The sequence below is a fragment of the Tessaracoccus zhenghani genome, from assembly GCF_055326325.1.
Genome location: NZ_JBUZNQ010000002.1, coordinates 1 through 115,343, shown reverse-complemented (window position 1 = coordinate 115,343; position 115,343 = coordinate 1). Strand labels below are relative to the sequence as shown.

Here is a 115,343-nt window from a genome sequence, read left to right as displayed (position 1 = left end):
CGGAGATTTCCCGCACCGCCTTGCGGGCCTTGGCCTTGCGCTTGGTCCAATCGGCCCCGCCCATCTTGTCGAGCGTGGGGGCCTCAGCGCCGACGTAGCGGCTCAGCTGGTCGAGCTGGTCCATCGGCACGAACAACCGGTCTCCGGGATGGCCGCGCTTGCTGGCGGCGTATTCGATGACGAGGTAGTCGCGGGTGTTGCCCTGCACTGTGCGCTGCACCAGCTCGACGAACCGGCCGACGCCGTGCTGCTCGTGCACGACGGGGTCGCCGGCCTTGAGTTCGAGCGGCTGGATGGTGGGCTTGCGGCGCTGGGGCAGCTTGCGTTGGGTCCTGTCCAGCTCGACCTGACCGGTCAGTTCGCCGGCGGTGATGACCTCCAGCTTCGGCCCTTCGGCGCGCCAGCCATGACGCTGCGGCGAGAGCACGACGGTGACCCGGCCGGCCGCCGGAGCCTCAGCCAGGCTGTCGATCGAGGCGGCGATCCCCGCCTCGCCGAGCAGCTCCACGAGGCGGGTGGCCAGACCCTGGCCCTCCACTGTGAGCACGACCTTCCAGCCGTCGGCCAGGCGCGTCCTGATGTGGGCGACGGCGGCGTCGGTGTCGCCGCGGAAGCCCTCGCCGGCGGTGATGTCGAGCGAACGGGAGTGCACCGAGGCGGCTTCGGGGACGGCGGGGCCGTCCTCGTCGACGCCGGGGGCGGCCATGAAGGGAGACAGCGACCACCAGCGGTGGCCGGATTCCAGCGCATGCTGGCGGACGTCGCCCAGGGCCCAGTAGGCCGAGGCGCCGAGGTCGATGGGCGAGCTGCCACCGCCGGCGGCGGCCGCCCAGGAGGCTTCGAGGAATTCCTGGCTGGTGGCCACGAGCTCGGCGGCGCGGGTGCGGATCAGCTCCGGCGAGGCGGCGAGGATCAGCGAACCCTTCGGCAGCACGTCGACGAGCAGTTCCAGGCCTTCGACGAGCACCGGGATGAGCGCCTCCATGCCCTCCACCGCCTGGCCTTCGCCGACGCGGGTGAGCATGTCGGCCAGTTCGGGGTGGGCGGCGGCAAGACTCTTCGCCCGTTTGCGCACCGCCGTCGTCAGGAGCAGTTCGCGGCAGGGTGGGGCGACGACGACCGTGGCGGTGTCTCCGGTGGAGCGCTGGTCCGCGACGGTGAAGAAGCGGATCTCGTCGACCTCGTCGCCGAAGAAGTCGACGCGCACCGGGTGGTCCGCGGTGGGCGGGAAGATGTCGACGATGCCGCCGCGCACGGCGAACTCGCCGCGTCGCTCCACCATGTCCACGCGGTTGTAGGCCGCGCCGGCGAGGTCCGCCAGCAGCGTGCCCAGTTCGTAGGTCTCCCCCACCGCGATCCGCACCGGCGCCATGTCCGCCAGGCCCTTGACCTGCGGCTGCAGGACGGAACGGACGGGGGCCACGACCACCTTGGGCGTGGGTTCCTCGGCGTGACCGGCCAGGCGACGGAGTACGGCGAGACGACGGCCGACGGTGTCGGCGCGGGGCGACAGCCGCTCGTGCGGCAGCGTCTCCCAGGCCGGGTAGTACTCGACGGCGTCCTCACCCAGGTGGCCTGCGAGCTCGCTGGTGAGCTGCTCCGCCTCGCGATAGGTGGACGTGATGAGCAGCACCGTGCGGCCGCTCTCCTCCGCGATGGCGGAGGTCAGGAACGGGAAGAACGATCCGACGGTGGTGACGTCGAGCGTGGTCACTCCGGAGCGTCGGGCGTCGGCGAGCGTGTACTGGAATCCCTCGGATGCCTCGAGAGCCTGGAGGAGGCCTGGATACTTCACGGTGTCAATCCTTCCACGCCACCCGGCCCCGGCCGACGACGGTAGGCCTGCGTTACGAGTTGAACTTGTTCTGGGTGACGACGAGGCCCTCGCGCACGAGCGACTCCACGACGTCGGCGGCCACCGCCGCATCGACCCGCATCTCGTCGAGTTCCTTCGGCTTCAGCTTGGCCAGCACGTAATCCGCGGCGGACTGGCGGCCGGGCGGACGCCCGATCCCCACCCGCACCCGGTAGAAGTCGCCGGTGCCGAGGTGCTGACGCATCGACTTGAGGCCGTTGTGGCCGTTGTCGCCGCCGCCCAGCTTCACGCGCAGACGACCAGCGTCCAGGTCGAGCTCGTCGTGGATCGCGATGATGTGACCCGGCTCGATCTTGTGGAACGTGGCGATGGACCTGACGGCCACGCCGGACAGGTTCATGAACGTGGTGGGACGGACCAGGACCAGCTTCACCGGTTCCTGACCGCGCAGGGTCACGGTCGCGATCTCGGCCTTCTGGCGCGAGTTCGACGAAAAGGAGGAGCCGTAGCGGTCTGCGAGATCCGCTACGGCCCAGAACCCGACGTTGTGCCGGGTGATCTCGTAGGCCGGGCCCGGGTTCCCGAGCCCGACCACGAGATAGGTGGAACTGGTCACTCCGCGGAGTCGTCGCCCTCAGCGGCCTCTTCGCCGGCGGTCTCTTCAGACTCGGACTCGACGGTGGGCGCGTTGACGGACAGGACGAGCGCATCGGGGTCTCCCGTCGCCTCGACGCCCTCAGGCAGCTTGACGTCGGAGACCAGGATCTGGTCGCCGATGACGAGGCCGTCGAGTGACACGTGGAGCTCCGTGGGGATGTCGGTGGCCGGCGCGAGGACGGTCAGCGTGGTGAGGTCCTGGTTGATCAGCGTGCCGCGCTCGGCGTCGCCGACGAGGACCAGCAGCACCTCGACCTCGACCTTCTCGCCGGCCTTCACCAGCAGGAGGTCGATGTGGTCGATCAGGGGACGGATCGGGTCGCGCTGGATCTGCTTGACGAGCGCGAGCGAGGGCTTCTTGTCGCCGTCGATCGAGATCTCGAGCAGTGCGTTGGAGGTACGCAGCGCGAGGTAGGTCTCCTGCGCGGGCAGCGCCAGGTGGACGGGATCCATGCCGTGGCCGTAGAGGACGGCGGGGGTGCCACCCTCGCGGCGGAGCCGACGGGCAGCGCCCTTGCCGAACTCGGTGCGGGTGGTGGCGGACAGTTGGGCGTCAGCAGCCATGGGGTGAACTCCTCAAGCTCTCAGATGAATGGTGCGCATGCAGGCGCCGAGCGAGAAGCGAGCTAGTCGATGACGGACCCGTGTGAGTCCCTCGCCAGGCAACCCGGCAAGCTTACCCCACGCTTGGAGACCTCAAGAAATCCGCCATCCTGCGCTTGTTGTGAACCGATTAACGAGATCGCGGTGCGCGAGAGCGACCCCGACAGCGCGATGTGCTCGTACAACCAGATCAACGGCGTCTGGGCCTGCGAACACCCGATCATGAACGAGGATCTCAAGGACCGCATCGGGTTCAAGGGCTACGTCATGAGCGACTTCGGCGCCGTCCACTCCACCGCTGACGCGCTCAACGCCGGCCTGGACCAGGAACTCAACCGCCCGATCTGGTTCACCCCAGAACGCCTCGACGCGGCGCTGGCTGCCGGTGACATCGACCAGGAGGCCATCGACGCGGCCGCCTTCCGGGTGGTGCGGGCCTACCTCAACGTCGGCCTGTTCGACAACCCCGTACCCCAGCCGCCCATCACAGGCGTCTCCACGGCCGAGCACAAGGCCGTGGCACGGGAACTGGCCGAGCAGAGCACGGTGCTGCTCAGGAATCAGGGCGCCACGCTGCCCCTCGATGGTGCGCCGACCGTCGCCATCATCGGCCCCACGGCGTCGATGACCGCCACCGGCACAGTCAGCGCCAAGACCGCCTGCGCGGCCAACGGCTTCCGCGGCAACGCGGTGCTGAACTGTGACGCACTCGTCGACCCACTGACCGCGATCACCGAGCGCGTGACCGCCGACGGCGGCACTGTCGTGTTCGACAACGGTGCCGACCTCACCCAGGCGGCCGAAGCAGCAGCCTCAGCCGACGTCGCCGTCGTCTTCGGGCACCTCGGCATGGGCGAGTTCGCCGACATCACCGACCTCAACCTGGACCATGGCGGCGACGCCCTCATCCAGGCGGTGGCCGGCGCAGCCGACCGCACGGTCGTGGTGCTGAACTCGGGAACCGCAGTGGTCATGCCGTGGCTCGAGGACGTCGACGCGGTGCTGCAGGCCTGGTACGGCGGCGAGCAGTTCGGGCCCGCTCTGGCCGGCATCCTGTTCGGCGACGTGAACCCCTCAGGCAAGCTCCCGATGAGCTTCCCCAGGTCGCTGGCCGACATCCCCACCTCGACGCCCGAGCAGTACCCCGGCATCTTCGCCGACGGAACGACGGAGCGCACCGTGACCGGCGAGATCCGACAGGTCAACTACACCGAGGGGCTCAAAGTGGGCTACCGCTGGTATGAATCCGAGGGCATCGATCCGCTCTTCGCATTCGGGCACGGCCTCTCCTACACGTCGTTCGAGTACTCGAAGGTGAACGTGACACCGAAGAACAGCGATGGCTCCAAGGCCCTCCGTGTGAGCTTCCGGTTGACCAACACCGGCGACGTGGCGGGAACCGAGGTGGCTCAGGTCTACGTCGAACTGCCTTCGGCGGCCGACCTACCGTCCAAGCGGCTGGTGGGCTGGGAGCGGGTCACCCTGCAGCCCGGCGAGCACCGCAACGTGACCGTGGAGCTCACACCCGAGCAACTGCGCGAGCGCCACCTGCTCGATGTGTGGGACACCGCCACAGGCGGGTGGGTCACGCCGAAGGGCACGGTTTCGTTCGTCGTCGGTGGGGCTTCGGACTCGGTGTCGGCGGCAGCGTCGCTGACTCTGCGCTGACCGTTTCTGAATCGTTATAAAGAAAGTCTACGAGAGCGGTGGACAGCGTTCGTGGATCGGTCTACAGTTCTTAGTAGACCGATCCACGAACTCGACGAAGAGGCAGGGACACAGTGGCTCTCAACTCAGTGACCATCGCAGACGTTGCGAAACACGCCGGCGTTTCCCGCGCCGCCGTGTCCAAGGTCATCCGCGAGGCCTATGGCGTCAGCGACGGGATGCGCACCAAGGTCCAGGCCGCCATCGACGAGTTGGGCTACCGCCCGAGCGTCACCGCGCGGGCCATGCGCGGGCGCAGCTACACCATCGGCATCGAGGTGCCCACCACGGTCAACGCCTTCCTCGACGACGTGATCGAGGGCGCCAGCTCGGCGCTCTCGGGCACGCCCTACAAGATCGTCATCGCCCCCGCCGGCCCGGATTACAGCTTCGGGCCGGAGGCCATCCAGGTACTGGCCGACCGACAGGTCGACGGCATCCTAGCGGTCTCCCCCGCTGTTGACCCCGAATGGCTCGAGAACCTCGGGAGCCACATCCCGCTGATCCTCCTGGGCCGGCACGACGAGTCGGTGAACTACGACACGATCGTCGACGACGACGTGCTGGGCACCCGGCTGGTCATGGAACACCTCCACGCGCTCGGGCACCGCGACATCGCGCACCTGACGATCGAACCGGCCGCCGAGAAGCACATGCTCCACGCGCCGCACGCGATCCGGGCCGCGACCTACCGCGAGTGGATGACCGGGGCCGGGCTCGCCGAGCACGCCCGCGTCATCCACATCGCACCCACCGAAGGGGCGGCACACGACCGCACCCTGGAACTGCTCGACGACCGGCCACGCCCCACCGCCATCTCCGCCGGCCACGACGAGTTGGCGATGGGCGTACTGAGCGCCGCCGCCGAACGGGGGCTGGGCCCGGCGGATCTCTCCGTCGTCGGCTACGACGACACCCGGATCGCCGCCCACCCGCTCATCTCCCTGACCAGCGTCTACCAGGCGGGCGCCGACATCGGCGCGCTCGCCATGCGCCTGATCCTCGAGCGGCTCGAGGGCCGCACCGACGCCAGGCACGAAGTCATCATCCCCGAACTGCGGACCCGCGGATCCTCCACGGCACCCGTCAGCCCCTGACCACCCCACCATGAGGTCCCCCGCCCCGGGGGACCGCGACCGGAAGGAACAACGAAGTGTCCTCATCCCTGAAAGGCCACAAGGCCCTCGTCGCCGGCATCGTCGGCGCCCTGTCCCTGACCGCCTGCTCTGCCGGCTCGCTCGGCAGCAGCGACCCCACCACGTCCACAGAGGCGGGCGCCGAGGCAGTCGAGATCACCATGCTGATCGACAACTCCGAGCACACCACCGCAACCGGCCAGGCCATGGCGGACGCCTTCAATGAGTCACAGGACGAAGTCGTCGTGACCGTCGAGACCCGCCCCGAGGGCGCGGAGGCCGACAACCTGGTGAAGACCCGCCTCGCCACCGGCGAGATGACCGACATCTTCCAATACAACTCGGGCTCGCTCCTGGCCGCCCTGGACCCGGCGAGCAACATGGTGCCGCTGACCGGTGAGTCCTTCTTGGACAACGTTGATGAAACGTTCAAAACGGCCGTGACGTTCGACGACGAGACCTACGGTGTCCCCTTCGGCCAGGCCATGGCCGGCGGCATCCTCTACAACAAGAAGGTCTACGCCGACCTCGGCCTCGAGATCCCGAAGACCTGGGACGATTTCATGGCCAACAACGCCGCGATCAAGGAAGCCGGCATCGATCCGGTCCTCCAGTCCTACGGCGAAACCTGGACCTCCCAGCTCTTCGTCCTCGCTGATTTCCACAACGTGAGCGCCGAGCAGCCCGACTGGGCCGAGAAGTACACGGCCAATGAAGCCAAGTACACGCAGGAGCCCGCCCTGAAGAGCTTCCAGCGCCTCCAGGAGGTCTTCGAGGCCGGCTACTTCAACAAGGACTTCGCTTCCATCCAGATGCCCCAGGCCCTGCAGTACCTCGTGGACGGCAAGGGCGCCCACTACCCGATGCTCACGTTCGCCGTGCCCGGCTACGTGGAACTGGCCGAAGATGCCGCCGACAACATCGGCTTCTTCGCCCAGCCCGGCGACGACGAGGAGAACTACGGCCTGACCGTCTGGACCCCGGCCGCGCTGGTCATCCCCACCACCACCGAGGGCGAGAAGCTCGAGGCAGCCAAGAAGTTCCTCGCCTACGTGGCCACCCCTGAGGCCTCCGAGGCGCAGAGCGCCGCCGTCGACCCGACCGGCCCGTACATGGTCAAGGGCAGCGAACTCCCCGACGGGCTCCCGGCCGCCGTCCAGGACCTCCAGTCCTACTTCGACGAGGGCAACACCAGCCCGGCACTGGAGTTCCTGTCGCCCATCAAGGGTCCGAACCTGGAGAAGATCACCGTTGAGGTGGGCTCCGGTATCGCCACCGCCGAAGAGGGCGCAGCCCGCTACGACGAGGACGTGAAGAAGCAGGCCCAGCAGCTCGGCCTCGAAGGCTGGTGACCTGAGGCGTGGTGGGGGCTCAGGCCCCCACCACCCTTCACGGCGCAGCGGCGCCCCACCTCGATCTCTCCCAAGGAATCCCCGATGACTTCCACCACCAGCGCGCCAACCGTGCCTCCGATCCCCGACGAAACAACAGCCTCGCGACCGGGTCGTCGAGTGCGACACATGGACAAGACGTATCCCATGTGGTTCTACCTGCCCGGCGGCCTCATCTTTTTCGTGCTGTTCATCATTCCCACGGTCGTGTCGTTCTACTTCGCGTTCACGCGGTGGACGCTGTTCGACTCCTTCTTCGTGGGGTTCGAGAACTTCGTGATGTTCTTCCAGGAGCCGGGCCTCATCGGCTCGCTCTGGAACACCCTCATCTACGGTTTCGTCACTTCAGTCGCCAAGGTCGTGCTCGGCATGGGGCTGGCCGTGTTGTTGTCGGCCCCCATCATCGCCCGCGGCTATCTACGCTCCGTGACGTTCTTCCCTGTGCTGCTCAGCTCCGTCGGCGTCGGACTCACCTTCCAGATCCTCCTGGACCCGTTCAACGGCCTGCTGAACTCCGTGATCAGCGGGGTCACCGGTGCCGACGGCCCCGGCTGGCTGACCAACCCGGATCTGGCCCTGCTCAGCGTCGCCGGCATCGACGTGTGGAAGGGCCTCGGCCTGGCCACCCTGATCTACATCGCCGGTATCGCCGCAATCCCCACCGAGTACTTCGAGGCCGCCCGCGTCGACGGCGCCAGCTCCTGGCAGGTGTTCCGCAGGATCATCCTGCCGCTGTCCTTCCCAGCCACGTCCACCGTCATCCTGCTGTCACTCATCGGTGGGCTGCGCTCGTTCGACCTCATCTGGACGACGACACAGGGCGGACCGGGCTTCGCCTCCGACGTCATCGCGTCGGTCATCTACAAGCAGTACCAGGCGGGCTTCTACGGGCTGTCCACCGCCGGCAACGTGATCCTCTTCATCGTCGTCACCGCCATCATCTATCCCCTGTCCCGCTGGATGAACTCGAAGGAGACAGACCTGTGAACGCCATGCGCTCATCCACCAGGTGGATCATCGGCATCGTCGGCATCGTCGTCACCACCGTGGTGTTCCTCGTCCCGCTCGCCTTCGTTTTCACGACTGCCTCGAAGTCGCCCCAGGAGGCCGCACGCCTCCAGTTCTCGTGGCCGGAGCAGTTCCAGCTGTGGAGCAACATCGTCGAGGTCTTCCAGGCCCGCGACTACATGCTCATCATCGCCTTCATCAACTCGGCGATCCTCACCGTGGCCAGCGTCACACTGATGGTGCTCTTCGGCTCGATGATCGCCTACGTGCTGTCGCGCCGCGCCAGCAGGTGGAACGGCCTCATCAACGGCCTGGTGCTCTCCGGACTCATCATCCCGCCTGCCGTCGTACCCACCATCTGGGTGATGCAGAGCCTCGGCATCTTCAAGACGCTGCACGGGCTCATCCTGATCGAGGTGGCCTTCGGCCTGTCCTTCACAGTGCTGATGATGCGCGCCTTCGTCTCCACCATCCCCAAGGAGATCGACGAAGCCGCCGTGGTGGACGGCGCCGGTCCGGTGCGGCTGTTCTTCAGCGTCATCCTGCCGCTACTCAAGCCCGTGATCGTCACGATCATCGTCGTCCAGTCGATCTTCGTGTTCAACGACTTCCAGAACCCGCTCTACTTCCTCCCGGGTGATGCCAACGCGACAGTGCAGCTCACACTGTTCAACTTCCGCAGCCAGTTCGTCACCAGCTACAACCTGCTGTTCACCAACATCCTCGTGATCACCATCCCCATGCTCATCCTCTATGTCCTCTTCCAGCGCCAGATCGTGGCCGGCATGACCGCCGGCGCCGTCAAGGGCTGAGACTCACACGCCTGAAAGGTGCACCATGTCGCACACGGCTGACGCCCCCCGTCTCGACTACGGACTCTACGGCGGCGCGGTCCCCATGCCCCGTCCGCGGGTGTCGTGGATCTCCCGCAGTGACCAGCCGGCCTGGCGACAACTGCGCGCCGAACTGGCGCTGACGCTGGCAGGGGCCCACGAGCAGGTGGCCCCCATCGAGGGGGACCGGTCCGTCTTCGTGGACTGGCCGTTCGCGGATCTCCACCCCCGGGGGCGGGGCGAGCTCCGGGTCCGCACCGAGGGCCCCGACGGTTGGTCCGGCTGGAGCGATCCGGCCACGTTCACTGCCTCCTTCCTGGGCGACGGGGAATGGCGGGCCGATTTCGTGGGTCTGGCTGACCCCACCGTCGAGTCCCAGGTCGCGCACTTCAGGCGAGAATTCGAGGTCCGACCTGGCCTGAGACGGGCCACGTGGTACGCCACGGCACACGGCGTCTACCAGACGTGGGTCAACGGTGCCGCGGTCGACGACCAGCACATGAAGCCGGGCTGGACTCCCTACCAGTACCGGCTGGTGCACGAGACCACGGACGTCACGAACCAACTGAATGAGGGTCCCAACGCGATCGGGGTTGTCCTGGCAGGCGGCTGGTACACCGAGCATTACGGCTTCCAGGGGCAGGCCCGGCCGTTCTACGGCACCCAGCCGTCCGTCGCGGGCCAACTGCTCCTCGAATACGCCGATGGCAACCGCGAGTGGGTCGCCACCGATGCCGATTGGCGAGCGACCGGCAATGGGCCATGGACCGGGGCCGGGCTGTACAAGGGCGAGACCTTTGATGCGCGCCGGCTCCAGGACGGCTGGGACAGAGCGCACTTCGACGACGCCGCCTGGGCCCCCGTCAAGATCCGCCCTGCCGGACCTGTGCCCGGACCCCGCACCTCGCCGTCGGTCCGCGTGACCCAGACGGTACCGGTGCAGCAGGTCCTCATCTCGCCGTCGGGCCGGACGCTGCTGGACTTCGGGCAGAACCTCGTGGGTCGGCTTCGGATCCGGGTGTCCGGCACCTCGGGCGACACCGTCACCCTGCGGCACGCCGAGGTACTGGAGGACGGCGAACTGGGCACCCGCCCACTGCGAGTGGCCACGGCCACCGACACCTTCACACTCCGCGGCGACGGCGAGGAGAGGTGGGCTCCCCTGTTCACCTTCCATGGCTTCCGGTACGCCGAGGTGGATGGCTGGCCGGGGGCCTTCGACCCCAGTGACGTGGTGGCCGAGGTGATCGGTTCCGACATGCGCCGCACCGGCTGGTTCGAGTCTTCTGACGAGCTCGTCAACCGCCTCCACGAGAACGTGGTGTGGAGCATGCGCGGGAACTTCCTCTACCTGCCCACGGACTGCCCCCAGCGCGACGAACGGTTGGGCTGGACCGGCGACATCCAGATCTTCGGGCCCACCGCGAGCTTCCTCTACGACTCCGACGCATTCCTGGCCTCCTGGCTCGTGGACCTCGCACTGGAGCAGGAGCACGCCGACGGCAGCGTCGCCTTCACCGTCCCGGACGTGCTTGATTCGGGCAGCGTCCCGACCGCCGCGTGGGGCGACGCCGCCACCGTCCTTCCCTGGCTGCTGCACGAGCGCTTCGGCGACACCGCCACGTTGAAGCGCCAGTACCCCTCCATGAAGGGATGGACCGACCACATCCTCGCTCTGGCCGGTGAGCGCCATCTCTGGGAGGGCATGTACCAGTGGGGCGACTGGGTGGACCCGGACGCCCCGGCCGATGATCCGGCCAAGGCCAAGACGGACCCCGATCTCGTGGCCAGCGCTTTCCTCTTCCGCTCCTCCACGCTGACGGCGCGGGCCGCCGAGCAGCTCGGTTTCGAGACGGAGGCAGAGCACTACCGCGCCGCCGCCGGACGCGTCCGCGACGCGTGGCTGCGCGAATACGTCACGCCAGCCGGCCGCATCGTCTCGGATGCCCAGACCGCGTACGCCCTGGCTGTCGAGTTCGGGCTCGCGACCCCCGAACTCGTGGACGGGTTCGGCCGCAGGCTCGCCGAACTCGTGCGCCGCGACGGCTACCGGATCAGCACCGGCTTCGTGGGGACCCCGCTCGTCACCCACGCGCTCACCACCACCGGACACACCGCGGCGGCGGCCCGCATGCTCCTTCAGACCGAGTGCCCCTCGTGGCTCTACTCGGTCACCATGGGAGCCACGACGATCTGGGAACGCTGGGACTCCATGCTGGAGGACGGCTCCATCAACCCTGGCGAGATGACCTCCTTCAATCACTACGCCCTCGGATCCGTGGCCGATTGGCTGCACCGCGTGGTGGCCGGGCTGAGCCCCGGCGAGCCCGCGTACCGGACGGTCAGGGTGGCACCGGTGCCGATCCCCGGTCTCGACCACGCTGCGGCCCGCTTCGACGGTCCCTATGGCGAGATCAAGGCGGGCTGGCGCCGGCAGGAGGGAAAGGTTGTCGTCGAGGCCGTCATTCCCGCGAACTCACGCGCCAGCGTGGAACTTCCGGGCCGTGCCGCGTTCACGGTGGGTTCGGGCACCCACACCTGGACGATCGAGGATCCCGAGGTCACGCCCGAGGCGCAGTGCGTCACCATGGACACACCGCTGTCCGCCGTCATCGACGACCGCCCTGCCTATGATGCCGTCGTGGCGGCGTTCGACGCCGTCGACCCCGCGGTCGGCAAAGACTTCCGCCGACGCACCCGCTGGGTGGCCAACCAGCCCCTGGCCAGCACCACCCGGCTGGTGTCCACGAAGGTGATCACAGCCCTTGAATCCAAGCTGGACGAGCTCAACGCCACACGGCTAGGGCACTGACGATGACAGGCTCACCGTGGCTCAGCCCCGATCTCGTGCTCGAGGACCGCGTCTCCGCGTTGCTCGCTGATCTTGCGCCCGCCGACTTCGAGGCGGTCGCCCTCGGCGACTTCACTGCCCTGACGTCCCGCGGCATCCCAGAGCCCCACTACGTCGACGCGGGCACAGGGTTGCGCGGCGTCGGCTCCGCCACCGCCTTCCCCGCCGGCATCGCGCTCGCCGCGAGCTTCGACGAGGAACTGGCGGAGGAGTACGGCGCGGCGGTCGGCGAAGAGGCCCGGCGCGCCGGGTTCACCGTCCTCCTCGGCCCGACGGTGGACCTGGCCCGCGACCCCGTCGGCGGTCGCATCGGCGAGGCCCTCGGTGAGGATCCCCACCTCGCCGGGGTCCTCGGCGCCGCCCACGTCCGGGGCGTGCAGAGCCGCCACGTCGTGGCACAGGTGAAGCACTATGTCGCCTACAACGGCGAGAAGCGCCGCACCGGCCACGGGCTCGAGCCGGGGCGGGGGGACTCCGTGAACGTCAAGGTCTCCCGGGCGGAACTCCACGATGTCTATCTGAGGCCGTTCGAGGCCGCTGTCCGGGCGGGGGCCTGGTCGATGATGGGCTCCTACAACCGTCTGGACGGCGAATACGTCTGCGAGTCGAGGGAGTTGCTCGACCTCCCGAGGGAGATGTGGGGCTGGAAGGGGTTCTACTGCCCAGACTTCATCTTCGCGGTCCGGGACCCGCAGAAGGCTCTCGAGGCGGGACTCGATCTGGGTGCCCTGGGTGGCGACGGTGGCCGCACCCCCGAGATGGTCGCCGCAGCGGACCCGGGGTTACTCAGCCGCGCCGTGGCCAACGTCGTTCGCGCCATGATCGGGGTGGGGCTGGTCGACCATCCGCTTCCCCCGGCGGGAGAGCCCTCATCGGAGGACCACCGTGACCTCGCCTTCCGCGCGGCAGTGGGGGGCTCCGTGCTGCTGCGCAACGATGGCCTGCTGCCCTTGGCCGCTGACCGGTCGGTCGCACTGATCGGCCCCTGCCACGACGGAGCCATCCACGTGGTCGGCGGCGCCGCGTCGGTCTCGCTGAACCGTTCCCGGATCACTTCGCCACGCGACGCCATCGCTTCCCGTGCCGGGCGGGTGTCGCTGGCCACGGGCTCCGTGGGCGATGTGCCCCTGCCCCCGGTCCCCGCCTCCGCGTTCACCCTTCCCGACGGGTCCCGCCCCGGCGTCGAGGTGGAGTTCACCGACGGCAGCGCCACGTGGACGGACGTGCTCCCCCAGATCGACCACACGCTCGATCCCGCCGATCCCGGGCGAGCATGGCCACGCGCCTGGCGGACCCTCCTGACACCGTCGACCTCAGGCTCCCACCGGTTGAGCCTCACCCTCGGCGGGGCCGCGCACGTCCGGCTGGACGGCGTCGAGATCATGGCCGGCGGCCGCGAGGTGGAGCAGTTCATCAGCGGCCCGCACTACCCCATGCAGACTGTGGTTGAGCTCCGGGCAGGCGTCCCCGTCGCGCTGGAGATCGACTACACCCCGGGCCCCGCCATCACCATTCCGCCCATGGGCCTCGGCCCCACTCTGCGGCTCGGATGGCAGGAGCCCGGGGACAGGCTGGACGAGGCCGCCCGAATCGCGGCGGAGGCCGATGTCGCCGTCGTCTTCGTGACCATGGCCACGGGCGAAGGCATGGACCGCGACTCGCTATCCATCCCCGGCGAACAGAATCAACTCGTGCGCCGGGTGGCTGCCGCCAACCCACGCACGGTGGTGGTCCTCAACACTCCGGGCGCCGTCGAGATCGACTGGGCCGACGAAGTGGCCGCCATCCTCCAGGTCTGGTACCCGGGAGAACGCTATGGCGAGGCGCTGGCCGCGATGCTCTTCGGCGAGACGGAGCCGGGCGGAAGACTCCCCCTCACCTTTCCCCGGACCAGAGCGGACCTGCCTGGTCAGACGCCGCCGGGGCACGCGCCCGAGACCCTGGACTACGACGAGGACGGCGGTATCGGCTACCGCTCCCCCGGCATCCAGAGCCGCGGGGCCCGCTTCCCGTTCGGATTCGGCCTGGGCTATGCCACGACGGAGGCCCAGGTCAACTCGGGTCGACTCGCCGACGGCTCAGTGCACCTCGACATCACCGTGACCAACCTCGGCGACCGCGACACCACCCATGTCGCCCAGGTCTACGCCCGCTTCGACGGCGAGAACGGGAGGGAACTCGTGGCCTTCCGGCGCATCCCGGTACATGCGGGGTCGACGGCGCAGGCCCGCATCACTGTGTACCCCAGCGACCTCGCGCGCTGGAGTGACGACGCAGGCCGCCGGATCCCGGTGCCCGGCTCCCACACGCTCCACGTCGCACAGCACTCCGCGGATGAGGGGATCCGGGTGCCCATGACCATCACAGGCGCTCCAGTTGCTCCTCGAGATTGAAGACCTCTTCGAGTTCGAGGAAGCTCTCGTCCGGGGCCGCGTCCAGGTCGACGAAGAACTCGGCCATCTGCGCCTGCCACCGGCCGTTGACCTCGGTCTCGGCCATGGCGCGCTGAGCCGCACCCAGGTCCTCGGATTCGACGTAGCCGATCAGCAACCCGTCCGGCCGGAGGAACAGGGAGTAGTTGTGCCAACCGGACTCCTTGAGGGCACGGAGCATCTCCGGCCAGACGGCCGCGTGGCGCTCCTTGTATTCGTCGAGCCGGTCAGCCCGTACCTGGAGCTGGAAACAGTGGCGTCGCATGGGCATGGGGCACATCCTGATCAACACGGCTCTACGCGAGCCTGAAACGCTTCATTGCGTGGATAGCATAGAGGGGTGGACAAGATGACGAGGACCGGCTCCGGCGTGGGCATCAAGGACGTCGCCCGCGCTGCGGGCGTGTCGGTCGGCACGGTCTCGAACGTCATGAACCGGCCGGACGTGGTGTCGCCCAGCAGCCGAGAGAAGGTCGAGAAGGCCATCGAGGAACTGGGCTACGTGCCCAACGACGCAGCGCGGCAACTGAAAGCCGGCACCAGCCGCACCGTCGGCCTGGTGGTCGTCGACACCCAGAACCCCTTCTACGGCACCATCGCACTCGAGGCCGAGGATGCGGCCGAGGAACGTGGCCTCGGCCTGTTCATCGCCAACTCCCACCGTCGCCACTCGAAGGAACAGTTCTACCTGTCGCAGTTCGAGCAGCAGCGCGCCCGCGGCATCCTCGTGACGCCCGTCTCCTCGGATCTCGACGTCCAGCGCAGCGTCGCCCAGCGCGGCACCCGCGTCGTGCTGGTGGACGCGGTGGAACGCGACGAGGGCTTCTGCGCCGTGGCGGCCGACGACTTCCACGGCGGCTACCTGGCAGTCAGGCACCTCATCGACCTGGGCCGCCGCCGCATCACCATCCTCGGCGGGCCGGAGCATTTCCGGCAGGTGGGGCGACGCCTCGCCGGCGCGCAGCAGGCTGCCAGCGAGACCCCCGGGGTGGAGATCGAGTACCTCGCGCCGGAAGAGATGAGCATCCTGGCCGGCCGCGACGCAGCGATCCAGATCGCGGAGCGCGACACACTGCCCGAGGCCATCTTCGCGATGAACGACCTGCTGGCCATCGGTGCCCTCCAGGCGCTCGTCATGTCACGCTCGCTGCGGGTGCCCGAGGATGTCGCGCTGATCGGCTACGACGACGTCGCATTCTGCGAGGACGCCGTCGTGCCACTGTCGTCCATCCGTCAGCCGAGCGCCGAGATGGGCCGCAAGGCCATCGAACTCCTGGACGATGAGATCACCGACGGCGACAGCCACACGCACCGCTGGGTACTCCTCAAGCCCGAACTCATCGCCCGCAGATCTACTCTGGGCGACGGGCGCTGACCGGGGAGCCGGAACCTCTCGCGAGGCCGACCGGCTCAGCGATCCGACACCGCAGAACCGGCGGAGTATAACGATTCAATCACCGATGACGGCGCGCTTGACCTGAGGGCAGCGGCGTCCTTATAGTTGCAGCACACGAATGAATCGTTTCATACCTCGATGGGGAGGCTACATGAAGGACGAGGTGAGAACGCAGGCACCAGCGCTGAGGCTGGACCGGGTGTTCAAGTCTTTCGGGCAGGTGGTGGCGCTGCGATCCGGCAGCCTCACCATGCACCGGAACTCGATCCACGCACTGATCGGCGAGAACGGAGCCGGCAAGTCCACTCTGGTCAAAATCATCGCGGGCCTGTACCGCCGCGACTCCGGTGACGTCGAGCTGGAAGGAACGACCGTCGATTTCACCAGCACCGCGCAGTCGAAGGCCGCCGGTATCGCCGTGATCTACCAGGAGCCGACGCTCTTTCCCGATCTGTCGGTGACCGAGAACATCTTCATGGGTCGCCAGCCCACAGACCGCTTCGGGCGCATCGACCGTCGGAGCATGCGCCGCGAGGCGATCGAGATCTTCGAGCGACTCGGCGTCGCGATCGATCCCGACCGCGTGGTCGAGGGATTGTCGATCGCCGATCAGCAGTTGATCGAGATCGCCAAGGCCATCTCACTCGACGCGCAGATCCTCATCATGGATGAGCCCACCGCGGCGCTCTCCGGGGTTGAGGTGGACCGTCTCTTCGCCGTGGCCCGCAGCCTGCGCGACGAGGGCCGGGCCCTGCTGTTCATCTCGCACCGCTTCGACGAGGTCTTCGCCCTGTGCGACACCGTCACCGTGATGCGGGACGGCTCCTACATCGACACGCTCTCCATCGAGGACACCACCGTCGACCAGCTCGTCTCCCTCATGGTGGGCCGCGATGTGACCGAGATGTTCCCCAAGCTCCCCGCCGAGATCGGCGAGGTCGCCCTCGAGGTGAAGGGGCTGACGCGCAAAGGCGTCTTCCGCGACATCTCCTTCTCCATCCGCTCCGGCGAGATCGTCGGCCTCGCGGGTCTGGTGGGAGCCGGCCGCAGCGAGGTGGCCAGGGCCATCTTCGGTGTGGACCGGTACGAGTCCGGCTCTGTGCACCTGCACGGAAAGCACCTGCCCGGCGGCAACCCGCGGTTGTCGACCGCCCGGGGCATCGCGCTCGTGCCGGAGGACCGGCGCAAGCAGGGCCTCGTGCTCGACGACAGCGTGGCGCGCAACATCACGCTGAGCATCCGCTCCCGGTTGGCCCGGTACGGCCTGATCTGGACCGGTCTCGAGAACAGGGCCGCAGAAATCTGGGCGAGCCGGCTGGAGGTCAAGACCTCGTCCCTCGACGCTGAGACCGGCACCCTGTCCGGCGGCAACCAGCAGAAGGTCGTCCTCGGCAAATGGCTCTCCACGGAGCCTTCGGTGCTGATCGTCGACGAGCCCACGCGCGGGATCGACGTCGGGACCAAAGCAGAGGTCCACCGCCTCCTCAGCACGCTCGCGCAGCAGGGCATCGCCATCCTCATGATCTCCTCCGAACTGCCCGAGGTGCTGGGCATGTCGGACCGCGTCCTGGTCATGCGGGAAGGCAGCCTCACCGGTGAGTTCAGCCGCGACGAAGCCACCCCGGAGGCCGTCCTCCACGCCGCCACAGCACAGTTGGAGACAGTTCGATGAGCGCCACGACGATCCCCCGCCCCGGCACCAGCAGCGCTGCCCGCTTCGTCAGGCGCGTCGCATCCGCTCGCGAGCTCGCCATTCTCCTGGCCCTGCTCCTGGTGATCGCGGCCGCCACACTGGCCAACCCCACCTTCCTCTTCTCCCCGGACGGTTTCCGCGACCTCCTGCTGACGCCGTCGCTGCTCCTGCTGGTGGCCGTGGGTCAGGCGGTGGTCATCATCACCGGCAACATCGACCTCTCGGTCTCCTCAGTGGTGGGCCTCACCGCCTACATGACCGGACGCCTGTTCATCGATGTGGAGGGCATCCCGATCGTCGTCGTGATCCTGGCGGGCCTGCTGTTCGGTGCCCTCCTGGGCGCTGTCAACGGAGCGCTGATCGCCGTCGCCAAGGTCCCCGCCCTGGTGATCACCCTGGGCACGATGTACATCTACCGCGGCCTCAACGTCTCATGGGCCGGCAGTAGCCGCATCAACGCCTCAGACCTTCCCCGCGGCTTCCGAGCCCTGGGCACGGACCAGATACTCGGCATCCCCGTGCTGACCATCATCGCGGTCGTCGTGCTGGTGCTTGCCGCCTGGTACCTACGCAACATGCGTGGCGGCCGTGAGCTGTACGCCATCGGCTCCGACGCCCCGGCCGCGCACCTTTACGGCCTCAAGGTCACCCGACGCCTCGTGAGCGCGTTCGTCCTCTCCGGCGCCCTGTCCGGGCTGGCCGGGGTCCTGTACGCGGCGCGTTACGGCACCGTCAGTTCCGCTGCCGGCACCGGATGGGAACTCCAGGCGATCGGCGCGGCCGTCATCGGCGGCGTGGCCGTCGCCGGTGGCATCGGCACCCTCTGGGGGGCGGCGCTCGGCGCGTTCCTCCTTCTGACCATCAACCGCGCCCTGCCCATCCTGGGCATCGACGACTTCTGGCAACGCGCCGTCGTCGGCACGCTCATCCTCGGCGCCATCGTCCTCGACCGGGTCCTGGCAGTCCGCCAGAGCCGCAAGCTCGTCGCACAACGAGAGGAGAAGCCGTGAGCACCGCAGTCGCCGCACCCGGCACCCGCACCTACGCCAACCACGCACGGCCCGCCTGGCGTCGCCTCCTGCTGAACCGCGAAGGCGCGATCATCGCGATCCTGCTGCTCGTCTACGTGATCTCGTTCATCGTCGTGCCGAACTTCGACGGCCCCCTGACGGTCACCTTCCTCCTGCGCGAGCTCGCCCCGATCCTGCTGATCGCGCTGCCGATGACGCTGATCATCATCACCGAGGAGATCGACCTCTCCGTGGCGAGCATCGTGGGCCTGGCCAGCGTGCTCACCGGCCTCCTCACCCAGGCGGGCCTGCCGTTCCTGGTGGCCGCCCTCGTCGCCGTCTTCGCGGGAGCGCTGGCCGGCATGTTCAACGGCTTCCTCGTCACGTTCGTCGGCCTGCCGTCCCTTGCCGTCACGATCGGCACCCTCGCCCTGTACCGCGGCATCGCGGTGGGCCTGCTCGGCACCACGGCCATCACGGAGTTCCCCGAGACATGGACCAGTCTGGCCCGTGCGAACATCCCGGGCACTCCCATCCCGCTGGTGATGGTGGCCTTCGCACTCCTCGCCATCGTGTTCGCAGTGGTGCTCCACTTCACGCCGTTCGGCCGCTCGCTGTACGCGATCGGCCTCAACAAGGAGGCCGCCGCCTTCTCGGGCATCGACGTGGGCCGCACCAAGTTCCAGCTGTTCATCGCCAGCGGGGCGGTGTCCGCCTTCGCGGGCGTCTATTTCACCCTGCTCTACTCCAACGCCCGCGGCGACAACGCCCTCGGCATGGAACTCCAGATCATCGCGGCGGTCCTGCTGGGGGGCGTCTCGATCTTCGGTGGCCGCGGTGCGCTGCACGGCGTCATCGCCGGCGTGCTGCTCATCGGCGTGGTCGGCAGCGCCCTGCGCCTGGCGAACGTCACCAGCGACGTGATCAACGTGATCACCGGCCTGCTGCTCATCTTCTCCGTGGTCTCCTCAAGCCTCCTCGCCTGGATCCACGCCCGGCGGGCCGCGGCGGTCGGCAGACGTAAGGGGGTGGCCAGCGCCCGAGCTACCTCCTCATGACCAGACCACCCCGGAACCACTCAACAATCCCAACCAATCACCCCAACAAGCAGTCCATGACGAAAGGTAACAATGATGTTTGGACTTCGTAAGACGCGCTTCGCGTTCCGATCTGCTGCCCTCGCGGCCGCAGCAGCCCTCCTGTTCACCGGCTGTGGCACCGGTACCACCGACGACGGCGCCGAGCCCACCACCGGCGACAGCACATCCCAGTCCGCACCCGCCGACAACGGCGCCAACGGCGACCTGACGATCACCTTCCTGCCCAAGAACCTGGGCAACCCCTACTTCGACACCTCCAGCACCGGCGGCAAGGAAGCCGTCGAGGAGCTCGGCGGTACCTTCAGCGAGATCGGCCCCACGGAGGCCAGCCCCACCTCACAGGTGAGCTTCATCCAGACCGCCGCGCAGCAGGGCACCGGCGCCCTGGTGGTCTCGGCCAACGATCCCAGCGCCATCTGCGACGCCCTCGACGAGGCCCGCAGCGCCGGCGTGAAGGTTGTCACGTTCGACTCGGACACCAACCCCGAGTGCCGTGACCTGTTCATCAACCAGGCCGACGCCGAGGGCATCGCCCGCGTCCAGGTCGACCTCGTGGCCGAGCAGATCGGCGACGCCGGCCAGATCGCGATCCTCTCCGCCTCCGCCAACGCCACGAACCAGAACGCCTGGATCGAGATGATGAAGGAAGAGCTCGAGGCCAGCCACCCCGACATCGAGCTCGTCGAGGTCGTCTACGGCGACGACGACGACCAGACCTCGTTCGACCGCACGGCCGCGCTGCTGCAGACCTACCCGGAGCTCAAGGGCATCATCTCCCCCACCACCGTCGGCATCGCCGCGGCGGCCCGCTACCTGTCGACCTCGCAGTACAAGGGCAAGGTCGCCCTCACCGGCCTGGGTACCCCCAACCAGATGCGTGAGTACGTCGAGGACGGCACCGTGACCGCCTTCGCCCTCTGGAACCCGGGCGACCTCGGCTACCTCGCCGCCCACGCGGCAGGCGCCCTCGTCAACGGCGACATCACCGGCGAGGAAGGCGACTCCTTCGAGGCCGGCCGTCTGGGCAGCTACGAGGTCGGCGCCGACGGCGTCGTCCTGCTGGGCGACCCCTTCGTGTTCAACGCCGACAACATCGCCGACTTCGACTTCTGATCGAGGCGCCGCGGGCCTCTGTGCCTGCACTCCACGTCCGGGGGTCCCGTTCGCGGGACCCCCGCTCCATCCCCCCACCCTGACCTCTGCGCTGGCTTGACCATTCTCAGATGGAATTGTATCGTTTCAATTGAACCGTTTAAATGAACTCCCAACCGCAAGGAGGCGGCCCATGTTCGACCACAGCATCAGCGCCCAACTGGCAGCGCAGGCCATCGAGGTTCCTTCGTGGGCCTACGGAAACTCGGGCACCCGGTTCCGGGTGTTCGGCACCCCAGGGACCCCCCGCACCGTCCATGAGAAGTTGGCCGACGCCGCCCAGGTCCACCGGTACACCGGCCTAGCTCCGAAGGTGTCCCTCCACTATCCCTGGGACAAGGTCGACGACTGGAAGGGCCTGCTGGAGTACGCCGAGGACCTCGGCGTCGGCATCGGCACCATCAACTCCAACACCTTCCAGGACGACGAGTACAAGTTCGGCAGCCTCGCGCACCACGACGCGGGCGTCCGTCGTCGCGCCATCGAGCACCACCTCGACTGCATCGAGGTGATGAACCAGACCGGCTCCCAGGACCTCAAGATCTGGCTGGCCGACGGGACCAACTACCCCGGCCAGGGCGACCTGCGCCGCCGCCAGGACTGGCTGGCCGATTCCCTCGCGGAGATCTACCGGCACATCGGCGAGAACCAGCGCCTCGTGCTGGAGTACAAGTTCTTCGAGCCGTCGTTCTACCACACCGATGTGCCGGACTGGGGCACCTCGTACGCCCACGTCTCCGCCCTCGGTGAGCGCGCCTTCGTCTGCCTCGACACCGGCCACCACGCCCCGGGCACCAACATCGAGTTCATCGTCGCCCAGTTGCTGCGCCTCGGGAAGCTGGGGTCGTTCGACTTCAACTCACGCTTCTACGCCGACGACGACCTCATCGTCGGAGCCGCAGACCCGTTCCAGCTCTTCCGCATCCTGTGGGAGGTCAAGCGGGGCGGCGGATTCGACGCCGCGAACGGCGTGGTCTTCATGCTCGACCAGTGCCACAACATCGAGGACAAGATCCCGGGGCAGATCCGCTCCGTGCTCAACGTGCAGGAGATGACGGCCCGCTCCCTGCTGGTCGACACCGCAGCGCTGGAAGCAGCACAGCAGGCGGGCGACGTACTGGGCGCGAACGCCGTGCTCATGGACGCGTTCTACACCGACGTGCGGCCTGCGCTGGCGCAGTGGCGCGAGGGTCGCGGGCTGCCGGCGGACCCGATGAAGGCCTTCGCCGACAGCGGCTACCTCGCCCAGATCGCCGAGGAACGCGTCGGCGGTGCCCAGTCGAGCTGGGGGGCCTGACCCCATGGATGCGGTCATCGCGGTCGACCTGGGTGCCACCAGCGGACGGGTCGTGCTCACGACCTTCCACGACGGGTGCCCACGGTTGACCGAGGTGCACCGCTTCTCCACTGCAGCCCGGCGCAGCGAGGACGGGCTGCGGCTGGACGTCGTCCCGCTGTTCGAGGACATCCAGGCGGGCATCGGCCTGGCGATGGCGGCCGCCCACGGTGACGTGGCGGCCGTCGGCATCGACTGCTGGGCGGTGGACTACGGGCTGCTCGGCGACGACCAGCTGCTGGACCTGCCGTACAACTACCGCGACGAGCGCACCGCCGCCGGGCGCGAACTGATCGCCGGGCGCATCGCCCCCGACGAGCTCTACGCGCGCACCGGTCTCCAGGACCTCCCCATCAACACCATCAACCAACTCGGTCACGACCTGCTGTCCGGCCGCCTCGAGAAGGCCCGGCACCTCCTCCTGTTGCCGGATCTGCTGGGCCACTGGCTGACCGGGCGGATCGTGGCCGAGCGCACCAACGCCTCCACCACCGGCCTGCTCGACCCCCGCACCGGCGGGTGGGACTGGGACCTCATCGACAGGCTCGGCCTTCCCCGCCGCATCTTCCCTGAGGTCGTCGAACCCGGCACGGTGCTGGGTCCGATCATCAACGGTCCCGCGGCCGGCATCCCCCTGGTGGCGGTGGGATCCCACGACACGGCGTCGGCCGTCGTGGGCGCGCCCCTGCAGGACGACGGCGACGTGTTCATCTCGTCCGGCACCTGGTCCCTGGTGGGCATGGAACTGCCGGCGCCGGTGTTGACCGACGAGTCGAGGCTGAAGAACTTCACCAACGAGGGCGGCGTCGACGGCACCGTGCGCTACCTCAAGAACGTGATGGGGCTCTGGGTCATCTCCGAGGCGATCCGCCAGTGGGAGGCCGAGGGGCACCGTCACTCCCCCGCGGCCCTGGCGCAGGCCGCCCGCCGCGTCACGGACGCGCCCGTGTTCGACGTCAACCACCCCTCGCTGCTGCCTCCCGGCGACATGCCGGCGCGGGTCAAGGCGCTCCTCGGAGGCGACGAACGTCTCGACGACCCCACCTTCTTCACTCGCTCCGTCCTCGAATCCCTGGCCGCCGCCTACGCCGACACGATCGCGGAACTGGCGCACCTGACCGGCCGCCGGCCGCGCCGCGTCGTCATCGTCGGCGGTGGCTCTGCCAACACCCTCCTGAACCAACTGACCGCGGACCGCACGGGGCTGCCCGTACTTGCCGGCCCCGTCGAGGCGACCGCCATCGGCAACTCGCTCATCCAGGCCCGCGCCGTGGGCCTGCTGCACGGCTCCCTCTCCGAACTGCGAAAGGTCTCGATGATGTCCACCGACCTGACCTCCTACCAACCCTCCCCCGAGCGGCCCGTCGGCCTGTTGCGTGACATCGTGGCGCTCTCCAACGAGTTCGGCGCCGACCCGGCCTTCACCCGGGCGGGCGGTGGCAACTCGTCGGTGAAGTCCGGCGGCGTGCTCTGGATCAAGCCCAGCGGTGTCTCCATGGCCACGCTCAGCACCGACGACCTGGTGCCGCTCGCCGTCGACGTTCTCAACGGCGCCCTCGCCAGCCCGGATCCGGATCCCGCTCTCGGCGACCCCGTCAACCACCTGGCCACCCTGGCGCGGCTCGACGACGGACCCCGCCGGCCGTCGGTGGAGATCCTCTTCCACGCCCTCATCGACGACACCTTCGTGCTGCACACCCACCCGCTGCTCATCAACGCGGTGACCTGCAACGCCGACGGCGAGGAGCTGACCCGCCGACTGTTCGGCGACCAGGTCCTCTGGGTGCCCTACGTCGACCCCGGCCTGCCGCTGGCCAGGGAGATCGCCGCACGCCGTGCCGCCTACACGGAGCGCACCGGCCGGCCCGCCCCCACCACCACGTTCCTCATGAACCACGGCCTCGTCGTCTCCGGCGACGACCCGGACCAGGTGCGCAGCGAGAGTCACCGCGTCATGCGACGGGTGCAGCAGGCCGTGGATGCCGCCACCGGCGGCCTGCCGGCGGTCGCCGAAGCATTCCGCGCCGCAGTGGGCGCCGAGTTCACGGCGCTCGACGCCAGCACGATCGCCACGCAGTTCCCGCTCACCGAGGCCGGCGCCCGCTTCCTCCACGAGGGACCCCTGATTCCCGACCAGATCGTGTACGCGGGTTCCTTCCCCTTGGTGCTCAACGAGGGCGACGACGCAGCCGAGGCAGTCCGCCGGCACCGCGAGCGCCACGGGGTGGACCCGGTCATCGCCGTCTCGCCTGGGCTGGGAGTGGTTGCGGTGGGAGCCGACGAAAAGCAGGCCAGGACGGCGCTCGAGGTCTACGTCGATGCGCTGACCGTCGGCCAGGCCGCCACGGCCCTCGGCCGTGTGCGGGCCCTGGACGAGCGGGAGCGTCGATTCATCGAGAACTGGGAGGCGGAGGCCTACCGCAAGCAGGTCGCCACCGAGTAGCTCCTTTCTCAGTCGGCGGCCAGCGCCTCCGTCGGGGGCGCGCTGGCCGCCTTCTGACCGGGCAGCAGCGAGGCCAGGACGGCCGCCACCAGACAGACGGCGATGAGCCCGGCGGTGTAGAGCACGTCGATCGAGAAGTGCAGCTGGATGTTCTCGCCCGGCATCATCAGGAGCGTCGACGACACCCCCAACCAGCCGAAGAACATGCCGGCCACGAGCCCGATCACCACCCCCACCCCGACGAGGGCGAGGGCCTCCACCAGCAACATCCAGCGCAGGCCGGAGCGTTGCATGCCGAGGGCGCGGAGCAGCGCGGACTCCCGCTGCCGCTCGATCACCGACAGGCCCAGCGTGTTACTCACGCCCACCAGGGCGATCACCATCGCCACGCCCAACAGGCCAGTCAGCACGATCAGCATGACGTCGAGCACCTGGTTGAGCACCAGGATCGCGCCGGCTCCGGACGCGCCGAAGAAGGCGTCGGGCACCGTCTCCAGGACCTTGACCACCTGGTTGATGGCCTGCAGGTCGCCGCGGTCCTTCAAGGTGATCCAGATCTCGCGCTCCACGGGGTCGCCGGCCAGTTGCTCCAGCGTGGCCGTGGTCACCGAGGCCTGGTAATACTCGAGGCCGGTGCCGGTGACCACCTTCAGCGTCACGTCGCCGTTGGCACCGGGCAGGGTCACGGTGTCCTGGCCCTGGGCGAGCAGGCTCCCCTCAGAAACGACCACCTCGCCGTCCTGCGGATGGGCGTCCTCGGCGATGCGCTTGCCGAGTTCCCGCAGCAGGCCGTTGCGGTCGAAGGCCACCACGTCGTTGTCCAACTGTTTCGCCGGCAGGGTCCGCACCCCGGCGACGCCTTCCATGCCCTCGAGCCGTTGGATGAGGTCGGCTGGCACCTCATCGTCGGCGAACGAGACGGTGAAGTCGACGGGATACGTGGCGTGGATGGATTCCGTGCCGGAGGTGCGGGCCGTCGCCAGCGCCACCTGCAGCGTCACGATGAGCCCGACGGCGAGCATCAGCGCGGTGGCCGTCGCCGCGGCGCGCTTGGGGTTGCGGGCGGCGTTGGTGAAGGCGAGTGTGGCCGTCGGACCCGTCCTGCCGAAGACGGCGCCCAGCAGCTTCAGCAGCGGCGGGACGAAGAACGGGGCCGCCGCGAGCACCGCGACCGTCAGGAACGCGCCTGCACCCACGGCCCACAACACGCTCCTTTCGGTGTTGATGCGGCTCATCACGACGAGGAAGACGCCGATGGCCGCGGTGAGGGCCACGAGGATGGTCCGGATGAGGCCGGCCCGCCGTGCCTGGGCTTCTGTCGGCACAGCCTGCAGCGCCTCGAGCGGTTTCACCCTCGACGCCACGATGGCGGGCGCGATGGCCGAGATCATGGTGGCGGCGACGCCTGCGAGCAGCGCGACGAGCAGCTCGCCCCAGCGCACGTCGAGGCCCCAGTAGAGCGAACCCGTGATGGAGCCGCCGATCAGGGCCACGCCGAAGCCGAGCGCGATGCCCAGGAGCGAGCCGACGACACCCAGCAGCAACGACTCCACGACGATGCGTCCCATCACCTGACCCGGCGAGGCACCCACGGCCCGCAGCAGGCCCACCTGCCGACGGCGCTGCGCCACGAGGATGGCGAAGGTGTTGGCGATGGTGATCATGCCCACGAGCAGCGCGACGACGCCGAAGGTCTGCAGCAGGTACTTGAAGATGTCGAACTGGTTCGTGAGGTCGTCGAGCTGCGTCTGCCGCTCGGCGGCCGCCGTCCGCACGATGATGTCGGGGTCCAGGGAGGCCGCGGCCTCGGAGACACCGTCGAAGGCGTCGGCGGCGGAGGCCCGGTCGTCGAGGACCAGTGCGTAATCGGTGCTCACGTACTCCGGGCCGAACTGCAGGTAGCCGACGGTGGACCACAGGGAGGCGGGGTCGTCGGTCGCGCCGACGATGGTGAAGGCGGTGGCGGAATCGTGGTCCGGCGAGACCGAGTCACCGATGTCGGCGCCCAGCGAATCGAGGCCGGCGCGCGACAACACGATCTCCTGCTCGGAGGTGGGCCACCTGCCGTCAACCAGTTCAGACCACTGGAGGTCTGCTGGCGGCACGCTGTACAGCATGCTCACCTCTGACCTGTCGCCGAAGTTGAGGATGGTGGACTGGCCGAACGGCACCTCGTGCACGGCGCGCACCCCGTCGACCCCCTCAAGGGTGTCGACGAGCTCGGGCAGCTCGAGGCCCAGCGTCGTGACGAAGAGGTCCGCATTGGCCAGCGGCATGGTGGTGGACTTGCCCAACGCCGTCTGCTCGGAGTTGACGAAGACGGAGATGGCCGCGATGAAGCCCACGCTGATGGCGATGGCGATGAGGGTGGCCACGAACCGGCCGGGATGGAGCCTCAGCTCAGAGACGGCTTGACGCCACATCAGGCCACCGCCTGCTGCAGGAAGGAGCTGACGCCCTCGGCGGTGGGCTGGGCGATGTCGGCGACGATGCGACCGTCGAGCAGCATCAGCGCCCGGTGGGCGTACGAGGCGGCGCGCGCGTCATGGGTGACCATGATGATGGTCTGCCCGTGCTCCTGCGAGCAGAGCTGCAGGTATTCGAGCAGCGCGGTGCCGGTCTTGAGGTCCAGTGCCCCGGTGGGTTCATCGGCGAAGATCACCTCAGGGCGGGTCACCATGGCGCGCGCGATGGCGACGCGCTGCTGCTGGCCGCCGGAGAGCTGCGACGGGCGGTGGGTGAGGCGGTCGCCGAGGCCCAACGACGCGACGACCTGCTGGAAGAACGGGCGGTCCACCCTCTTGCCGGCCAGTTCGAGTGGCAGCAGGATGTTCTGCTCGGCGGTGAGGGTGGGCAGGAGGTTGAAGCTCTGGAAGACGAAGCCCACCTTGTCGCGGCGGATGCGCGTCACGCTCTTCTCGGGCAGCCGCGCCAGGTCGTCGGTGCCGACGAACACCGAGCCGGACGTCGGACGGTCGAGGCCCGCCATGCAGTGCATGAGGGTGGACTTGCCGGAGCCGGACGGACCCATGATGGCGGTGAAGGAACCGGGCTCGATGCTCACCGAGACGTCGTTGACGGCGACGACCTGCCGGTCGTCGGAACCGTAGACCTTCGTGAGGTGGTGGGTGCCGCACGCAGGACGCGAGGCGGGCTGGGATTGCGTCATGGGGTGTCCTTCCAGAGGTTTCGCCGACCAACCTATTGAGGCCGCCGCACCCGGGGAATCCACCCCACGTCCCGCCTCGCACGTCGCAGGTATGAGGCGACGGTCGACCAGGGTCGTGGAAGACCCCGAGGGTGCGCGGTGGGCGTGTAACAATCTTTCGTGTTTTTCCGAAAGATGAAGTTAATGACGTTCCGTCCGGGTTGAGAGTGGTACCTGAACGACGGTTTACCCGGCCTGGATGAAAACGGGATAGGGTCAATCAACGGCCGGAAGGACAAGTAATGCCGGAAAGAAAACACGCAGCGATCCTGCGTTGGCTCGCCTCCAGCGGCGTGACAGACATCAGCCTGAGCTGCCAGGAGTCGTCGTTATCCGGCTCCGTGGTTCTGGACCGCTGCCTGACGGAAGTTCCTTTCGCCTGGCTGGTGGAGTTGGCCGTTCATTGCCGCCTCCACCTCGCAGTCGATCACTGTGAGCATTCAGCCGAAGCGGCCACACGGTTCGCCAACCTGGCCGTGCTCACCCGCCGCATCCGGCTCGACGGGGGCCCCGGCGCCGGCGCGCAGGTCTTCTACACCTCGCCCCCCGTCACGGACCCCGATGATCTGCCGGCAGGCGCCGCAGCCGTCCTGGCCCCTCGCGGCACCTACGCCGAGCGGCTCGCCGTGGCGCTGGCGTCACTCCCCGAGCCGTCGCCCGTCACACTGAGCCGCTGAACCGGGACGTACCCTCCGCAACGTGAAGGGGGCCGGTGTGGATCATCCACACCGGCCCCCTTCTCACGGAACGGGCGGAAACCTCAGGCCTGGCCACCGAAGAGCGATGTGACGGAGCCGTCGAGGAACACCGCGTCGATCGCCTTGGCGATCAGCGGGGCGATGGACAGCACAGTGAGGTTCGCGATGGGCTCCGGCGTGCGGAGTGGCAGCGTGTTGGTCACGATGATCTCGTCGATGCCCGAGGCGTTGAGGCGCTGGGCCGCGGGGCCGGAGAACACGGCGTGCGTGGCCGCCGCGATGACCTGCTTGGCACCGCGTTCCTTCAGCGCCTGGGCAGCTTGTGCGATGGTGCCAGCGGTGTCGATCATGTCGTCCACGAGGAGGCAGATCTTGCCTTCCACGTCGCCGACGACCTCGTGCACGGCGACGGTGTTGGCCTTGTTGGGGTCGCGGCGCTTGTGGATGATAGCCAGCGAGCAACCGAGGTAGTCGGTCCACAGGTCAGCCAGGCGGACGCGGCCGGCGTCGGGAGACACGATGGCCATCTCGGAGGTGTCGTACTTCTCCTGGACGTACTCGCTGAGCACGGGCAGGCCCCAGAGGTGGTCCACCGGGCCGTCGAAGAAGCCCTGGATCTGGGCGGCGTGCAGGTCCACCGACATGATGCGGTCCGCGCCTGCGGCCTTGTACAGGTCTGCCACGAGGCGCGCGGAGATGGGCTCGCGGCCCAGGTGCTTCTTGTCCTGGCGGGCGTAGGGGTAGAACGGGGCCACCACGGTGATGCGCTTGGCCGAGGCCCGCTTGAGCGCGTCCACCATGATGAGCTGCTCCATGATCCACTCGTTGACCGGAGCGGTGTGCGACTGGATGACGAACGCGTCGCAGCCACGGACGGACTCTTCGAACCGGACGTAGATCTCGGAGTTGGCGTAGGTCAGAGCGCGGGTTGGCACCAGCGGGCAGCCCATCAGGTTCGCCACCTCCTCAGCGAGCTCGGGGTAGGCGCGCCCGCTGAACAGCATCAGGTGCTTGTCGTTCTTGGCGATCTGGTGGGACATGTGGCTCAGGCCTTCTTTTCTCGGGACTCGATCACTGCCGGATGGATGGTGCCGTCGCTTTCAGCCGCTGCTGCGGCCTGCTTGGAATCCGGACGACCGCGGGTCATCCAGCCCTCGACGTTGCGTTGCCTCCCCCGGGCCACGCCCAACGCACCCGCAGGCACGTCGTCCGTGATCGTAGACCCAGCGGCCACCAGCGCGCCAGCGCCGACGTCGACGGGTGCCACCAGGACGGAGTTCGATCCGACGAAGGCGGCCTTGCCGACGTGGGTGGTGGACTTGTGGACGCCGTCGTAGTTGGCGAAGATCGTGCCGGCCCCGATGTTGGCCCCTTCGTCCACGATGGCGTCGCCCACGTAGGACAGGTGCGGGATCTTGGTACCCGCCCCGATCTGCGCGTTCTTCGTCTCGACGAAGCTGCCGATCTTGCCGTCGTCGCCCAGGATCGTGCCCGGCCGGAGGTAGGCGAAGGGCCCCACTGTGGCGCCCTCACCGATCACGGCGAACGATCCGTGCGTGCGGATCACCTCCGCGCCGGGGCCCACCTCGACGTCCATCAGGCTGCTGTCGGGGCCGATGACGGCGCCCTCGCCGATGGTGGTGGCACCCATCAGGATGACGCCGGGGTGGAGCAGCACGTCGGGCGCGAGGTCCACGTCGACGTCGATGAAGGTGGACGCCGGGTCGATCATCGTGACGCCCTTGAGCATCCACGAATCCCGGATGCGGCGCTGCATCTCCTGGTTGATGCGGGCCAGCTGGATCCGGTCGTTGACGCCCTCGGTCTGCCAGACGTCGTCGACGAGGTGGGCGCCGACCCTCTGCGACCGCTCGTGACAGAACTTCACGACGTCCGTGAGGTAGCGCTCGCCCTGGTCGTTGTCGGTCTTGAGCGATGCCAGGCCCTCGCGGAGGCTGGCCGCGTCGAAGACGTAGATACCGGAGTTGATCTCCGTGATGGCGCGCTGTTCCTCCGTGGCGTCACGGTCCTCGACGATGCCGGCGACCTCGTCGTCCTCGCGGATGATGCGGCCGTAGCCCGTGGGATCCTCGACGCGCGAGGTCATGACGGTGACGGCGTTGCGGCGGCCGCGGTGGACCGCGACGAGTTGCCGCAGCGTCTCGCCGGCCAGCATCGGCACGTCGGCGTAGGTGACGACGATGTCGCCCTCGATGTCGCCGAGGCCGGCGAGCCCGCACTCCACGGCGTGCCCGGTGCCGAGCTGTTCCTCCTGGACGGCGGTGGTGAGCTGCTCGGACAGCTGCTCCAGATGGGCCACCACCTCTTCGCGCTGATGCCCGACGACCACGACGAGTCGCTCCGGGTCCAGCGCGGCCGCGGCCGACACCGCGAAGCTCAGCATGGGCTTGCCGGCCACTTCGTGGAGGAGTTTGGAGGTTTTGGACTTCATGCGCGTCCCGCCACCCGCGGCGAGCACGATGACCGCCGCGACCTGCGCGAGCTCGTTGTCAGTGTTGGACACCAGAAATTCCCTTCGACGACGGCCAGGGGGCTCACCCCAGAAACTACCAGCCCGAACGCAGGGCACGACACGAAACGACGGGGGCTCCGCGGTGATCCGCGGAGCCCCCGACCGGGTATGGACGCTCAGGAGGCCACGATGGTGGCTTCCGTCGTCGTGCCGTTGACCGTCACCGAAACGGTGTGCGTTCCGGCCACGAGTACCACGAGCCGGCCGGTGGCGGGATCGAACTCCACTCCTTCCGAAACGGTCCAGTCAGCCGCCACCGGGTACTGCACCGGCACCCGGCGGTTCTCCTGGACCACCTCGGCGGTGACCTCGACGGCCGCCCCGACGGCGACCGTCTCTGGGGCGCTCACCTCCAGTCGGTCGACGTGCGGGCGGAACTCCGCCGACATCCACTGTCGGGGCTCCTCCCAACGGCGCTCGTCCAGCGGCTGCGGCTCGGCGGCGGGATCGATACCCACCAGCGTCCAGCCGGTGAAACCGCCCCAGGCCGGGTCACCCGAGGGCCCCTTGCCCGCGTTGCCGTTGATGAGCTGGAGCACGCCGTCGGTGCTGGAGGCGTGGAAGACGCCCACGCCCGCCGCCTGCAGGGCGACGCCCTTGCCGGACGTCAGGGCGAAGTCGGCGAGCCAGTCGGCCAGCATCGTGGCCTCCTTCGGGTCGCTGAGCGCCGAGCCGCCCGTCGCGGAGGGGTCGGTCATCGGGTGGTGCTGGACCACGACGACGTTGCGCACCGCTTCGTTGGTGGCGGCGGCGTCGAGCTGGGCCTTGAGGTCCACGATCTGGTCGAAGCCGCCCGAGCGCAGGGTGTAGCCCGGCGTCGAACGGAAGATGAAGCGCGTGCCCTTGTGGTCGAAGGTGTGGCTGGGTTCGCCGAAGACCTTGATCCACTCGGTCAGGCTGGAGGGGCCTGCGTACTCGTGGTTGCCCGGGGCGTAGTGCACCGGGACCCGGCCGGCCACCTCCTCGTCGATGACCCGCTTGGCCAGCGCGATGTCCCTTGCGAAGCCGCGGTCCACCCAGTCGCCCGCGATGACGATGAACTCGGGGTTCGCGGCCAGCGCCTCACGAAGGGTGCGCCGGGCCTGGGCCACGACGTCGGAGGTGGGGTTGTCGGCGGTGAACTGGGCGTCGGAGACGACGGCGTAGCGCCAGAAGCTCTCAGGCACCGAGCCGTCGGTGACGAGGACCGGGGTGGTCTCCCGCGGGATGGTGAGCGCCGGGAGATCGGGGGCGGAGCGGACGGTGAGGTCGTCGATCAGCACGCGCCCGGAGTACTGCATCGCGGGGTTCGTCTCCACGAGGTAGAGGCGGAAGAAGCGCAGCGGCATGTTGAGGCCCGCCGGCACGTCGGCCTCCACGTAGCGCCAGCCCGTCCAGTCCACCTTGGAGGCGATGTTGATGGTCTTGGCCGAGCCGCCGGTCGCCTCGTAGACGTTGGCGCGGAGCCATGCCCCCTTGCCGTCGCCGTGGACCCACGCGCCGATCTTCTGCGGGGTGCCGCTGAGCGTGATGGTGGGGTTGATGCCCAGGTAGGCGGCGCGCGTGGCGGTGGTGCCGGTGAGCGAGTAGTCGAGGGCGATGGCGTTGCCGCCGTCGCGACCCTGACCCACTGCGAGGGAGGCCGAGGCACCCACCGCTGCGGGGAACTTGGTGGCGGACCAGCCGGTCATGGAGTCCATGGTGTCGACGACGGTGCTGGCCAGGCCGATGCTGGCGGCGAGCTCGGTCTGGATGCCGGCTGCGGCCACCTTGATGAGGGCCGAGCCGGATTCAACCTTGGGCGTGACGACGAAGTGGTCCCCCTCCGCGGTGATGGAGATCAGGGCCGAGTCGTAGTCGAGCTGGACGTCGCGCGGCTCGATCCAGGTGGTGAAGCCCCGCTCGTCATGACCGAAGACCTGGAAAGTGTCCCGGGCCTCGATGGAGGCGAAACGGACCTGCGGGGTGCTGGTGGAGATGCGCACGGGCCGGCCGAGCACGAGGATCTCCTGCCTGCTCACGTCCTGGCCCCGGCCGACGACGAGTTCGGTGGTGCCGGCGGCGCGGCCGGTGAGCACGACGGTGTCGGCCGAGTCGGTGGCGCCCACGCGGGCGTTCTCACCGAGCACGGTGAACTTCGGTGCGGCATCGACGGGCGCGTAGGTCTCGTCGAACGCCTGCGCGGTGACGACGCGGCTGAGCCCGGTGAAGATGTGCAGGTCCTTCGAGGCGTCCGCGTCGGCCGACTGCATCAGAGAGTTGGTGGCGACCACGGAGTAACCCCTGGCCTGGCCGGAGCCGTCGTCGGTGGGGAAGATCCCGAGCGAGTTGGCAGTGTGGCGCTCGCCGCCGTCGGACGGTGCCGAGCGGATGGTGGCCGCGTCCTGGCCCGCGAGGCGGGCGTTCAGCTGGGAGGAGCCGCCGCCGTCGAGGTTGAGGACGTGGTGGAAGCCCTTGCTGAGGAAGAAGTCTGCGGTCTCCACCTCGGTCATGCCGCGGGAGTTGGCCTGGCGGCCGTCCACGGTCATGAGCGCCATCCGGCTGCCGTCGCGGGTCAGCGCCAGCACGGTGCGGGGGTGGAGGTCCGTGGTGTTGCCGGTCACAACCTCGCCGTCAATGGCCACGGGGAAGAAGCCGTTGATGGCGGCAGCGATGTCGTCGGAGTCGCGCATGGCGTACTCGACGTCGACGCTCTCGCCGACGGTGAACTCGGCCAGCTTCGTGGCACCGCCGTCGCGGGAGATGAGGACCTGCTCGTTGTCGGCCAGCTGCGCGGCGTCGACGGTGGGTCCGGACGAGACGACCACGCCGTCGCGCAGCAGCACCTGCCAGGGGGTGGCCCCGGAATCCAGGGTGCGGGAGACGGCCACGTCGCCCCACTCGGGCGTGAACAGGCCGATGGTGCCGGCCGATACGTGCGGTGCGTTGAGGTAGTCGACGCGGAAGGTGTGTTCGCCGTCGGTGGCGCTGGCCTCGAGGAAGAGCTGCGCGACCCGGGCCAGGCCGTCCTTGCCGATGACCGCGCTGGGGCCGCGCCGCTGCGCGGTGCCTTCGGCGTAGCCGGAGACGACCTCGCCGTCGCGGCGGATCCCGAGCCCGACGGGCGCGCCGGTGTCATTGATGTCGAAACCGTCACCGTTGACGCCGGCGATGGCCCCGGCATTGGTCAGCTGGCGGCTCAGCGTGTCCGTCTTGGCCACCTTGCCGGAGTTCACGTAGTCGAGGTGGAAACCGTCGCTGGTCAGGTCGAGCGTGAGCAGGTCGCCGCGGACCCAGCCGTTGGGTTCGTACCGGTCGAACGACGTGTAGTGCACGCCGGGCGCGATCGCCGCGTCCTCGCGGTTGGTCAGCAGGGTGCCTTCGGGGGCGAGTTGCACGTTCGGGATGACGATGGGGGAATCGTCGCGGAATGCGGTTGGCTCGGCCTGCGCCGGGGTGATCAGCGAGAGGCTGATCAGCGACGCGGCTGTCGCGAGCGCGCACACAGAGCGGGTGGACAGGATTGGCATGGGGGCTCCTGGAGGTGGGAAATGTCCTGCCTTACTGACTAATCCACCAGCGCCAACAACGGGTTTCGCCCAGATGGACGGCAGATGTCCGGACGATGAATCCGCACCCACGGGCCCCTAAAGGTCTAGCATCACTGCGCCGCCTACCGCGGGCTGCGACCCCGGCTCAGATTCCTCACGTTGTCGTGAGGCACGAGGTCATCCCTCCTCGTGGACAGGGCCGCGAAAGTCCCTGACCAGCTCATGCACCCCGTCGAGTACCTCGACGGGACGGAAGGGCCGGATCTTCAGGCTCTCCCGGGTCTCGATTCCCGTCAGCACCAGCACCGTGTGCAGCCCGGCTTCCATGCCGGCAACGATGTCGGTGTCCATCCGGTCGCCGATCATGCCCGTCTCCTCCGAGTGGGCGCCGATCTTGTTCAGCGCCGACCGGAACATCATGGGGTTCGGCTTGCCGACGACATAAGGTTTCAGGCCGGTGGCTTCGGTCATCAGAGCCGCGATGGCGCCGGTGGCCGGAATGATGCCATCCGGGCTCGGACCCGTGGCGTCCGGATTGGTGACCACGAAGCGGGCACCGGCCGCGATCAGCCGGATGGCGGTGGTCACCTGCTCGAAGGAGTAGGTGCGCGTCTCCCCCACGATCACGAAATCCGGGTTTCGGTCCGTCATGATGAAGCCGCGCTCGTGCAGAGCTGTGATGATGCCCGCTTCGCCGATGACGTAGGCGGAGCCACCGGGCTTCTGCTGGGACACGAAATCAGCTGTCGCCAGCGCGGACGTCCACAGTCGCTCCTCGGGAACGTCCAGGCCGGAGGCACGGAGGCGGGCCGCGAGGTCGCGGGGCGTGAAGATCGAGTTGTTGGTGAGGACGAGGAATTCGGTGCCGTCGGCCTTCCACTGCTCGATGAGTTCGACGGCTCCGGGCAGCGCGACGTTCTCGTGCACCAGCACGCCGTCCATGTCCGTCAGCCAGCTCTTGATGTCTTTACGCTCTCGCATATCTGAACCCTAGCGAAGCGCGACGACCGGCCGCGTGGATCATGGTCAGCGCAGTTTCCCAGGCATGAAAACTATTGACATGACTCACGCCTCAGATGAGGCTGGCCCTTATGCGACCGGCCACGTCGGCCGGCTCTGCGTCCAAAGGGGATCTCATGAAGTTCCGCAGCGTCGCTCTAGCCTCTGCCACCCTCCTCGCGCTCGTGCCGGCGGGCATGTCCCAGGCAGCACCGCCCGACCCAGGCCCCACCGTCCTGCAGGACGGGCTCATCACTCCACTCCACCTCGCCGTGGGCCCGGGCGGCACTGTGGCCATCTCACAGTCGTTCGCCGGGATGCTGACAACTGTCAGCAAGGGCGAGTCCACCACCGTGTACTCCTCCCCCGGATGGGAGGTGGGCGGTGCGGACTATCGCGGCAGCACCTTGTACTTCCTGGAGAGCGTGGGCGCAGGCCCATTCGACCCGAGCCCCATGGTGGGCACCCTGAAGGCCATCGATGCGGCGGGCAATGTGACCACCATCACGGACCAGATCGCGCAGTATGAGATAGACAACAACCTCGATGCGGACGTTCAATACGGCTTGTCCCCTGCCGACGCGGTGGCCAATCCCGACTGTGTCGCCGAGCTGGGAGTGGTTGGATTCCCCGCCAGTTACACCGGCGCTGACGTCGAAGTGGACTCCCACGCCTACTCGCTCGCAGTGCGCGGCAACACCGCCTACGTGGCCGACGCCGGCGCGAATGCCGTCCTGGACATCAACCTGAAGACCGGCAGCATCAGCACCGTGGCAGTCCTTCCCCCACAGCCCGCGGAGATCACGGCCGAAGCGGCGGAGATGCTGGGAGTGCCGTCCTGCGCCGGCCTCGAGTACGCCTTCGAAGCGGTGCCGACTGATCTTGAGTTCGGGCCCGACGGCATGCTGTACGTCGGCCTGCTTCCCGGTGGACCTGAAGACCCGAGCCTGGGCGCCCGCGGTTCGGTGCATCGCATTGACGTCGCCAGTGGCCACCACGAGCTCTACGTCGACGGCCTCATGACCCCCACAGGTCTGGCTTTCGACGGCGACGGCAACCTGTACATCGCGTCCCTGTTCGGCGAGGGCATCTACAAGGTCGATGCCGATACCCGGGCTGTGAGCCTCTACGAGGCGCTCCCGATGGCGGTTGACGTAGAAGTCGAGGGCTCGACGCTCTACGCCACCACCAAGGCCCTCTTCGATCCGCCGCAGGGCGAACTGATTTCGATGCGGTTGCGTTGATCAGCGGTTGCGTGGATCGCCGTCATCGTCGACGGAAGGAGAGGCCGGTTCCCACAGGGAGCCGGCCTCTCGGCCGGACGGTGACCCGTGCTGGCGCGGTGCCGCTTGGCGCAGAACCATTCCCGCCGTCCGCGTGCCAGATCGTCGCGCTGCGTTCGAGGAGTTCATCCAGGCCGTAGTTGGTTCCGTCTGCCTCGGGTGGGCAGGGTGATGCCTTGGCGGAGGCCACGAGTTCGCGCAGCAGGTGTCTTCGGTGTTGCCTGGGCCTGCGGGCGGGGTCGATGTGTCTGGGTGGGGTGAACCATGGCCTTCCGGTGGCCGGATCCAGGTGGACCTGCCACTGCGACTCGGCTGACTGTTGAGGGTCTGGCTCCACCAGCCGGTGGTGGTGCGGACACAACAGCACCGCGTTGCATGTGAGTTGCTAGTCTGCCCTTATGGGGAAGCAGGTAGCGGCGGCAGCGATCTACGCGAGGATCAGTCAGGACCAGGACGGTACGGGGTTGGGGGTGGAACGCCAGCGGATCGACTGTCAGGAGTTGGCGGACCGGTTGGGGTGGCCGGTGGCGGAGGTGTACACCGACAATGACATTTCCGCGCACAGCGGGAAGAAGCGTCCTGCTTATCGGCGCATGGTTGAGGACATTCGGGCCGGGCGCCGTGACGCGGTGGTGATCTATCACATGGACCGGTTGACCAGGCGGCCGATTGAGTTGGAGGAGTTCGTTGCGTTGTGCCAGGCGACCAGGACACCGGTGAAGTTCGTGGCCGGTGACGCCGACCTGCTCAGTGGTGACGGGCTGATGGTGCTGAGGATTCTGGCCACGGTCGCGGCCAGCGAGTCGGATTCGAAGTCCAGACGGCTCAAGCGCAAGGCCTTGGAGATGGCGGAGAAGGGATTGCCGTCGATGGGCGGCACGAATCGCCCGTTCGGTTATATCGAGGATCGAGTCACCGTGGATCAAGTCGAGGCGGGGGTCATCCGCGACATGGCAGCGCGGTATCTGGCGGGTGAGTCGTGGCGCTCGTTAGCGGATTGGGCGCAGCGCGAGGGCGTCAAGACCCCCACTGGCCGAGACTGGACGTCAACCGGGCTACGGACGATGCTGCTGTCAGCGCGGCTTGCGGGGTTGCGGGCTCACGGCGGGCAGATTGTGGGTCCGGCGGTGTGGGAGGCGATCATCACCCCGGAGCAGCGAGACGCGATGCTGGCCCGCGTCGAGGCAGGCAAGAACAGCGGACGCCGCACGCCCCGCCGCTATGTGCTCTCGGGGATGCTGCGCTGTCACAAGTGCGGAGGGAAACTGTTCGCCGCCGCACGGCAGGACAGGCGCCGCTACGTCTGTCTGCAGGGCCCCGACCATCGGGGCTGCGGTGGATGCATGATCGAAGCCGAGCCGGTCGAGGAACTCGTCTGCCGGGGAGTGCTGGCCCGGCTGGCGAGCCCCACGCTGTTCGACGCGATCGCCGGACGGGCTCGCCCCGAGATCGAGGCCGACGCGATCAGGGCAGGCCTTGCCAGGGACCAGGCCCAGCTGAAGGAGCTTGCCGAGATGCTGGCTAGCGGGGAGATGAGCAGGCAGGAGTGGCGCGCAGCCAGAGATGTCGTCGATCTGCGGGTCAAGACTGCGCAGCGACTGTTGGCGCAGGCCGCCAGGGTCTACGCGTTGGACTACCTCGACTTCAGTAGAACCGACGACTTGGAGACCCAGTTCGCTGAGCTGGACCTATCGCGTCAATCGCAGATCGTGGCCGCGGTTCTGGATCATGCCGTGATCGGACCCGGAACCCCGGGAGCCCGCAGCGTTGATCCGAACCGGGTCACTCCGGTTTGGAGGCTCTGAGACGGCAGGTCGGCCCGCCGATCCCGCGGCAAGCCGCTTCGGTATCGGCGGGGCCGCGCGACCCGTCAACAGCACCACCACATCCGCCACGACGACGGAATCGTTCACCACCACCGGAACCCCTTGCGCCTCACACGACGCAGTCACCCACGCCTCCACGGTCTCCGCCGCGAAGTACCGGCCGGTCATGCCCACTGCACCCACACCGCCGGAGCGCCGCGCCAATCATCGGCTTCATCTGAGGACCACACGCGAGCGATCCGGTTCTCCAACAGCCCACACGCCTGCTCGATCAGTTCATTGCGGGTCGAGCCGGAGAGACGCTCCACCACAGGGTTGAATCCCTGCGCACGGTCGAACCGATGCAGACCCGCCGGACGACCATCCTCCGATTCCCCGAACGACTTCGCGACGTACTTCGACAGATACCCCGCCGCCCGCCGGGCCTGACCCCAGCCACCCGAACCGGCAGGAACACCCGACAACTGCTTGATGTGGACGAACCCGTGACCCCAGGCCTCATCGATAAGGGTCCGGGGGATGAACCGGCCCACCGCGAAATGCAGGTGCAAGCCGTGACCGGACTTGTGCCACTCAGGAACCCACAGATACGGCAGTGGGTCGCCGTCCAGCTCATCCCTCAGACGTCGGAAGAATACGCCGACATGGGCGCGGACCTGACGCGGATCATGGCAGCCCTCACCGCGATACGTGAGGGTCCCGAGCCGCGACAACCGGTTATGCGCGCAGTACCGCCGCACGATCCCCCGAGCGCGCCGGCCAGCCTCCGCAGCAGCCCGCTCCGGATCAGCAGCAGCACCCTTTACCCCAACCGAACGCCGCGCCAGGGACGGCACGAAACAACCACCGGCCTCACCGGCACCGGGATACACATTGAGTACCCACCGAGCCGGGACCGGCTCCATCAAACGAGAAACACCATCGTGCGCAGACACGATCAGCAAGCCCTCCAGGAAGACAACACGGAACGTGCCGACCTCGCTGCAAGGGCAGAAAATCTAGAAAAGCAAAGAGGCCAGCGTCTCCGGGCTTGCCCCAGAGTGGGCCTCTTCAAATCAATGGCTGAGCGGTTTCTCGTCACTGGCCTACCGGTGCGCTCGACCCCTCCAGGCGGGCCACGTGCAAATACCCTCGGTCCTGGAGTGCAACCGACTCGGGTTCGCCAACAAAGATACACCCATGTGATTCGAAGCGGAAGGGCCGGGGCCCGTGGTCGGCGACCGGCCGCCCCCAACCGTCGCTAAAGCGACGGCCGGGGCCCCTAAGCGGCCTCAGGGGGAAGGTGACTGCCGCCAACCACCAGCCCCGGCTCTGCCCAGAACACCGAACGAGTTATGTTGCTAATTCAAGTCAAGTGCCCCATCCGTGGGTCCGCGGCCTAGGAATCTGTTGACGAACCGGCATTCCGAGGTAGTTGGTTCCTATAAAGCATGGTGCAGCAGGCGCCACCTGCACCGATGTGACACCCTTGGCTTCATGTCAGACCCGCAACCAACGTCGCTGAAGTCCGTATTCGTCATCGCTCCTATTGACAAACTCGACGCAAATGGCGCTGATTTTGCCAAGATCTGTCTGGACCGAATCATTAAACCCGCGGCCGCCGAAGCGGGAGGGTTTGCGGTTCCGGAACGAGCGGACGAGCACCACAGTCCTGGCTCAATCACAGGCAAGGTTGTGACCTCGATCATTGACGCCGACGTGTGCGTCGCGGATCTCACTGGCCGTAACCCCAATGTCATGTATGAGGTAGCCATTGCCCACGCAGCAGGCAAGCCGGTGATCCTCATGCAACAAGAACCAGGGGGCCCCCCGTTCGACTTCGCCGATGACAGGGTGATTCGCTACGGCCTTCGTGTGGACGAGGCGCACAAAGCACATGCGGAACTGGTGAAACATTTCCAGAACGCAGATGGCGACCAAACTGACGACAGGCTAGCTAGAACCATGAACCCCGTGAGGATCCTGTTCGGCCAACTCAAGACCACCGCTGAGGCGACTGAACCAGAGAGAGCGGTTATCGCTGAGCTGTCCGAAATGGGAAAGCAGTTACGGGACTTGCAGGAGTCGGTCCGGACACTGACAGATCCAGGCAAAGTCGCAGCCGCCAGCCCGAAATCTCTCAAGGGAGGCGGGATGACGGAGTCAATGTACTTCGACTACCTCGGTCGCCGCGCCGAGACACTCTTGCCGGGCGAAATCGCCGAACGAATAGCGGAGGCGGTGGAACGTCGATCCACCTCGGATCGCGCGGCGCTCTTCGAGTTGGGCAAAGTGATGAGTCACCTCCAGCACCCCTCCAGTGCCCGCTCTCCAGAGAGTCTATATGCACGCATTGCAGAGATTGTGGACGGGCTGGGGGCCGACTAACTCCCTGGTTTCGGAGGGCAGCCTTACAACTAGCCATGTTGCCCAGGCAGGTCTTCCCGCCAGCCCACCAGGGGACGATGTGGTGCGCCTCACATGAGGCTGGCCTGGCGGTGCAGTGGGGGAACGCGCAGCCCCCGTCACGGAGAACCAGGGCGGCGCGGATGGCGGGGGTGAACAACCGACGCTCGCGGCCGACGTCCAACGGCTGGGAGCTGGTGCCGAGCACCATCGGGATCACGCCCGCGTCGCAGGAGAGGCGACGGGCCTCGCCAGCGGTGAGGCCGTCGACGTCGAGGCCCGGAAACCCGACCGTCCCGAGGCCGGAGGCCAGGGTGTCGAGTTTCATGGTGATGTAGACCCGCGGCCGGTCCCCGCCATGAGCCGGAAGCTCGCCGGACGCGCCCGCGGCCTGGACGAGCAGCACCAGCGCGTCGGCGCGGCGAACATCCGGCCCCGGCGTCTCGCCCGCGTCCACGTACGAGGAGGCCGACGGCAGCAACGCCTCCAGCTGCGCCGCCAACAACGCGGCATCCGCCACCGGCAGCAGGCCGGTGATCCGGATCGAGCCGTGGTAGTCCGGCGAAAGGCGCAGGAACCTGCCTCGCCGCGCGGCCCGCTCCTCGGCCGCCAGGCGTTTCGCCTCGTCGGCGTCGGCAAGGTCAGGATCGATCACCTCGACCAGCCGCGACGCCAACTCCCGCAACTCGGCCGGGCCCAGGGTGTCCACATGCTCAAGAACCGACCTCTGGCACTCCACCAGATCTGCCTGCGTCAACCGGCCGGGTAGCTTCCGGAGCCCGGAGACGATCGCCTCGGCCTGCGCCAAGGAGATCTCCCCGTCGTTCAAGGCTCCGGCGATCAGCGGGAACCGCTCCCCGAGATCCAGCGCCAGTTTCAGCGACGCGGTGGCCTGCGCCGTGGTGGTGCGCACCGACTGCTTCACCCCATCCACCGTCGCGTCGTCGGCGGCGAGCCGGGCCTCATGGAGCAGGTGCAGTTCCAGGCCGGCTAACTGCGCCTTCGCCTGTGCCACCTGATCAACCAGGCTCAACCGCCTGGTAGAAGACACCACGGGGTCAGCACTCAGGGCGGCAGCGGCGTGCCAGAGCGCGGCGATGCCCTGCTGCACCAGATCCCCCACGCCGCTCATGTGAGCTATTATAAAAGAGCATAGGGTCAATATCGGAGCGTTCGGTCAGAATCTCTGCGCCCTATCCACGCCGGTCCGGCCGCCGCCGAACCGCCGGGGGCCGCACGTCCACAGCCGTGAGCCATTGCTCCCGGCATGCCGGGATGCCTACGATGCGCGCATGAGCGCCATGGCGGAGTCCTTCAACAGGTCGAGGTTCGGCAGGTGGGTCAACAGCCCCAGCGGCCGCGTTTTCAGGGTGGTCGCCGGCGCTGCTTTCCTGGCCGCCGGCCTTGCGGGCCGCGGAAGTGCGCTCGGCCTGGCATCGATCGCCTGGAGCGCCCTCCCTCTCACCGCCGGGCTCTTCGACATCTGCTACATCAGCGCCGCCGCCGGTGGGCCGCTGCGCGGCGGTCAGTGCCGCGCAGCCTCGTCGGCCCCCACATAGGCGTTGTCGGGCGCCTGATTCATCCGGCACCGGCGCAGCAGCCGCGTTCGTCCTGGTCCGCTGTCTCACCACCCACTGGATCCAGGAAGTCCCTTGAACGGCCCGCTCACCGTCGAGGTGATCCACCCCCCGTAGAACCCACCGGGTTGCGGGGTGACCCTCTCGCCGTCGACGAGGCACGCGTCCATCGGCCCGGCGTATAGCGCCACGTGATCCAGGAGTGGGGCGAAGGGCTCGGCTGGCGACGGGTAGAACCATGCCACCGCCGGCGCGACACTGCCACCACCGTGCACGTCCAGGTAGCGTGCCGATCCCTTCCACTCGCAGAAGGACCCGCCGGGCGCGGCCCGCAACGCGCCCTCCGCAAAACTCGCTTGTGGCAGGTAATAGGTGGGCGGATGGCTAGTCTCCGCTGGTCACGTCGGGGCTGCCCCATGGGTCGACGATGGCCTCCGTCACCCCCGCAAGAGCGGTGCGGATCGAGAAATTGCGTGGATCGCCCCAGCGGGAGAGGCTGCAGCTAAATTGTCAAAATGAGGTCACGCGAGATCACGACATCGGAGCAGGGCAGACTCCGTACCCTGAACCTGGGGGCTGCGGGGCTCCATCTGGCTCAGGCGATAGCGGTGCTGATTCTGGCCACGGACTTCGCGCTGCCGATCACGGCCTCCTACCTGGCGGGGCCGCCCGGAACGCCGCCCGGCCCCGCGACGGTGCTGGCGGATCTACCCACGGGCCTCGCAGTCGCCGGCTTCCTGTTCCTCTCGTTCCTGGCGCATCTCATCGTCGGCACCGTGTGGTTCCGAAGCTATGTCAGGGATCTGTCCCGCCAGATCAATCGCGCCCGCTGGGTGGAGTACTCCTTCTCGTCCACCCTCATGATCGTCGTCATCTCACAGTTGGTGGGGATCACTGACGTCTCCGCGCTCATCGGGATCGCCGGGGCGAACGTCTCAATGATCTTGTTCGGATGGCTGCAGGAAAAGTACGAAGTTGCGGGCACCGGGGGCTTCCTACCCTTCATCTTCGGCTGCATAGCCGGGATAGTCCCCTGGCTGGCGATCCTGTTCTACACCATCGCCCCGGGGTCCGACGCCGAGCCGCCCGGCTTCGTCTACGCCATCGTCGTGTCGCTCTTCCTGTTCTTCAACGTGTTCGGGCTCAACCAGTGGCTGCAGTACCGCGCCAAGGGTCGATGGGCCGACTACCTGTTCGGGGAGCGCAGCTACATCATCCTCAGCCTGGTGGCGAAGTCGCTGCTTGCCTGGCAGGTCTTCGGCGGCACTCTCGCGGGGTGAGCCGGACCTCTCACGGGGAGCGCTGAGCCACGAGGGGGCCGCCACGCGCCCCGTGACAGCTTCCGCTGAGTCCTCTTCGCCATCTGCTACGTCAGCGCCGCAGTCGACGGGCCGCTGCGCGGCGGCCAGTGCCGCGCAGCCTCGGCTCCTGCCCCGTAGGGGATGCTCACCGACCGACCCTGGAGATGCCGAGACCCCTGAAGCCTGGCAGCTTCAGAGGTCTCGACCCGACCGGGTCCCTCGCAAGCTCGGAGGCGGTCGGCTCAACCAGCGGCGGGATCACCCGACGACGGTCAGCGCTTCTCTGGGCCTCCGAACATCACAATGTTGTTGAACACCCACTGGTTCGACTGGCTGAACGCGTAACCACCGCCGGGTTTGGCAGTCGCCGCATACACGGTCGTCATCGTGTACGAGCGACACGCGCCCCGACCGGTCGCGGCGGTGTCGCACTCCGTGCGCCACTGACGACCGGCCGACGAGAACTGACCGTTCTGAGTCGAGCCGAGGTCACCCAGCGGGTTACCCTTCCACGCCTCACGGGTCATGTACGGCAGGTACGTCAAGTTGTTGAAGGCCCAACCCGACTCACGGACGAACTCACCGTTCTCGATCTGAACCACCGTGGCCCAGATCTCAGTGCGGCACCGCTGCGTCTGCGAGTACGACTCACACGACGTCATCCACTGACGACCGTTGATGTTGTGCGTGCCGGCCTTGGTGTACGGCGCCTGCGGCACGAACTTGTCGACGCGGGGAGATGTCGGAGTGGCCGGTGGCGTCGTCGGCTTGGCGGACGGCGACTTCGAGGCCGACGGCGACACCGACGGGCTCGGCGACACCGACGGGCTCGGCGACACCGACGGGCTCGGCGACACCGACGGCGACTCGCTCGGCGTCGGCGACTCGCTCGGCGTCGGCGACTCGCTCGGCGTCGGCGAGGCCGCGGGTCCGACGAAGGCCATGTCGAAGATCCGCAGCGCCGGTGCGTTGGGCAGGAGCACGGACTCGACCGTCTTGGAGGGATCGATGTCGAACGTGCTGAGGTAGATCCCGTAGCGGTACTCCGTGTTGGCCAGGCCGTCTGGCGTGTTGCGTCCGTTCATCGCGAATGCGACCACTTCGTCGAAGGCCGGTGTGGCCGAGAACCAGTTGCCGAAGCCCACCATGCCGGTGGAGCTCGTGCCGTCGGAGTAGTTCACCGTGAACTCCCCGGACACACCCGAGGCACCCAGCCCGCTGCCCAGCACTGCGATCGTGGTGCCGCTGCCCTCGAGGGAGATGGCCTGCCCCCGGCTGGAGACGTTGTCCGGCTGGCCCGGTTCGACGTCGGGCCACGTGAAGGTGGCGCCGCCGACCTCCAGCGCGGCTCCCGGGGTGACCCCGAGCTCTGCCAGCAGTTCGCGGGAGAAGGAGTTTCCTTCGCCGTCGTAGTCGCCGAGCTCGACGGTGTCGAGGGTGGTGGTTCCCACGTTGTTGCGGGCCTCCTCGAGAGTCAGGACCACCAGTTCACCCGAAGGCTGCTGGCGGGTGGCCGTGGACGTCTCGCGGACGCCAGGACTGGTCTCGTAGTTGGCGCTGGCCCTGAACGTGCGGGTGGTGGCGCTGGGCGGGTCGTTGGGGGCGTGGATCTCGGTGGTGAGGACGATCGACTCGTCGGCCGCCAGTTCAGCCTCGACGTGGTGCACCCTCGGGTACAGCGTCCAGTTGATGGGCCCGGTCACCTCGACGGCGATGTCGCTGACGGCCTTGCCGCTGGTATTGGTGAGGGTGACGGCGATGTCGGAGATCACGGGCCCGTCGAGGTTCACGGGTGCGATCGACACTTCGACCGCCAGAACCTCCCCCTGGGCCAGCGAGGGACTGACGACGAACACCCCGAACAGTGCGAGCACCACGGCGGTGACCATGGCGGTGGCCGCCTTGGTTCTGCGCGACGCGGTTCGGAGGGAAGAGATCATTGTCTGCATCGGTCAGGCCCCCGGCATGGTTCCGGGCTGGGAGTCGAGCCCCAGACGCGGGAACTTCCAGTCACCGCGCGTGAAGTCGGGGACGTCCACCGGCTGTCCGCCGAGCGCAAGTGAGGCGGCGCTCAGCGGCACCGGTGAACACCAGGCCGCCGAGTCGTAGACGTCGATGTCGGGGATCCCGCCCGTGCGCATGAGCTGGATGGTGCGCCACTGCATGAGTCCGTCCATGCCCCCGTGGCCGCCCTGGCCGCCGACCTCGGTCCACAGCCAGTGGTCGTACTCGCTGCGGTAGGAGCCGAAATCGCGCCAGCCGTGGTCGGTGTGGTCAGGCTCCATGTAGATCCGGGCGCCGGAGCCACCACCGACGTAGTCCTCCATGAGGCCGCGCGTGCCGGCCAGGCTGTTGATCCGGCTGTACGGACGCGGCGTGGAGACGTCGTGCTCGGCGCGCACGATGCGGCCCATGTCGGTGGTCATCATGCAGGTGATGAGGTCGCCGTTGACGTAGGTCTCGTTCCAGGAGCGATGGTTGCGCGAGACGTAGCGTTCCCGGTAGTCAGCGAGGCCCTTCGCCGGGGTCGCCGTCGCCGACAGCGTCGTGAAACGATCCCCGCGGTTGATGTCCATCGCCGCTGCGATCGGCGCCAGGCCGTGCATCGGGTAGAAGCTGGCGTTGAGCCGGGTGTGCCACAGGCGGCGCCAGTCGTCCGTGTAGTACCCGTCGGCGAACAGCAGGCTCCGCAGGTCGTGGAGGTAACCCCCGTGGCCGTTGTGGACATCGCCGAAGACCCCCTCGTGGGCCATCTTCAGCATCGCCAGCTCGTTGCGGCCGTAGCTGCAGTTCTCCGCCAGCATGAGGTGCTTGCGGGTCTGTTCCGACGTGTCGACCAGGCTCCACAACTCGTCGAGCTCCATGGCGACGGGCAGCTCCACCATCGCATGCGCGCCCGCCAACAGAGCGTCTCGCCCCTGTGCGTAGTGGAATTCCCACGGACTGGCGACGTAGACCAGGTCCAGGTCCATCTCGGCGTACATCTTCTGATAGGAATCCGCCGACCCGCCGTAGGTGGCGGGTCTGGTCCCCGTCTCTGCCTGCAGCGTGTCTGCGGTGCGCTGGGCGCGATCGTCACGGATGTCGCACACCGCAACCACCTGTGCGCCGGGCTGCCGTGCCCATCCGGAGGCCATGCTGTGGCCCCGGTTGCCGAGTCCCACCAGGCCGATCCGGACGGTGCCGAGTTGTTCGAATGGAACCTCCACCATCGATTCCTGGCCGATCGGGCGGGGGCCCCCGACGTTGCTGGGGGCGGCACTGTCCTGCGCGCCCAGATTGGCGTGGGCTGCTACGCCGGCGCCAGCGGCGGCCAGTATCCCCGCGCCGACTCCTCCGGCCAGGAAGCCGCGTCTTGACGCCTTGAATGGATTGGTCACGTCAGGTCTCCTCCTTGATCCTGAGCAGCGGGAAGCCACCCGCTGCGGCAACGACAACCTTGTCGCTCAACAGTCACGACTCCTTCGAGTCGTTCGGTGAACTTAGGCAGGGCAGCGGGTCACCGTGCCGGAAACGGGACTCCTCCAGCGTCATCGCTCAAACTTGTTGCGCGATCAACCACGTGCTCATGTGGAGAAGCCGCGCCTGCGCGGCCAGCATCGGCGGCCGTCCCAGTGGGGAACACTGGAACCATGTCGATCCACAGTGACCATCCGTTCCTGCCACCGCGAGACCGGCGCGACCCGGTTCGCAGGCTCCGCGGCCTGATGCCCTCCCCGGTCACGATCTGGACCAGCGCCGAAGGCACCACCCGCGACGGATGGACCATCTCGTCCGTGCTGGTGGCCGACGGAGAACCCGCTGAACTGGTGGCGCTCGTGGACGAGGACAGCGACTGGTGGGATCTGTTCCGAAGGACTGAGTTGGCCACCGTCAACGTGCTGCGCCAGGGGCAGGGCTGGCTCTCCGACGTGTTCGCCCGGGTGGCGCCGTCACCTGGCGGGCCCTTCCGCACCGGAGAGTGGAGCGACGACGCCCACGGCCCCCGCCTGGTCCACGCTGCGGCCTGGGCCGGTGTACGACTCGTCGACGCGGATCCGGGGCATGCCGGGTGGGGGCTGCTCGTGCGGGCCGTGGTGGAATCCCTCGAGCTACCTGAGTCCGAGATGGAGGCCCTCGAGCATCGCCGGGGCCGCTACCTGTGAGGACGCTCGGACCCGCCCCGTTGGAGCCAGAGGGGGCCTTGCCTTGTCAAGTGCTTTTTCAGCTCCCCGGGCAGGAGTCGAACCTGCTTCGCTAATCCTGATTCAAAGTCAGGCGGGCCCTACCGAAAGACCAACCGGGGATCAGCCTCATCTGAGGCTCCCGAGAGTCTATCAAGCCGACAGCCCGGTTATCCACAGGAGCCAAAGCCATCGAAAATCGGCTGGCGCACCGGCCACAGTGGAGGGGAGACTTGTTCCTGCCACGAAGGAGAACCAGATGGACAAGGTGCGTTGCTTCGGCGCCGATGACCCGTTGTATCAGGCCTACCACGACGACGAGTGGGGCCGCCCCCTCGACCATTCCGACGACGAACGCGAGCTGCTCGAACGGGTCTGCCTCGAAGGTTTCCAGGCCGGTCTGAGCTGGCTGACCGTCCTGCGCAAACGGGACACCTTCCGTGAGGCGTTCGCGGGCTTCGATCCCGCCATCGTCGCTCAATTCACTGAGGACGACGTGGAGGAGCTCATGGCCAACCCGGGCATCATCCGTAACCGTCTGAAGATCCTCGCCACCATCGCCAACGCCCGGGCGCTCAACAAGATGCACGAGGACGGCGAACGCCTGGCGGACCTGATCGCGGAGTACGCGCCGGGGCCGCGGGAGCAGGCACCCCTGACGGGGTTCGACGTGCCGGCCAGCACCGACGAGTCGGTGGCGCTGAGCAAGGAATTGCGCCGGCGCGGATTCCGCTTCGTCGGCCCCACCACGATGTACGCACTCATGCAGGCGATCGGGCACGTGGATGACCACATCAAGGGGTGCTGGCTCGCCCGGGCCTGATCCATCCCGCGTCCCCGGCGGCCGCTCGGACGCAGCGCGTTGTCGCCCGCAGAGATCGGATGGTTGGCGCCCGTCTGAGCGATGGGCCAGACTGGAGGGGTGACCACTCCCGCTGCGCCCAACCGTGCCCGCCGCTCGCGGACGCGCATGACGGCGGTCCAACGCAGGGAGCAGCTCATCGAGATCTCCCGCGAACTGTTCGCCGAGCGCGGCTACGAGGGAACCGCGGTCGAGGAGATCGCGGCCAGGGCCGGTGTGTCCAAGCCGGTGGTCTACGAACACTTCGGCGGGAAAGAGGGCGCCTACGCCGTCGTGGTGGACCGCGAGACCCAGACGCTCCACAACGCCATCCGCAACGCCCTCACCACCCCCGGCGCAAGGTCACGCGAGTTGCTCGAGCGAGGCGCGATGGCACTGCTGGACTACATCGAGAACCGGCCCGACGGTTTCCGCATCCTGTCGCGCGACCCGTCGTCGGTCCACACCGCCGGCCAGACCGGCGGCTCGTTCGCGTCGATCCTCAGCGACATCGCGGTGCAGGTGGAAGACATCCTCGCGTCGGAGTTCAGCCGCACCGGTCACGACCCCCAGTTCGCCGGCCTCTACGCGCAGGCCCTTGTCGGGCTGGTGGCACAGACGGGTCAACAGTGGCTGGACAGCCGTGAGCCGTCCCGCGAGATCGTGGCCCGGCACCTGATCAACCTGGCCTGGAACGGGATGGCGCACCTCAAGCCGGACCCGAAGCTGATCATGGAGACCATCGACAAGCGACGCGACAAGATTGCCGTGGAGGACGGGCCTCAGGAAGAACCCAGGAGCAGGCGCCGCAAGTAGTTGGCCAGCCGGTCCTGATCGGCCTGGTTCCAGTGCTCCAGCAGATCCGCCTCGAGTTCGATCAGCGTGGCCATCGCCGCGTCCACCAGCGTCAGCCCGTAGTCCGTCAGCGACACCAGCACGCCCCGGCCGTCGTGGGGATCAGGTTCGCGGGTCACCGCTCCCCTGCTCACCAGCCGGTCCACGCGGTTGGTCATCGTGCCCGACGTGACGTGGGTCTCCTTGAGGAGTTGCCCCGGCGTCATCTGGTAGGGGCTGCCGACGCGGCGGAGCGCCGCGAGCACGTCGAACTCCCAGCCCTCGATCTCGTGGCGGGCGAACGCCGCCTTGCGCTGGACCGCCAAGGTGCCGGCGAGGCGGTCGATCCGGGACCACACCTGCAGCGGCGCGAGTTTCAGATCCGGGCGCACCCGTTCCCAGGCTGCGACGACGCCGTCGACCTCGTCACTCACGGCATCACCTGCGCTCCGGAAACCGGGCCGTAGGCACGCCGGACGGCGCGGACACCGCTGAACACGGCCAACGCCTCGGCGATCTCATGGCTGTGGGCCTCCGACCCTGCCAGGAAGGCGCACGTGGGGCCCGAACCGCTGACGATGGCGCCAAGCGCGCCGGCATCGCGGCCCAACCGCAACGTGTGGGCCAAGGTGGGCTGCAGCGCGATGGCAGCCTCCTCCAGGTCATTGGACAGCGCGGCCCCCACCGCGGGGAGGTCTCCCGCGCGGAGCGCTTCCACCAGGTCGTGCGGGATGTCTGTTGCGTTGGGTGTGCTGACCCGGTCGAACTCCCTGAACACCGCGGGGGTCGACAGGCCGGTGTGCGACAACGCGAACGTCCAGTGGTAGGTGCCCTCGGTCATCAGCGGGGCCAGCTGTTCGCCCCGGCCGGTGCCGATCGCGGTGCCTCCCAGCAGCAGGAACGGTACGTCGGAACCCAGTTCCGCGGCCAACGGGTGGAGCTCCTCGCGGGAGAGCCCCAACCCCCACAACGCGGAACACGCCATGAGCACCGCGGCGGCGTCTGCTGACCCGCCGGCCATGCCCCCGGCGACAGGGATGCGCTTGCGGATGGTCAACGAGACACCCACGTCGTCACGCCCGGCGTGCCGGGCAAGCAACTTTGCGGCCCGGATGGCGAGGTTGGTGTCGTCCACGGGCAGAAATGCGGCGCCTTCACCGTGGAAGGCGAGGCTGAACTGGCCGGCTCGGGCTTCTTCAGCGGCGACCTCGTCGCCCAGCGACACGGCCTGAAAAACGGTTGCCAACTGGTGATAGCCCTGGGCGTCGGTCCCACCGACCCTCAGAGCGAGATTCACCTTCGCAGGTACGCGCACCCGCACCGTGTTACTCACGGCATGAACCTACCCCAGAAGTCGCTCGGCGATGCGCGCAAATGCCTCGATGTCAAGCATTTCCCCGCGCAGTTGCGGGTCGAGCCCGGCCGCCTCGATCGCCGCGGCCGCCGCCGACGACGACCCGGCCATCCCGGAGAGCGCGGCCCGCAACATCTTGCGACGCTGGGCGAAGGCCGCGTCGACCACCTCGAACACCTGCGCGCGGGTCGCCGTCGTCTCCGGTGCGGGGCGGCGCCTGATCCGCACCAGCCCCGAGTCGACATTGGGCACCGGCCAGAAGACCTTCGGCGGCACGGTGCCCACCCGCGCCGTCTCGGCGTACCAGGCGGCCTTGGCGCTGGGTACGCCGTACACCTTGGAGCCGGGTGGCGCCACCAACCGGTCCGCCACCTCCAACTGCACCATGACCAGGCCACGCGTCCAGTCCGGGAACAACTCGAACATCCGCAGCAACACGGGCACCGACACGTTGTAGGGCAGGTTCGCCACCAGCGCGGTGGGCGCAAGCGGCAACTGCTCCACCTGGAGGGCGTCGGCCTCGACGACATGCAGCCGCCCGGCCGCGTCACCGCCCATCCGCTCGCGAACAGTCTGCTCGAGCCGCCGCGCGAGCCGCTGCTCGATCTCCACGGCGACGACGGTGGCGCCGCGCTCCAGTAGGCCCAACGTCAAGGAACCCAGGCCGGGCCCGATCTCGAGCACCACGTCGTCGGCCTGCACCTCAGCGATGTCGACGATGCGGCGCACCGTGTTGGGGTCGATCACGAAGTTCTGGCCGCGCTGCTTGGTGGGGCGCAGGTCCAGTTCCGCGGCGATCTTGCGGACCGACGACGGGTCCAGCAGTCCGGTCTCAGGCATCTCCCCACCTCCCGCCGTATGCGGCGAACGTGTTGGCGGTCAACTGGTCACAGAACTCCGCGAGGTCCACCTCGAGCAGTTGGGCCAGGAACCGGACGGTGTGCGGCAGCAGGTAGGGCGCGTTGGCCTTGCCACGCTGCGGCCTGGGTGTGAGGTAGGGGGCGTCGGTCTCCACCAGGATCCGGTCGGCCGGCGTGGCGAGCGCGGCTTCGCGCAGCGACTCCGCCGAGCCGAACGTGACCACGCCAGGGAACGACAGCCAGGCGCCCCTCTCGAGGCACCGGGCAGCGAAATCTGCGTCGCCGGAGAAGCAGTGCATCACGAACCGCTCCGGCACGCCCTCGTCGTCCAGCACCCGCAGGATGTCGTCGTGGGCGTCACGGTCGTGGATCATCAGCGTCTTGCCCAGGTGCTTTGCCCACTGGATGTGGCGCCGAAAGGCGACTTCCTGCGCCCGGCGACCCTCAGCCTCCCGCGTGCGGAAGTAGTCCAGCCCCGTCTCCCCCACGGCCACGACACCCGGATGCGCACACAACTCCTCGATGACCGCCAGGTCTTCGTCCAGCCGCGACTCCCCGTGCTTCAGGAAAGTGCGGGCAACGTCGTTGGGGTGCAGCGCCACCGCGGCGCGCACCTGCGGGTCTGCCTCCACCAGCGCGACGGCGGCCCGGGCACTCGGCACGTCGCAGCCGACCTCGATCACCCTCGTCACCCCCACCCCGGCGGCCAGGCGAAGGTTGTCGGCAACCTTCAGGCCTGAGTACTCCTCCGTCGAGGTGAGGTGCGTGTGGTTGTCGATCACCGCGCGCGGCAACGACTCCGGCAGCGGGGGCAGCCCCAGTTCGTCGATGACGCTCATCACTTCTCCTTGTCGGCCAGAGCGGCCGCGTACAAAGCCTTGCGGCTGGTGCCGGTGATCTTGGCGACATCGGCCACCGCCGCAGACAGTTTCGCACCACCGGCCATGGCCTGCCGAACCAGCGCCAGCGCATCGTCGGCCGAGGTCTCCTGCGGCTCGGCGCCACCGATGACGACGGTGACCTCACCGCGCACCTCGCCGGCGGCCCATTGCGCCAACTCCGAGAGCGGCCCCCTGATGATCTCCTCGTACGGCTTGGTGAGTTCGCGGCAGATCGCCCCGCGTCGCGCCTCGCCCAACTCAGTGGCGGCGTCGGTCAGGAACTCCTGGAGCCGGTGCGGGGCCTCGAAGAAGACCATCGTCCGTTCCTCCGTGGCGAGGGCGGCCAACCGCCGCCGGCGCTCACCCGTCTTGCGCGGTAGAAACCCTTCGAAACAGAACCGGTCCACCTTCAGCCCGGAGACCGCCAGCGCGGTCACCACCGCCGACGGACCGGGCACTGCCGTCACGCGCAGGCCCTCGTCGATGCAGGCTGTCACGACGCGGTACCCCGGGTCGCTCACCGAGGGCATGCCCGCGTCGGTGACGAGCACCACGCGCTGCCCGGAGGCCACCGCCTCCACCAGTTCGCGCGTGCGGCTTGCCTCGTTGCCCTCGAAGTAGCTCACGACCCGCGCCTTCGGCGTGATGCCGAGGCGCCTGGCCAACGTCAGGAAACGGCGGGTGTCCTCCGCGGCGATGAGATCTGCCGAGGTCAGAGCGTCGCGCAACTTCTGACTGGCGTCGTCGGACGAACCGATCGGTGTGGCTGCCAGGATCAGTGTTCCATCGCTCGGGTCATGCATGGGTAGAGCCTATGATGCCTGTGTGCAAACGACCTTGACGGCGCTCGACGACGGCAAACTCCGTGACCGGACCGTCGGCTGGATCGTGACGATCTCCATCACCCTCATGGCCTTCGCGCTGCGGTTCTACAACATCGGCTTCCCCCACAAGGTGCTGTTCGACGAGACGTACTACGCCAAGGACGGCTGGGCCATCATGCAGTCCGGCTACGAGCGCAACTGGGCCGACGGCGCCAACGACCTCCTCCTCAAGGGCGACCTCAGCGGCATGGAGGACACGGCCGCGTTCGTCGTCCACCCTCCGCTGGGCAAGATTCTGATCGGCCTCGGCGAGACCATGTTCGGGATGAACCCGTTCGGCTGGCGGTTCATGGCGCTCATCTTCGGCACGCTGCTGGTGTTCCTCACCATCCGGCTCGCCCGCCGGGTGTCGCGCTCCACGCTCATCGGCGCGGTCGCCGGCCTGCTGCTGACGTTCGACGGCCTCGCCTTTGTGATGAGCCGGCTGGCGCTGCTGGACATCTTCCAGGCCACCCTCGCCGTCGCGGCCATCGCTGCCCTGGTGGCGGACCGCGACTGGTTCCGGCACCGCCTCGCGCACCACCTGAGGAAGAACAACCTCGACGACCTGGGCGGCCAGTTCGGTCCGCTCATGCTCCTTCGCCCCTGGCGCATCGCCGCGGGCGTCCTGTTCGGCCTCTCCTGCGCGGTCAAGTGGAACTCCATCTACGTGCTCGCCGTCTTCGGGATCGTGACCGTGGTCTGGGATCTCGGGGCCAGGCAGCTGGCCGGCGCCCGGCACCGGAAGTGGCTCTCACTCGTGATCGACGCCCCCGCCGCGTTCGTCCAGCTCGTCGTCGTGGCGGTGCCCGTGTACATCGCGACCTGGTGGGGCTGGCTCAGCACCTCTGGGGGCTACAGCCGTGACTGGGGAGAGGGCAATCCGGACCACCCCCTCGTGAAGTTCTTCGGCAATGCCCTCGGCTCGCTCATGTGGTACCACCACCAGGCCTACGAGTTCCACACCAGCGACAAGATGATGACGGAGACGACGCACACGTACCAGTCGCATCCGGCCAGCTGGATCCTCATGCTGCGCCCCATCGGCATCGAAGCCGAGAACGACATCCAGCCCGGCACCCAGGGCTGCGAGGCGGTGGGCGACACGTGCATGCGGATCATCTCCGGCATGGGCACCCCGGTCCTCTGGTGGGCCGCCGCCCTCGCACTGCTCGCCGGCCTCTACTGGTGGATCATCAAGCGCGACTGGCGCTTCGCGGTGCCGGTGCTCGCGCTGGGCGCGGCCTGGCTGCCCTGGTTCCAGTACGCGGACCGGCCCATCTTCTTCTTCTACGCGATCATGATGATCCCGTTCAGCTCCATCGCCCTGGCGATGGCGATCGGCAAGATCCTCGGGCCACCGGAGCATCCGAAGAGGCGGGTGCGGGCCATCGTCGCGGGGCTGATCGTCGCGCTGGTGATCGTGAACTTCGCCTACCTCTATCCGGTGCTCACGGCCGAACTGGTCAGCAGGAGCAGCTGGTGGGCGCGGATGTGGTTGGGCAACACCTGGGTCTGACCGGCCGGTCACAGGGCCCGCAATAGGCGTGAGCGCTTTGACCGAATGTGTTCCCGTTTCCCGGGACCCCATGAACAATGAGGGCCGAACTGTTCATTACGACACAGGTTGGTCAACGATGTCCCGCTTTTCCAAGGCAATCGTTGCAGCTCTGTCCGCGGCCCTGGTTGCGACTACAGCTGTAACTCCCATGCTTTCCACCACAGCCACGGCGGCCCCGACGACGACCCAGCAGGACCCGTTGGTCCTGCGGTACTCGGCGCCCGCCCCCCTCAACCGCTGGCAGGAGGAGTCCCTCCCGATCGGCAACGGCGCCCTCGGAGCGTCGGTCTTCGGCCAGGTCGTCAATGACGAGCTCTTCCTCAACGAGAAGACGCTCTGGACCGGCGGCCCCGGAGTCACCGGCTACCGGTACGGCAACTACCCCGCGGACCAGATCACCCAGCGGCGCGCCAACCTCCAGGAGGTGCGCGACCGGATCAACACCGTCGGTCAGGCGGATCCCGGCTGGGTGGCCGGCAAGCTCGGCCAGCCCAAGGTGGGCTACGGCAACTACCAGTCGTTCGGCAAGCTGCAGTTCGCCTTCAACAACGGCGTCGGCACGCCCACGGACTACGAGCGCTCCCTCGACATCGACAACTCCGTCGCCAAGGTGACCTACAAGGTGGGCGACACCACGTTCACCCGCGAGTACATCGCGTCCTACCCGGACAACGTCGTCATGATGAAGATCTCCGCCGACAAGCCCGGCGCCGTGAACTTCACCACCACCTATGACCGCAAGCTGCAGGACGGCGTGGCAGACAACCAGGAAGCCCTCAGTTCCGGCACCGTCACCGCCAGCGGCAGCCGCATCACGCTGAGCGGTGTCTCCCCCAACAACGGCCTCAAGTACAACGCCCAGGCCGACATCGCCACCGACGGCGGCACGACGACGGCGGCCGGCGCCAGCATCACCGTGGCCGGCGCGGACTCGGCCACCCTCGTGTGGGCCGCCGCCACCGACTACGGCCCGCAGTACAACGCCGACATCACCAGGTCCTACCGCGACGGCCGCACGGCCGAGCAGGTGGCCGCTGAAGTGACCAAGCGGGTCGGCGACGCCAGGGCCAAGGGCTGGAGCGGCGTCATGACCGCCCACCAGGCCGACTACAAGAACATCTACGACCGCGTGAAGCTCGACCTCGACGGCGCGGCGCTCACGCTGCCCACCAACCAGGCCCGCTCCGCCTACCGCGGCACCTCGGACCAGGACCGCACGCTCGAGACCCTGTACTACCAGTACGGCCGCTACCTGCTGATCTCGTCGTCGCGCGACGTGACACTCGGCGCCGCCAACCTCCAGGGCGTGTGGAACGAGCGGAACAACCCGCCGTGGTCCGCGGACTACCACACCAACATCAACGTGCAGATGAACTACTGGCCGGCGCTGTCGGGCAACATGCCCGAGAGCTACGACGCCTACCTCGACTACATCACCTCGCTGGTGGACGCCGGCGCCACCTCCGCGGAGAACGTGCTGGGCATCCAGGACTCCTGGATGGTCATGAACGAGACCACGCCCTACGGCTTCACCGGCGTCTTCGACTGGTCCACCGCGTTCTGGTTCCCCGAGGCCAACGCCTGGCTGGCGCAGGCCTTCTGGTGGAAGTACCTGTACACCGGTGATGAGGACTTCCTTCGCACCACCGCCTACCCCATGCTCAAGAAGACCTCGAAGTTCTGGGAGCAGTACCTCGTCGAGGACCCCCGCGACGGCACGCTCGTGGCCAACCCGTCGTACTCGCCCGAGCACGGCCCGTTCGTGGCCGGCGCGGCCATGAGCCAGCAGATCGCCACGGAACTGTTCCAGTCCACCATCGAGGCCGCGGAGATCCTCGGCGTCGACTCGGAGGTGGCCGCCCTGCGCAGCACGCTCGCCGACACCGATCCCGGCCTGACGATCAGCGACCAGACCGGCATGATCCTCGAATGGAAGGGCACCGAGGAACTCGGCGAGATCGGCCACCGCCACGTCTCGCACCTGTACGCGCTGTGGCCCGGACGCAACATCTCCGCCAACACCACCCCTGAGCTCGCCGAGGCCGCGCGCAAGTCGCTCGTCCACCGCGGCGACGGCGGCACCGGCTGGTCCATGGCCTGGAAGATCAACTTCTGGGCCAAGCTCTTCGACGGCGACCACGCCCACCAGATGGTGAAGAACATCATCTCGAACTCCACCTACGCCAACCTCTGGGACGCGCACCCGCCCTTCCAGATCGACGGCAACTTCGGCGCCACCTCCGGCATCAACGAGATGCTCGTCGCCAATGACCCGGGCCTCATCACGGTGCTTCCGGCCCTTCCCGCAGCCTGGAGCAACGGCTCCGTGGACGGCATCAAGGCCTGGAACGACGTCACCGTTGGGACCACCTGGGTCTCCGGGGCAGCCGAACAGATCCGTCTCAACACCGGCAACGCCGGCCCGGTGAAGGTCAAGACGACCCTGGCCGGAGCCCCCGTCACCGTGCGTGACGGCTCCGGCGCCACCGTCGCCGCCACCCGCGCCGACGGCGTCATCTCCTTCACCGCCACCGCCGGTGGCACCTACACCATCGACGGCGACACCAAGCTGGTCGTGACCGACGCGCCTGAGTCGCTGGTCTACTCCACCGACGGTGTCGTGAGCGTCGATTACGTCGGCGCCCCCGCCGGCGCCCAGCTCGTCGTCGAGGCCCCCGAAGGCTGGCAGGTGTCGCCTGAGCGTCAGGTGGTCGCCGAGGGCGACGGCACCGCGTCGTTCACCGTCCGGACCCCGAACACCGGCACGCAGGGAACGCTGCGGATCCGCCTCGTGGCAACGGATCTCGAGGTGAGCGCCACCGTCGGGATCCAGCTCACCGATCCCGCGATCATCCCGGTTCAGACCGTGGCCGCCTGGAACAGCGCCGAAGCCGGCGGCGAAGGCGCCGTGAACGGCTACGTGTCGGCGGCCATAGATGGCAACCCGTCCACCTTCTGGCACACCCAGTGGAGCGCCGGCACCCCCAACTACCCGCACTACATCGTGCTGGACCTGGGAGAGGAGAAGGAGTTCACGTCCTTCACCTACACCCCACGCCCGAAGAGCGATTGTGGTTCGTCCAACGATCCGGCTGTCTGCAACGGCCAGATCGGCGGCTACGAGATCCAGGTCCCGACAGCCGGCACCTGGGTGCCTCCCACCGCCGCGCAGCTGCGCCAGGCCCAGTACGCCCAGCCCGCGGATGCAGCGTTCGAGACGATCGCCTCGGGCACGTTCGAGAAGAACACCGCCCCCAAGGTGGTCACGCTCGAGGCTCCGGTGACCGCGCGCTACGTCAAGCTGCTCGCCACCAGCCCGGCCGCCACCGGCCAGGCGTGGGCGCACGCCGGCGAACTCGGCGTGCGGGGTACCCCGGCCGCCGACCCGGAGCCGCTGCCCAACCCATCCGTCGTGGTCTCGCCGGTATCAGTTGAGCCGGGCGAAACCGTCACCATCACCGGTGCCGGCTGGACCTCAGGAGAAGCGGTGACCATCACCGTCGGCGACGCCATGGTGACCGCCACCGCGAACGCCGAGGGCGCTTTCACCGCGTCCCACGTGGTTCCCACTGGCACTGCCTCCGGCGCACTCGAAGTGGTTGCGGTCGGGGCATCGAAGGCGGTCGCGTCCACCACGCTGACCGTCGCGGATGCCACGGGACCCGCCGTCAGCCCGATCGGCGCGCAGAGCGCCACCGTCGGTGAGGCCTTCGAGCTGCAGGTGACCGCATCGGATCCGTCCGTGCCGCTCACCTACACGGTGGCCAACGCCCCGTCGTGGCTGACGATCGACACCGCGGGCAAGCTCACCGGCACCCCCACCGGGGCCGGCAGCTACAACGTGACGGTCCGCGTGGCCGACGCTGAGGGCAACGTCTCGTCGGTGACCTTCGCGCTGACCGTGGAGCCGGCGGTGGAACCCTCCCCGTCCGCCTCGCCGTCGCCGTCGAAGTCGCCCAAGCCCTCGAAGTCGCCCACGGCGAAGCCGACCACGACGCCGACGAAGCCAGGCGGCGGATTCGTGCGGACCGCGCCCTACACCCTGGCGGGCACGCACCTGCTCAACGACCGTCAGTGGATGACCACCTGCGAGGACTACTCGCAGACCGAGCGATGCCGCACCGAGATCTGGGCCACCGTCGTCCAGATCGAGAATGGGGAGTTCGTCCGGAAGTCCGGCTGGGTGTTCAACAACCTCACCTACCTCCCGTTCATGACGCGTGAGGCGTGGAAGGGCAACCCGCTGGGTGACCTGGGTTCGACCACGAAGGGGGTGTTCACCTCGGCCGGACGCCAGTGGAAGACCGAGTGCGACACCCCGGCCACCGGCCGCGGGGCCTGCCGGTCCTATACGTGGACGACGGTCTACGCCGCCACGGCGAAGCCCGCCGGCGGCTACACCTTCAGCCAGAGCAACGACTGGGTCTTCAACAACATCGTGATGTTCAAGACCCCCTAGTCAGCACTGCAGGAAGCCCCGGACTCGCCGAGTCCGGGGCTTCTTCACGTCGGTCAGAGGCTGCGCAGCATCCGCGACCCGAGGGCACGGATCTTGCTGATGGGTGGCAGCGCGTTGTCGCTGCGCTGGTGCCCGGCCAGCAACCTGGCAAGGTAGTGGCCGCTCGCCGTCCCGTTCATCAGTTCGCCGCGACCGTTGCCGCGTGCGTAGAACCCGCCCGGGATGGCGGAGGCGCCGACGACGGGGCGACCGTGGTCGCTGGGGTCGATCGCCAGGCGGCTGTGCTCGATCTCAGTGGCGTCGAGGTGGTCGACGGCCCACGCCCCGAGCGCCTCCGCGGCCTGCTCCACCCCGCCGAGGGCTGTCTTCTGGCCCAGCAGCAGCGCGGTGTCGCCGGTGGGGCGCACCATCCACACCTCGGGGCGGGCGTACAGCGACACCTCGGTGAGCGGCGCGGCCGGGCGGCACCGCACGACGGGCACCCACTCGGCGGGGCCGATGCGCGCCACCCTGCCCCACGGGCTGACGCCGAGGGTGTCGATCACGGCCATGCCGGTGACGTGCCCCACGTCGTGCAGCCACGCCATGTTGTTGCGGAAGTAGATCCGGGTGGCTCCCTCGCGCCGCGTCAGGTGCGTCACGGTGACGCCATGGACGACATTGGCGCCCGCCCGCACAGCTGCCGCGCGCAATTCGGCGGCGTAGGCGACGGGGTCGACGACCAACGCCTGCGACATGAGGCTGATCGAATCCGGGGCGACCAGCACGTCGGCCGCGCCGCCCTCCCCGCGGTACAGGTCTGCGAGTTGCAGCGTCTCGGCCTCGTCGCCGCCGGGCAGCGATCGGTCGCGCAGCATCATCGGTTCCGCGTCCGGATAGACCTCCGTGATCTGCGCGAGGCCGGCGATGTTGCGGCGGGTGTGTTCGCGCGCCGCCGCCAGACCGTAGAAGTGGGCCATGGTGGCGACGGTGGAGGCGTGGCCGATGGCCGCGACACCGTGGGAGGTGGCGGCGCTGACCCCCTCGTCGTTCGGGTCGAGCACCACCACGCCGAAGCCCTCAGACGCGAGTAGCCGTGCGACGGTGAGACCTGCCACCGTCGCGCCGAGGACCACCACGTCATGCGCCATGACCCAACAGTATCCATCGCCGCGCGCGGCATCCGGGCGCACACGCAACATGGCCGCCCATTAGGACACCCGGAGATGCCACCCGAGGGGCGCTCCGAGTAACATCACGCCGACGAAAGGAAGCGACCGCATGTGGAAGCTGCACAATAACGGAGTCCTCCTCCCCGACGCGGTGGTCAAGCCCACCGAACGCCTGGGCTGGGGACGCACCATCGGGCTGGGCGCCCAGCACGTCGTGGCCATGTTCGGCGCCACCTTCGTATTCCCCCTGTTGATGGGCCTCAACCCGCAGCTCGCGGTGATGATGTCGGGCATCGCCACCCTGCTGTTCCTGTTCGTGGTCAAGCACCGCGTGCCGAGCTACCTCGGCTCGTCGGCTTCCTTCGTCGGGGTCGCCACGGCCATCTACGCGGCGGGCGGCAACCCCGCGACGCTGACCGGCGCGCTGTTCGTCGTCGGCCTCCTGCTGTTCATGGCTGGCCTCATCATCCACTTCGCCGGCGCCCGCGTGATCCACAAGGCGCTGCCGCCGGTGGTGACCGGCGCGGTCGTGATGCTGATCGGCTTCAACCTCGCACCGGTGGTCGCCGGCGTGTACTGGCCCGTCGACCCCTGGCTGGCCTTCGTGGTCATGCTCATCGTCGTGGGGCTGTCCATCGGCCTGCGCGGCTTCTGGGGCCGCATCGCCATCTTCCTGTCGCTGGTCATCGGCTATGTGGTCAGCTGGCTGGCCGACCTCGCGTTCGGTCCGCTGCAGAAGGAGGGCGCCGACGGCACGGTCACCGAACAGCTCCGCGTCGACTGGAGCGCCGTCAAGGAGGCCGACTGGTTCGGTCTGCCCCCGGTGACGGACCTGGCCAACTGGGAGTTCGGCTCCACCGCCAACGTGGTGGGCCTGCACCTGCCGCAGTTCTCGCTGGGTGCGATCATCATCGCCATCCCCGTCGTCATCGCGCTGATCGCGGAGAACACCGGCCACGTGAAGGCCGTCGCGGAGATGACCAAGGAGGATCTCGATCCGCTCATGGGCCGGGCCATCGCGGCGGACGGCGCCGCGTCGATGCTCGCCACCGCCGTGGGCGCGGGCCCCACCACCACCTACGCGGAGAACATCGGTGTCATGGCTGCCTCGCGCGTCTATTCGACGGCGGCCTACGTCGTCGCCGCCATCGTGGCCATCCTGTTCGGCTTCTCCCCCATCTTCGGCGCCGTGATCTCCGCCACCCCGTCGGCCGTCCTCGGCGGCATCACCGTCGTGCTGTACGGCATGATCGGCCTGCTCGGCGCGAAGATCTGGAAAGAGAACAACGTCGACTTCGGCAACCCCCTCAACCTGATCCCCGCCGCGGCCGGCATCATCATCGGCGTGGGCGACGTCAAGGTACCCCTCGGAGGCGACTTCGAGCTGGGCGGCATCGCGCTGGGCACCATCGTGACCATCGGCATCTACCACCTGGCCCGCGCCATCGCGCCGCGCCAGATGCGGGACGAGGCCGACGGCGCCACGCTCCAGTACGACACCCCCGGGATGTACACCGCGGACGAGCGCTGACGGCTCCCGGGGTGTCCCCGGAACGGGACCGGGGCAGACGGCGTCGAGCGACTACCGTGGGACGCGTGAGAGAACTTGAGGTGCGCTTCCGCGAGGCCATGGCTCGCGTCCCGGCCCCGGTGACCATCATCACCACCACCGTCGACGGCACCCCCACGGGCACCACGGTCTCGGCGTTCGCCTCCCTCTCCGTGGATCCGCCCATGGTCTTCTTCGCCCTGGACAACAGGGGCGGGATGATCGAACGCATCCGCGCCGCCGGGCGGGTGGGTGTCAACGTGCTGGCCGGGGACCAGGCCGACGTGGGCGTGCGCTTCGCGCGCCGGGGCGCCGCCGACCGGTTCGCCGACCTCAGCTGGCGCGAGGACCATGGCCTCCCCCGCATCGACGGGGCGGTGTCGTGGCTGCGCTGCGACCACCTGCAGTTCGCGCCGGGCGGTGACCACACCGTCGTGCTGGCCTCCGTGGCGGACGCCGAGACGTTCGGCGACTCCAGCCTCGGCTACCACCTGCGCGAGTTCAAGGACGTGCGGCCGCGGGCGGCCGGCCGGTCGCGCTGATCCCCCCGGAAGGAATGCTAAAGAACTCTTGCTAAAGACTTCTTTAGCATCTATTCTCGTGGCATGAGCGGACACGAGCACGACGCCACCACGGACCCGACGCGCATCCGTGCGCTCGCCCACCCCATCCGGTTGGCGTTGCTTGACTACCTCAGCGGAGTCGCCTCCGCCACCGCCACGCAGTGCGCGGACGCGATCGGCGAGTCCGTGGCGAGCTGCTCCTTCCACCTGCGGACGCTGGCCAAGCACGGCTACATCACGCGGGCCGAATCGGGCGACGCCAAGAGCCGCCCGTGGCAGGTCGCCGCCCGCCGTCAACGCCAGATGTTCTCCGCCGAGGAGCCCGAGTCGCTGCCGGCGGTCCTCGCGCTGGGCACCGCCGTCGTCACGCAGGAGGCCAGGCGCCTCAACGCGTTCATCGAGGCGGCACCGGGCCTGCCGACGGAGGCGATCGACCGGACGCTGGTCTCGCACACCTCGCTCTGGGTCACCCACGACGAGCACGAGGAACTCATGGACGCCGTCCTCGCCCTCTTCGAGCGGTACCGGGATCGCAACGCCGACGAGTCGCTGCGGCCCGAGGGCGCGCTCCGCAACACGGTGTTCATGGCGAGCACCCCGGAACTGTCCAACTTCGACACCGACAGGCAGGGGGCCGTGCAATGAGCATCGGCACAGAGGAGTTCGGCACCACCCGCGAGGCGCTGCGGATTCCCGCCTACCGCAAGCTGGTGGCGGCCTGGTCCATCGGCAACCTCGGCGACTCCGCGCTCTTCCTCACCATCGGCATCTGGGTCAAGGTGCTGACCGGCTCAGATGTCTTTGCCGCGACGGTGTTCATCGTCCTCGGCGTGCCCGCGCTGTTCGCCCCCGCCCTGGGGCTGCTGGCCGACAAGTTCTCGCGCAAACGGATCCTGGTGATCAGCAACATCGCGATCGCGCTGGCCGTGCTCAGCCTGCTGCCCGTGAACGACGCGACGCACCTGTGGTTGATCTACGCGGTCACCTTCGTCTACTCGATGGCCACCTACGTCAACGCCGCGGCGCAGGGCGGGCTGCTGCGGGACACCCTGCCGGATCACCTGCTGGCGGCCGCCAACGGGCTGTTCGGGAGCATCGACCAGGGCCTGCGGATCATCGCGCCACTGGCCGCGGCCGGCGCCTTCGCGCTGTGGGGGATCCGTCCGGTCCTCGTGGTCACCGCCGTGGCCTTCCTGACCTACGCGCTGCTGCTGGCCAACCTCCGGATCGCGGAGACCCGCAATGAGATCTCCAGTGAGAGGCACTGGTTCCACACGTCTCTCGAGGGTTTCGGGGCGCTGCACTCCCGCCCCCGGCTCTGGCGCTTCACCCTCGCCCTGGCGATGGCGGTCTTCGCCGCCGGCGCCATCAACGCCTTGATCTTCCCCATCCTCGACACAGGTCTGGGGCTGCGGGCGGAGATGTTGTCGGTGTTCATCTCGGTGCAGGGGGTGTTCGCTGTCGTCTCCGGGCTCAACGCCGCCCGGCTATTGAAGAAGTGGGGCTACGACCGGCTGATGATGGTCGGCCTGGCCCTGTTCGTGGCGTCCTTCGCGGCGCTGACGGTGCAGCATGTCGTGGTGGTGGTGTTCGCCATCGCGCTGCTCGGGATGTCCATGCCGTTGATGATCGTGGCCACCGTCACGCTCCGGCAGCTCGAACTGCCGCTCAACCTGCAGGGCCGCAGCGGGGCGGCGATGAACATGATGTTCAATGTGCCCCAGGTGCTCACGTCCGCCGTCGTTGCCGCCCTGATCGGCGTCGTGGCGTACCCATGGCTGATCGGGGCGGCGACGGTGGTCGCGGCGTTGGGCTTCATCCCCTTGGCGCAGCAGGCCAGGTTGTCGCGGCGGGCGGCCGCAGAACTGCCCACGGCAGCCGCCCCGACAGCGGTTGGGCGCCAGCCCGCTGACTACCCCAGTGCGTAGACATCCGGGACGCCACCGCTCGCGCTGACACGCAGCCCCGCTCCCTGCGGCTCGACGGCGATCGCGAAGACCCCGGCCTCTGAGGAGACCTCGAGCACAGGTCCGTCGACGATGATCCGTAGCGGTCCCCTCACCGGGAAGGTGTCGCTCGACGACGGGGTCGTCGCCGTGGCCTCATGCGCGGAACGGCTCAGGGAGGCGACCTCGCGCCCCCCCGAGCTGATCGTGAGGGTGCCCGCTTCCCGAGCCCATTCGACGTCAGCAGCCAGCGCCGGAACAACGCCGTCCTCCGCCAACCGCGTCCGGTGGGCTGCGACGTCAGGGTGGGGCAGCGCGACAAGGCGACCCTCCGATGTGGACAGGCGATAGGGCACGCTGTGCGCCCCCTGCCACCCATCACCGCCGACGCCGCGCAGCCAGAGGGTCAGCCCGGGCCGACCGTCGGCGTCGGTGAACAGGGACGGTGCGTACAGGCTGGGCCCCCAGGTGAGGCGGTCCCACGCGTCGACCTCGAAGCGGCCGTCGGCGAAAGTCCCGCTGGCATAGGCGGCGTAGTGCAGCACGTCCGCATCCCAGATGGACGACACCATGAACGAGCGGCCGTCGAGGTCGAAGACCTGCGGACACTCCCACAGCGACCCCATCCAGACGGGTTCCACTTCGGAGGTGTGTCGCTGCAGGGCGATCCCGTCGTAGCGCCAGGAGCTCAGGTCCGGAGACGTGTAGGTCAACGCCATAGCCGTGCCGTCGCGGCCGGCTGCTCCGACGAACATGCGCCAGCCGTCTCCCTCCGGCCGGATGAACGGGTCGCGGTAGGCGATGAGGTCGAGCTCGTCGGGCGCCTGCACAACCACGCGCCCCTTGTTCCAGTTCGCCCAGTTGCCGTCGCTGGGATGGGCCACGCGGATCCGGCCGATGCCGAAGTCGGGGGTGGAGACGGCGGTGAAGAACGCGTGGGCGGACTCCCCCGCCTCAACGATGGTCCCGGTCCAGATGCCGTCGTCACCGTCGCCCGGCGCGATGGCGACCTGGTGCTCGCGCAGCGTCAACAGGTCAGGGCCTGACGCGTGGCCCCAATGACAGTTCGGGCCCCAGACCGTCTGGCCGGGCACGTACTGGAAGAACGTGTCATAGCCTCCGTTGCGCGCCGTGATGCCGTGGGGGTCGTTCATCCAGCCAGAGGCAGGGGTGAAGTGGAAGCTGGGTCGCATGATCTCTCTTCTGGAATAGGAGCGAGGAGGTCCGGCCGCGAGTCTGCGGGTACGGCCGGGCCTCCTCGCGGTCAATGGGTCTGGCCGTTGGGCCGTGCGACCGAGGCGCGGTGGATCACAGGTCCACGCAGCAACGCGCTCGAGGTGCCGCCGGTCACACCGTCGACCAGGTTGAACAGTTGTTCCGCCGCCCACACGCCCATGTCATAGTGCGGCAACTCGATGGTGGTCAGGCCGGGGTAGATCCCGTCAGCGACGTACTCCTGATTGTCGAAACCGACGATGGAAACGTCGCCAGGGATGGTGAGCCCCAGCTCGGCGGCCGCGCGGTAGGCGCCCATGGCGAGCCGGTCGTTGAAGCAGAAGATCCCCGTCGGGCGATCGTCACCGGAGAGCAGTTCCATGGCTGCGGCGTAACCACCGGCAGGGTCGGTCTCCGCCGTGACGACGGTGAGCTGGTTGTCGGAGATCCCTTCCTCGGCCATCCGGGCCCGGAAGCCGGCGAGCCGGCCGGAGGACGCGGGGATGTCGTCGATGTTGTTGATGAAGCCCAGCCGATGGTGTCCGGCCTCAATGAGGATGCCCGCCCCATCGCGCCCACCGGACACCTCATCGGGAGCCACCCAGGGCACGCCGGGCGTGGTGCATTCGGCGTTCAGGAGAACGGTCGGCACGGCAGCCAGTTGCGGTGGCAGCTCCAACTCGCGGTGGAACATCGACGCATAGAGGATGCCGTCCACCTGGCGGCGCAGGAGCTCCTCGATCTCGCGGTCCTCGACGTCGCGCTGGTAGCCGGTGGAGACTACGAACAGCACCGCGTCGCGCGACAGCGCCACCTCCTGGGCGCCGAGCACGAGCTTCCCCGCGAACGGGGTGGTGACGATCTCGTCGCCGATCAGACCGATCGTGTTGGACCGTTGGGTACGCAACGACTGGGCCAGCCCGTTCGGGACGTACCCCAGCCTGGCTGAGACCTCCAGGATCCGCTGGCGGGTCACCGGGTTCACCCGCAGGCCCGGCACGTCGTTCAGGACGTGGGAGACCGTCGTGATCGACACCCCGGCCTCAGCTGCGACCTGCTTGATGGTGACTCTCTTCTGCCTCAACGTGAAGACCTTTCATCGGGCGTGACCGGCGAGGGCGACGGCGCGATGGTCGGCGTCGGCCGGAAGGCGTTGGCTGTGAGGTCGATAAGCACCTCGGAGTCCGAGCCGGAATCGAGGACCGTGTTGCGCGAGGAGTCGCCGTCGACCCGCACCGTCGTCACCTCGAGCCTAGAGGTGGCGCCGGTGCCGAGCAGCGCCCCGACCTGCGCTTCGAAGCAGGAGTCGCTGGAGGTGGCATCCACGTTCCGGGCGATGCAGTGGTTGGTGGCGACGAAGTTGTCGCTGCCAGTTGCCAGCCGGATGATGACGGGGGCCGCACCGCTCGGGCGCACCTGCCGGGCATCGACCACCTCGGAGAAGTGGTTGCCCGTGACCGTGTTGCCGGATCCCTCGATGCGCACCAACCCGTAGGTATCCTCCAGGCCGTTGTCCACGTCCAGGAACGGGGTCCACGGTTCGTGGTCGCGGAGAAGGTGGTTTGCGGCCACGAGGTTCTCCGAGCTGTCGCCGAGCAGGCGGACCATCCCGGGGTAGAAGGAGTGCAGCCGGTTGCCCGTCAGGCTGGAACGCGTGACCCCCTGGAAGTGGACGCTGCTCGCTCCTCGGGGGAACACATTGTTGGTGGCAACCAGGAGCCCACCGTGGTTCTCGGCGTAGATCGAATGGCCCTGGGGTCCTGCGCCGACGAGGTTGTCGGTGATCTTCGACGCCTGTCCCCAGCCGCACAACTCGATGCCGTTGCCGCACTCGGCGACGAAGTTGTCGTGCACGCTGAGGGCGTCCGCCCTGCAGATCGTCAGGCCGTGCTCGAGATAGACCAGACCCATACCGGTGACGCGGAACGAGTCGTTGGCGTCCTCCACGTAGATGCCCGTCTTTCCGTTCACATAAGAGTTCTCCTGCTGACCGTCGGGCCCCTCCCCCGTGAAATGCAGACCGTCGATGCAGAACCCCACGAACTCGACGGAGCTGATCCTGGGGCTGCCGCTCCGCGCGACATAGAACGCCGCGCCCCGCGATTGCTCCGCACCGGGTTCGACGTCGATGTCGTTGATGACACGACTGCCACCGGGCCACAGTTCGTGGAGGTTCGGCCACTCCGCGGAGGGCACGTTGAACCGGATGCTCGACGAGGAGAAGCCGTGCCCGGAGCCCTCGAAGCGGAGGAAGCTGACGTCGATGACGACCTGGGTGCGCAGCCGGTAGTCGCCCGGCGGGATGTAGATGACGGCTCCGGGCTTTCCACCGAAGTCGGCGGCTCCTGACTGTCGGGCCTTGACGTCGGCGAGGATGCTGTTGATCACCTCGCCGATGTCTTCGCGCGGGTCGCCATGGTGCCAGGCCGTGACGTCGTATCTGTTCATGTTGCTGCTCTCCATTCAGATCCGGGTCAGCCCTTGACGGCACCGAGCGTGAGGCCGGCGACGATGTGGCGCTGGAGGAAGAGGGTCAGGATGATCACGGGTACGGAGTAGACCGCCGCGAGAGCGGTCATCCCGCCCCAGTCGAGCCCGAATTGGCTCTGGAAGTTCGCGATGACCACCGGAGTGGTCTGGGCGCGGACCGACGTCAGGAGGAGCGAGAAGAGGAACTCGTTCCACGAGGCGAGGAAGGCGAATATCGCAGTGACCGCGAGGCCGCCGGAGACCACCGGCAGCACCACGCTGATCATGGCCTGGAGCCTGTTGCACCCGTCCATCTGCGCGGCCTCGCTCAGGTCGTCGGGCACCGCCTCGAAGAAGCTCGCCATCAGCCAGATCGACAGTGGCAACGAGATGGTGGTGTGGGCGAGCGCGAGGCCGAACGACGTGTCGGTCAGCCCGATGGTGCGCATCACCTGGACGAGCGGGGCGCCGACTGCGATCGTCGGCACCATGCGGGTGACCAGCGCGGCGAGGATGAAGACGCGCCCGGAGGGGGTACGGAAGCGGGTGATGGCGTACGCCGCCGGGACCGCGAGCACCAGGCTCAGTGCGGTGGAGACGAGCGCGGTGACGACGCTGTTGGTGAGGGCCGCCGCCACCCCCTGCCTGGTGAGGGCAGAGACGTAGTTCTCGAGCGTCCACATCGACGGCATCACCCTCGGGGGGACGGCGATGGCCTCGAGCGGCCTCTTGAACGACGTGAGCAGCAGGTACAAGAACGGGAAGCCGTACAGCACCAGCGTCAGGGCGAGACCCGCCCAGAGGAGGATCCGGCTGCGGCCTCGGGTTTCGAGCGGATTCATCGGGCACCTGCTCCCGGTCGCCAGATGAGGAGGACCGCCACGATGGACACGGCGAGCATGCCCAGCAGGTAGACAGTGCCCATGGCGCTCGCCAGCCCAGGGTCGCCGAACCTGGTCATGGTGCGGTAGATGAGCAGGCTCAAGGTGGTGGTGCTCCCCTGTGGGCCGCCGTCGGTCTGGATGAGGATCACGTCGAACGCGCGGGCGGCGTCGATGCCACGCACGATCAGCGCCACCGCGATCACCGGCCGCAGCAGCGGGATGATGATGCTGAACAGCAGACGCAGGTAGCGGGCACCGTCCAGGCGGGCAGCTTCAATGACCTCGCCAGAGATGTTCTGCAGCCCGGCGAAGAGCACGAGCGTGATGAACGATGTCGTCAGCCAGATGTCGGGGATGGCGACGGAGAACAGCGCGAGGTTCGGGTTGCTCAGCCACTGCACCTGGTCGGGCGTCGACAGGATGCCGGCCTGAAACAGGAGTTCGTTGATGATGCCGAAGTTGTCGATGAGCAGGAAGCGCCAGAGGAGGCCGGCGACCACAGGGGCGATCATCAATGGGTACATGAAGAAGGTGCGGAACACCGTGGAGCGGCTCCCCAGGGCGGAGAACAGCAGTGCGACGGCGAGGCCGAAGACGAACTCCAGCGTCACGACGAACAGGGTGTAGAGCACGGTCCGGACGGACGCCGCGATGAAGGCGTCGGAAACGAACGCGGCGACGTAGTTGTCGAAGCCGACAAAAGTTCGGGCCGCACCGGCGAACGGCGAGATCTCGAAGAAGCTGTCATAGACGAAACGAACGAGCGGCCAGAGGACGAAAGCGGCGAGGAAGGCCGCCGCAGGGAGCATGAGCAACATGGCGAACCTACGGTCGCCCCGTTCGCGCCGCCCGATTCTGGGGCGCATTCCGGGCGACGCCGGGGCGGCTGTGGCCACCCCGGCGACGCTCTGGGGGGTTGTGGAGTGCACGGAACCGGCCTCTACTTGATGATGGATTCGATCTGCGACTTGGCGTCCGAGAGCAGCTGAGCTGTGTCGGCGCCGGGTTCAACGGCCTTCTGGAGCGTGGGGATGAGGACGGAGTCCACGATCTCCTGCCAGTTCTCCGTCTTCGGGCGAGGGAGCGTCTGCGGCGCCTCGAGCGTGGTCACCAGAGCGGGATAGTTCTCGAATCCCTCTTCGCCGGCCTTGCTCTCGAACGCAGCCTTGCTGGCCACCAGCCCGAGCGACGTGTCGGCGGCGAGTTCGTTGTGCTCGAAGGTGAAGGCGATGAAGTCCTTGGCCGCGTCCTGGTTCTTCCCGCTGGCCGGGACCGACAGGTACCACGCGCCGGGGACACCAGCCACCCCGCCCGGGCCGCCGATCATGGGGGCGACACCGATGGAGTCCTTGATGGGCGAGTCGTCGGGCGTCTGCCGGTAGGCGTGGCCCCAGAACCGCATCATGGCGAGGTTGCCCTGGTAGAAGAGGTTCTGCGCGCCGGCCCAGTCGAGCTGCGCCGCACCCGATGGGGCGAACGGCAGCAGACTGACGTAGAAGTCCAGCGCCTCCTTGTGGGTGGCGTTGTCGATGGTGATCTCGCCGGATTCGGGATCGAGGACCATGTGCTCTTCCCCCGCCTGCGAAACGGTCGCCAGCCATTCGGTCTCGACTGCGCCCTTCACGTCCGTACCGTAGAGGTCGACGGCGCCGTCGCCGTCGGTGTCACGCGTGAAGAACTCCGCCACATCGCGGTACTCCTCCCATGTGGTGGGTGCCGCGAGCTCGTAGCCGTACTTCTCTTCGAACTGCGCCTTGTTGTCGGCGTCCTCGAAGAGGTCGGTGCGGTAGAAGAGCACCTCGGAGTTGGTCCACACCGGCATGCCGACGAAGTGGTCGCCCACCTTGGCTTCGCTGACGAGTCCGTCGAACAGGTCGCCCTGGACCTCGTCGGTGAAGAGGTCGTCCAGCGGGGCGAGGCCTGGCCCGAATGAGGTGAGCCAGATCGCGTCGAGCGCGGCGACGTCGAACGAGGTGGCACCGGACTGCAACTCCGAGGAGATGCGGTCGTAGAGACCTGCGTAAGGCAGTTCGACGAGCGTGACCTCGGTGCCCGTTTCAGAGGTGTACAGATCTGCGATGGGCTCCAGCTCCGCCTTGCCGCCGCCTTCGACGACGACGGTGAGCGTGGTGCCCTCGGCACCCTCGGCGCCGTCAGCGCCGTCGCTGGGGGCGGGGGTTCCGCCGGCACCGCATCCGCTGAGGACCAGTGCTGTGGCAGTGACTGCTGCAACTGCGACTCCGACGCGCTTGGTACGCCTCGTCGCTCGGGGGTGAAGCGTCTTCACTTCGACTCCATTTCGGTTGTGGTGGGGGTGCAGACCCTTGTGCCAAGACGTTTTGCCAAAACGTCTTGGCATGACAGTAGATGGCGTCCCAACCCACGTCAAGCCCTTTCGAGAAAGTCAGAGATAACGATTTGGCAGCGGTCCGGAGAATGCACCTGTCGCAGGGCTGAGACCCGCGAGGGGGCCGCGTCGATCACCGCGCCTGCTTCCGCCCCGCTGAAGGTTCAGTGACTGGTCGCTACCGTCCGGAAGCCCGCGTTGCCCATGGACGAGTCCGGGGTGTTCTGGGAGCGTGCCGAGTTACGGTACCTGTTGCAGTAGCTGTCGTGACATAGGTAACTGCCACCGCGCATGACCCGCTCCGTGCCCTGCGGTGGCCCATGCGGGTCGCGACGACGGTCGTGTTGGTAGGTCTCCGGATGGAACCAGTCCGCGCACCACTCCCACACGTTGCCGATCATCTGGTGGAGCCCGAACCCGTTGGGTTCGAAGTGCCCTGCCGGTGCGGTGGTGAGGAAGCCATCCTCGCACGTGTTGTCGACGGGGAACGCACCCTGGAAGATGTTGGCCCGCCACCCCCTGTCGTCGACCGCGGCATCACCCCAGGGGCACTTCCGGCGGGCAAGACCTCCGCGTGCGGCGTACTCCCACTCGGCCTCCGTCGGGAGCTGTCGGCCGGCCCAGGTGCAGTACGCCATGGAGTCGTGCCAGCTGACATGCACGACCGGGTGGTCGAGAAGGTCCGCGATGTCCGTCAGGGCACCGCCGGGGTGGCGCCAGTCGGCGCCCCGGACCCCCCGCCACCACGGCAGGCCGGCCGGTGAACCCATCAGGTCTGCCTCCGGGGCCTGGACCGCGAGGTGGAAGACAGCGGAGAAGCCGAAACGCTCGGCATCCGTGACGTACCCGGTGTCGGCCATGAAGGCGGCGAACGCCTCGTTGGTCACCGTCGTCACGTCCATGCTGAAGCCCTGAACCTCGACATCGCGGAGGGGCACCTCACCGTCGTGCGGGTTGCGGTCCCCCGACGAGTCGCCCATCGTGAAGGACCCGGCCGGAATCACGGCCTGGTCAAAGGGGTGATGTCCGGTCCGCCGCACGCTGGGCCGAGGGACAGCCTCTACCGCCTCGCCGCGCGCAGGGGAACAGCCGCACCGCCCGCTCATGGTCTTCCAGCCGTTGCGGGAACCGCATGAGGGGGCGGGAGTTCGCGCTGGCGTGCCAACCTTTCGGTTGCCATTGCTACCTCCATCATCCGGCTGCTTCGGGGGAATGGGTCTGTCCGGTGAAGCTGCTATGTCGCGACCGCCCCGTCCAGGACAGACCTTACTTGCCATGCGTCAGCCAAAGACGGGCCTGTCCGATCCCTCAGGCCAGTAGGCGACCCTGGGAAGGTATATCCGGGACTGCCTCGTCCCGTGGCAGACTGACGCCATGGCCAACGATCCCGAGCGCCCCGAAGCCGATGCCGGCGGGACACCACCTCGAAGGCTGACCGCAGAGAGGGTGGAGCGGGCCGTGTACGTGGCTCGCAACGACCGCGGCGCCGAGGTGCGCATCGGCGGACCGGACGCAGAGGCGGCCTTCACTCCCGGCGAGTTGCTGCAGATCGCGGCCGCCTCCTGCGCCGCGCTGTCCGCCGACCACGTCCTCTCCAGCAAGCTGGGGCTGGATTTCGACGCGACGTTCTCCGTCGAAGGTGACGGGGTGCAAGGCGAGAACCGCTACTCCGCGATCCGCAGCACAGTTGTGGTGGACATGTCGGAGATCGACACCGAGAAGCAGACAGCGCTGGTGGAGCGTGCGGTGAAGGCAGTCGACCGACTGTGCTCCGTCGGCCGCACGATCAAGCAGAGCGCCACGGCGGAAGTCGAACTACTCGCCGACCAGGGTTGAGTCTCCAGAAATAGGAGGGAGATTTCTACCACATCGGCGCTACAGAGGGCGATGTGGCAGATATCTCCCTGCGAATTTCGAGCATCGTCCCGGAGAAGCAGAATGCCCCGCCGGAGCGGGGCATTTGTCTGGTGGAGCTAGGGGGATTCGAACCCCCGGCCTTCTCATTGCGAACGAGACGCGCTACCAACTGCGCCATAGCCCCAGAGCATCGACAACTCTAGCACCGCGTCGGGAATCGCTCCAAGTTGGGGTACCTACGGTGCCCTCAGGCCGCGATGGAGCGTCACTCGCCGACCGCGCGGGGGCGGAACTCGGCGATGTTAGCCGCGTCGCCCGACGCCGTGATCGTGGCCTCGCCCTCTTCGACCGGGGCCGCGGGGTTGTCCGCCGTCGGCACCAGGGGCGAGGTGGCCGCAACGGGCGCGGACAGGTCGATGGTTCGCACGGTGCGCGGTAGCAGCGGCTGCGACACGTAGGTGGCCGGCGTCACGGGAATGGGATCCCACAACGCACCCATGGTGGTGGGCATGGTGAGTTCGATGGAGATCTCGGTGCTCTCCGATTCCGGCTGGCCGATGTCGATGGTGGTGGTGTCCTCGTGCTCGTCGAAGCCGCCGTTGACGGCCGCTGCCCGACGGTCGAGGCTGCGGTGCATCGCGACGACGGTGAGCCGGGCCACGCACAGGAACGCGACCAGCATTCCCCCGGGCACGGCGAGCGTCCACCACGCGACGATGTTCGACGCGGCCAGCACGGTGAGGATGACCAGTGCGCCGAGGAGCACGACGACGACGGTGAGGCGTCGTCGGGCGGCTTGGCGCGCGATGAGGCGGAGTTCGTTCAACTCGGCCCGCCGGGTGAAGGGGGTGGACACCGAGGCGAGGTTCTCGTCCTCGACGAAATCCTCCACGTCCCGGCGCAGGATGCGCATGGAGTCTGCGAATCGCTCAGTGGGGTCGCCCTCGAGCTCGAGGTCAGAGGGCCGCTGCGCGCTCACCCAGGGAAGAGCGAACGCAAGGCCGGCGCAGACGACAACAGCGATGATGATCCCGGCGAGCATGCCCATACGTTAACAACATCCGTGTAATTCGACCGCTCGGCCGCGGCGCGTCGCGATATTGATTCTAACGAGATTGCGCGGATCCAGCGTGCTCTACCCATCCGGCGATAGTCACTTTCGGGATGACCGTTGACAAGTTGCCCAGCGGTTGACCAAACTATGCCCGTAAGGTACTAGGAGGCGCAATGCAGCCCGACTATCCCCTCTTGGGGCTGCTGGCGAGGAAGCCGGCAAGCGGATACGACATCGGCAAATGGTTACGCAGCGACGGCAGATTTCTCGGGCGTCGGCCGTCCATGACACCCATCTATCGCGCCCTCGGCGAACTGTTGCGGCGGGGTTGGGTGACCTGCACTCTGGACCAGCGGGACGCGGCGCCCGACGCCAAGGTCTACCGCCTCACGCCCGCTGGCCGCCAGGCCCTCCTGGAGTGGGCAGCCAGCCCGTATGAGCCGGCCGAGCGGCCGATGGCCCCGGATTTCACCGTCCGGCTCCAGTTCGCCGGCCAGCTGGGCCCCACCTACGCCCTGGAGATCGTCCGCACCGAGCTGGCGTTCCGCCAGCAGCAGCGCGCGGAGGAGAGCACCGCCCTCGCCAGCGAGGACGCAGACCCAGTGCCCGAGATCGACTCCCAGTGGCTCCAGTTCATCGACGCGACCGCCAAAGACCGCGGTTGGCAGAGCACGTCCTGGTTCATCGGCTGGCTGGAGACGACGGAACGTCAGCTCGAGCGCATCGTCCGGGCCGAGAACCCCCACTCACAGGTCGGAGCAGTCACCGCATGAGCACCGAAACACACGTCGGCATGGACCTGACGACGCCCCTCCCGACCACCCTTCCGCCGGAGCTCGAAGTCAAGATCAAACGGACCCGCAACCCGTGGGCGTGGTTGAGCGTCGTCTCGGTGCTGGGCGGAATCGCTCTGTGGTGGCTGCTCTCCCTCACCCAAGACACCCTCCCCTCCCCCAGCGAAGTCGCCATCAGGGCGTGGGAACTCATCGAGGACGGGACCCTCCTCGGTGACATCGCGGCCTCACTGCGCCGCGTCCTCCTCGGCTTCTTCCTCGGTTCCGGCCTGGCGATCCCCCTTGGTTTCGCGATGGGCTGGTACCGCCCAGTCCGCGCGATCGTCGAGCCGTGGACGCAGTTCTTCCGGACGATCCCCCCGTTGGCCATCATCCCGCTGGCCATCGTGTTCCTCGGCATCGGCGAAGTCCCGAAGGTCTTCGTCATCACTCTCGCGAGCTTCCTCGTGTCGATCATCGCCACCTTCCAGGGCGTGGTCAACGTCGACAAGACGCTCATCAACGCCGGCCGTGTCCTCGGCGCCAAGGACTGGACGATCTTCCGCCGCATCGCCGTACCCGCGTCGCTGCCGTTCATCATGGTCGGCCTGCGTCAGGGGCTCGGCTCAGCCTGGGCCACGCTGGTCGCCGCAGAGCTCATCGCGGCCCAGGAGGGCGTCGGCTACCGCATGCAACACGCCCAGATCTACTACCAGATCTCCACCATCTTCGTCGGCCTCATCACCATCGGCGTCTTCGGACTCATCATGGATCGCATACTCCTCTGGCTCGACAATCGCCTCACAAGCTGGCAGGAGCGCCACTGATGTCCGACAAGATCGTTTTCGACCGCGTCACGCAGGTCTTCGAGCTGAGCGGCAAACCGTTCACCGCCGTCACGGAACTGAACCTCACCATCGCCGACAACGAGTTCGTCACGGTGGTGGGCCCCTCGGGGTGCGGCAAGTCCACCATCATGAACCAGGCGGCTGGCCTCCTCAAGCCCACTGGCGGCCAGGTGCGTGTGGACGGCAAGCCGGTGACCGGCCCCGGCCCGGAGCGCGGCGTGATCTTCCAGCAGTACGCCCTGTTCCCCTGGCTCACCGTGCGCAAGAACGTCGAGTTCGGGCTGGAACTCCAGAAGATCCCCAAGTCCAAGCGCCGCCAGATCGCGGACCGGCAGCTGGAACTCACCGGTCTCACCCAGTTCGCCGACGCCCTGCCGAAGAACCTGTCCGGCGGCATGAAGCAGCGTTGCGCCATCGCGCGCGCCTACGCTGCCAACCCCTCGATCCTGCTGATGGACGAACCGTTCGGGGCGCTCGACGCCCTCACACGGGTCCACATGCAGACCGCGCTCCTCGACACCTGGCAACAGGAGAAGCGCACCGTCATGTTCATCACGCACGACGTCGACGAGGCGGTGTTCCTCGCCAACCGCGTCATCGTGATGGCAGCCCGCCCCGGACGGATCCACCAGATCATCGACGTGGACCTCCCCTACCCCCGCAACGACGACCTGCGCACCTCGCCCGAGTTCACAGACCTGCGCAACCAGGTCTGGAACGCCGTTTACAAGCAATGACGCTCGACAAACCAAGGAGACCCATGATCACCAGACGACACATGCTGCTCGGCACCGCCGGCATCGCCGGCGCAGCTATCCTTGCCGCCTGCGGCACTGACGACGCAGCCACCACCCCGGCGCCCGCGGACACCACCTCCGGCGCCGCCACCGACCCGACGTCCGCCCCGGCCAGCGAGACCTCCGCCGCCGAGGCCCCCGCCACCGTCGACGACATCAACGTCGGCTACATCGAAGATGGCAACGGCTGCATGCTGGTGGCCGTCGCCGAGACGCAGGGCCTGTGGGAGAAGCACGGCCTCAAGGCCAACACCCTCGCCTTCACCAACGGCCCGCTGCAGATCCAGGCGCTGGGCACCGGCGACCTGGACTTCGGCTACATCGGCTTCGGCGCCCTCTGGCTGCCGATGAGCGACCAGGCCAAGGTCGTCAGCATCAACTCCCGCGGCACCGCGGACCGCGTCATCGCCCAGCCCGGCATCACCTCGATGGCCGACCTCAAGGGCAAGAAGGTGGGCGTCCCGGAGGGCACCTCCGGTGACATGCTGCTCAACCTCGCCCTCGAAGAGGCCGGCATGACCATCGACGACATCGAGCGCATCCCGATGGACCCGCCCACCACGATCTCCGCCTTCGCCTCGAAGCAGATCGACGCGGCCGGCATCTGGTACCCGCACGTCGAGACCATCAAGAACCAGGTGCCCGACCTGGTGGAGGTGGCCAAGTCCACCGACTTCGGCGACCTCGCGTTCCTGGCCGCCCAGGTGGCCGGCACCGACATCCAGGACCGCCCCGAGGTGCTGGCCAAGTTCCAGGCGGTCTGCAAGGAGGCCTTCACCTGGGCCGCCGCCAACCGCGAAGAGCTCAACGGCATCCTCGCCGACTTCATCAAGGCCCCAGCCGACGCCATCGCCAGCGAGCAGGAGTTCGTCGAGGTGTTCAGCGCCGACGACGTCATCGCCAAGACCGACGACGGCACCATCGAGGCGTGGCTCACCGGCCTCAACGAGGAGTTCGTCAAGGCGGAGAAGGCCCCCGAGGTGGTGCCCGTGGGCAACTACTGGTTGGCGGAGGAATACGCGCAGGCATGAGCCGCCCCAACATCATCTTCATCATGGCGGACGACCACGCTGCCCACGCCATCTCGGCGTACGGCAGCGTGGTCAACCGCACCCCCCACATCGACCGCCTCGCCGACGAGGGGGCGCGGCTCGACGCCGTCTACTGCACCAACTCGATCTGCACCCCGTCGCGGGCCACGATCCTCACGGGCGCGTACAGCCACGTCAACGGGGCGTGCTCCATCTACTCAGAGTTCGACTACCGTGTGCCGACCTTCGCCCAGGTGCTGCAGGAACGCGGCTACCAGACCGCGCTGTTCGGTAAGTGGCATCTCGGGGAGACCGAGAAGGCCAACCCGCGCGGTTTCGACGAGTGGCTGATCTTCCCCGGTCAGGGCGACTACCACGACCCGCAGATGTACGGTCCCGACGGCGCGGCCCGGCTGGAAGGCTACGCCACCGACATCATCACCGATCTCAGCCTGGACTACCTCTCCCGCATCGACCGGGACCGGCCCTTCTGCCTCCTCATGCACCACAAGGCCCCGCACCGTCCGTGGGTGCCGCACGAGCGGCACAGCGACCTGTACCCGGTGGGCACCATCCCGGAACCGGAGACGATGTGGGACACCCATGAGGACCGGGCCGACGTCGTCAAGAACGTCCGCATGGCGCTCGACGACCTCACGGAGCGCGACGTCAAGGAACCGGTGCCGGCCGAACTGCAGGGCGACGACCAGTGGCTGGAACGCAGCCGCTGGAAGTACCAGCGGTACATGAGCGACTATCTACAGACCGTCCAGGCCATCGACGACTCCGTCGGCTCGGTGCTCCAATGGCTCGACGACGAGGGGCTGGCCGACGACACCTTCGTCGTCTACACCTCTGACCAGGGGTTCTTCCTCGGAGACCACGGCTGGTTCGACAAGCGCCTCATGTTCGACGAGTCGCTGACGATGCCCATGCTGGTGCGCTGGCCCGCGGAGATCGCACCCCGCACGCGGGTGGAGGCGATGATCACCAACGTGGACTTCGCCGCCACCTTCCTCGACGTCTGCGGCGAGAGCCCCGACGCGCTCCCCGCCCAGCAGGGACGCAGCTTCAGGCCCCTGCTGCGGGGCGAGGAGGTCGAGGGCTGGCGCGGTTCGATGTACTACCGCTACTGGGAGCACGACGACCCGGAGCACCACGCGCCCGCCCACTACGGCGTGCGGACCGCCACCCACAAGTTCATCCACTACTACAACGACGGCCTGGGCACCCCCGGCTCGTCGGGTGTGGTGATGCCCTCCGAATACGAGCTCTACGACCTGGTGGCGGACCCCGCCGAACTCCACAACGTCGCAGACGACCCCGCCTATGCAGCAGTTCGCTCGGAACTGGAGTCCGAGTTGGCCAGACTCCAGGAGGAATTCGCTGACCAACCTTATGTTGGCCCACAAACCCCCCGACTCCAGTGGAGCACCTGAAGCTCTTCCCATCCCGCACGATTTGGAGAACCAATGAAACAACGAGCATGGCCCAAGCTGGCGGCGCTACTCGCGTCGCTGGCTCTCCTGGGCGCACTCATCCCCCTGGGAGCCGCACACGCGGCTCCCATCAACCTCGGCCTCAATCAGCCGGTGACGTCCTCGGGCAGCGAACTGACATGGACGGCGGATCGCGCCTTCGACGGCGACACCGGCCCTGAAGGCACCAGCATCCCCCCGGACGTGCACAACCGCCCGGACGCATCGCGTTGGTCGGGGCTCACCGACACCCCGTGGATCGCCGTCGATCTCGGGGCCGAAGCCACCATCGACACCGTCAAGATCCGCTGGGGCAACACCTTCGCCACCAACTACACCATCCAAGGCTCCAAGGACGGTGCCACCTGGACCGACCTGGCCACCAACGTGGTGGGCCTGCGCAGCGACTGGGTCACCAGCACCCTCAACGTTTCGGGGTACCGCCACGTGAAGGTGCAGGTCAACTCGAAGTCCGCCACGTGGCCCGTCGCCATCTGGGAGATCGAGGTCATGGGCACGCTGGACGGCGAGGTCGTCGAGCCGCTGAAGGTCGACGTGATCCCGAAGCCGGTCTCCGCCACTGAAGGCGAGGCCGCGTTCACCGTCGACGCCGGCACCACCGTCGTCGCTTCGGGCGAGGCCGCCACCGCCGTTGCGGACCTCTTCGCCGCCAGCCTGCGTCCGGCCACCGGTTTCGACCTGAAAGTCGCCGCCAGCGGTACCGGAAACGCCATCTCCTTCGTCCTCGACGATTCCATGGCGGACCTTCCCGGGCGTACCGACGAGGGCTACGAGCTCTCCGTCGACGCGGACGGCGTCGTGATCACGGCACCGAAGCGCAGCGGGCTCTTCTACGGCGCCCAGACACTGCTCCAGCTCCTCGGCCCCTGGGCCCGTTCGGCCCAGCCGGTCGCGCAGGACTGGACCGTCCCGGCCGTCGAGATCGTTGACGGACCGCGCTACGAGTACCGCGGCTTCATGCTCGACGTCTCCCGCAGCTTCGTCCCCAAGGATGAGGTCAAGGAGATCATCGACGAGATGGCCGCGCACAAGCTCAACGTGCTTCACTGGCACCTCGCCGACGATCAGGGTTGGCGGATCGCGATCAGCAACGAGGGTCGCGTCGAGGGTGACGACATCGACTACTCGCTGTTGACCTCCGTCTCCGGTGGCACCGCAGTGACGCAGTCGCAGTGGACCACGCTCCCGGGCCGCACCGGCTTCTACACCGCCGAGGATGTCGCCGAGTTGATCCGTTACGCCGACGAGCGCAACATCGCGGTGGTTCCCGAGGTCGATGGTCCCGCGCACTCCAACGCCATCCTGCACGCAATTCCGCAGCTGAACTCCGAGGGCAGCTTCCCGAAGCTGGCGCCGGGCGAGACGACGGCACCGCCGATCACCAACACCAGCGTCGGTGAGTCCAGCCTGGATGCGAACAACCCTGCGACCTACACCTTCATGCGCCACGTCTTCAAGCAGCTCATCGAGCAGAACCAGACCCTGGTCAACGGGAAGCGCTACTTCCACATCGGTGGAGACGAGTCGCACAACACCACCGCCGAGGCCTACCGGGTCTACATGGATCGCGTCAGCGACATCACCGTCGAGCTGGACGCCATCCCCGTGGTGTGGAACGAAGCCGCGGACAAGGCGGCGGCGCAGCTGCCCGACGGCACCGTCGTCCAGCAGTGGACGTCGGCCGGCATCAGCGCCAACGTGCGCAACCTGGTCAACACACGCGGCTTCAAGCTCGTGATGTCCCCGGCCCCCAACGCCTATCTCCCGCAGCGCCCGGGTGCCGAGCTCCTCGGTCCCGCCTGGGCGTGTGGCACCGCGTGTGACATCAACCAGTTCTACAACTGGGACCCGACGGCACAGGCACAGGTTCCCGAGGCTTCGGTGCTTGGCCCCACGGCTCCCATCTGGGGCGAGCACATCCGCAGCCTGGGCTCCATGGAGTACCTGCTGTACCCGCGCCTGATGGCCACCGCTGAGGTGGGCTGGACGCCGCAGGCAAGCCGCAGCATCGTGGACTTCCGTGAGCGCCTGACCACGCTGGGCACCGCCCTCACCGTCTCCGATCGCAACTTCTACCCCGGCGACGGCACGTGGGAGTTGGACGTCCGCGGCCACGCCCTGCCTGCGCTGCAGGTCGACGACGCCCTGGGCCTCGTCGGCTGGGCCTCGCTGCCCAAGGCGACGCCGGCCGGCATCACGGCCACCCTGCAGGTGGGCGACGACGTGCTGCCGCTGACGGTCACTGCCGAGCGTCCGTACCTCGACGGGGCCGGCGCCGACTTCGACCACCGTCAGGTGAACTCGATCTTCGAGCTGTCGTCCTCCGCCACGCTGCCGGCAGGTAGCCACACCGGCACCCTCACGGTGACGGCTGGGGGCACGACGGAGACGGCCACCGTCCCCGTCACCGTGGAACCGGAGGCAACCCCGTCGCCGTCGCCCAGCCCGTCGCCGTCGCCCAGCCCGTCGCCGTCGCCGTCGCCCAGCCCGTCCGCGTCGCCCAGCCCGTCGCCGTCGCCCAGCCCGTCCGCGTCGCCGAGCCCATCCGTCTCGCCGAGCCCATCCATCTCGCCGAGCCCATCCATCTCGCCGAGCCCATCCGTCTCGCCGAAGCCGACGAAGTCGCCGAGCGCGAAGCCGACGACCACGCCGGCCTCGGACAAGTACGTCCCCACGGTGCCCTACACGCTGCCGGGCAGGCACGAGTTCAACGGTCGTCAGTGGTTCACGCAGTGTGAGGCGTACTCGCAGACGGAGCGGTGCCGCACCGAGATCTGGGCCACCGTGGTCAAGATGGAGAACGGGCAGTTCGTCCGGGAGTCCGGTTGGGCGTTCAACAACCTGACCTACCTGCCGTACATGACGCGTCAGGCGTGGAAGGGCAACCCGCTCGGCCAGGCCGGCGAGTTCACCTCCGCAGGTCGTCAGTGGAAGACGGAATGCGACACTTCCGCCACCGGCAGGGGCGCGTGCCGTTCCTACACGATGACGACGGTGTACGCGGCCACGGCGAAGCCTGCCGGGGGCTACAGCTTCTCGCAGAGCAACCAGTGGGTGTTCAATAACATCGTGATGTTCGGAGGACCCGAGAAGCGAGGCTGACCGAAGGAGAACCCCCGGGCTCGCACGCCTTCAGCGTGGAAGCCCGGGGGTTTCTTCATGCGCGGCCACTCTCGGCACCGCGCGCACACGCCGCGCAGGCGGCGGATGGCAGCGGGGCTCAGTCCTCTTCGTCGAACAACCACACCTTGACGGCCTGGCCGGCCTTCACCGACTCGAGCGACTCGTCGAGCAGGATCAGGGCGTTCGACTCCGTCAGCTCCCCCAGCGCGTGCGGTAGCGAGACCTGTTCGACGTAGCGGATGCTGCCGTCGAGCTGCACCCGGCCACGCAGGAGGTGCATGGTGCCGTGCATGGACCGCAGCATGGTGCGCGTGATGGCGCGGAAGGCACGGTGTTCGGTGCGCGCGCCCATCAGGCGGCGGATCAGCGGCCGCGCGAAGACGTGGAACGACACATAGGCGCTCACCGGGTTGCCCGGCAGCATCAGCATGGGCACCCGCTCGTCGTCCTCGCCGATCAGGCCGAACGTCTGGGTGCGACCAGGCGACATGGCCACGTCGACGGAATCCACCATGCCGAGATCGTTCATGACGTCGACGACGGCCTCGTAGTCCTCGCGGCGCCCACCCGTCGTCGAGATGACGAGGTCTGCCCGGATGAGTTGGTCCGTGATGGCGTTGCGGAGCGCCTCGGGGTCGTTGGAGTGCACTGCCACGCGGAACACCGTGGCGCCGGCGGCCCGGGCTGCGGCGGAGATCATGTAGGAGTTGGCGTCCGTCGCGTCACCGTGCGACAGGGTGGCGCCTGGGTCCACGAGATGCTCGCCAGAACTGACGACCACGACGCGCGGCCGGGGCCGCACCATCACCTTGTCGATGCCGGCCCCCGCCAGGAGGCCCATGGCGCGGTCGTCGAGGACCTCGCCCTCGCTGAGGAGGCGGGTGCCGACGCTCAGATGCTCGCCGGCGGCGCGCACGTACTCACCCTCCGTGACCTTCTCGATCAGGTGCGCACGGTTGTCCTCCAGCGTGGCGAAGGTCGCGGGTAGCACAGCGTTGGCGCCGCGCGGCAGCACGTCACCGGCGGCCACCACGACCGCCGCGCCCTCGGGCAACCGCTCGACGGTGGCCTCGGCGATCTGCAGGGGCTCAGCCAGGTGTCCCTGGTCGTCGACGAGATCCGCCGCGCGCACCGCGTACCCGGCCACCTTGGCGGTGGAGTTGGGCGGCACGTTGATCATCGAGTCGATGTCCTCGCACATCACCTGGTCCCAGGCTTCCAGCAGCGGGGTACCGAACGGCTCGAGCGGCTCCACGAGGCCGAGCAGATAGGCGGTGTGGTCTGCGACGCTGCGCAGCCCTGAGGCGTTCAGGGCAGGGGCCTCCGGGAGCCGCGGCTCTTCGGGGATCTCCTCGACGACGGGGTCCTCTTTTTTGCGTCCAAACCAGGCCATGGCCCTTACGATATGCCAATGCCCGAACAGCTCCGGAAGGACGCGCTGCGCCAGGCCGTGTCGGCCGCCCGGACGGCCGTCTCCGACGCGACCTGGCTCAGCGTGGACGCCGACCTCGCGCGGCATGTGCTCGCCGCCGTCGCGGAGTTGCCGGTGGGGACGGCGGCGGTCTACGTGTCGCGGCCCGGGGAACCCGGCACACGAGCGATCATCGACGGGCTGCGGGCGCTGGGCTGGAGCGTGCTGGTGCCGCGGCTCACCCGCTTTCCCGACTGGGCGGTCTTCCCCGGCTGGGACGCGCTGGTGCCGGGATGGGGAGCCATCCCGCACCCGCCAGGCCCGGGGCTGGGCGCGGAGGCCATCGCTGAGGCTGACCTCGTGCTCCTCCCCTGCCTCGCCGTCGGGCGCGACGGATCACGGCTTGGGACGGGCGGCGGCTGGTACGACCGGGCGCTGACCGAAGGACGGCCCGACGCCCTGCTGGTGGCCCTCGCGAGGTCCGATGAGGTGGTCGACAGCGTGCCGATGCTTCCCCATGACGTGCCCATGGATGGCTACGCCACCGAGCTCGGTTGGGTCATCGTTGACCGCTGAACTATCATGGCGGGCGGTTGTCTCTACGGAGGAAGTCAATGCCCACCTATCAGTACCGCTGCACCCACTGTGGCACCGACCTCGAGGTCGTGCAGAAGTTCACCGACGACGCGCTCACCGTCTGCCCTGAGTGCGAAGGCAGCCTGCGCAAGGTGTTCAGCGCCGTCGGCGTCGTGTTCAAGGGCTCCGGCTTCTACAAGACGGACAACCGCAGCTCCTCGAAGCCTGCCGCCAAGGCAGCGGAGCCCGCGAAGACCGAGGCCAAGCCGGCCGCCAAGGTCGAGGCCAAGTCCGCCTGACGCGCACTCAGACCTGTGGATAACGGTGGATCGATGGTCCAACCGGCCACAGTGGAGGCATGAAGCGCCTCCTCGATCTCATCGCCCAACGGGTGTCCTGGCACCGCCGCGCGGTGGGCGCAGTGCTCGCCGCGGCGGCCGTCCTGATGTTGGGCAATTCCCTCGCCCCCGCGGACGGGCCCACTGAGCCCGCCGTCGTGATCTCGGCGGATCTGCCGGCGGGCCACGTGCTGACGGCCTCGGACCTGAGCCTCGCCCATCTGCCACCGCAGTCCGTGCCCGACGGCGCCTTCACTGAAGCCGACGCCCTGGTGGGGCGCAGCACCGCAGTCTCCCTGGGCGGGGGCACCGTGCTCCAGCCCGGCATGTTGGCCGCCAGCCGCAGCACAGAACCCGGCCGGGCGCTGGTCCCCATCGTCCTGCGCGACGACAATCTCCGCTCGCTGCTGAACCCCGGTGACCGGATCTCCCTGATCGCCACGGGCTATGACGAGGTGGAGATCCTCACCACCGACGCACGCGTGGCTGTGCTGGCCACCGCGCCCTCCGGTGGCTCACCGTTGGCCACTGCAACAGCCGCTTCCGGGCCGATGATCCTCGTGGACGTACCCACGTCCGAGGCCCCCATGGTTGCCGCGCTGGGGCAGGACGGCGGCCTGCGCATCGTGCTGGGCGGCGCCTCCGGGTGACGCTCTCCTGTGTTGTCGGTGCACCGGCGCCTCGCTAGAGTCTTCCCGGACCACGGTCCGACGGCGCGACAGTCGCGCGTCGTGACAGACCCCGCTCCGGCGGTTACACAGAAAGTCTGAAGAGCTATGAAGGGCTTCAAAGAATTCCTGATGCGTGGCAACCTCATCGAGTTGGCCATCGCATTCGTCATCGGCGCCGCGTTCGCCACCGTCATCGAGTCGTTCACCGCGATGTTCATGGACGTGCTGGGCCTCCTGGGCGGCACCCCGGACTTCTCGAACTTCAAGCCGGGCGGCGTCTCGGTCGGCGCGTTCCTGACCGCGCTGCTGGCGTTCGTCATCATCGCCGCGGTGGTCTACTTCGGCGTCGTGCTGCCGTACACCAGGGCCAAGGAGCGCTTCGACCGTTCCGCGGCGGAGGCGCCCACGATCACCAAGTCCGAGGAACTGCTCGAGGAGATCCGCGACGCCATCCGCGCCCGCACCCTCTGATCTCGAGGAACACGAAGGGGCGCCTCCCCCGGGAGGCGCCCCTTTTCATGTCCCGGCCCGGCTCACCAGTGCGGCGGCCGGTCCTGAACGAGGCGTTGTTCGTCGCGGTTCAGGGGCCGCTCCGCAGGCCGGCTCGCGACCAGACCGGTCAGACCCAACTGCTGGCGGCCGGTGGCCAGCGCCGCGTCGAAGCGAGCGAAGCCCACCTCGCGTCGCACGTCCAGCGGCACCGGGAACGGCCAGACGCGCTCCGCCGCCTGGGCCTCGTGGCGGAGTGCGGACAGCCGCTCAGGGGTGAAGCCCAGTGCGGCCAGTTCCTCGGCCAACGTTGCGACAGACCCGACGGGGAGTTCCTCCCCCGTCAGCGCCAGGGCGAGGGCACGCGCGAGCGGGTCAGCCGTCAAGCCGGGCACCGTCCGCGACCGTGCGGCTGTCGCCCGGATCCGCCAGGGTGACGTCGCCCGTGACGACGACGCCGGAGCCGAAGGTGTAGTCGCCCTCCACCCGGAACGACCTGGCTTTGCGCAGCGACGGCGCCGACGGGATACGCTCGGCGAACTTCTGCACCGTCTTGTAGTAGCGCGAGTCCAGGTTGATCTCCGGCGAGGCATCCGTGCAGGCGATGAGCTTGCCCTCGTCGGTCAGGTTGTAGACGTCCGAGCGGAGCAGCAGCAGTTCGTTGGTGGTCTTGACCGGGAGGAAGCGGTCGCGGCCGACGCAGATGGCGGTGGCGCCCTCGAACACCTCGATCGCGGCGCCCATGGCGGACTCCACCTGGATGACCGGCGTGGACGACGAATCCGTCGGGTCCACCGTCTTCTCGTTGCGGATGAGGGGCAGCCCCAGCACCGAGCCGCGCTCGACGAGGGTGTCCTTCAGGACCTGCAGGTCGAACCAGAGGTTGTTGGTGTGGAAGAACGGATGACGGTGCTCGTCGGTGAAGAAGTCCATCTCCTCCGGCGCGGTCTGCGCGGTGTCGCGCAGGATCAGCTGCCCGTCGGCCTTGCGGACGGCGAGGTGGCCGCCCTTCTTGTCGTTGATGGTTCGGCGGCACAACTCTGCGGCGTACGGGGCGCCGGACTTGGCGAACCAGCCGGCGATGGTGGCGTTCGGGGCCGCGCCCAGGTTGTCGCCGTTGGAGACGCAGGCGTAGCGGAAGCCGGCCTCGAGCAGCGCGTCGAGCACGCCGGAGCCCTCCAGCGCCGGGTACAGGTCGCCGTGGCCGGGCGGGCACCATTCGAGCGACGGGTCTGCGGGCCATGACACCGGCGTGAGGTCGTCGGCGCGGAGCTTGGGCTCCTGATTCTGCACGAAGCTCAGCGGCAGTTCCTCGACGGGGAGTTCGGGGTAGCGGCTCAGGTGCGCCAGGGTGTCGTCGTCGGTGCGGAACGAGTTCATCAGGAGCAGCGGGAGGCGCGCGTCGTAGCGCTCGCGGGCGGCGAGCACCTGGCGGACGATGAGGTCCAGGAAGTTGAGCCCGTCGCGCACGGGGAGGAGGGTCTTGGCCTTGTCGAGGCCCATGGAGGTGCCGAGGCCACCGTTGAGCTTGATGATGACCGTCTTGCCGATGGCGTCGCGGGCCTCGGCGTCGGTGATGTCCACGTCCGTCAGCATCGGCGGGTCGAGCAGCGGCTCGATCGTGTCCTCTCGGATGACACCGGTCTCACCGGATTCGAGCAGATGGTAGAAGCGCGTGAACACCTCAATGGCCGGAGTGGGCACCCCGGCATCAATCATCTTCTGGCGTGCTGCCTGCAGGCCGGCTTCGGACACGACGATTCCCTTCCTAGGTAACGCATCGATCCTAACCGGCGACCTCGGATTGCTCACCTTCAGGTGCCCCCCGTGGGGCCAGATCGCGCAGTGGAACCGGTCACACCGACCTGCCAGACGCCTCACAGGATGTGCACAGAAAGCTCCGGTTTGGTTGTATTCACCGACGAACAGAACGGACACCACCATGTCGCTGCTCCCCTACGAGGCCACCTTCCCCGCCCTGGGCACCCGCGCCACCCTGCTGACCTCGAACCCCGAGACGCTCCTGCCGGCCGTTGAGGTGGTGCGTGCGGAACTCGACGTCTTCGGCGACATGGACGCGTTCGGCGGCCATCCCATCCTTGACGATCACCTGGGCGCGATGCTGCACGGCACGGACCCGCTGGAGCCGGTGTCGGCAGACGCCGAACGCGACGCCCGCTCCCGCACCGCGCGCCGGTTGGCTGATCTGTTGTCAGAGGAGTTCCCGGGTGGCTTCCTCGTGGACCTGGGCGGCGTCCCCGCTGTCGCCGGCGAGTCGCTGGCCGACGACACGGAGCTCTCGGCAGCCTGACAGCGTGGAGTTCGGATGCGTCTTCAGTCCGTGACCTCGACAATGCCGTGGGCGCCGCGCTCCGCGTCGACCATGATGTGGCTGACCACCGGGTAGTGCCCCGCCTCGTTGAAGGTGATCTCCACGAAACCGCCCTCGGCCGGCTGGAGCGCCAACACCTGGGCCCCGCCTCCGGTGTTGCCGAAGGCGTCCTCGCCGTCGCGCAGCAGGTAGCCACCCTCGCGGTAGACGGTGTCGAACTGGCCACCCACGATGTGGAAGCTCGACGCCCGGTTGGGCCCGGCGTCGACCACGAAGAAGCGCACCTTCTCCCCCACCTTCGCCTCGAACTGCCGCTGGTCGTACTGGTTGGCGATGCCGTTGAACACCACCCGGTCCGGCTGCTCGGCGAGCACGCGGTCCGGGTTGATCTCGGTGGCCTCGTCTGCGGTGGCGGCGTCGTCAGCGAAGACCTCGGACTGGACCACCACGTACTCACGGTCCACCGCGGGCCAGCCCTCCTCCGGTTCGATGATCACGGCGCCGTGCATGCCGGCGGCGATGTGGGCGCTCATGGGCATGGTGGAGCAGTGGTAGAGCCAGGCTCCGGCCCGCTCCGCCGTGAAGCGGTACACGAGGCTCTCGCCGGGCGCGATGGTCCGCATCGGCGCATCGGGCGCGACCGCGCCTGCGTGGAAATCGATCGAGTGGCCCATCGTGCCGTCGTTGATGAGGGTGATCTCGAAGGTGTCGCCCACCTTGCCCCGCAGGGTGGGGCCGACGCTCTGCCCGTTGAACGTCCACCTGCGCTGCCACAGGCCGGGGGCCACCTCGAGGGGCTCCTCCGTGACGCGGAACTCGTAGCGGCGGACGGTTTCGTCTGTCAGCTCCGGCGCGACGGGGTCGACGATGTGGCCCAACTCCGCCTCGGGGTTGCCTGCGGCGGGTTGGTGGACCGCGTGACCGTCGCCGGGAGTGGCGGCCGGCTCGGGAGCGGTGTCGCCGACGACGACGTCGAACGTCATCCCCATCTGCCGGTGGCCGACGACGGTGCACCAACCCTCGATGCTCTGCCCGACCACGCCCAGGTCCAGCTCCGCCGTCTCCCCTGCGGCGAGCCGGGGGCTGCGGACGTCGCCCACCATGAGGTCGTGCACGTTGGTGTCGTCCAGGTTGGTGAGCTCGATGATGACCCGGTCGCCCGGGTCCACCTGGATGCTGGCGGGTTCGAAGCGCATGTCGTGCGCGGTGACCGCCACGCGGACGGTCTCGCCGGTGGGCGCCACCGCCTGCGTCGTGGTGCCCGGGGTGACGATGCCGGCCGCTCCGGGGTCCATTCCGAACCCGAGCGAGACCACGACGGCCAGCGCGGCGACGCCGGCCACCAGGCCGCTGCCGGTCAGCGCGTTGGGCCGCTCTGCGGGCAGCGAGGGTTCGAGGCCGGCCATGGCGGCCCTCTTCTCCTTCACCGACGCCCGGATGCCCAGCACCATCACCGGGATGAACAGCGCCAACGCCACCAGCACGGCGCTGGAGACCGTCACCTTCACCCAGCTGGGCAGCGGCAGCAGGAACAGCAGCAGGCCGCCGTTGATGACGACCAGCCGGGCGGTGGCCCAGCGGTCGAAGTAGGCAGCGCCCGCCCGCACCACGCGCGGGCCGCCGCCGAGCACCGACGGCAGGAGGTAGCTCAGCGCACCGGTGACCAGTTGCAGGAGGAAGCCCACCACCCAGATGCCGGCGAGCAGCGGGTAGTCCGTGGCGAGCGCGATGTCGTCGGCGCGCCAGACGTGCACGGCCGTGGCGACCAGCGCGACGCACGCCCAGACGCAGGCAGCCAGGATCGACGCGGAGGCGAACTCGCGCGGGGGCCGCTTCCTGGTGGGGGCCACGAGGCAGCGACCGAACCACAGGAGCCCCACGGCGTATCCCGCGATGCCGACGGCGGCGACGGGCCGCAGCCCCGTCAGCGAGCCGGCGATGATCACGGCCAGGCCGCCCAGCAGGATGGGCAGCGTCTGGCGGGCGAGGCGCTCCGCGCGGTCGTCCATCCGGGTGCGCAGCACCGTCGGCCAGAAGGTGACGAGGGTGCCCACCAGCGTCAAACCCACCCAGCCCAGGATCATCGTCATGGTGTGGGCGACGAGGAGGTTGGCGTGCCAGCGGTCGCCCAGGCCCCAGGCGAGCGCAGCGCCGAAGCCGGCTCCTACCGGCACGCAGAGCGCGGCCACCACGTAGTAGCGGATGCTGATGCGGAAGCGCCCGGGAAGCGCGCGCTTCAGGTCGCGGATGAGGGTCCAGGCGTGCCACAGCACCGCCGTCGACACGGCCACCGCGCCGATGAGCACCAGCCACCACTGCGTGGTCGGCACCCCGACGAACACCGCCAGCGCGCCCACGGCCAGGAGGCCCAACCGAACGTCGGCGACCTTCCTGGCTTTGTCGTCCGGCCGGGTCTTGAGCAGGGCTGCGGTGAAGTGGGCGCTCCACACCATGACCGAGTGGGTGATGGCGCCGAGCCCGACGAGATGCACCATCAGCCAGGTGGATTCGGGCACCCAGCGATGCACCAGCGCGATGACGACGGCGCCGACCAGCCAGACCAGCAGGGTGAAGTCGCGCAGCGACCGGCGCCCCCTCATGAACGCACCACCGACACCACGACGGTCACGGCGAAGATCAGGAGTGCCAGCACGGTGAGGATGCCTCCGGTTCGGTAGAGGGGTTGGATGCCCGCCAGCCCCCCGCTGAGGCGCAGGACCATGCCCACGTTGAGCACGACGAGCGGGGCCCACATGGACGAACGATACGGGAGCGGCCGCCCGATGACGGCCGGGAAGATGATGGGGGCGTGCGCCATGATCATGGCCAGCCCGAAGCCCAGGAAGACCCCGTGGATGACGGCGTCGTAGGTGCCGCTGGAGGTGGGCTGGCCGACGACGAGCCACACGACGCCGGCGACGGCGAGCCACAGGTTGCCGGCCAGCAGCGAGGCGGCGTTGAACCGCCGGAGCCCGGTGCTGCGCACGAAGCGGCGGCCCACGTCGTCGCGGAACAGCCACAGCGCGGTGAGCAGGCAGCCGAGGCCGACGATCCGGGCACCGGTGTCGGGGAAGACCAGGCTGAGGGTGGCGCCACCGCCGATCAGCGTGCCGAGGGCGAGCAGGGTGGGGATGGCGCGGCGGCCCATGGTGAGCTGGGCCAGTTCGGCGCGCTCTGAAGCGATGGTGATGATGAGGAAGGCGGCGAGCAGCGGCAGCAACGGGGCGATCTCCGCCACCAGCCACAGGCCTGTGAAGAGCGCGACGAACAGCGCGCCGAAGGCCTGTGCGGCCACCAGCGAGAGCGGGGCCCGCAGCCACAGCGCGATGGTGAGCGCGAGGAAGGCCAGGCCGCCGTCGAAGAGGAGGAGTTTGCCCAACCCGATGGGGGCGCCGACGAGCAGGGTGACCGACCCCAGGCCGAAGAGCGCGGGGGCGAGATAGGCCCACGCCTGCCGCAGCGCCTGCGCCCGCTCCAGGGAGATGAGGGTCCCCATGAAGCCGAGCACCATGACCGGGCCGTGGAGGTCTGCCAGCCGGTCTGAATCAACGGGCGCCCAGACGCCGAGCCGCAACAGCCCGGCGTTGAGCCCCGCCAACAGCGAAAAACCGGCGAGGGCGACCATCGCCACCCGCCAGTTCTTCGTGCGCTGACCGATGTCCCGTGTGGCCCGGGACGTCCGGTCAGCTGTACCCGAGGTTGTCACGATCAGGAGCGCGCGAGCTTGAGCTTCCAGGCGTCGGGGCCCTGCTGCACGTAGCTGACGGCGACGTCCTGCCCGTGACGCTGCTGGATCTGGGCGATGAGCGGGATCGGGTCGTGCGGTGCGACGAGCACGAAAGCGGTGCCGGGCTGCAACGAGTCGACGACGCCGTGGATGGCGGCGTGACGGATGGCGTGCGGGATGGTGCGGGCGTCGAGCTCCGGGAGGGCTTCGTCGTGGCCGCCGCAACCGCAGCTGGACTTGGGGCTGAGCGAGATATCTTGCATGCCGGAGATATTACTACCAAGGTTTGGGATTAATCTCCGGGGTGCCCCTACATGGGCAGCGATCGGACCAACCTTAAAAAAACATTGAACAAGGTGCATCCACGGACCGGTCCCAGGCGGACTAAGGGGGCAGTAGCGCGAAAGCCGCGCTGCGCCGGCCTCAGGGCCCGGACCGAAAGGATCCATCATGCGAGCACGAATCTTCGCCGCGGCGCTGCCGCTGGCACTGGCCTGCGCGGTTGCCCCGAACATGGCAGCAGCTGACGAGCACGAAGCCACCGTCCACATCCTCCACGGCGTGCCCGGCCTCACGGTGGACGTCTACGCCAACGGCAACTCCCTCCTGACCAATTTCGCGCCCGGTACCCTCACCGACGCCGTGCAGTTGCCGGCCGGTTCCTACGACCTCAAGGTCACTGCCGCCGGTGCCGGTGCCGACGGGGAGGCCGCCATCGAGGCCAACGACGTCACCGTTCCCGGGGGCGCCAACATCACCGTCGTGGCCCACCTCGACGCCGACGGCAAGCCCATGCTCACGCCCTTCGTCAACGACGTGGCCGCCACCGCCGCCGGAGAAGGACGCCTCACCGTCCGCCACACCGCGGCGGCACCTGCCGTCGACGTGCGCGCCAACGGCACCGTGGCCTTCAGCAACCTCGCCAACCCTGACGAGATGAAGGCCGACCTCGCGGCCGGCACCGTGTCTGCCGACGTGGTGCTCACCGGCACCGACACCGTGGCGATCGGCCCGGCGGATGTGAACATCGCTGAGGGCGCCAACACCATCGTCTACGCCTGGGGCAGTGCGGCAGACGCCAACCTGGGGCTCGCCGTCCAGGTGATCGACGGTCTCCACAGCGCCCCCGGCGGCGTTCCCGGCGGCACCGGTGGACAGGCCGCTGCTGCGGACGCCACCAACTCCGCCGCCCTCCTCGCCGTGGCAGCACTCCTGGCGGCAGGCACCGGTGTGGTACTGGTGCGCAGGCGCGCCCTGGTCAACTGACCATCATGAGCCCTGACCGACGGCGCCCCGCCTTCGGAGTCGCAGCGGTGATCGCTCTCACGGCGATCACCGCCTGCGGCGGGCCGGTCGCCCAAGGGGTCCCGCCCTCCACCGCGCCGGCCCTCGCGACCTCGTCCCCGTCCCCGGCCGTTTCATCGGAAGCGCCCGACACGTCTCCCCCGCAGTCCCCCGCCCCGCCGACCTCAGCCCCCTCGCCTGCCTCCACACCGGCTGATCAGGTCGGCACCAGTTCGGCAGGACTAGCGGCTGCCACCACCCGGCCGTCACCGACCCGGATGATGATCCCCTCCCTGAAGATCGACATGCCGGTCTCACCTCAGGGCGTCGACGACATCGGCCTGATGGCCCTGCCACCCGATCCCGCAGAGGCTGGCTGGTACCGCTTCGGTCCGGCCCCCGGCGACACCCAGGGCGCCACCGTGATCGCGGCCCACGTCGACTCGAAGGAACTGGGCATCGGACCACTGGCGGACCTTCGCAGGCTTGCCCCCGGTGAGGTCATCGTCGTGCTCGACGCAACAGGGGTTGAGCATGCCTACCGCGTGGAGTCGGTTGACTCCGTGCCCCGCGCCGAACTCGACCTTGCGCAACTGTTCGCCCGCACCGGGACGCACCACCTCAATCTGGTCACGTGCGGAGGCCCCTATCTCCGTGACCGTGGCGGGTACCAGAACAACGTGATCGCCCGCGCCGTTCCCGTTTCTTGACCTAGGCTCTCTGTGTGGACTCCGATGACGTTGCGATGCTCAGCCGGGATGTCGCCGCGGGTTCACGCGAGGCCTTCGCGGCCATGTACGACCGGTGGGCGCCGCTGATCCACGGCTTCGTCCGGCGGAAGGTGGCACCCCCGGACGCCGATGCCGAAGACGTCACCCAGCAGGTCTTCGCCTCCGCCTGGTCGAGCAGGTCAGCGCTGGTTCCCGGTGAGACGGCATTGCCCGCCTGGTTGCTGGTGATCGCCCGACGGCGGGTGGCGGACCATTGGGAATCCCGCGCCCGCCACAACCGTCGCGTGGACGAGGCCCGCCGCTACAGCAGCACGGAGGACACCACAGAGCAGCCCGCCGACGACCGCCTCCTCGTCACCGCAGTCCTGGACGCCATGGGTGATCCGAAGCGGAAAGTGTTGCAGTTGGCCTTCTACGATGGCCTGACGCACGCGGAGATCGCCGACAGGTTGCAGATGCCCGTCGGCACCGTGAAGAGCCACATCCGACGGGGCTTGTTGATCGTGAAGGACGCCTGGAAGGAGAGCCAATCGTGACGACCCACCTCGAGAACGACCAGTTGCTCTCCCTGGCGCTAGCCGAGGATGACACAACGGATCAGTACGCGGCCCACCTTGCGTCGTGCCCCCGCTGCACGTCGGCCGTGGCGGATCTCCGCCTGGGCGCGCAGCTGGTCAGGGACGCGCAGGGTTCGCCCAGCCTGGCCGCGACACCGCCCCCACGGCTCCGGGCCCGCGTCCTCGAGGCCTCCGACGCACCGGTCACCGCCGGCACCACCACGTCCGGCCTGCGTTCCCGGTCATGGCCCTGGGTACTGGCGGCTGCCGTCTGCCTCCTGGTCGGCGTCGGCCTCGGCACACTGCTGGAGCTCCCGTCACGGGACGCGGCCCCGGTAACCGTGGCCTCCGCAGAACTCGCCCCCCTCGCCGACGACGCCACGCCTGCCTCCGCCCGCCTGGTCGACGGGGGCGACGGTCTGGTCCTTGTCGTGGAGGCACCGGTGTTCGACGCGAAGGAAGCCGACTACTTCGAGGTCTGGCTGATCAACGAAGACCTCCAGCGGATGGTGTCGGTGGGCATCCTGGAGCCCGACGGGGAGCAGCGCTTCCCTGTGACGCAGCGACTGTTGGACGAGGGCTACACCATCGTCGACATCTCCCGCGAGCTGTTCGACGACGCCCCCACGCACTCCGGCGACTCCCTGGTGCGCGGCGAACTCACCGACTGATCTTCCTTCGGTCGCCAGTTTTTGTCAGACCCCCTCTCTAGCGTCAATGACGTACACATCAATCGTCATTGGGGGAACCAACATGACACAGCAGCATCCAGCCGGCTGGTACACCCAGCCGGACGGCTCGTCCCGGTACTGGGACGGGACGCAGTGGGCAGACCCGGCCGCGCAGGCCACCCAGACCACGGCCGCAGCGCGGCGGCCCTGGTACACGAAGAAGCGCATCATCATCCCGGTGGTCGCGCTCATCGGCCTCATCGCCATCCTGCCCAAGGCCGGCGATGACACCGAGCAGGCCGCGCCCTTGGCCAGCGTCAGCGCAACGGCGGAGACCACGTCTGTCGCACCGGTCGAGGAGACCACCGCGGAGCCGCTCCAGGAAACCACCCCGGCGGCAGCCACCACGGAGGTGGCAGCACTCGAGACCACGGCCGAAGCCGCCCCTGAGACGACGCCGGTGGAGCCGGTGGAAGAGCCCGTGGTGGAGGAGCCGGCGGATCCGGGCCTCAGCGTCACCCAGGGCCAGGCGGTCGTCAGCGCCGAGAACTACATCAGCTTCGCCCCGTTCTCGCGCACCGGTTTGATCGGCCAGCTCGAGTACGAGGGCTTCGCCACTGCGGACGCCGAGTTCGCCGCTGACGCGATCGGCGCCGACTGGATGGAGCAGGCCGCGCTGAAGGCCGAGTCGTACCTCGAGTTCACCGCCTTCTCGGAGTCGGGTCTGGTGGACCAGCTCGAGTACGAGGGCTTCACGTCCGAGGAGGCCCTCTACGGGGTGGCCAACGTCACCGTCGACTGGATGGAGCAGGCGGCGCTGAAGGCGAAGTCGTACCTCGAGATGGGCGGATTCTCGCGCTCCGGCCTGGTGGACCAGTTGCTCTACGAGGGATTCTCGCAGGCACAGGCCGAGCACGGGGCGGAGTCAGTCGGGCTCTGAGCCCGCTGCGCTGGGGGGGGAAACCGGTCGGGACTGCGCTGGGGGGAGCGCAGTTCCGGCCTCCGCTGCTGGCGGCAGAGGCGTTGCACCTCGCTTCGCTGGCCCCGGCGGCCGTGGCGCCGGGGTCGGTTGAACGGATCGAGCGCGACGCGGCGGCGTTCTTCGGCCGCGACATCCCGGCCCTCCTGACCTGGCGCTACGGGCCGGACGAGGCCGTTTCCCTGGGTGCCCCGGTGCTGTACGTCGGCGGGACCGACAGCGGGCCGATGTTCCGCCAGACCAAGGCCTGGGTCCGGGAACTCTTCCCTGACGTGCAGACGGTCAGCATCTCGGGGGCGGGTCACGATCTCGCGCTCACGCACCCGACGGAGCTGGCCATCGCGGTGTCGCGCTTCCTGCAGAAGAACAGCAGGCCAGGGGCCTGACGGAAGCTGACTGGAGCGAGTGGCCCCGCGCTTCTCGACGCCAGGCGCGACGAAAGATGCGACTTCATTGGCGACCCCGGTTGGATTCGAAACAAGCGCGTATGGTGGCCTAGACACGCCTTTGACTAGGCACTTCACCATTTTCATCGTCACCAGCTGTCGCATACGGGATATCTATGGGATAGTTTGTCAAGAAGGAGCATCACAAGAGGGGGCCGACTATGGCACGCAAACCAAAGAAGGAGCCGGGCATTGAGGTGCGCGAGCTCAAGGACGGAACGCTGAGTTTTCGGGTCTACTACTCCGTGCCGGGTTTGGGGCAGGTCAAGGGCCCGCACCCCTTCACCACGCTGCAGGCCGCGCGCGCTTTCCGACTCAAGGCATTGGCCGCTATAGACGCGGGCAAGTGGACCCCGGACTTTGGCAGGTACCAGGAACCAAGCAGGGATGTGGCGCTTGGAGATGTCTGGGAGAAGCTCGCACGCCGGAAGCTCAGTACGGGCAGGTGGTCAAGGGGCAATCACGACACCCAGGAGTCCCACTGGCGTATCTGGATAGCCCCATATTGGGGAAGGGAACGAGAGGTTGCGAGCATCACACGGGCAGACGTTGACGAGTGGAGAGAGAACGTCTTGTCAGACGGCAAGAAGGTGCAGCATTCCGTATGGACCCTGTTCAGACAACTGATCGATTTCGCGATGGACGCGGAACTCACGACGCTAGCACGCAACCCTGCACGCGGGATGGATACCAGCGTAAAGAAGAGCCAGCGTAAGGAGGTCTACGGCTTCGAACTCCCCGACGTGAAGCGTTACATCGAAACAACACCCCCGGAGCACCGGGCACTTCTGGCACTCACCGCGCTAGCCGGCCTCAGAAGCGGAGAGGTGCGGGCTCTGCGGCGGAGGGACATCGACCTTGAGAACCGAATGGTGCACGTCAGGAACGCAGTCACGCGCTATCGGGACCGGGGGGCATACGTGACAGAGGTCAAGGCGGGGGGCAAGACACGCTCCGCTAGGCGTGACATCCCAATGACCGAAGAGTTGGCGGAAATCCTTGACGAGTACGTCCGTGCACACCCCCGCCTGCCTGAGGTTCTCCTCTTTCAACGTGAGGACGGTGGCCCCCTCTCCGAGTCCCGCACTAGGCAGGCCCATCTTGGGACACTGCGGAGAATGGGGCTCTTGCCCAGCGGGAGGCAGTGGAAAAAGCTCAGCGAAGCGGAGCGAGCCACTTACAAGGTGCCACGACAGCATGACATGAGGGCCTCTTTCGCCACTCAGCTCGCGGTTCAAAACACCCCGATGCACGAAGCCATGGAACTGATGGGCTGGAGTGACATGAAGATGGTCCTGCAGGTTTACGCACGCCACTTCCCTGAACGACGACGTGAGATCATGGCTCAGTTCGACAAGGCCTACAAGGAAGCAGGTACAGCGTGATGGCACTACTCAGGCCGGAACCACTCAAAACAAGCAAGGGCTACCTGCTCAGCGATTGCTGGGTGCCCATCGGGGTGCGCTGCAACGAGAGTTCCTGCCGGAAACTCACATGGGCATGGATCGCACCGTTAGGCGCCGGTGCCGGGACGGGGAACACCTCCCCAGTCTCCGCTGAGCACGCACGCGCGGAAGGCTCATGGGAGCGGCTTAGGCACCAGGCCCCGTGTAAACATCTCAGTGAGATGCCGGAACGGATCCCGGATGCGCAGGAACTGCAAAGGGCTATCACCGCATGGGAGCGGAACAGCCACAGGCGTCAGGCCATGCGAACCTTTGATCTGCAGTCGGGCGGCGTTAAGCCCGCTGTCAGGCGAGGTTAGAGCCCGACACCTGAGGCGGTCCACCGCGTTAGGAGTCGGTCGCTGGATGGGGCCACGAGGGCGGGCTCCCCACTGCCCGATAGAAGTCGCGCCCCCGAGCCGTTGCGGCGATCATGCCCTTGTCATACTTGATGGCCGGCCCCGCTACGCCTTCAGGACTCACAGGCAAGGCACTCTCTGCTTCGACCTTGGATGGCCAGTCATCGACCCAGGAGTATGCCGCTTCCTCGTCACCGTTCACGACGAGCCACTGTGAGTAATCCGCCTGGACAAGACCGAGCCGAATCCAGTTCTCAACCCAGCTCTCCAAGATGGGATCAGCGAAGGGCTTGCCGTCGTCGAATATGTGCATCACATGAGACCGAAGGGGATCGTACGCAGATCCGCCAGAGACCATCCGCTTCAACCTCGCGGCTGCTTGAGGACTGGATCCCAGCACGAAATTCAGTACAGGAACTTCGGCGGACGACAGTTGCTTGACAGCGTCAACAAACGAAGGATGAATGGTGTCCGCGTACGTGGCGGTCGATGCCCCAGCAAGCAGGTTGAGGTACATGTCCTTCAACAGAGGCTCATCCAGACTGTAGTTTAGGGCCTGCACCGCAGGTGCCGCTACAGAAGCCCTTGGGGCTTGGATTTCATCTTCTGGAGCGCCCTCCAGTTTGGCTGCTAGCTCGCGCTGGAAGTCGTCCTGGAAGTACTCTGCAGACACCCCAACCATTCGCGCGAGGGGCTGCAGGACTCTCAGGCGCATTTCCTGCCAGACCGCCTCACGCCTGCCATAGACTGCAGCAGCCCTGTCGAGAGCTCCTGTCTCCTTGGCCACGGCACGCACCGCGTCATTATCCCTGCGATTGGTCTCAGCGATATGCTTGGCGGCTTGGCCAGTTGCCGCTAGTCCAGCGGAGATGATTGGATCGGTCACGCTCCGCACCATAGCCCCACTGGGCGCGACTGAGTTGAATTAGCAACATTTCGCTCGGGGCTTGGGCTGTCCCATCGCCGCCCATCCACGTCCAAACTTGACAGAATCTGTCGCATAGACTATGATGTCCGTCGTTCCCCTCTCCTTTTTGCTAGGGGCAACCCCTGCGGGGCTGGCCAGATGCTCGCCCCTCAGGTTCGCTCAGTGCCTGCGGTGACCCTTCGGGGTGGGCCGTGGGAGGTCACCGGATAACCCAAGCAAACCGGTAGAGAGCTACCACGCTAGACGTGCGCTTTCGCCCCTGTCCGTAGCGGAGGGCAGCACAGAGGACACCCATCACAGGTGGACCTCTGAGCTGCTACTTCCATGGAAGGGGTTCACCATATGACCCACCCTGCAGGCGCTCTCGCGCCCAATCCCCTGCTCACCGTCACCCAAGCTGCGCGCTCGCTGGGCGTGTCGACGAAGACCATCTACCGCCGCATCTACTCCGGCGATCTGCCCACGTTGGACATCAGCCCCAGGGGTGCCGCCAAGGCTCAGCACAGAATCAAGCTTGAGGACCTCAATGCGCTGGCCAACCCCTACCCGGCCTACGGCTACAACCCCAAGGCTCAGGCGTTCGTTACGGGGGCGGCATCGTGAGGTGTACGGGTCGCAGCGCTCCAGGGCCGGTGCACTGCCGCGCCTGCTACCAATCCTTCGGAGGCAACAGCGCTGCAGACCGGCACAGGGCTGGCAGGCACGGGGAGCGCTCAGGTCCTGACCGCAGGCGCTGCCTGTCCCCTGCCGAACTGAGAGACAAGGGGGCTCACCCTGAACGCTGCCGGGGTCTGGGTAACCCAAGCCCCGGGGCTAGCTCTGGCCGCTGCGCGGGTCGCTAGGAGGGTCTGAGAGGGCATGACCTATACAGACACTAGCCCCAAGCCTGCGAGGCGCTCTATGAGCTACAGGGGAGGGCTTCCAGCGTGCACCACACGACGGCCCAGCGCCGAGGACACGTCTCTACCCCAGCGACTCCGGCTGTTCTACCACGTAGCCGACTGCGGGACCGTGTGCCGCTGTACTCACGATCAGCTGGCCGAACTCCTAGGAGAGGGCCTACCGACCCTAGCCAGCAAGCGCGCCCGAGTGACCCGGTCCCTAGAGTACGCGATCCACGCCGGGCTCCTGACGGAGTCCTCACAGGTGGGTTGTCTCCGGCCCTCCTACAGGGCAGACAACACCGTGACAGTCCGCAGAGGAGGTTTCTAGCCGTGGCGCTGTCTCACCTCAATCAACTTGAACTCAGAGAACTGGCCGCCGGCCACGGGCGTCCCGCCTACACGGAAGAGGAAGAGTGGTTCATCAAGCACAGGGTTTCCAAGATCGCCCGGGTAGGCAACCGCAAGGGAAAGGAGCAGTTCAGACTACGAAAGGCACGCACCGGGGAATGGCGGGACTGGAACATCATCGAGCTCAACAACGACCACATGCGGAACTTCCTCGCAGTGGACATCGACGGGGACGAGTCAGCTGAGGACAGGCAAGCAGAAGCCCTCAGGCGAGTGGCACATTGTCCCGTCCCCCCGCTTTGTATCGTCCCGTCACCGAACGGCTGCCACACGATCTGGTCGATCAGCTCCACGGCCAAGGGCACCGCTCCCGATCAGTGGGCCAAGGATGCCGAGTGGAACCTTCAGCAGTTGCTCGAGGCCGATCCTGGTTACACCGCTCACACGGTCCGCAACCCGGTGGCGCTATCGAACCAGACCATCTGGGTTGACCTGCACGTCTACAAGCTCGATGAGATCAAGCGGATGATCGGGGACAACTGGAAATATCGCAGTCCCTTCCCCAGCCAAAGACAAAGGCCCGACGGCCTGGGCCGGAACAGCGAGCTGTTCTCCCTCGCAGTTACCCTCCACCGGGGCCATCATGGGTACGAAGCCACACTGAGCTCCGTGAGCGAGGCCAACGCTCAGAGTTCAGACCCTCTTCCGCAACATGAGGTCGAAAGCATCGTCCGGTCTGCCCTCCGTCAGCGGCGAGGAACGTCACCGCATCTCGCTCACTGGGGTAGACGTGGAGGAAGACGCGGCAGTCAAGCGCAGCACGAGGCACGCGTGCAGAACATCACAGCGGTCAACCATGAAAGGCAGGAGGCAGCAGGCCAGAGGTACTCCCTCTGCGAAGACCTCTTTGCCCAAGGCCTAACCGTCCGGGAGACAGCAAGAAGGACAGGCATCCCTCGCAGCACAGTGGGTAGGTATCACCGATGGTCCAAGGGCGACCAACCCACTGCTACCCTCCCGGGGCAGACGAAGGCCTAGTCACCTATTCCCTGTGCTCCGGCATGGGACACCGGAACCCCCGCAGCTTGTCGCGTTGACAGGGTGCGGGGGTCCTCCACTTCGACAGACCTGCTCGTCGCCTCAGGTAGCTGGAACTCGCTCGACGGCCTCAACGGCAACCACGGTGTCGTACAGGCCGTAGTAGCGGAGGCCCTTATGCGAGCGAATGCCGGTGTAGGACAGGGAGGCATCTTCGTAGCGACGGAAGGCGAAGACCGCCTGGTTCATGTGGGCGGCGTTGAACACGCCCAAGCTCACCAGCAGATCAAAGTCGGCGACCGTGAGGCCAGTGACCTTCTTGAACAGGCCAGGTTCCAGTTTGGTGATCACGTCCTGCAACGTGTTCTCACGGAAGTCAGTGAGATACATGAACGCAGGGATGCGGGTAGCGAACTTGATCAACTTCTCTTGAATCTGCCTCCGCTTCGACTTGTACTCCTTCTCCTCGTCAGACAGTTCCTTCTGCTCGCTCTTAGAGAGGCTGTCCCCGTGCTCCTTCTTCGTCTTGGACACGGCCTCAGACTTGTTGACCACGGTCTCGAAGATCGCAGAGCCAAGCGCTCGGAAGCCCTCAATGTTCATCACGGCCTTCATGGCCGCCTCACTGCCCATGATCTTCTTCAGGGTGTCGTTGTCGACGTTGACCAAGATCGCCGACTCCCATTTCCGAGCCAGCAACGTAGCCGAGGTGCCAGACATGGCGATGTCCAGGATCGCGCCCGCATCGACCTGCGTCATGTTCGAACCGTCATAGGCCAACACAGGCAGGAAGCTCACCAGGTCCTCGACGGCCTTCTCTGGATTCGGAGCGTCAGGGGCCAGACCGTGCCCGTACTCGGAGATCTGCCGCAGCGCCCGCGTCGGGGCAAAGTCGAACACGAAACACACCGGCTTCAGCACTGCCTCTTCATGTGGATCATCCCCGTTGGGATTCTTGATCGCCCACGGCGACTGAACCCGGAACGCGGCCTGAAAATAGGTCTCTGGCGAGTTGAGGTTGCGGAGCATCAAGATCGAAGACCACTGCTTGACCGTCACCCCGGTGGTGAGCTTCCCACACGACAAGGTGATCGTCTTCGTGTCATGCCCATCACGGATCGCCTGCCGCACCGGGGGAAGGGCATCTAGCCCGATACCCGCCTTGGCGCCGGCCACGACAAGCACGTCGTAGTCGTGCCAGAACACGTTCTGCTTCTCTGCCAATAAGTTGGCCATCGCCTCACAGGCGGCGACGCTAGGCAGGAACCAGAACGAGTGCTGCAGGTACGGCAACAGCCGCACATCCGAGTACGGGAACGGTGGCCGCGTACCCATCTTCATCGCATCGGTCTGCGTTGGCATGTGCGACCCGCGAATGATGTCCAACCACTTCTGCACATCATCCTTGTGAGTGAACACCGCATCAGGGCCAGTGCCAGTGGCAGCGAAAAAAGCGTTGAGGTCGAACTCATCGAACTCACCCTCCCTCGCCACCGTGATCAACTCGTCGGGCATCTGGTAGGTCATGAGACGCATCTCCGGCAACGCCCCGTAGGGATTCCATGCGTCCGGATACTGCCTGGCGAAGTCGGCCTTGGCTTGCTGCTCATCGGTGTAGGTCCAGTTGAAGATCTGCTCCTCAATGAACTCACCCGTAGCCAAGGCCTTAAACGGAGTACCCGACAGGTAGAGGTAGGCGCGGGTGGTGATTGGGAGAAACTCGCTCTCATCACTGCCCAACACGTCAAGTTCTTCTTCGAACGTGTCCAGGCCAACGTTGAACTCCGCGTCCAGTTCCTTCTTAGCGACCTTCGCGTCCTCCCCTTCGAACAACTCCTTCGCGGACTCACGCCAAGCACCGAAGTGGTACTCGTCGAAAATGACCAGATCCCAATTCAGCTCATGGACCCACTCGTTCTTGGCCTTGATCAGTCCAGTCTTCGAGTCTCTGCCAAGCAGGTCCTGGAAGGAACCGAAGTAGACCAACGGCCGCGCAGGATCCACCTCATCAACGTCGATCCCAGTGGCCTTCGAACGGTACTGCCACCCATCGAAATCAACGTGTGACTCGAGGTCGGTCTGCCACGCATCCTCCACCGCAGGCTTGAAAGTCACCACGAGCACGCGACGAGCATCCAGGCGCTTCGCAAGCTGATAGGCGGCAAACGTCTTGCCAAACCGCATCTTCGCGTTCCACAGGAACCGCGGCACCGCGCTTGCGCGCTCGGCCCAGATCGAATGGAAATAGGCATGGGTCTTCTCCACTGCGGCGGCCTGCTCAGCGCGCATCGAGAACGTCTCATGATGAGTGCCCGACAGCGCCATCCCGCTCCGCACCTCCTCAATCGCGGTCTTCACATCAGCCGGCGTGCAGCGGATCCACTCACGTGACGACCCCAAGCTCGGATTCTCAAACCCTTTGTCGACCAGCCGCTGACGCACATGACTGTCCCGGAAGAACGAGCCGTCGATACGCTCAGCTGGCTCATCCAAATGCAACGTGTACGCCTGCTGCATCTGCCCCTGCGACTGACGGATCCGCTCATTCACATCCAGCCGAGTGGTCTGCCCCACCTTGATCAGTCCGACATAACCCGACGGCGGATCGTGAGGCGTCCACGCGTAAATGCGTAGCTTCCCGGTAGGTTTCTCCGGCAGGAGTTCGTTGATGTCCTTAGCCGCCATCGACGATCCCACCTGGTATGTCGTCGTGCTCAGCTACCTGGGATTCTATGAAGGTGACCTCTTCATCCGTGAAGCCGTAGCGTTCGTACAGTGCCTCATCGGTCCAGTGGCGGTCCAAAGGGACGATAGGTACGAAGCCATAAACCTGCTTTAGAGCGTCCTGAGTGGGCTTACGCAGCGACACCAAGAACCGAACGAACCTGGTCCGCAGATAGGTCGCTAGACGTGAGGCCGCGGTCTCGTCCGGGTAGTGACCTGCGACGATGTAGGTCTCGGTGCAAGCGGTCATGGGTGGTGCAACGATTGGCTTCGCCAAGAACTTCGTCTCAACAGCTGCGCTGGTGCCATGAATCCTCGTCATGAGGACCTTCCAGTCGTCGACCCACCCCGGATTGGTTTTGATCTCGTTTCGATCGATCCAGTCATACCGCTGATTTGCGTACAACTTCACCGCGTCCGCAAGGCCACGTACGTCTGCTGGACCGCGGTAGTTCGTTGCGATTCCGAATGGCCGTTGGCTTGAAACCTGCTGGTCCATGGTGGGCTCCGCCTTGCCACGAACCTTCTCGAGAATCGGAACTGCCTCGTTTCTGCGAACGAGGATGTCGAACTCATCTAGGAATCGGTTGACCGAGGGACCGAGGGGTTTTCCGTCCCACATGGTCTGCACTTCGCAGGGGCCGTCATGCTCCTTCTGCCAAAGGAAGTAGGAGATCCCACCCCGGATCTTCACTCCTGGGAAGCCTTCATAGAGTTTGGGGAAGTCGACAATCCTGCGCATGCGACGGTCGTTCAGCATTCGTTCGCGGAAGTCGTTAAGGCCCATTCCTCCCGAGAACCATCGGGAGGGAGTCACCATCACCAGGAACCGTGGGTCCAGTTTCTGCGCTTGCTCCACGAACTGGTGGTAAATCGGCCTAGCCTGGTTGCCGTACCCTTCAGTACTCAACTGGTACGGCGGGTTGCCGATGATGACGTCGAACTGCATGTGCGCTCCGAACAGTTGGTGGATGAGCGAGTGGGGATCGTCGGTGTGGATCATCGCGTAGGCGTGGGTCTCGAGTTCATCGCCGCGTTGGTAGTCGCGCTCGTTCGCGCCGCAGTAGGTACAGCGTCGGTTGATGTAGACCGTCGACTCTTCACTGGTGACCGGGTCGTAGCGGATCTCGGGAGTGCCGCCGACCCAGGTATGTTCGGTGCGCTCGAACCAGATGTTGCCGTCTTCGGTGGTGAAAGACTTGGCGATGGAGTGCTTGCCGTTGGCGTACTTCGAGCAGTACACGCTGCGGCGGGCCAGCAGCGCAGTCAGTTCGGTGATGCCGATCCCGAAGACCTGCTTGGTGAGGATGTGGTCCACCCGTTCATGAAGATCGGAGATCTTGGTGGCCAAGCCGTCGGTAAGCCGGCGGGTGATCTCTCGGAGGAACACGCCCGACTTCACGAACGGGTCAAGGAAGGTGACGTTGGGATCGGCCCAGATGTTTCCGCCATCGTTGGCCTCCGCCCAAGCATCGGCCACGAGATCGAGCATGGCGTTGGCCATCTCTGGAGGAGTGAACACTTCGTCACTGGAGAGGTTGGCGATGCACGTGAGCACGTCCGGGTTGTGCCCGCGGATGGCCAGCGGAGCCTGCGTCATTGGGCGATGTCCTCCATCGTCATGGGCGGGTACGAGCGCGTTGGGATGAACAACTCGTCATCCGTCAGCTCGCCAAACAGGGTGCCCTCAAAGGATGCACGTTGCGTGAGGTCTTGAAAGCGGAAGTCGCGACGCTGGAACCTGCCCTTACCGAGGTACGCCCATTCGGGGAACAGGATCGGCTCTCCCGTCGGGACCTTCATGGTGAGGGCGTCGCCTTGGACCACGTTGACGGCTAAGACGTTGCGGGCAGCGTTCAGGAGCAAGTCATCATCGGAGAGCTTGAAGGTCTCCGTGAGCAGTTCAGCCAGATTGGCGCGGCACTCCTCCGCGTTATCCGTGAGGAGTTCAATGCCATAGATGCACATTACTGAGAGGAGCCCATAGTGGCGCAATTCGAAGTCGCTGCTTCGATGCTTAGTCACAACGGTGGACAACTTACGCGCCAATACAGGGACGAGGAAGTTCCCGGACCCACAGGCGGGCTCGAGCACGCGCGCGTCGATGCGCTCCGTCTCGTCCTTGACCAGATCAAGCATGTCTTCGACCATCCAAGCAGGGGTGAACACCTCCCCGTGGTCAGCTACGCGTTGTCTGGACCTCACCAGTCGCTCTGAAGCCATAAGTCCTTCGTCCCCATTACCGTGGCACCAATTCTCTCAGTCTCCCAGAGAACACACGTTGCGTGGCGACCACCAGCAAGTAGAGGTGGGGAGTTCCGACGGCCTTCTGATGGTGGCAACCACTCAGCCGCTCAATACGATCAGGCCAGCCGAACCGCTCAGGGGGTCGCCCCCCAGGTGGGTGATCTGTTCCATGGCCCGTTCGTCGCGGCGTTGCTCCGGTGCATCAGGCGTGCGGCGGGGCCCCGGGGAGTTGGGAGACAGACCCAGGGATCCCGCTTGCGCTCGCGGTCAGCGGGATGACAAATCCCTCGTAGCGTGGCGCGCCCGGGCCCGGGAACACTCCTAGAACGCGAGGGGGCAGCGCTAGGACCGCCTAGCCCACCCAAGGGCACACAGACACCCCCGCCAAATCCCCGGCGCTCCTAGCTCAGACCCTGCTGTGGAAGCTGCGCGTGACAGAGGCAGGACCCTCCCTGATGATCCCAGCTGCGTGGGATATCCCTGGGATAGGAATTGTCCAATACTGTCCCCCTGGACCGGGCACTGGAGGCTTAAACCCCCAGCCAAAGACGCTCACGGTCTACGTTCGCGCTCACAGAGTTGGCGACCCCGGTTGGATTCGAACCAACGACACCCGCTTTAGGAGAGCGGTGCTCTATCCCCTGAGCTACGGGGCCAACCAGGTCAGGATACCGGCCTGAGAGCCGCCCCGCACAACGGGCGCGGCGGCGCTCCGGACTGTCGTTCAGCGAAGCGATCCGTAGGTGGCCTTGGCCTTCTCCAACGCCGAGACGTACCCGGAGCGCTCGTAGACGTCGGCGGCCGCTTCCTTCGGCACGCTCAGCAGCCCGCGCGCCTGGTGCAGCGTCAGGTCGCGGTCCTCCAACCAGGCGGCCAGTTCGTCGACGAGCACCTCGGCGTAGGCGGGGCCGCGTCGGATCAGCGATGAGGTGGTCATCACGACGTCGGCTCCAGCCAGGATGTATTTGATGACGTCTTCCGGCCGGTCCACGCCGGTGGTGGCGGCCAGCGACGCAGCGATCTTGCCGCGGAGCACCGCGATCCAGGTGCGCGGCAGGCGGGCCTCCACCGGGGAACTCAGCGAGACACCGGATTCGACGGTGACCCTGTCCACGTCGATGTCGGGCTGCAGGAAGCGGTTGAACAGCACCACGCCGTCCGCGCCGGCGTCCACCAGGCGCAGCACCATGTTGCCCACCGACGAGAAGTACGGGCTGATCTTCACGGCCACGGGTACGTCGACGGTGCTCTTCACCGCCGCGACGATCTCGAGGTGCCTCTCCTCCACGGCCGCGCCGGTCATCGTGATGTCACCGGGCACGAAGTAGATGTTCAGCTCGATCGCCGAGGCGCCGGCGTCCGCCAGGCGGCGGGCCTGTTGGGTCCAGCCACCCATCGACGCGCCGTTCAGCGAGGCGATCAGAGGTACGTCGATCGCCTTGGCGCCCTGCTCGACCAGCTTCAGGTATGCGTGGCTGGCGTCCTTCTGCGAGGCGGGCACCGTCGGGAAGTAGCTGAGCGCCTCGGGGAAAGAATTGTCGTACATCTCCTCCAGCGCGGCGGCGGCCTCGGCCTCCCGGCGGAGCTGTTCCTCGAACAGCGAGTACATCACGACGGCTCCGACGCCGCCGTCGGCCAGCGCCTTGATGCCGGCCACCGACTGCGACAGTGGCCCGGCCGAGGCGACGACCGGGTTGCGCAGGGAGAGGCCCAGGTAGGTGGTGGTCAGGTCGGTCATCAGTCTCTCCTCGGGTCTGCAGCGAAGGAATCAGCGCCGCGGGCGGCGAGCTGTTCGTATTCACCCCACCGGCGGTCGATCTGTTCCTGTGCCAGGGAGAGCAACCGATCGGCCTCCTCCGGGTCTGCGGCCCGCAGCACGCGGTAGCGCAGCTCGACCGACTGGTACTCGGCCAGCGACAGCCGCGGGCGCGGGGAGTCGAGCAGGAAGGGGTTGCCGCCGGCGTCGCGGATGACGGGGTTGTAGCGCATCAGCGGCCAGTGACCGGAGTTGACCGCCTTGTACTGCTGGTCCAGGCCCTTGCGCATGTCGAAGCCCTGGGCGATACAGTGGCTGTAGGCGATGATCAGGCTGGGGCCGTCGTAGGCCTCCGCCTCGCGGAACGCCTTGAGCGTCTGCTGCGGGTCCGCACCCATGGCGACGCGCGCCACGTACACAGACCCGTAGGCCGAGGCCTGCAGCGCGAGGTCCTTCTTGTTGGTGGTCTTGCCGCCGGAGGCGAACTTCGCGACGGCGCCCATCGGCGTCGACTTCGAGGCCTGGCCGCCGGTGTTGGAGTACACCTCGGTGTCCAGCACGAGGATGTTGACGTTGCGACCGGAGGCCAGCACGTGGTCCAGGCCACCGGAGCCGATGTCGTAGGCCCAGCCGTCGCCGCCGACGATCCACACGGAGCGCCGCACCAGGTGGTCTGCCACCGAGCGGAGGTCCTCCGCGGCGGTGCCGGTGAGGTCGGTCAGCCTCGGGAGGAGCAGCTTGACCCGCTCCATCTGCGCCGCGATCTCGGAGCCCTGCCGCTGCCTCGCACCCAGGATGGCGTCGACGAGGTCGTCGTCGCCGATCTGCCCCTTCAGCTCCAGGAGCCGACGGCGGGCCAGGTCCTCGTGGAGGTCTGCGGCCAGCCGCATCCCCAGGCCGAACTCGGCGTTGTCCTCGAACAGCGAGTTGGACCAGGCCGGGCCGCGACCTTCGGCGTTCTTCGCCCACGGCGTGGTGGGAAGGTTGCCGCCGTAGATGGACGAGCACCCCGTCGCGTTGGCGATGGTGGCGCGGTCGCCGAACAGCTGGCTGAGCAGCTTCAGGTACGGGGTCTCGCCGCAGCCCGAGCAGGCTCCGGAGAACTCGAACAACGGCTCCAGGAACTGGGTGCCGCGCACGGTGCCGAAGTCGACGTTGACGCGCTTGTTGACCGGGAGTTCCTCGAAGAACTCGACGGCCTCGATGTCCTTGCTGCGGTCCAGCTTCGGCACGAGGTTGATGGCACGGCGGTTCAGCTGACCGATGGGCTTGACGGGACACGCCTCCACACAGAGGCCGCAGCCGGTGCAGTCCTCGACGTAGACCTGCAGCGTGTAACTCGTCGACGGGAGGCCGGCGGCGTTCAGGGGTGCGCTGAGGAAGCCGTCGGGCGCGCCGTCGAGCATCTCGGTCGGGTAGGACTTGGCACGCAGCACGGCGTGCGGACAGACGAAGGCGCAGTTGCCGCACTGGATGCAGGCCTCCTCGTCCCACTCGGCGACGATCTCGGAGATGTTGCGCTTCTCGAACTTCGTCGTGCCGGAGGGGTACGTGCCGTCAACGGGCATCGCCGAGACGGGCAGGTCGTCGCCGCGGCCCTGCAGCATCGTCGCGGTGACGGTGCGGACGAACTCGGGCGCATCCGACGGCACCGGCGGGATGAAACCCCGGCCGGAAGTGGCGTCGACGGGGATGTCGAGCTGGAAGAGGTCCGCGAGCGCGGAATCGACCGCCTCGTGGTTCTTCCGGACGACCTCGGCCGACTTGCGGGCGTAGGTCTTGGAGATGGCGTCCTTGATCTTGCGGATCGCCAGTTCCCTGTCGAGCACGCCGGAGATGGCGAAGAAACAGGTCTGCAGGATGGTGTTGGTGCGGCTGCCCAGGCCCGCCGCGCGCGCCACCTTGCCGGCGTCGATCACGTAGACCTTGAGGCCCAGTTGGATGATCTTCTCCTGCATGGGCTGCGGCAGGTGGTGCCACGTCTCGCGCGGGCCGTACGGGGAGTTCAGCAGCAGCGTGGTGCCGGGCCGCGCGAACTCCAGCACGTCGACGCGCTCCAGGATGGACCAGTGGTGGCAGCCGATGAAGCCTGCCTGGCTGACCAGGTACGGCGCCTTGATCGGATTGGGGCCGAACCGGAGGTGCGAGACGGTGCGCGAGCCGGACTTCTTCGAGTCGTAGACGAAGTAGCCCTGCGCGAACAGGTCCTCGGAAGAGCCGAGGATCTTGATGGTGTTCTTGTTGGCGCCGACGGTGCCGTCGGAGCCCAGCCCGTAGAACACGGCGCGCAGGGTCTCGGGGTCCTCGAGGTCCAGCGTCGGGTCGTAGTCGAGCGACAGGTGCGTCACGTCGTCGTTGATGCCGACGGTGAACCGGGGCCGCGGGTGCTCGGAGCCCAGCTCGTCGAAGATCGCCTGCACCATCGCGGGCGTGAACTCCTTCGACGACAGGCCGTAGCGACCACCGATCATCTGGGGCAGCGAGGCCCGCCGACCGTTGGCGACCGCCTCGCCCAGCACGGAACTGACGTCGAGGAACAGCGGCTCGCCTGAGGCGCCGGGCTCCTTGGTGCGGTCCAGCACCGCGAGGCGCCGCACGCTCTCGGGCAGGGCGGCGAGCAGGGCCTCCGTCGGGAACGGGCGGTACAGGCGCATCTGGATGACCCCGACGCGCCCGCCGTCGGCATTGAGCCTGTCCACCACCGGGGTGACGGCCTCGATGCCCGAGCCCATGATGATGACGACCCGCTCCGCGTCCTCGGCGCCGTGGTACTCGACGAGGCCGTAGCTGCGGCCGGTGAGCGCCTCGAACTGGTACATGGCGTCGGTCAGGACGCCGGGCACCCACTCGTAGAACGCGTTGGACGTCTCGCGTGACTGGAAGTAGGTGTCCGGGTTCTGCGCGGTGCCGCGGATGAACGGGTTGGCGGGGCTGAGGGCGCGGCCGCGGTGCTCGAGCACCAGGTCGCGCGGGATGAAGGCGCGCAGCTGGTCGTCGGTGAGGCGCGTCATGGTGTTGAGCTCGTGCGAGGTGCGGAACCCGTCGAAGAAGTGCACGAACGGCAGGCGCGTGCGCAGCGTGGCGTGGTGCGCGATGGCGGCCATGTCGTGGGCCTCCTGCACCGACGCGGAGCTGAGCAGACACACGCCCGTCTGCCGCACGGCCATGACGTCCTGGTGGTCGCCGAAGATGGACAGGCCCTGCGTCGCGAGGGAGCGCGCGGCGACGTGGAACACCGTCGAGGTCAGCTCACCCGCGATGCGGTACATGTTGGGGATCATCAGCAGGAGGCCCTGCGACGCGGTGAACGTCGTCGACAACGCACCACCCTGCAACGCGCCGTGCATCGCCCCGGCGGCGCCGCCCTCGGACTGCATCTCGATGACGGTGGGCACCTGCCCGTAGATGTTGGGGCGGTGGTGCGCCATCCACTCGTCGGCGAGTTCCGCCATGGTGGAGCTGGGCGTGATGGGGTAGATAGAGCACAGTTCGCTCACCCGGTAGGCGACGTCAGCCGCTGCCTCGTTGCCGTCGATGATGGCCTGCAGGCTGCTCATCGTCCTCCCTCCGGAATCATCTCGATGGCGTGCACCGGACACTGCTCGTAGCAGGTGGCACAGCCCGTACATTTTTCGTAGTCAAAGCGGTACCGGTTGCCCTTGCCCAGCTTGATGACGGCGTCCTCCGGGCAGGCGCCGAAGCAGCCGTCGCACTCGAAGCAGTTACCGCAACTGAGGCACCGGCGCGCCTCGAAATTCGCCTCCTCGTCGGTGAGGCCGGAGACGATCTCGGCGAAGTCGCCGATGCGGTCCTCCCCCTCCGTCTCCTGGTGCTGCCGACGGCCGTGGTCGCCGAAGTACCACACGTTCATCTGGTCGAGGGTGACGACGGGGTGCTTCAGCGGCGTGACCCATTCCTCGGTGTTGAGGTAGGCGTCGATTCGCTTGGCCGCCTTCTTGCCGTGGCCGGTGCCGATGGTGACGGTCCGGTCCGACGGCACGGCGTCGCCGCCGGCGAAGATGCCGGGCACCGCGGTCATCAGCGAATGCGGATCGACGTCGACCACGTCGTCGTTGAAGCTCATGCCGGGGATGGCGCGGAGGAAGTCGGTGTCGGCGCGCTGGCCGAGCGCGAGGATGACGGTGTCGGCGGTGAGCGTCTCGTACCTGCCGGTGCCGCGGGCCCTGCCCTCCTCGTCGATCTCCATGACCTCGACGGTGAGGTCCTCGTCGTGCATCTCCCTGATGGTGCGCAGCCAGTTCATCTTGACGCCCTCTGTCTGGGCGCCCTCGAGTTCCTCGGCGTGGGCGGGCATCTGTTCCTCGGTGCGCCGGTAGACGACGACCGACTCCTCCGCGCCGAGCCGCCGGGCGACCCGGGCTGCGTCCATGGCCGTGTTGCCGCCGCCGTAGACGGCGACCCGGCGGCCGATGACCGGCCGCTCGCCCGAGGCGACGTCGCGCAGGAAGCTCACCGCGTCGACCACCCGTGTGGCGTCTGCCGAGGGGATGTCGACGCGCTTGGAGATGTGGGCGCCGACGGCGACGAACACCGCGTCGAACCGGCCCTGCTCCTGCATGGCCAATAGGTCCTTGATGGGGGTGTTCTGCCGGAAGACGATGCCCATCTCGCGGAGGCGGTCGATCTCGGCGTCCAGCACGTCGCGCGGGAGGCGGTACTCGGGGATGCCGTAGCGCATCATGCCGCCGGGGAGGTCACCGGCGTCGAAGATCTCCACGGCATGGCCGAGGCGGGCGAGGTGGTACGCGGCGGAGAGGCCTGAGGGACCTGCGCCCACCACCATCACGCGGCGGCCGGAGGCGCGGCGGACCTTGGGGAACTGCCAGCCCTTCTCGATGGCGAGGTCGCCCAGGTAGCGCTCCACGGAGTGGATGCTGACGGCGGAGTCGAGCTCCTGACGGTTGCAGGCGGTCTCGCACGGGTGGTAGCAGACGCGCCCGTGGACGGCGGGGAACGGGTTGTCGGCCACTAGCTGTCGCCAGGCCGCCTCCGCCTCGCCGGCCTTGATGAGCCTCAGCCATTCCTGGATGTTCTCGCCCGCCGGGCACCCCGCGTTGCACGGCGGGAGCATGTCCAGGTAGATGGGACGGCGCGAGCGTACCGCCGCCACCCGTCCTTGGCTCGCACTGAGATCCGGTTGGACCGTCATGTCCTTGCGGTCGGAGGTCATCGTCGTCCCTTTCCCTTACTACTACTGGTCATAGTAGGGGGCGGGGGTATTTGCCTCCAGAGGGGGTGTCCCCAAACGTTGGGGCCGCGCCGTGCCCATGAGCAATTGGATGGGGTCACGGGCGCGACACGCCGCGAGTTCAGGGGGTGAGTGCAACAGATCTGAAGGGGATGTGTTGTGTCGGTCGCGGAGAAGCGTGGGGTTGCCCTTGCCGGGTTGGCTGAGGGGCTCAGTGCGCGAGAAGTCGCACGGGGGTTGGGTATCTCGCCTGGGATGGTGTGGAGGTGGGCCAAACTCGAGGGTGTGAAGTTGCAGCATGGGCGGCTCGGGGGTGTGCCCGAGCTGCGGCCGCGGGCGGCGCGGGAGCCGCGTCGGGTGCCCGAGGGGGACTGGGTCGATTGCAATGGCAGGCTGACTCAGGCGGGTCGGATGGTGATCGCGATCCGGCTGAGCGAGGGACGTGGTGACACGTGGATCGCTGCCGAGTTGGGGGTGGCCCGTTCGACGGTGTGGCGGGAGCGTCAACGCGGATCCGTTGAGGGTAAGTACCGGTGGCGTCCCGCGCAGACACGTGCCGACCAGGCCCGGAAACGGCCGAAGCCTGGGAAACTGGCCCCTGGTAGCGCGGTGCGTGCTGAGGTGGTCGAGCGGTTGAAGCGGCGTGATTCTCCCGAGCAGATCTCGGGCCGGTTGAAACTCGAATTCCCTGACCGGGAGGACATGTGGGTGAGTCACGAGACGATCTACCAGGCGCTCTACATCCAGACCGCCGGGTCACTGCGTCACGAATTGACGGTTGACAAGGCGTTACGTCAGGGCCGCAGCAAACGTCGACCGAGATCGAAGCTGCCTGCTAAACCCCGGGGCTGGATCGGGGAGGACGCGGTCCTGGCGAAACGTCCCGAGGAGGCTGACGACAAGCGGGTGCCAGGCCACTGGGAAGGTGACCTGATCATCGGGTCGGATCTACGCTCCGCGCTGGTCACCCTCGATGAGCGTCACACGAAGTACACGATGATGCGGCGGGTCTGTGTCCATGACACCTTCACCGTCACCGACATCCTCACGATCATGGCCCGAGAGTTACCCGCTTCGCTGTGGCGCTCGTTGACCTGGGACCAGGGCGTAGAGATGGCCGCCCATCACCGATTCACCGACGAGACCTCCTGCAAGGTGTACTTCTGTGATCCCCACTCCCCGTGGCAGCGTCCCACCAACGAAAACAGCAACGGACTCAAGCGTCAGTACTTCCCCAAGGGCACCGACTTCACCCGTGTCACCGACGCAGAAGTCGCCGCGGCCGAGTACGAACTCAACACCCGCCCCCGGAAGGGCTTGGATTACGAGACCCCTGCTGAGAAACTGGCCAAACTAGTTGGTGTTGCACCCACCGATTGAATCCGCCC

Annotated in this window: 92 protein-coding genes, 3 tRNA genes and 1 pseudogene (1 of these 96 running past the window's edge); 51 read left to right on the top strand and 45 right to left on the bottom strand. The window is 67.5% G+C overall.

Annotated features, from left to right (window positions below; all coding sequences use genetic code 11):
- The 3 genes in view from mfd to ACZK4S_RS04245 are tightly spaced (at most 52 nt apart) and all read right to left on the bottom strand, a layout consistent with a single transcriptional unit that may run on beyond the window.
- Nucleotides 1-1,795, bottom strand: partial view of a transcription-repair coupling factor gene (mfd, locus tag ACZK4S_RS04255; protein WP_463643472.1) — the 5' portion only. 1,706 nt of this gene lie to the left of the window's left edge; the window shows 1,795 of its 3,501 coding nt (coding positions 1-1,795); the start codon lies at nt 1,793-1,795; its stop codon lies beyond the left edge, outside the window.
- 52 nt (nt 1,796-1,847) lie between these two features.
- The gene (gene pth / locus ACZK4S_RS04250) at nt 1,848-2,432 is read right to left on the bottom strand and encodes an aminoacyl-tRNA hydrolase (protein WP_463643471.1); all 585 of its coding nucleotides are present in this window, start codon (nt 2,430-2,432) and stop codon (nt 1,848-1,850) included.
- Entirely contained in the window at nt 2,429-3,037 is a 609-nt protein-coding gene (locus ACZK4S_RS04245) for a 50S ribosomal protein L25/general stress protein Ctc (RefSeq protein WP_076059989.1), read from the bottom strand. The genes pth and ACZK4S_RS04245 overlap by 4 nt, the downstream gene beginning before the upstream one ends.
- 183 nt (nt 3,038-3,220) lie before the next feature.
- Here ACZK4S_RS04245 and ACZK4S_RS04240 point away from each other — a divergent pair, with 183 nt between their 5' ends.
- From ACZK4S_RS04240 to ACZK4S_RS04210, 7 genes are all read left to right on the top strand, one after another.
- Nucleotides 3,221-4,744, top strand: coding sequence for a glycoside hydrolase family 3 C-terminal domain-containing protein (locus tag ACZK4S_RS04240; protein ID WP_198928205.1), 1,524 nt, complete (start codon nt 3,221-3,223; stop codon nt 4,742-4,744).
- 113 nt (nt 4,745-4,857) lie between these two features.
- Nucleotides 4,858-5,880: a LacI family DNA-binding transcriptional regulator gene (locus ACZK4S_RS04235; protein ID WP_463643470.1), complete on the top strand. Its 1,023-nt coding sequence runs from the start codon at nt 4,858-4,860 to the stop codon at nt 5,878-5,880.
- Between the two features lie 56 nt (nt 5,881-5,936).
- Nucleotides 5,937-7,271: an ABC transporter substrate-binding protein gene (locus ACZK4S_RS04230; protein ID WP_463643469.1), complete on the top strand. Its 1,335-nt coding sequence runs from the start codon at nt 5,937-5,939 to the stop codon at nt 7,269-7,271.
- A gap of 168 nt (nt 7,272-7,439) precedes the next feature.
- Entirely contained in the window at nt 7,440-8,297 is an 858-nt protein-coding gene (locus ACZK4S_RS04225) for a carbohydrate ABC transporter permease (protein WP_198928206.1), read from the top strand.
- 5 nt (nt 8,298-8,302) lie between these two features.
- The gene (locus ACZK4S_RS04220; protein WP_076060199.1) at nt 8,303-9,130 is read left to right on the top strand and encodes a carbohydrate ABC transporter permease; all 828 of its coding nucleotides are present in this window, start codon (nt 8,303-8,305) and stop codon (nt 9,128-9,130) included.
- A 25-nt stretch (nt 9,131-9,155) separates the two neighbouring features.
- The gene (locus ACZK4S_RS04215; protein ID WP_463643468.1) at nt 9,156-11,963 is read left to right on the top strand and encodes a family 78 glycoside hydrolase catalytic domain; all 2,808 of its coding nucleotides are present in this window, start codon (nt 9,156-9,158) and stop codon (nt 11,961-11,963) included.
- A 2-nt stretch (nt 11,964-11,965) separates the two neighbouring features.
- The gene (locus ACZK4S_RS04210) at nt 11,966-14,395 is read left to right on the top strand and encodes a beta-glucosidase family protein (RefSeq protein ID WP_463643467.1); all 2,430 of its coding nucleotides are present in this window, start codon (nt 11,966-11,968) and stop codon (nt 14,393-14,395) included.
- Here the strand turns inward: ACZK4S_RS04210 and ACZK4S_RS04205 are convergent.
- Nucleotides 14,364-14,705 carry an L-rhamnose mutarotase gene (locus ACZK4S_RS04205; protein ID WP_233120706.1) on the bottom strand — a complete coding sequence of 114 codons (342 nt, stop codon included), beginning with the start codon at nt 14,703-14,705 and terminating at the stop codon, nt 14,364-14,366. The two genes, ACZK4S_RS04210 and ACZK4S_RS04205, sit on opposite strands and share 32 nt — an antisense overlap.
- Nucleotides 14,706-14,783: 78 nt before the next feature.
- Here ACZK4S_RS04205 and ACZK4S_RS04200 point away from each other — a divergent pair, with 78 nt between their 5' ends.
- The 7 genes from ACZK4S_RS04200 to ACZK4S_RS04170 all read left to right on the top strand — a co-directional run bounded on the left by ACZK4S_RS04200 (nt 14,784) and on the right by ACZK4S_RS04170 (nt 24,564).
- Nucleotides 14,784-15,809 (top strand): LacI family DNA-binding transcriptional regulator, encoded by a 1,026-nt coding sequence (locus ACZK4S_RS04200; protein ID WP_076060204.1) that lies wholly within the window; start codon nt 14,784-14,786, stop codon nt 15,807-15,809.
- A 172-nt stretch (nt 15,810-15,981) separates the two neighbouring features.
- Entirely contained in the window at nt 15,982-17,502 is a 1,521-nt protein-coding gene (locus ACZK4S_RS04195; protein WP_076060003.1) for a sugar ABC transporter ATP-binding protein, read from the top strand.
- Complete coding sequence (locus ACZK4S_RS04190) at nt 17,499-18,533, top strand: ABC transporter permease (protein WP_076060005.1); 1,035 nt, start codon at nt 17,499-17,501, stop codon at nt 18,531-18,533. Before ACZK4S_RS04195 ends, ACZK4S_RS04190 begins: the two co-directional genes overlap by 4 nt.
- On the top strand, nt 18,530-19,591 hold the full coding sequence (locus tag ACZK4S_RS04185; RefSeq protein ID WP_463643466.1) for an ABC transporter permease: 1,062 nt from the start codon (nt 18,530-18,532) through the stop codon (nt 19,589-19,591). The genes ACZK4S_RS04190 and ACZK4S_RS04185 overlap by 4 nt, the downstream gene beginning before the upstream one ends.
- A gap of 75 nt (nt 19,592-19,666) precedes the next feature.
- A complete protein-coding gene (gene rhaS / locus ACZK4S_RS04180; RefSeq protein WP_463643465.1) occupies nt 19,667-20,746 on the top strand; it encodes a rhamnose ABC transporter substrate-binding protein in 1,080 nt (359 codons plus the stop codon).
- A 172-nt stretch (nt 20,747-20,918) separates the two neighbouring features.
- Nucleotides 20,919-22,082 (top strand): L-rhamnose isomerase, encoded by a 1,164-nt coding sequence (gene rhaI / locus ACZK4S_RS04175; RefSeq protein ID WP_076060013.1) that lies wholly within the window; start codon nt 20,919-20,921, stop codon nt 22,080-22,082.
- A 4-nt stretch (nt 22,083-22,086) separates the two neighbouring features.
- On the top strand, nt 22,087-24,564 hold the full coding sequence (locus ACZK4S_RS04170) for an FGGY-family carbohydrate kinase (protein WP_463643464.1): 2,478 nt from the start codon (nt 22,087-22,089) through the stop codon (nt 24,562-24,564).
- Between the two features lie 8 nt (nt 24,565-24,572).
- Here ACZK4S_RS04170 and ACZK4S_RS04165 read toward each other — a convergent pair whose 3' ends face one another.
- Together ACZK4S_RS04165 and ACZK4S_RS04160 are read right to left on the bottom strand one after the other, a co-directional pair.
- Entirely contained in the window at nt 24,573-26,987 is a 2,415-nt protein-coding gene (locus ACZK4S_RS04165; protein WP_463643463.1) for an ABC transporter permease, read from the bottom strand.
- Nucleotides 26,987-27,733 (bottom strand): ABC transporter ATP-binding protein, encoded by a 747-nt coding sequence (locus ACZK4S_RS04160; RefSeq protein ID WP_076060021.1) that lies wholly within the window; start codon nt 27,731-27,733, stop codon nt 26,987-26,989. Before ACZK4S_RS04160 ends, ACZK4S_RS04165 begins: the two co-directional genes overlap by 1 nt.
- Before the next feature lie 281 nt (nt 27,734-28,014).
- On the opposite strand from ACZK4S_RS04160, the gene ACZK4S_RS04155 reads away from it, so the two are divergent.
- Nucleotides 28,015-28,449 (top strand): hypothetical protein, encoded by a 435-nt coding sequence (locus ACZK4S_RS04155; RefSeq protein WP_143570889.1) that lies wholly within the window; start codon nt 28,015-28,017, stop codon nt 28,447-28,449.
- An 83-nt stretch (nt 28,450-28,532) separates the two neighbouring features.
- On the opposite strand, the gene ACZK4S_RS04150 is transcribed toward ACZK4S_RS04155, so the two are convergent.
- The 4 genes from ACZK4S_RS04150 to ACZK4S_RS04135 all read right to left on the bottom strand — a co-directional run bounded on the left by ACZK4S_RS04150 (nt 28,533) and on the right by ACZK4S_RS04135 (nt 35,493).
- Nucleotides 28,533-29,510 carry a ribose-phosphate diphosphokinase gene (locus tag ACZK4S_RS04150; RefSeq protein WP_076060027.1) on the bottom strand — a complete coding sequence of 326 codons (978 nt, stop codon included), beginning with the start codon at nt 29,508-29,510 and terminating at the stop codon, nt 28,533-28,535.
- A 5-nt stretch (nt 29,511-29,515) separates the two neighbouring features.
- The gene (gene glmU / locus ACZK4S_RS04145; protein WP_463643462.1) at nt 29,516-30,994 is read right to left on the bottom strand and encodes a bifunctional UDP-N-acetylglucosamine diphosphorylase/glucosamine-1-phosphate N-acetyltransferase GlmU; all 1,479 of its coding nucleotides are present in this window, start codon (nt 30,992-30,994) and stop codon (nt 29,516-29,518) included.
- A gap of 125 nt (nt 30,995-31,119) precedes the next feature.
- Nucleotides 31,120-34,491: a phosphodiester glycosidase family protein gene (locus tag ACZK4S_RS04140; protein ID WP_463643461.1), complete on the bottom strand. Its 3,372-nt coding sequence runs from the start codon at nt 34,489-34,491 to the stop codon at nt 31,120-31,122.
- Between the two features lie 198 nt (nt 34,492-34,689).
- Nucleotides 34,690-35,493, bottom strand: a complete 804-nt coding sequence (locus ACZK4S_RS04135) for an HAD-IIA family hydrolase (RefSeq protein WP_463643460.1) — start codon at nt 35,491-35,493, stop codon at nt 34,690-34,692.
- A 155-nt stretch (nt 35,494-35,648) separates the two neighbouring features.
- Between ACZK4S_RS04135 and ACZK4S_RS04130 the strand changes: the two genes are divergently transcribed.
- Together ACZK4S_RS04130 and ACZK4S_RS04125 are read left to right on the top strand one after the other, a co-directional pair.
- Nucleotides 35,649-36,755, top strand: coding sequence for a ScyD/ScyE family protein (locus ACZK4S_RS04130; protein WP_463643459.1), 1,107 nt, complete (start codon nt 35,649-35,651; stop codon nt 36,753-36,755).
- A 437-nt stretch (nt 36,756-37,192) separates the two neighbouring features.
- Nucleotides 37,193-38,599: a recombinase family protein gene (locus ACZK4S_RS04125; RefSeq protein ID WP_463643458.1), complete on the top strand. Its 1,407-nt coding sequence runs from the start codon at nt 37,193-37,195 to the stop codon at nt 38,597-38,599.
- A gap of 185 nt (nt 38,600-38,784) precedes the next feature.
- On the opposite strand, the gene ACZK4S_RS04120 is transcribed toward ACZK4S_RS04125, so the two are convergent.
- Nucleotides 38,785-39,555 carry a rolling circle replication-associated protein gene (locus tag ACZK4S_RS04120; RefSeq protein ID WP_463643825.1) on the bottom strand — a complete coding sequence of 257 codons (771 nt, stop codon included), beginning with the start codon at nt 39,553-39,555 and terminating at the stop codon, nt 38,785-38,787.
- A 1,184-nt stretch (nt 39,556-40,739) separates the two neighbouring features.
- Nucleotides 40,740-42,137, bottom strand: coding sequence for an HNH endonuclease (locus ACZK4S_RS04115; RefSeq protein WP_463643457.1), 1,398 nt, complete (start codon nt 42,135-42,137; stop codon nt 40,740-40,742).
- Between the two features lie 160 nt (nt 42,138-42,297).
- Between ACZK4S_RS04115 and ACZK4S_RS04110 the strand changes: the two genes are divergently transcribed.
- Nucleotides 42,298-42,564, top strand: coding sequence for a hypothetical protein (locus tag ACZK4S_RS04110; protein WP_463643456.1), 267 nt, complete (start codon nt 42,298-42,300; stop codon nt 42,562-42,564).
- Nucleotides 42,565-42,629: 65 nt separating this feature from the next.
- On the opposite strand, the pseudogene ACZK4S_RS04105 reads toward ACZK4S_RS04110, so the two are convergent.
- Nucleotides 42,630-42,962, bottom strand: a pseudogene (locus ACZK4S_RS04105) (DUF427 domain-containing protein); the annotation flags it as partial.
- Nucleotides 42,963-43,097: 135 nt separating this feature from the next.
- Between ACZK4S_RS04105 and heR the strand changes: the two are divergent.
- Nucleotides 43,098-43,862, top strand: a complete 765-nt coding sequence (gene heR / locus ACZK4S_RS04100; RefSeq protein WP_463643455.1) for a heliorhodopsin HeR — start codon at nt 43,098-43,100, stop codon at nt 43,860-43,862.
- A 293-nt stretch (nt 43,863-44,155) separates the two neighbouring features.
- Here heR and ACZK4S_RS04095 read toward each other — a convergent pair whose 3' ends face one another.
- Nucleotides 44,156-45,823, bottom strand: a complete 1,668-nt coding sequence (locus tag ACZK4S_RS04095; protein ID WP_158069044.1) for a beta-sandwich domain-containing protein — start codon at nt 45,821-45,823, stop codon at nt 44,156-44,158.
- Nucleotides 45,824-45,835: 12 nt separating this feature from the next.
- Complete coding sequence (locus ACZK4S_RS04090; RefSeq protein ID WP_076060067.1) at nt 45,836-47,263, bottom strand: Gfo/Idh/MocA family protein; 1,428 nt, start codon at nt 47,261-47,263, stop codon at nt 45,836-45,838.
- A 252-nt stretch (nt 47,264-47,515) separates the two neighbouring features.
- Here ACZK4S_RS04090 and ACZK4S_RS04085 point away from each other — a divergent pair, with 252 nt between their 5' ends.
- Entirely contained in the window at nt 47,516-48,028 is a 513-nt protein-coding gene (locus tag ACZK4S_RS04085) for a flavin reductase family protein (protein WP_076060070.1), read from the top strand.
- 62 nt (nt 48,029-48,090) lie between these two features.
- Here ACZK4S_RS04085 and ACZK4S_RS04080 read toward each other — a convergent pair.
- Nucleotides 48,091-48,169, bottom strand: a tRNA-Gln gene (locus tag ACZK4S_RS04080).
- Nucleotides 48,170-48,305: 136 nt separating this feature from the next.
- Between ACZK4S_RS04080 and ACZK4S_RS04075 the strand changes: the two genes are divergently transcribed.
- Together ACZK4S_RS04075 and ACZK4S_RS04070 are read left to right on the top strand one after the other, a co-directional pair.
- A complete protein-coding gene (locus ACZK4S_RS04075) occupies nt 48,306-48,869 on the top strand; it encodes a DNA-3-methyladenine glycosylase I (RefSeq protein ID WP_076060072.1) in 564 nt (187 codons plus the stop codon).
- Nucleotides 48,870-49,016: 147 nt separating this feature from the next.
- Complete coding sequence (locus tag ACZK4S_RS04070) at nt 49,017-49,703, top strand: TetR/AcrR family transcriptional regulator (RefSeq protein ID WP_255433508.1); 687 nt, start codon at nt 49,017-49,019, stop codon at nt 49,701-49,703.
- Here ACZK4S_RS04070 and ACZK4S_RS04065 read toward each other — a convergent pair.
- Genes ACZK4S_RS04065 through rsmI form a run of 5 tightly spaced genes read right to left on the bottom strand, consistent with a single transcriptional unit; the run spans nt 49,670 to nt 53,619 of the window.
- Nucleotides 49,670-50,155: a MarR family winged helix-turn-helix transcriptional regulator gene (locus ACZK4S_RS04065; protein WP_076060077.1), complete on the bottom strand. Its 486-nt coding sequence runs from the start codon at nt 50,153-50,155 to the stop codon at nt 49,670-49,672. The two genes, ACZK4S_RS04070 and ACZK4S_RS04065, sit on opposite strands and share 34 nt — an antisense overlap.
- Nucleotides 50,152-51,054: a 4-(cytidine 5'-diphospho)-2-C-methyl-D-erythritol kinase gene (locus ACZK4S_RS04060; RefSeq protein ID WP_143570892.1), complete on the bottom strand. Its 903-nt coding sequence runs from the start codon at nt 51,052-51,054 to the stop codon at nt 50,152-50,154. Before ACZK4S_RS04060 ends, ACZK4S_RS04065 begins: the two co-directional genes overlap by 4 nt.
- A 9-nt stretch (nt 51,055-51,063) precedes the next feature.
- Nucleotides 51,064-51,915, bottom strand: coding sequence for a 16S rRNA (adenine(1518)-N(6)/adenine(1519)-N(6))-dimethyltransferase RsmA (gene rsmA, locus ACZK4S_RS04055; protein ID WP_463643454.1), 852 nt, complete (start codon nt 51,913-51,915; stop codon nt 51,064-51,066).
- Nucleotides 51,908-52,774: a TatD family hydrolase gene (locus ACZK4S_RS04050; RefSeq protein WP_463643453.1), complete on the bottom strand. Its 867-nt coding sequence runs from the start codon at nt 52,772-52,774 to the stop codon at nt 51,908-51,910. Before ACZK4S_RS04050 ends, rsmA begins: the two co-directional genes overlap by 8 nt.
- The gene (rsmI, locus tag ACZK4S_RS04045) at nt 52,774-53,619 is read right to left on the bottom strand and encodes a 16S rRNA (cytidine(1402)-2'-O)-methyltransferase (RefSeq protein ID WP_463643452.1); all 846 of its coding nucleotides are present in this window, start codon (nt 53,617-53,619) and stop codon (nt 52,774-52,776) included. Before rsmI ends, ACZK4S_RS04050 begins: the two co-directional genes overlap by 1 nt.
- Nucleotides 53,620-53,641: 22 nt before the next feature.
- Between rsmI and ACZK4S_RS04040 the strand changes: the two genes are divergently transcribed.
- Together ACZK4S_RS04040 and ACZK4S_RS04035 are read left to right on the top strand one after the other, a co-directional pair.
- Entirely contained in the window at nt 53,642-55,198 is a 1,557-nt protein-coding gene (locus tag ACZK4S_RS04040) for a dolichyl-phosphate-mannose--protein mannosyltransferase (protein ID WP_463643451.1), read from the top strand.
- 190 nt (nt 55,199-55,388) lie between these two features.
- Nucleotides 55,389-59,699: a glycosyl hydrolase family 95 catalytic domain-containing protein gene (locus ACZK4S_RS04035; protein ID WP_463643450.1), complete on the top strand. Its 4,311-nt coding sequence runs from the start codon at nt 55,389-55,391 to the stop codon at nt 59,697-59,699.
- 53 nt (nt 59,700-59,752) lie between these two features.
- Here ACZK4S_RS04035 and ACZK4S_RS04030 read toward each other — a convergent pair whose 3' ends face one another.
- Complete coding sequence (locus ACZK4S_RS04030; RefSeq protein WP_463643449.1) at nt 59,753-60,829, bottom strand: FAD-dependent oxidoreductase; 1,077 nt, start codon at nt 60,827-60,829, stop codon at nt 59,753-59,755.
- Between the two features lie 130 nt (nt 60,830-60,959).
- On the opposite strand from ACZK4S_RS04030, the gene ACZK4S_RS04025 reads away from it, so the two are divergent.
- The 4 genes from ACZK4S_RS04025 (at nt 60,960) to ACZK4S_RS04010 (ending at nt 64,890) form a co-directional block, all read left to right on the top strand.
- Nucleotides 60,960-62,381, top strand: a complete 1,422-nt coding sequence (locus tag ACZK4S_RS04025; RefSeq protein WP_463643448.1) for a uracil-xanthine permease family protein — start codon at nt 60,960-60,962, stop codon at nt 62,379-62,381.
- 65 nt (nt 62,382-62,446) lie between these two features.
- The gene (locus ACZK4S_RS04020; protein WP_463643447.1) at nt 62,447-62,941 is read left to right on the top strand and encodes a flavin reductase family protein; all 495 of its coding nucleotides are present in this window, start codon (nt 62,447-62,449) and stop codon (nt 62,939-62,941) included.
- 63 nt (nt 62,942-63,004) lie between these two features.
- The gene (locus ACZK4S_RS04015; protein WP_076060096.1) at nt 63,005-63,607 is read left to right on the top strand and encodes a winged helix-turn-helix domain-containing protein; all 603 of its coding nucleotides are present in this window, start codon (nt 63,005-63,007) and stop codon (nt 63,605-63,607) included.
- The gene (locus ACZK4S_RS04010) at nt 63,604-64,890 is read left to right on the top strand and encodes an MFS transporter (protein ID WP_463643446.1); all 1,287 of its coding nucleotides are present in this window, start codon (nt 63,604-63,606) and stop codon (nt 64,888-64,890) included. Before ACZK4S_RS04015 ends, ACZK4S_RS04010 begins: the two co-directional genes overlap by 4 nt.
- Here the strand turns inward: ACZK4S_RS04010 and ACZK4S_RS04005 are convergent.
- The 7 genes from ACZK4S_RS04005 to ACZK4S_RS03975 all read right to left on the bottom strand — a co-directional run bounded on the left by ACZK4S_RS04005 (nt 64,875) and on the right by ACZK4S_RS03975 (nt 72,929).
- Entirely contained in the window at nt 64,875-66,101 is a 1,227-nt protein-coding gene (locus ACZK4S_RS04005) for a glycoside hydrolase family 32 protein (protein ID WP_463643445.1), read from the bottom strand. The genes ACZK4S_RS04010 and ACZK4S_RS04005 overlap by 16 nt on opposite strands.
- A 71-nt stretch (nt 66,102-66,172) precedes the next feature.
- Nucleotides 66,173-67,207 carry a LacI family DNA-binding transcriptional regulator gene (locus tag ACZK4S_RS04000; RefSeq protein WP_463643444.1) on the bottom strand — a complete coding sequence of 345 codons (1,035 nt, stop codon included), beginning with the start codon at nt 67,205-67,207 and terminating at the stop codon, nt 66,173-66,175.
- The gene (locus ACZK4S_RS03995; RefSeq protein WP_463643443.1) at nt 67,204-68,571 is read right to left on the bottom strand and encodes a NosD domain-containing protein; all 1,368 of its coding nucleotides are present in this window, start codon (nt 68,569-68,571) and stop codon (nt 67,204-67,206) included. The genes ACZK4S_RS04000 and ACZK4S_RS03995 overlap by 4 nt, the downstream gene beginning before the upstream one ends.
- 26 nt (nt 68,572-68,597) lie before the next feature.
- Entirely contained in the window at nt 68,598-69,434 is an 837-nt protein-coding gene (locus ACZK4S_RS03990) for a carbohydrate ABC transporter permease (protein WP_182762275.1), read from the bottom strand.
- A complete protein-coding gene (locus tag ACZK4S_RS03985) occupies nt 69,431-70,294 on the bottom strand; it encodes a carbohydrate ABC transporter permease (protein WP_463643442.1) in 864 nt (287 codons plus the stop codon). Before ACZK4S_RS03985 ends, ACZK4S_RS03990 begins: the two co-directional genes overlap by 4 nt.
- A 122-nt stretch (nt 70,295-70,416) precedes the next feature.
- Nucleotides 70,417-71,763 (bottom strand): extracellular solute-binding protein, encoded by a 1,347-nt coding sequence (locus ACZK4S_RS03980; protein ID WP_220488259.1) that lies wholly within the window; start codon nt 71,761-71,763, stop codon nt 70,417-70,419.
- Nucleotides 71,764-71,987: 224 nt separating this feature from the next.
- A complete protein-coding gene (locus ACZK4S_RS03975; RefSeq protein ID WP_463643441.1) occupies nt 71,988-72,929 on the bottom strand; it encodes a formylglycine-generating enzyme family protein in 942 nt (313 codons plus the stop codon).
- Nucleotides 72,930-73,197: 268 nt separating this feature from the next.
- Between ACZK4S_RS03975 and ACZK4S_RS03970 the strand changes: the two genes are divergently transcribed.
- Nucleotides 73,198-73,659: an OsmC family protein gene (locus ACZK4S_RS03970; protein WP_463643440.1), complete on the top strand. Its 462-nt coding sequence runs from the start codon at nt 73,198-73,200 to the stop codon at nt 73,657-73,659.
- Between the two features lie 129 nt (nt 73,660-73,788).
- Here ACZK4S_RS03970 and ACZK4S_RS03965 read toward each other — a convergent pair.
- Both ACZK4S_RS03965 and ACZK4S_RS03960 read right to left on the bottom strand, forming a co-directional pair.
- A tRNA-Ala gene (locus ACZK4S_RS03965) sits at nt 73,789-73,864 on the bottom strand.
- 81 nt (nt 73,865-73,945) lie between these two features.
- A complete protein-coding gene (locus ACZK4S_RS03960) occupies nt 73,946-74,722 on the bottom strand; it encodes a hypothetical protein (RefSeq protein WP_463643439.1) in 777 nt (258 codons plus the stop codon).
- Nucleotides 74,723-74,907: 185 nt separating this feature from the next.
- On the opposite strand from ACZK4S_RS03960, the gene ACZK4S_RS03955 reads away from it, so the two are divergent.
- The 6 genes from ACZK4S_RS03955 to ACZK4S_RS03930 are packed head-to-tail and all read left to right on the top strand — an operon-like array spanning nt 74,908 to nt 82,784.
- The gene (locus ACZK4S_RS03955) at nt 74,908-75,507 is read left to right on the top strand and encodes a PadR family transcriptional regulator (protein ID WP_076060104.1); all 600 of its coding nucleotides are present in this window, start codon (nt 74,908-74,910) and stop codon (nt 75,505-75,507) included.
- Nucleotides 75,504-76,334 (top strand): ABC transporter permease, encoded by an 831-nt coding sequence (locus tag ACZK4S_RS03950; protein ID WP_198928208.1) that lies wholly within the window; start codon nt 75,504-75,506, stop codon nt 76,332-76,334. The genes ACZK4S_RS03955 and ACZK4S_RS03950 overlap by 4 nt, the downstream gene beginning before the upstream one ends.
- Nucleotides 76,334-77,092 carry an ABC transporter ATP-binding protein gene (locus tag ACZK4S_RS03945; RefSeq protein ID WP_076060106.1) on the top strand — a complete coding sequence of 253 codons (759 nt, stop codon included), beginning with the start codon at nt 76,334-76,336 and terminating at the stop codon, nt 77,090-77,092. Before ACZK4S_RS03950 ends, ACZK4S_RS03945 begins: the two co-directional genes overlap by 1 nt.
- A gap of 23 nt (nt 77,093-77,115) precedes the next feature.
- Nucleotides 77,116-78,183, top strand: a complete 1,068-nt coding sequence (locus tag ACZK4S_RS03940; protein WP_463643438.1) for an aliphatic sulfonate ABC transporter substrate-binding protein — start codon at nt 77,116-77,118, stop codon at nt 78,181-78,183.
- A complete protein-coding gene (locus tag ACZK4S_RS03935; protein ID WP_076060108.1) occupies nt 78,180-79,622 on the top strand; it encodes a sulfatase family protein in 1,443 nt (480 codons plus the stop codon). Before ACZK4S_RS03940 ends, ACZK4S_RS03935 begins: the two co-directional genes overlap by 4 nt.
- Before the next feature lie 33 nt (nt 79,623-79,655).
- Nucleotides 79,656-82,784, top strand: coding sequence for a family 20 glycosylhydrolase (locus ACZK4S_RS03930; RefSeq protein ID WP_463643437.1), 3,129 nt, complete (start codon nt 79,656-79,658; stop codon nt 82,782-82,784).
- Between the two features lie 118 nt (nt 82,785-82,902).
- Here ACZK4S_RS03930 and ACZK4S_RS03925 read toward each other — a convergent pair whose 3' ends face one another.
- Nucleotides 82,903-84,198 (bottom strand): molybdopterin molybdotransferase MoeA, encoded by a 1,296-nt coding sequence (locus ACZK4S_RS03925; protein ID WP_076060113.1) that lies wholly within the window; start codon nt 84,196-84,198, stop codon nt 82,903-82,905.
- Nucleotides 84,199-84,216: 18 nt separating this feature from the next.
- Here ACZK4S_RS03925 and ACZK4S_RS03920 point away from each other — a divergent pair, with 18 nt between their 5' ends.
- The 4 genes from ACZK4S_RS03920 (at nt 84,217) to mscL (ending at nt 86,272) form a co-directional block, all read left to right on the top strand.
- A complete protein-coding gene (locus ACZK4S_RS03920) occupies nt 84,217-84,792 on the top strand; it encodes a 5-formyltetrahydrofolate cyclo-ligase (protein WP_463643436.1) in 576 nt (191 codons plus the stop codon).
- Nucleotides 84,793-84,830: 38 nt separating this feature from the next.
- Complete coding sequence (locus ACZK4S_RS03915) at nt 84,831-85,091, top strand: FmdB family zinc ribbon protein (protein ID WP_076060118.1); 261 nt, start codon at nt 84,831-84,833, stop codon at nt 85,089-85,091.
- 59 nt (nt 85,092-85,150) lie between these two features.
- Nucleotides 85,151-85,780, top strand: a complete 630-nt coding sequence (locus tag ACZK4S_RS03910; protein ID WP_463643435.1) for an SAF domain-containing protein — start codon at nt 85,151-85,153, stop codon at nt 85,778-85,780.
- A gap of 126 nt (nt 85,781-85,906) precedes the next feature.
- The gene (gene mscL, locus ACZK4S_RS03905; RefSeq protein ID WP_076060123.1) at nt 85,907-86,272 is read left to right on the top strand and encodes a large conductance mechanosensitive channel protein MscL; all 366 of its coding nucleotides are present in this window, start codon (nt 85,907-85,909) and stop codon (nt 86,270-86,272) included.
- Nucleotides 86,273-86,334: 62 nt separating this feature from the next.
- Here the strand turns inward: mscL and ACZK4S_RS03900 are convergent, their stop codons facing one another.
- On the bottom strand, nt 86,335-86,676 hold the full coding sequence (locus ACZK4S_RS03900) for a hypothetical protein (RefSeq protein WP_459397064.1): 342 nt from the start codon (nt 86,674-86,676) through the stop codon (nt 86,335-86,337).
- Nucleotides 86,666-88,045 (bottom strand): UTP--glucose-1-phosphate uridylyltransferase, encoded by a 1,380-nt coding sequence (locus tag ACZK4S_RS03895; RefSeq protein WP_076060129.1) that lies wholly within the window; start codon nt 88,043-88,045, stop codon nt 86,666-86,668. The genes ACZK4S_RS03900 and ACZK4S_RS03895 overlap by 11 nt, the downstream gene beginning before the upstream one ends.
- Before the next feature lie 187 nt (nt 88,046-88,232).
- Here ACZK4S_RS03895 and ACZK4S_RS03890 point away from each other — a divergent pair, with 187 nt between their 5' ends.
- Nucleotides 88,233-88,601: a hypothetical protein gene (locus ACZK4S_RS03890; RefSeq protein WP_463643434.1), complete on the top strand. Its 369-nt coding sequence runs from the start codon at nt 88,233-88,235 to the stop codon at nt 88,599-88,601.
- A 23-nt stretch (nt 88,602-88,624) separates the two neighbouring features.
- Here ACZK4S_RS03890 and ACZK4S_RS03885 read toward each other — a convergent pair whose 3' ends face one another.
- The 3 genes from ACZK4S_RS03885 to ACZK4S_RS03875 are packed head-to-tail and all read right to left on the bottom strand — an operon-like array spanning nt 88,625 to nt 92,612.
- Nucleotides 88,625-91,222: a multicopper oxidase domain-containing protein gene (locus tag ACZK4S_RS03885; protein WP_463643433.1), complete on the bottom strand. Its 2,598-nt coding sequence runs from the start codon at nt 91,220-91,222 to the stop codon at nt 88,625-88,627.
- Nucleotides 91,219-92,328 carry a DUF8744 domain-containing protein gene (locus ACZK4S_RS03880; protein WP_463643432.1) on the bottom strand — a complete coding sequence of 370 codons (1,110 nt, stop codon included), beginning with the start codon at nt 92,326-92,328 and terminating at the stop codon, nt 91,219-91,221. The genes ACZK4S_RS03885 and ACZK4S_RS03880 overlap by 4 nt, the downstream gene beginning before the upstream one ends.
- Nucleotides 92,329-92,330: 2 nt before the next feature.
- On the bottom strand, nt 92,331-92,612 hold the full coding sequence (locus tag ACZK4S_RS03875; protein ID WP_076060138.1) for a DUF2249 domain-containing protein: 282 nt from the start codon (nt 92,610-92,612) through the stop codon (nt 92,331-92,333).
- A gap of 187 nt (nt 92,613-92,799) precedes the next feature.
- On the opposite strand from ACZK4S_RS03875, the gene ACZK4S_RS03870 reads away from it, so the two are divergent.
- The 7 genes from ACZK4S_RS03870 to ACZK4S_RS03840 all read left to right on the top strand — a co-directional run bounded on the left by ACZK4S_RS03870 (nt 92,800) and on the right by ACZK4S_RS03840 (nt 98,402).
- Nucleotides 92,800-93,615: a DUF4397 domain-containing protein gene (locus ACZK4S_RS03870; protein WP_463643431.1), complete on the top strand. Its 816-nt coding sequence runs from the start codon at nt 92,800-92,802 to the stop codon at nt 93,613-93,615.
- Nucleotides 93,616-93,911: 296 nt separating this feature from the next.
- A complete protein-coding gene (locus ACZK4S_RS03865) occupies nt 93,912-94,343 on the top strand; it encodes a class F sortase (protein ID WP_076063900.1) in 432 nt (143 codons plus the stop codon).
- Nucleotides 94,344-94,357: 14 nt separating this feature from the next.
- Nucleotides 94,358-94,900, top strand: coding sequence for an RNA polymerase sigma factor (locus tag ACZK4S_RS03860; protein WP_182762308.1), 543 nt, complete (start codon nt 94,358-94,360; stop codon nt 94,898-94,900).
- Nucleotides 94,897-95,592: an anti-sigma factor domain-containing protein gene (locus tag ACZK4S_RS03855; protein WP_463643430.1), complete on the top strand. Its 696-nt coding sequence runs from the start codon at nt 94,897-94,899 to the stop codon at nt 95,590-95,592. Before ACZK4S_RS03860 ends, ACZK4S_RS03855 begins: the two co-directional genes overlap by 4 nt.
- Before the next feature lie 82 nt (nt 95,593-95,674).
- Nucleotides 95,675-96,532: an Ltp family lipoprotein gene (locus ACZK4S_RS03850; protein ID WP_463643429.1), complete on the top strand. Its 858-nt coding sequence runs from the start codon at nt 95,675-95,677 to the stop codon at nt 96,530-96,532.
- Nucleotides 96,533-96,615: 83 nt separating this feature from the next.
- Nucleotides 96,616-96,957 carry an alpha/beta fold hydrolase gene (locus ACZK4S_RS03845; RefSeq protein ID WP_459397057.1) on the top strand — a complete coding sequence of 114 codons (342 nt, stop codon included), beginning with the start codon at nt 96,616-96,618 and terminating at the stop codon, nt 96,955-96,957.
- Nucleotides 96,958-97,178: 221 nt separating this feature from the next.
- The gene (locus tag ACZK4S_RS03840; protein ID WP_463643428.1) at nt 97,179-98,402 is read left to right on the top strand and encodes a tyrosine-type recombinase/integrase; all 1,224 of its coding nucleotides are present in this window, start codon (nt 97,179-97,181) and stop codon (nt 98,400-98,402) included.
- A gap of 408 nt (nt 98,403-98,810) precedes the next feature.
- On the opposite strand, the gene ACZK4S_RS03835 is transcribed toward ACZK4S_RS03840, so the two are convergent.
- Nucleotides 98,811-99,707 carry a DUF4393 domain-containing protein gene (locus tag ACZK4S_RS03835; RefSeq protein ID WP_463643427.1) on the bottom strand — a complete coding sequence of 299 codons (897 nt, stop codon included), beginning with the start codon at nt 99,705-99,707 and terminating at the stop codon, nt 98,811-98,813.
- Between the two features lie 384 nt (nt 99,708-100,091).
- On the opposite strand from ACZK4S_RS03835, the gene ACZK4S_RS03830 reads away from it, so the two are divergent.
- From ACZK4S_RS03830 to ACZK4S_RS03820, 3 genes are all read left to right on the top strand, one after another.
- Nucleotides 100,092-100,352 carry a helix-turn-helix domain-containing protein gene (locus ACZK4S_RS03830; RefSeq protein ID WP_463643426.1) on the top strand — a complete coding sequence of 87 codons (261 nt, stop codon included), beginning with the start codon at nt 100,092-100,094 and terminating at the stop codon, nt 100,350-100,352.
- Nucleotides 100,349-100,591, top strand: coding sequence for an FDXHR family putative zinc-binding protein (locus ACZK4S_RS03825; protein WP_463643425.1), 243 nt, complete (start codon nt 100,349-100,351; stop codon nt 100,589-100,591). Before ACZK4S_RS03830 ends, ACZK4S_RS03825 begins: the two co-directional genes overlap by 4 nt.
- 372 nt (nt 100,592-100,963) lie before the next feature.
- A complete protein-coding gene (locus tag ACZK4S_RS03820; RefSeq protein ID WP_463643424.1) occupies nt 100,964-102,019 on the top strand; it encodes a replication initiation protein in 1,056 nt (351 codons plus the stop codon).
- A 102-nt stretch (nt 102,020-102,121) separates the two neighbouring features.
- Here the strand turns inward: ACZK4S_RS03820 and ACZK4S_RS03815 are convergent, their stop codons facing one another.
- From ACZK4S_RS03815 to ACZK4S_RS03785, 7 genes are all read right to left on the bottom strand, one after another.
- A complete protein-coding gene (locus tag ACZK4S_RS03815; RefSeq protein WP_463643423.1) occupies nt 102,122-104,704 on the bottom strand; it encodes a GIY-YIG nuclease family protein in 2,583 nt (860 codons plus the stop codon).
- Nucleotides 104,694-106,343 carry an Eco57I restriction-modification methylase domain-containing protein gene (locus ACZK4S_RS03810; RefSeq protein ID WP_463643422.1) on the bottom strand — a complete coding sequence of 550 codons (1,650 nt, stop codon included), beginning with the start codon at nt 106,341-106,343 and terminating at the stop codon, nt 104,694-104,696. The genes ACZK4S_RS03815 and ACZK4S_RS03810 overlap by 11 nt, the downstream gene beginning before the upstream one ends.
- Nucleotides 106,340-106,966, bottom strand: coding sequence for an N-6 DNA methylase (locus tag ACZK4S_RS03805; RefSeq protein ID WP_463643421.1), 627 nt, complete (start codon nt 106,964-106,966; stop codon nt 106,340-106,342). Before ACZK4S_RS03805 ends, ACZK4S_RS03810 begins: the two co-directional genes overlap by 4 nt.
- 604 nt (nt 106,967-107,570) lie before the next feature.
- Nucleotides 107,571-107,646, bottom strand: a tRNA-Arg gene (locus ACZK4S_RS03800).
- Between the two features lie 68 nt (nt 107,647-107,714).
- A complete protein-coding gene (locus ACZK4S_RS03795; RefSeq protein WP_463643420.1) occupies nt 107,715-108,728 on the bottom strand; it encodes a dihydroorotate dehydrogenase-like protein in 1,014 nt (337 codons plus the stop codon).
- The gene (gene nifJ, locus ACZK4S_RS03790; protein ID WP_463643419.1) at nt 108,728-112,303 is read right to left on the bottom strand and encodes a pyruvate:ferredoxin (flavodoxin) oxidoreductase; all 3,576 of its coding nucleotides are present in this window, start codon (nt 112,301-112,303) and stop codon (nt 108,728-108,730) included. The genes ACZK4S_RS03795 and nifJ overlap by 1 nt, the downstream gene beginning before the upstream one ends.
- Nucleotides 112,300-113,937, bottom strand: coding sequence for an NAD(P)-binding protein (locus ACZK4S_RS03785; RefSeq protein WP_463643418.1), 1,638 nt, complete (start codon nt 113,935-113,937; stop codon nt 112,300-112,302). The genes nifJ and ACZK4S_RS03785 overlap by 4 nt, the downstream gene beginning before the upstream one ends.
- A gap of 429 nt (nt 113,938-114,366) precedes the next feature.
- Here ACZK4S_RS03785 and ACZK4S_RS03780 point away from each other — a divergent pair, with 429 nt between their 5' ends.
- Nucleotides 114,367-115,335 (top strand): IS30 family transposase, encoded by a 969-nt coding sequence (locus tag ACZK4S_RS03780; RefSeq protein ID WP_386086559.1) that lies wholly within the window; start codon nt 114,367-114,369, stop codon nt 115,333-115,335.
- The last annotated feature ends 8 nt before the right edge of the window (nt 115,336-115,343 follow it).

Coding starts and splice junctions, on each gene's coding strand:
- ACZK4S_RS04085 (WP_076060070.1), top strand. CDS start 47,516: ATGTCGATCCACAGTGACCATCCGTTCCTGCCACCGCGAGACCGGCGC.
- ACZK4S_RS03850 (WP_463643429.1), top strand. CDS start 95,675: ATGACACAGCAGCATCCAGCCGGCTGGTACACCCAGCCGGACGGCTCG.
- rhaI (WP_076060013.1), top strand. CDS start 20,919: ATGTTCGACCACAGCATCAGCGCCCAACTGGCAGCGCAGGCCATCGAG.
- ACZK4S_RS03865 (WP_076063900.1), top strand. CDS start 93,912: ATGATGATCCCCTCCCTGAAGATCGACATGCCGGTCTCACCTCAGGGC.
- ACZK4S_RS04095 (WP_158069044.1), bottom strand. CDS start 45,823: ATGATCTCTTCCCTCCGAACCGCGTCGCGCAGAACCAAGGCGGCCACC.
- ACZK4S_RS04130 (WP_463643459.1), top strand. CDS start 35,649: ATGAAGTTCCGCAGCGTCGCTCTAGCCTCTGCCACCCTCCTCGCGCTC.
- ACZK4S_RS03840 (WP_463643428.1), top strand. CDS start 97,179: ATGGCACGCAAACCAAAGAAGGAGCCGGGCATTGAGGTGCGCGAGCTC.
- ACZK4S_RS04110 (WP_463643456.1), top strand. CDS start 42,298: ATGAGCGCCATGGCGGAGTCCTTCAACAGGTCGAGGTTCGGCAGGTGG.
- ACZK4S_RS04010 (WP_463643446.1), top strand. CDS start 63,604: ATGAGCATCGGCACAGAGGAGTTCGGCACCACCCGCGAGGCGCTGCGG.
- ACZK4S_RS04165 (WP_463643463.1), bottom strand. CDS start 26,987: ATGTGGCGTCAAGCCGTCTCTGAGCTGAGGCTCCATCCCGGCCGGTTC.
- ACZK4S_RS03870 (WP_463643431.1), top strand. CDS start 92,800: ATGCGAGCACGAATCTTCGCCGCGGCGCTGCCGCTGGCACTGGCCTGC.
- ACZK4S_RS03935 (WP_076060108.1), top strand. CDS start 78,180: ATGAGCCGCCCCAACATCATCTTCATCATGGCGGACGACCACGCTGCC.
- ACZK4S_RS03885 (WP_463643433.1), bottom strand. CDS start 91,222: ATGAGGGGGCGCCGGTCGCTGCGCGACTTCACCCTGCTGGTCTGGCTG.
- ACZK4S_RS03805 (WP_463643421.1), bottom strand. CDS start 106,966: ATGGCTTCAGAGCGACTGGTGAGGTCCAGACAACGCGTAGCTGACCAC.
- ACZK4S_RS04195 (WP_076060003.1), top strand. CDS start 15,982: ATGAAGGACGAGGTGAGAACGCAGGCACCAGCGCTGAGGCTGGACCGG.
- ACZK4S_RS04190 (WP_076060005.1), top strand. CDS start 17,499: ATGAGCGCCACGACGATCCCCCGCCCCGGCACCAGCAGCGCTGCCCGC.
- ACZK4S_RS04245 (WP_076059989.1), bottom strand. CDS start 3,037: ATGGCTGCTGACGCCCAACTGTCCGCCACCACCCGCACCGAGTTCGGC.
- ACZK4S_RS03930 (WP_463643437.1), top strand. CDS start 79,656: ATGAAACAACGAGCATGGCCCAAGCTGGCGGCGCTACTCGCGTCGCTG.
- ACZK4S_RS04220 (WP_076060199.1), top strand. CDS start 8,303: ATGCGCTCATCCACCAGGTGGATCATCGGCATCGTCGGCATCGTCGTC.
- rhaS (WP_463643465.1), top strand. CDS start 19,667: ATGTTTGGACTTCGTAAGACGCGCTTCGCGTTCCGATCTGCTGCCCTC.
- rsmA (WP_463643454.1), bottom strand. CDS start 51,915: ATGCCTGAGACCGGACTGCTGGACCCGTCGTCGGTCCGCAAGATCGCC.
- ACZK4S_RS04050 (WP_463643453.1), bottom strand. CDS start 52,774: ATGAGCGTCATCGACGAACTGGGGCTGCCCCCGCTGCCGGAGTCGTTG.
- ACZK4S_RS03915 (WP_076060118.1), top strand. CDS start 84,831: ATGCCCACCTATCAGTACCGCTGCACCCACTGTGGCACCGACCTCGAG.
- rsmI (WP_463643452.1), bottom strand. CDS start 53,619: ATGCATGACCCGAGCGATGGAACACTGATCCTGGCAGCCACACCGATC.
- ACZK4S_RS04205 (WP_233120706.1), bottom strand. CDS start 14,705: ATGCCCATGCGACGCCACTGTTTCCAGCTCCAGGTACGGGCTGACCGG.
- mscL (WP_076060123.1), top strand. CDS start 85,907: ATGAAGGGCTTCAAAGAATTCCTGATGCGTGGCAACCTCATCGAGTTG.
- ACZK4S_RS04075 (WP_076060072.1), top strand. CDS start 48,306: ATGGACAAGGTGCGTTGCTTCGGCGCCGATGACCCGTTGTATCAGGCC.
- ACZK4S_RS03960 (WP_463643439.1), bottom strand. CDS start 74,722: ATGCTCGCCGGGATCATCATCGCTGTTGTCGTCTGCGCCGGCCTTGCG.
- ACZK4S_RS04125 (WP_463643458.1), top strand. CDS start 37,193: ATGGGGAAGCAGGTAGCGGCGGCAGCGATCTACGCGAGGATCAGTCAG.
- ACZK4S_RS03830 (WP_463643426.1), top strand. CDS start 100,092: ATGACCCACCCTGCAGGCGCTCTCGCGCCCAATCCCCTGCTCACCGTC.
- ACZK4S_RS03975 (WP_463643441.1), bottom strand. CDS start 72,929: ATGAGCGGGCGGTGCGGCTGTTCCCCTGCGCGCGGCGAGGCGGTAGAG.
- ACZK4S_RS03985 (WP_463643442.1), bottom strand. CDS start 70,294: ATGTTGCTCATGCTCCCTGCGGCGGCCTTCCTCGCCGCTTTCGTCCTC.
- ACZK4S_RS03950 (WP_198928208.1), top strand. CDS start 75,504: ATGAGCACCGAAACACACGTCGGCATGGACCTGACGACGCCCCTCCCG.
- ACZK4S_RS03890 (WP_463643434.1), top strand. CDS start 88,233: ATGTCGCTGCTCCCCTACGAGGCCACCTTCCCCGCCCTGGGCACCCGC.
- ACZK4S_RS04015 (WP_076060096.1), top strand. CDS start 63,005: ATGAGCGGACACGAGCACGACGCCACCACGGACCCGACGCGCATCCGT.
- ACZK4S_RS04160 (WP_076060021.1), bottom strand. CDS start 27,733: ATGACGCAATCCCAGCCCGCCTCGCGTCCTGCGTGCGGCACCCACCAC.
- ACZK4S_RS04115 (WP_463643457.1), bottom strand. CDS start 42,137: ATGAGCGGCGTGGGGGATCTGGTGCAGCAGGGCATCGCCGCGCTCTGG.
- ACZK4S_RS04035 (WP_463643450.1), top strand. CDS start 55,389: ATGCTTTCCACCACAGCCACGGCGGCCCCGACGACGACCCAGCAGGAC.
- ACZK4S_RS04225 (WP_198928206.1), top strand. CDS start 7,440: ATGGACAAGACGTATCCCATGTGGTTCTACCTGCCCGGCGGCCTCATC.
- ACZK4S_RS03945 (WP_076060106.1), top strand. CDS start 76,334: ATGTCCGACAAGATCGTTTTCGACCGCGTCACGCAGGTCTTCGAGCTG.
- ACZK4S_RS03970 (WP_463643440.1), top strand. CDS start 73,198: ATGGCCAACGATCCCGAGCGCCCCGAAGCCGATGCCGGCGGGACACCA.
- ACZK4S_RS04140 (WP_463643461.1), bottom strand. CDS start 34,491: ATGCCAATCCTGTCCACCCGCTCTGTGTGCGCGCTCGCGACAGCCGCG.
- ACZK4S_RS03815 (WP_463643423.1), bottom strand. CDS start 104,704: ATGGCGGCTAAGGACATCAACGAACTCCTGCCGGAGAAACCTACCGGG.
- ACZK4S_RS04215 (WP_463643468.1), top strand. CDS start 9,156: ATGTCGCACACGGCTGACGCCCCCCGTCTCGACTACGGACTCTACGGC.
- ACZK4S_RS03920 (WP_463643436.1), top strand. CDS start 84,217: ATGCCCGAACAGCTCCGGAAGGACGCGCTGCGCCAGGCCGTGTCGGCC.
- ACZK4S_RS03780 (WP_386086559.1), top strand. CDS start 114,367: ATGGTGATCGCGATCCGGCTGAGCGAGGGACGTGGTGACACGTGGATC.
- ACZK4S_RS04070 (WP_255433508.1), top strand. CDS start 49,017: ATGACGGCGGTCCAACGCAGGGAGCAGCTCATCGAGATCTCCCGCGAA.
- ACZK4S_RS04025 (WP_463643448.1), top strand. CDS start 60,960: ATGTGGAAGCTGCACAATAACGGAGTCCTCCTCCCCGACGCGGTGGTC.
- ACZK4S_RS03810 (WP_463643422.1), bottom strand. CDS start 106,343: ATGACGCAGGCTCCGCTGGCCATCCGCGGGCACAACCCGGACGTGCTC.
- ACZK4S_RS03925 (WP_076060113.1), bottom strand. CDS start 84,198: ATGGCCTGGTTTGGACGCAAAAAAGAGGACCCCGTCGTCGAGGAGATC.
- ACZK4S_RS04155 (WP_143570889.1), top strand. CDS start 28,015: ATGCCGGAAAGAAAACACGCAGCGATCCTGCGTTGGCTCGCCTCCAGC.
- ACZK4S_RS04170 (WP_463643464.1), top strand. CDS start 22,087: ATGGATGCGGTCATCGCGGTCGACCTGGGTGCCACCAGCGGACGGGTC.
- ACZK4S_RS03955 (WP_076060104.1), top strand. CDS start 74,908: ATGCAGCCCGACTATCCCCTCTTGGGGCTGCTGGCGAGGAAGCCGGCA.
- ACZK4S_RS03990 (WP_182762275.1), bottom strand. CDS start 69,434: ATGAATCCGCTCGAAACCCGAGGCCGCAGCCGGATCCTCCTCTGGGCG.
- ACZK4S_RS04005 (WP_463643445.1), bottom strand. CDS start 66,101: ATGCGACCCAGCTTCCACTTCACCCCTGCCTCTGGCTGGATGAACGAC.
- ACZK4S_RS03795 (WP_463643420.1), bottom strand. CDS start 108,728: ATGACCGACCTGACCACCACCTACCTGGGCCTCTCCCTGCGCAACCCG.
- heR (WP_463643455.1), top strand. CDS start 43,098: ATGAGGTCACGCGAGATCACGACATCGGAGCAGGGCAGACTCCGTACC.
- ACZK4S_RS03910 (WP_463643435.1), top strand. CDS start 85,151: ATGAAGCGCCTCCTCGATCTCATCGCCCAACGGGTGTCCTGGCACCGC.
- ACZK4S_RS04150 (WP_076060027.1), bottom strand. CDS start 29,510: ATGTCCCACCAGATCGCCAAGAACGACAAGCACCTGATGCTGTTCAGC.
- ACZK4S_RS04200 (WP_076060204.1), top strand. CDS start 14,784: ATGACGAGGACCGGCTCCGGCGTGGGCATCAAGGACGTCGCCCGCGCT.
- ACZK4S_RS04210 (WP_463643467.1), top strand. CDS start 11,966: ATGACAGGCTCACCGTGGCTCAGCCCCGATCTCGTGCTCGAGGACCGC.
- nifJ (WP_463643419.1), bottom strand. CDS start 112,303: ATGAGCAGCCTGCAGGCCATCATCGACGGCAACGAGGCAGCGGCTGAC.
- ACZK4S_RS03940 (WP_463643438.1), top strand. CDS start 77,116: ATGATCACCAGACGACACATGCTGCTCGGCACCGCCGGCATCGCCGGC.
- ACZK4S_RS03785 (WP_463643418.1), bottom strand. CDS start 113,937: ATGACCTCCGACCGCAAGGACATGACGGTCCAACCGGATCTCAGTGCG.
- ACZK4S_RS03995 (WP_463643443.1), bottom strand. CDS start 68,571: ATGAACAGATACGACGTCACGGCCTGGCACCATGGCGACCCGCGCGAA.
- ACZK4S_RS04030 (WP_463643449.1), bottom strand. CDS start 60,829: ATGGCGCATGACGTGGTGGTCCTCGGCGCGACGGTGGCAGGTCTCACC.
- ACZK4S_RS04135 (WP_463643460.1), bottom strand. CDS start 35,493: ATGCGAGAGCGTAAAGACATCAAGAGCTGGCTGACGGACATGGACGGC.
- ACZK4S_RS03875 (WP_076060138.1), bottom strand. CDS start 92,612: ATGCAAGATATCTCGCTCAGCCCCAAGTCCAGCTGCGGTTGCGGCGGC.